The 115,343-nt window shown below is 58.0% G+C and carries 84 protein-coding genes and 1 tRNA gene (2 of these 85 cut by a window edge); 36 read left to right on the top strand and 49 right to left on the bottom strand.

Annotated elements, in window-relative coordinates:
- The 4 genes from CA85_RS09500 to CA85_RS09485 all read left to right on the top strand — a co-directional run.
- On the top strand, positions 1-171 hold the final stretch of the coding sequence (locus CA85_RS09500) for an NADP-dependent isocitrate dehydrogenase (protein ID WP_146391109.1). Its footprint begins 2,055 nt before the window's first position; the window shows 171 of its 2,226 coding nt (coding positions 2,056-2,226); its start codon lies beyond the left edge, outside the window; it ends in the stop codon at positions 169-171.
- A 124-nt stretch (positions 172-295) separates the two neighbouring features.
- Positions 296-1,909: an ABC transporter permease gene (locus tag CA85_RS09495; RefSeq protein WP_246112647.1), complete on the top strand. Its 1,614-nt coding sequence runs from the start codon at positions 296-298 to the stop codon at positions 1,907-1,909.
- Positions 1,910-2,148: 239 nt separating this feature from the next.
- Complete coding sequence (locus tag CA85_RS09490) at positions 2,149-2,997, top strand: hypothetical protein (protein ID WP_146391108.1); 849 nt, start codon at positions 2,149-2,151, stop codon at positions 2,995-2,997.
- A 45-nt stretch (positions 2,998-3,042) separates the two neighbouring features.
- Positions 3,043-3,885 carry an MBL fold metallo-hydrolase gene (locus tag CA85_RS09485; RefSeq protein ID WP_146391107.1) on the top strand — a complete coding sequence of 281 codons (843 nt, stop codon included), beginning with the start codon at positions 3,043-3,045 and terminating at the stop codon, positions 3,883-3,885.
- A 56-nt stretch (positions 3,886-3,941) separates the two neighbouring features.
- Here the strand turns inward: CA85_RS09485 and CA85_RS09480 are convergent, their stop codons facing one another.
- From CA85_RS09480 to CA85_RS09470, 3 genes are all read right to left on the bottom strand, one after another.
- Positions 3,942-5,564 (bottom strand): FAD-dependent oxidoreductase, encoded by a 1,623-nt coding sequence (locus CA85_RS09480; RefSeq protein WP_146391433.1) that lies wholly within the window; start codon positions 5,562-5,564, stop codon positions 3,942-3,944.
- A 167-nt stretch (positions 5,565-5,731) separates the two neighbouring features.
- Entirely contained in the window at positions 5,732-7,333 is a 1,602-nt protein-coding gene (locus CA85_RS09475; RefSeq protein WP_146391106.1) for an alkaline phosphatase D family protein, read from the bottom strand.
- A gap of 217 nt (positions 7,334-7,550) precedes the next feature.
- Positions 7,551-8,057 carry an FxsA family protein gene (locus CA85_RS09470; RefSeq protein WP_146391105.1) on the bottom strand — a complete coding sequence of 169 codons (507 nt, stop codon included), beginning with the start codon at positions 8,055-8,057 and terminating at the stop codon, positions 7,551-7,553.
- Positions 8,058-8,280: 223 nt separating this feature from the next.
- Here CA85_RS09470 and CA85_RS09465 point away from each other — a divergent pair, with 223 nt between their 5' ends.
- From CA85_RS09465 to CA85_RS09450, 4 genes are all read left to right on the top strand, one after another.
- Entirely contained in the window at positions 8,281-9,705 is a 1,425-nt protein-coding gene (locus CA85_RS09465; RefSeq protein WP_146391104.1) for a sulfatase family protein, read from the top strand.
- 274 nt (positions 9,706-9,979) lie between these two features.
- Entirely contained in the window at positions 9,980-11,020 is a 1,041-nt protein-coding gene (locus CA85_RS09460) for a glycosyltransferase family 9 protein (RefSeq protein WP_246112646.1), read from the top strand.
- A 114-nt stretch (positions 11,021-11,134) separates the two neighbouring features.
- A complete protein-coding gene (locus CA85_RS09455; RefSeq protein WP_246112645.1) occupies positions 11,135-11,548 on the top strand; it encodes a DUF4112 domain-containing protein in 414 nt (137 codons plus the stop codon).
- 190 nt (positions 11,549-11,738) lie between these two features.
- Positions 11,739-15,143, top strand: a complete 3,405-nt coding sequence (locus tag CA85_RS09450) for an FHA domain-containing protein (RefSeq protein ID WP_146391102.1) — start codon at positions 11,739-11,741, stop codon at positions 15,141-15,143.
- 210 nt (positions 15,144-15,353) lie between these two features.
- On the opposite strand, the gene CA85_RS09445 is transcribed toward CA85_RS09450, so the two are convergent.
- The gene (locus CA85_RS09445) at positions 15,354-16,097 is read right to left on the bottom strand and encodes a class I SAM-dependent methyltransferase (RefSeq protein WP_146391101.1); all 744 of its coding nucleotides are present in this window, start codon (positions 16,095-16,097) and stop codon (positions 15,354-15,356) included.
- Between the two features lie 305 nt (positions 16,098-16,402).
- Between CA85_RS09445 and CA85_RS09440 the strand changes: the two genes are divergently transcribed.
- On the top strand, positions 16,403-18,826 hold the full coding sequence (locus tag CA85_RS09440; protein WP_146391100.1) for a sulfatase-like hydrolase/transferase: 2,424 nt from the start codon (positions 16,403-16,405) through the stop codon (positions 18,824-18,826).
- A 262-nt stretch (positions 18,827-19,088) separates the two neighbouring features.
- Positions 19,089-20,486, top strand: coding sequence for an arylsulfatase (locus CA85_RS09435; RefSeq protein ID WP_146391099.1), 1,398 nt, complete (start codon positions 19,089-19,091; stop codon positions 20,484-20,486).
- A gap of 264 nt (positions 20,487-20,750) precedes the next feature.
- On the opposite strand, the gene CA85_RS09430 is transcribed toward CA85_RS09435, so the two are convergent.
- Entirely contained in the window at positions 20,751-20,912 is a 162-nt protein-coding gene (locus tag CA85_RS09430) for a transposase (protein ID WP_146391098.1), read from the bottom strand.
- A 68-nt stretch (positions 20,913-20,980) separates the two neighbouring features.
- Between CA85_RS09430 and glpT the strand changes: the two genes are divergently transcribed.
- Entirely contained in the window at positions 20,981-22,318 is a 1,338-nt protein-coding gene (gene glpT, locus CA85_RS09425; RefSeq protein ID WP_146391097.1) for a glycerol-3-phosphate transporter, read from the top strand.
- 738 nt (positions 22,319-23,056) lie between these two features.
- On the opposite strand, the gene CA85_RS09420 is transcribed toward glpT, so the two are convergent.
- A tRNA-Arg gene (locus tag CA85_RS09420) sits at positions 23,057-23,130 on the bottom strand.
- A 152-nt stretch (positions 23,131-23,282) separates the two neighbouring features.
- Here CA85_RS09420 and lysS point away from each other — a divergent pair.
- Positions 23,283-24,863, top strand: coding sequence for a lysine--tRNA ligase (gene lysS, locus CA85_RS09415; RefSeq protein WP_146391096.1), 1,581 nt, complete (start codon positions 23,283-23,285; stop codon positions 24,861-24,863).
- Between the two features lie 973 nt (positions 24,864-25,836).
- Here lysS and CA85_RS09410 read toward each other — a convergent pair.
- The 13 genes from CA85_RS09410 to CA85_RS25640 form a co-directional block, all read right to left on the bottom strand.
- The gene (locus CA85_RS09410) at positions 25,837-26,199 is read right to left on the bottom strand and encodes a cytochrome C oxidase subunit IV family protein (RefSeq protein WP_146391095.1); all 363 of its coding nucleotides are present in this window, start codon (positions 26,197-26,199) and stop codon (positions 25,837-25,839) included.
- Positions 26,200-26,297: 98 nt separating this feature from the next.
- Positions 26,298-27,539 carry a cytochrome c oxidase subunit 3 gene (locus CA85_RS09405; protein ID WP_146391094.1) on the bottom strand — a complete coding sequence of 414 codons (1,242 nt, stop codon included), beginning with the start codon at positions 27,537-27,539 and terminating at the stop codon, positions 26,298-26,300.
- 115 nt (positions 27,540-27,654) lie between these two features.
- A complete protein-coding gene (locus CA85_RS09400; RefSeq protein ID WP_146391093.1) occupies positions 27,655-29,376 on the bottom strand; it encodes a cytochrome c oxidase subunit I in 1,722 nt (573 codons plus the stop codon).
- 191 nt (positions 29,377-29,567) lie between these two features.
- Positions 29,568-30,734 (bottom strand): cytochrome c oxidase subunit II, encoded by a 1,167-nt coding sequence (locus CA85_RS09395; protein WP_146391092.1) that lies wholly within the window; start codon positions 30,732-30,734, stop codon positions 29,568-29,570.
- A gap of 84 nt (positions 30,735-30,818) precedes the next feature.
- On the bottom strand, positions 30,819-31,802 hold the full coding sequence (locus tag CA85_RS09390; protein ID WP_146391091.1) for an SCO family protein: 984 nt from the start codon (positions 31,800-31,802) through the stop codon (positions 30,819-30,821).
- Between the two features lie 98 nt (positions 31,803-31,900).
- Complete coding sequence (locus CA85_RS09385) at positions 31,901-32,203, bottom strand: hypothetical protein (RefSeq protein ID WP_146391090.1); 303 nt, start codon at positions 32,201-32,203, stop codon at positions 31,901-31,903.
- A 62-nt stretch (positions 32,204-32,265) separates the two neighbouring features.
- The gene (locus CA85_RS09380) at positions 32,266-33,522 is read right to left on the bottom strand and encodes a hypothetical protein (protein WP_146391089.1); all 1,257 of its coding nucleotides are present in this window, start codon (positions 33,520-33,522) and stop codon (positions 32,266-32,268) included.
- Between the two features lie 111 nt (positions 33,523-33,633).
- On the bottom strand, positions 33,634-35,163 hold the full coding sequence (locus CA85_RS09375; RefSeq protein ID WP_146391088.1) for a quinol:electron acceptor oxidoreductase subunit ActD: 1,530 nt from the start codon (positions 35,161-35,163) through the stop codon (positions 33,634-33,636).
- Between the two features lie 101 nt (positions 35,164-35,264).
- Positions 35,265-36,683: an NrfD/PsrC family molybdoenzyme membrane anchor subunit gene (nrfD, locus tag CA85_RS09370; RefSeq protein ID WP_146391087.1), complete on the bottom strand. Its 1,419-nt coding sequence runs from the start codon at positions 36,681-36,683 to the stop codon at positions 35,265-35,267.
- A 95-nt stretch (positions 36,684-36,778) separates the two neighbouring features.
- Complete coding sequence (locus tag CA85_RS09365; RefSeq protein WP_146391086.1) at positions 36,779-40,192, bottom strand: TAT-variant-translocated molybdopterin oxidoreductase; 3,414 nt, start codon at positions 40,190-40,192, stop codon at positions 36,779-36,781.
- 69 nt (positions 40,193-40,261) lie between these two features.
- On the bottom strand, positions 40,262-40,951 hold the full coding sequence (locus CA85_RS09360; protein ID WP_146391085.1) for a cytochrome c3 family protein: 690 nt from the start codon (positions 40,949-40,951) through the stop codon (positions 40,262-40,264).
- 450 nt (positions 40,952-41,401) lie between these two features.
- Positions 41,402-42,334, bottom strand: coding sequence for an orotidine-5'-phosphate decarboxylase (gene pyrF / locus CA85_RS09355; RefSeq protein WP_146391084.1), 933 nt, complete (start codon positions 42,332-42,334; stop codon positions 41,402-41,404).
- A gap of 75 nt (positions 42,335-42,409) precedes the next feature.
- A complete protein-coding gene (locus tag CA85_RS25640; RefSeq protein ID WP_246112644.1) occupies positions 42,410-42,571 on the bottom strand; it encodes a hypothetical protein in 162 nt (53 codons plus the stop codon).
- A 15-nt stretch (positions 42,572-42,586) separates the two neighbouring features.
- On the opposite strand from CA85_RS25640, the gene CA85_RS09350 reads away from it, so the two are divergent.
- Positions 42,587-42,823: a 2Fe-2S iron-sulfur cluster-binding protein gene (locus tag CA85_RS09350; RefSeq protein WP_246112643.1), complete on the top strand. Its 237-nt coding sequence runs from the start codon at positions 42,587-42,589 to the stop codon at positions 42,821-42,823.
- Here the strand turns inward: CA85_RS09350 and CA85_RS09345 are convergent.
- Both CA85_RS09345 and rlmN read right to left on the bottom strand, forming a co-directional pair.
- Positions 42,820-43,809: a PP2C family protein-serine/threonine phosphatase gene (locus tag CA85_RS09345; RefSeq protein ID WP_146391082.1), complete on the bottom strand. Its 990-nt coding sequence runs from the start codon at positions 43,807-43,809 to the stop codon at positions 42,820-42,822. The two genes, CA85_RS09350 and CA85_RS09345, sit on opposite strands and share 4 nt — an antisense overlap.
- A gap of 81 nt (positions 43,810-43,890) precedes the next feature.
- The gene (rlmN, locus tag CA85_RS09340; protein ID WP_391564855.1) at positions 43,891-44,943 is read right to left on the bottom strand and encodes a 23S rRNA (adenine(2503)-C(2))-methyltransferase RlmN; all 1,053 of its coding nucleotides are present in this window, start codon (positions 44,941-44,943) and stop codon (positions 43,891-43,893) included.
- Positions 44,944-45,079: 136 nt separating this feature from the next.
- Here rlmN and CA85_RS09335 point away from each other — a divergent pair, with 136 nt between their 5' ends.
- The 7 genes from CA85_RS09335 to CA85_RS09305 all read left to right on the top strand — a co-directional run bounded on the left by CA85_RS09335 (position 45,080) and on the right by CA85_RS09305 (position 53,630).
- Complete coding sequence (locus tag CA85_RS09335; RefSeq protein ID WP_146391080.1) at positions 45,080-45,748, top strand: ClpP family protease; 669 nt, start codon at positions 45,080-45,082, stop codon at positions 45,746-45,748.
- Between the two features lie 51 nt (positions 45,749-45,799).
- Positions 45,800-46,399 carry an ATP-dependent Clp endopeptidase proteolytic subunit ClpP gene (clpP, locus tag CA85_RS09330; protein ID WP_146391079.1) on the top strand — a complete coding sequence of 200 codons (600 nt, stop codon included), beginning with the start codon at positions 45,800-45,802 and terminating at the stop codon, positions 46,397-46,399.
- 307 nt (positions 46,400-46,706) lie between these two features.
- On the top strand, positions 46,707-48,329 hold the full coding sequence (locus tag CA85_RS09325) for a Ppx/GppA phosphatase family protein (RefSeq protein ID WP_146391078.1): 1,623 nt from the start codon (positions 46,707-46,709) through the stop codon (positions 48,327-48,329).
- Positions 48,330-48,331: 2 nt separating this feature from the next.
- Positions 48,332-49,726 carry a protein-L-isoaspartate(D-aspartate) O-methyltransferase gene (locus tag CA85_RS09320; protein WP_246112641.1) on the top strand — a complete coding sequence of 465 codons (1,395 nt, stop codon included), beginning with the start codon at positions 48,332-48,334 and terminating at the stop codon, positions 49,724-49,726.
- Between the two features lie 221 nt (positions 49,727-49,947).
- On the top strand, positions 49,948-51,396 hold the full coding sequence (locus tag CA85_RS09315) for a TIGR03000 domain-containing protein (protein ID WP_146391076.1): 1,449 nt from the start codon (positions 49,948-49,950) through the stop codon (positions 51,394-51,396).
- 169 nt (positions 51,397-51,565) lie between these two features.
- Positions 51,566-52,591 carry an FAD:protein FMN transferase gene (locus tag CA85_RS09310; protein ID WP_246112640.1) on the top strand — a complete coding sequence of 342 codons (1,026 nt, stop codon included), beginning with the start codon at positions 51,566-51,568 and terminating at the stop codon, positions 52,589-52,591.
- Positions 52,592-52,946: 355 nt separating this feature from the next.
- Complete coding sequence (locus tag CA85_RS09305) at positions 52,947-53,630, top strand: transposase (protein WP_146391075.1); 684 nt, start codon at positions 52,947-52,949, stop codon at positions 53,628-53,630.
- A 465-nt stretch (positions 53,631-54,095) separates the two neighbouring features.
- Here CA85_RS09305 and CA85_RS09300 read toward each other — a convergent pair whose 3' ends face one another.
- The 3 genes from CA85_RS09300 to CA85_RS09295 form a co-directional block, all read right to left on the bottom strand.
- Positions 54,096-55,052 (bottom strand): hypothetical protein, encoded by a 957-nt coding sequence (locus CA85_RS09300; protein WP_146391074.1) that lies wholly within the window; start codon positions 55,050-55,052, stop codon positions 54,096-54,098.
- Between the two features lie 15 nt (positions 55,053-55,067).
- Positions 55,068-55,214 carry a hypothetical protein gene (locus CA85_RS24815; protein ID WP_186774839.1) on the bottom strand — a complete coding sequence of 49 codons (147 nt, stop codon included), beginning with the start codon at positions 55,212-55,214 and terminating at the stop codon, positions 55,068-55,070.
- A gap of 495 nt (positions 55,215-55,709) precedes the next feature.
- Complete coding sequence (locus CA85_RS09295) at positions 55,710-56,912, bottom strand: hypothetical protein (RefSeq protein WP_186774838.1); 1,203 nt, start codon at positions 56,910-56,912, stop codon at positions 55,710-55,712.
- Between the two features lie 856 nt (positions 56,913-57,768).
- Between CA85_RS09295 and CA85_RS09290 the strand changes: the two genes are divergently transcribed.
- Entirely contained in the window at positions 57,769-58,311 is a 543-nt protein-coding gene (locus tag CA85_RS09290; RefSeq protein ID WP_146391072.1) for a hypothetical protein, read from the top strand.
- Positions 58,312-58,330: 19 nt separating this feature from the next.
- Here the strand turns inward: CA85_RS09290 and CA85_RS09285 are convergent, their stop codons facing one another.
- From CA85_RS09285 to CA85_RS09275, 3 genes are all read right to left on the bottom strand, one after another.
- Entirely contained in the window at positions 58,331-59,008 is a 678-nt protein-coding gene (locus tag CA85_RS09285) for a methionine-R-sulfoxide reductase (protein ID WP_146391071.1), read from the bottom strand.
- A gap of 79 nt (positions 59,009-59,087) precedes the next feature.
- On the bottom strand, positions 59,088-59,579 hold the full coding sequence (locus tag CA85_RS09280; protein WP_146391070.1) for a response regulator: 492 nt from the start codon (positions 59,577-59,579) through the stop codon (positions 59,088-59,090).
- A gap of 35 nt (positions 59,580-59,614) precedes the next feature.
- Entirely contained in the window at positions 59,615-60,166 is a 552-nt protein-coding gene (locus tag CA85_RS09275; protein ID WP_246112639.1) for a hypothetical protein, read from the bottom strand.
- A 367-nt stretch (positions 60,167-60,533) separates the two neighbouring features.
- Here CA85_RS09275 and CA85_RS09270 point away from each other — a divergent pair, with 367 nt between their 5' ends.
- Genes CA85_RS09270 through CA85_RS09260 form a run of 3 tightly spaced genes read left to right on the top strand, consistent with a single transcriptional unit; the run spans position 60,534 to position 64,252 of the window.
- Positions 60,534-62,339 (top strand): alkaline phosphatase, encoded by a 1,806-nt coding sequence (locus tag CA85_RS09270; protein WP_146391430.1) that lies wholly within the window; start codon positions 60,534-60,536, stop codon positions 62,337-62,339.
- An 18-nt stretch (positions 62,340-62,357) separates the two neighbouring features.
- On the top strand, positions 62,358-63,140 hold the full coding sequence (locus CA85_RS09265; protein WP_146391068.1) for an enoyl-CoA hydratase/isomerase family protein: 783 nt from the start codon (positions 62,358-62,360) through the stop codon (positions 63,138-63,140).
- A gap of 2 nt (positions 63,141-63,142) precedes the next feature.
- Complete coding sequence (locus CA85_RS09260) at positions 63,143-64,252, top strand: extracellular solute-binding protein (RefSeq protein ID WP_146391067.1); 1,110 nt, start codon at positions 63,143-63,145, stop codon at positions 64,250-64,252.
- A 177-nt stretch (positions 64,253-64,429) separates the two neighbouring features.
- Here CA85_RS09260 and fba read toward each other — a convergent pair whose 3' ends face one another.
- Positions 64,430-65,452, bottom strand: a complete 1,023-nt coding sequence (fba, locus tag CA85_RS09255; protein ID WP_146391066.1) for a class II fructose-bisphosphate aldolase — start codon at positions 65,450-65,452, stop codon at positions 64,430-64,432.
- A gap of 485 nt (positions 65,453-65,937) precedes the next feature.
- On the opposite strand from fba, the gene CA85_RS09250 reads away from it, so the two are divergent.
- The 6 genes from CA85_RS09250 to CA85_RS09225 all read left to right on the top strand — a co-directional run bounded on the left by CA85_RS09250 (position 65,938) and on the right by CA85_RS09225 (position 73,788).
- On the top strand, positions 65,938-67,014 hold the full coding sequence (locus CA85_RS09250; protein ID WP_391564854.1) for a polysaccharide biosynthesis/export family protein: 1,077 nt from the start codon (positions 65,938-65,940) through the stop codon (positions 67,012-67,014).
- An 873-nt stretch (positions 67,015-67,887) separates the two neighbouring features.
- A complete protein-coding gene (locus tag CA85_RS09245) occupies positions 67,888-68,877 on the top strand; it encodes a hypothetical protein (protein ID WP_246112637.1) in 990 nt (329 codons plus the stop codon).
- 854 nt (positions 68,878-69,731) lie between these two features.
- Positions 69,732-70,760, top strand: coding sequence for a hypothetical protein (locus CA85_RS09240; protein ID WP_146391065.1), 1,029 nt, complete (start codon positions 69,732-69,734; stop codon positions 70,758-70,760).
- Positions 70,760-71,059 carry a hypothetical protein gene (locus CA85_RS09235; protein WP_146391064.1) on the top strand — a complete coding sequence of 100 codons (300 nt, stop codon included), beginning with the start codon at positions 70,760-70,762 and terminating at the stop codon, positions 71,057-71,059. The genes CA85_RS09240 and CA85_RS09235 overlap by 1 nt, the downstream gene beginning before the upstream one ends.
- A gap of 76 nt (positions 71,060-71,135) precedes the next feature.
- Positions 71,136-72,872: a glycosyltransferase family 39 protein gene (locus tag CA85_RS09230; RefSeq protein WP_186774836.1), complete on the top strand. Its 1,737-nt coding sequence runs from the start codon at positions 71,136-71,138 to the stop codon at positions 72,870-72,872.
- 7 nt (positions 72,873-72,879) lie between these two features.
- On the top strand, positions 72,880-73,788 hold the full coding sequence (locus CA85_RS09225) for a DUF1559 domain-containing protein (protein ID WP_146391062.1): 909 nt from the start codon (positions 72,880-72,882) through the stop codon (positions 73,786-73,788).
- 29 nt (positions 73,789-73,817) lie between these two features.
- On the opposite strand, the gene CA85_RS09220 is transcribed toward CA85_RS09225, so the two are convergent.
- The 9 genes from CA85_RS09220 to guaB form a co-directional block, all read right to left on the bottom strand.
- Positions 73,818-75,086: a sensor histidine kinase gene (locus tag CA85_RS09220; protein WP_146391061.1), complete on the bottom strand. Its 1,269-nt coding sequence runs from the start codon at positions 75,084-75,086 to the stop codon at positions 73,818-73,820.
- Complete coding sequence (locus CA85_RS09215) at positions 75,086-75,673, bottom strand: response regulator (RefSeq protein WP_186774835.1); 588 nt, start codon at positions 75,671-75,673, stop codon at positions 75,086-75,088. The genes CA85_RS09220 and CA85_RS09215 overlap by 1 nt, the downstream gene beginning before the upstream one ends.
- 872 nt (positions 75,674-76,545) lie before the next feature.
- On the bottom strand, positions 76,546-77,628 hold the full coding sequence (locus tag CA85_RS09210) for a linear amide C-N hydrolase (protein WP_146391427.1): 1,083 nt from the start codon (positions 77,626-77,628) through the stop codon (positions 76,546-76,548).
- A gap of 487 nt (positions 77,629-78,115) precedes the next feature.
- On the bottom strand, positions 78,116-79,936 hold the full coding sequence (locus CA85_RS09205; RefSeq protein ID WP_146391059.1) for an Hsp70 family protein: 1,821 nt from the start codon (positions 79,934-79,936) through the stop codon (positions 78,116-78,118).
- Between the two features lie 54 nt (positions 79,937-79,990).
- Complete coding sequence (grpE, locus tag CA85_RS09200; protein ID WP_146391058.1) at positions 79,991-80,752, bottom strand: nucleotide exchange factor GrpE; 762 nt, start codon at positions 80,750-80,752, stop codon at positions 79,991-79,993.
- Positions 80,749-81,150 (bottom strand): J domain-containing protein, encoded by a 402-nt coding sequence (locus CA85_RS09195; protein WP_186774834.1) that lies wholly within the window; start codon positions 81,148-81,150, stop codon positions 80,749-80,751. Before CA85_RS09195 ends, grpE begins: the two co-directional genes overlap by 4 nt.
- Positions 81,151-81,240: 90 nt before the next feature.
- Positions 81,241-83,484, bottom strand: coding sequence for a hypothetical protein (locus CA85_RS09190; RefSeq protein WP_146391056.1), 2,244 nt, complete (start codon positions 83,482-83,484; stop codon positions 81,241-81,243).
- 235 nt (positions 83,485-83,719) lie between these two features.
- Positions 83,720-85,627 (bottom strand): hypothetical protein, encoded by a 1,908-nt coding sequence (locus CA85_RS09185; RefSeq protein ID WP_246112636.1) that lies wholly within the window; start codon positions 85,625-85,627, stop codon positions 83,720-83,722.
- Complete coding sequence (gene guaB, locus CA85_RS09180) at positions 85,560-87,044, bottom strand: IMP dehydrogenase (RefSeq protein ID WP_146391055.1); 1,485 nt, start codon at positions 87,042-87,044, stop codon at positions 85,560-85,562. The genes CA85_RS09185 and guaB overlap by 68 nt, the downstream gene beginning before the upstream one ends.
- 326 nt (positions 87,045-87,370) lie before the next feature.
- Here guaB and CA85_RS09175 point away from each other — a divergent pair, with 326 nt between their 5' ends.
- Complete coding sequence (locus CA85_RS09175) at positions 87,371-90,073, top strand: DNA translocase FtsK (protein ID WP_146391054.1); 2,703 nt, start codon at positions 87,371-87,373, stop codon at positions 90,071-90,073.
- Between the two features lie 11 nt (positions 90,074-90,084).
- On the opposite strand, the gene CA85_RS09170 is transcribed toward CA85_RS09175, so the two are convergent.
- From CA85_RS09170 to CA85_RS09145, 6 genes are all read right to left on the bottom strand, one after another.
- Positions 90,085-90,834 carry a platelet-activating factor acetylhydrolase IB subunit gene (locus CA85_RS09170; protein ID WP_146391053.1) on the bottom strand — a complete coding sequence of 250 codons (750 nt, stop codon included), beginning with the start codon at positions 90,832-90,834 and terminating at the stop codon, positions 90,085-90,087.
- A gap of 496 nt (positions 90,835-91,330) precedes the next feature.
- Positions 91,331-91,519 carry a hypothetical protein gene (locus CA85_RS25380; protein WP_146391052.1) on the bottom strand — a complete coding sequence of 63 codons (189 nt, stop codon included), beginning with the start codon at positions 91,517-91,519 and terminating at the stop codon, positions 91,331-91,333.
- An 800-nt stretch (positions 91,520-92,319) separates the two neighbouring features.
- Positions 92,320-94,641 (bottom strand): bifunctional 23S rRNA (guanine(2069)-N(7))-methyltransferase RlmK/23S rRNA (guanine(2445)-N(2))-methyltransferase RlmL, encoded by a 2,322-nt coding sequence (gene rlmKL, locus CA85_RS09160; RefSeq protein ID WP_146391051.1) that lies wholly within the window; start codon positions 94,639-94,641, stop codon positions 92,320-92,322.
- Positions 94,642-94,789: 148 nt separating this feature from the next.
- Positions 94,790-95,767: a translation elongation factor Ts gene (gene tsf / locus CA85_RS09155; RefSeq protein ID WP_146391050.1), complete on the bottom strand. Its 978-nt coding sequence runs from the start codon at positions 95,765-95,767 to the stop codon at positions 94,790-94,792.
- Between the two features lie 456 nt (positions 95,768-96,223).
- Positions 96,224-97,042, bottom strand: a complete 819-nt coding sequence (gene rpsB, locus CA85_RS09150) for a 30S ribosomal protein S2 (protein WP_146391049.1) — start codon at positions 97,040-97,042, stop codon at positions 96,224-96,226.
- Between the two features lie 238 nt (positions 97,043-97,280).
- On the bottom strand, positions 97,281-98,705 hold the full coding sequence (locus CA85_RS09145; protein WP_146391048.1) for a putative sugar nucleotidyl transferase: 1,425 nt from the start codon (positions 98,703-98,705) through the stop codon (positions 97,281-97,283).
- 658 nt (positions 98,706-99,363) lie between these two features.
- On the opposite strand from CA85_RS09145, the gene CA85_RS09140 reads away from it, so the two are divergent.
- The 3 genes from CA85_RS09140 (at position 99,364) to CA85_RS09130 (ending at position 102,058) form a co-directional block, all read left to right on the top strand.
- Complete coding sequence (locus CA85_RS09140) at positions 99,364-100,137, top strand: gamma-glutamyl-gamma-aminobutyrate hydrolase family protein (RefSeq protein ID WP_146391047.1); 774 nt, start codon at positions 99,364-99,366, stop codon at positions 100,135-100,137.
- 484 nt (positions 100,138-100,621) lie between these two features.
- Complete coding sequence (gene rplU / locus CA85_RS09135) at positions 100,622-100,936, top strand: 50S ribosomal protein L21 (RefSeq protein ID WP_146391425.1); 315 nt, start codon at positions 100,622-100,624, stop codon at positions 100,934-100,936.
- Between the two features lie 18 nt (positions 100,937-100,954).
- Positions 100,955-102,058 carry a serine/threonine protein kinase gene (locus CA85_RS09130; RefSeq protein WP_146391046.1) on the top strand — a complete coding sequence of 368 codons (1,104 nt, stop codon included), beginning with the start codon at positions 100,955-100,957 and terminating at the stop codon, positions 102,056-102,058.
- Here CA85_RS09130 and CA85_RS09125 read toward each other — a convergent pair.
- The 4 genes from CA85_RS09125 to CA85_RS09110 form a co-directional block, all read right to left on the bottom strand.
- Positions 102,055-103,455 (bottom strand): hypothetical protein, encoded by a 1,401-nt coding sequence (locus tag CA85_RS09125; protein ID WP_186774833.1) that lies wholly within the window; start codon positions 103,453-103,455, stop codon positions 102,055-102,057. The two genes, CA85_RS09130 and CA85_RS09125, sit on opposite strands and share 4 nt — an antisense overlap.
- Positions 103,456-103,512: 57 nt before the next feature.
- Entirely contained in the window at positions 103,513-105,438 is a 1,926-nt protein-coding gene (locus CA85_RS09120; RefSeq protein ID WP_186774832.1) for a glucosamine-6-phosphate deaminase, read from the bottom strand.
- A gap of 1 nt (position 105,439) precedes the next feature.
- Positions 105,440-106,483, bottom strand: a complete 1,044-nt coding sequence (locus tag CA85_RS09115; protein ID WP_246112635.1) for an ROK family protein — start codon at positions 106,481-106,483, stop codon at positions 105,440-105,442.
- A 188-nt stretch (positions 106,484-106,671) separates the two neighbouring features.
- Positions 106,672-107,700 (bottom strand): vWA domain-containing protein, encoded by a 1,029-nt coding sequence (locus CA85_RS09110; RefSeq protein WP_146391043.1) that lies wholly within the window; start codon positions 107,698-107,700, stop codon positions 106,672-106,674.
- A gap of 244 nt (positions 107,701-107,944) precedes the next feature.
- Between CA85_RS09110 and CA85_RS09105 the strand changes: the two genes are divergently transcribed.
- Complete coding sequence (locus CA85_RS09105; protein WP_146391042.1) at positions 107,945-109,402, top strand: DUF1501 domain-containing protein; 1,458 nt, start codon at positions 107,945-107,947, stop codon at positions 109,400-109,402.
- Between the two features lie 170 nt (positions 109,403-109,572).
- A complete protein-coding gene (locus CA85_RS09100; RefSeq protein ID WP_246112634.1) occupies positions 109,573-113,211 on the top strand; it encodes a DUF1553 domain-containing protein in 3,639 nt (1,212 codons plus the stop codon).
- 157 nt (positions 113,212-113,368) lie between these two features.
- Here CA85_RS09100 and CA85_RS09095 read toward each other — a convergent pair whose 3' ends face one another.
- Positions 113,369-114,766 (bottom strand): capsular polysaccharide export protein, LipB/KpsS family, encoded by a 1,398-nt coding sequence (locus CA85_RS09095; protein ID WP_186774831.1) that lies wholly within the window; start codon positions 114,764-114,766, stop codon positions 113,369-113,371.
- A gap of 187 nt (positions 114,767-114,953) precedes the next feature.
- Positions 114,954-115,343, bottom strand: the end of a protein-coding gene (locus CA85_RS09090) for a DNA adenine methylase (RefSeq protein WP_146391039.1). The gene runs 480 nt beyond the window's last position; the window shows 390 of its 870 coding nt (coding positions 481-870); its start codon lies off the right edge, out of view; its stop codon occupies positions 114,954-114,956.

Raw genomic sequence — 115,343 nt, 5'->3', positions numbered from 1 at the left:
GCGAAGCAGATGTCGGAGAATGAAGACAAAATCGTCGGTGAGCTCAACGACGCTCAAGGAGTCGCGATGAACGTGGGCGGATACTACTTCCCCGACCCGGCAGCAGCGACGCGGGCGATGCGACCGAGCGAAACGCTCAACGGTATCATCGATGGTGTCGCGGCAGGCTGATTTAGGGGCAACTGAGAAAGGTGTGCACCGCGATCGGCCGACGCGTCTTTTTTGCGTTGGCATGGATCGCACGGTATAACATCGATCTCTCTCGTCGTCACTTTTCTCCTTGCCAACGTCGCCCATGAGTACGGTCAACGCTGTTTCCGATGCGGTTTCATCGGGCGATTCACCCGATCGCCAGACGGCGATGACGCGTTGGATGGAGCGAATCGATGATTGGTCCGAACGGTTTGGCGACAAACTCAATCCGATCTTGGTCAAGGAGACCCGTCAAGCGCTCAAGAGCCGGCAGTTTGTGCTGACATTCTCAGTGCTGTTGGTCGCGGCGCTGGTCTGGACGATCGGCGGCAGTCTTTCATTGATGCCGCTGATCTACACGACGCCCTCGGCACCCCGGATGCTGATCGGGTACTACATTGTGCTCGCGATTCCCATGCTGTTGGTCGTGCCCTTGGCAGCCTACCGATCGCTCGAATCGGAGATCGATGATGGGACGCTGGAACTGCTCTCGATCACGGCGCTGAGTCCGTGGCAGATCGTCCTGGGGAAACTCGCTAGCGCATCGCTGCAGATGATGCTGTACCTCGTCGCCTTGTTTCCCTGTGTGGCATATGCCTACACCCTGCGGGGCGTCGATCTGCCAACGATCAGTCTGATGATGGCTGTCTTGATCACGGCAGGACTGGGGTTAACCGTTGTGGCGTTAGCGTTCGCTCCACTGGCGAGAGGGCGATCAGGCCGGATCACCACCTTGCTGGTTGTACTGATGGTCTTGATGATGGGCGAATATCTGATTGGCATCGGAGTAGTCTACACCATCGTCTACGGCAACCCGCTCACCGTGGGCTGGACCGTGTTCCTATTGGTCACGATGATCCTGTTGACGATCTCTCTTAGCCATTTGCTATTAACGGCAACGGCGGCGCAGTTAACACCCGAGAGCGAGAATCGCAGTAGCGGTGTTCGCTGGTCACTGCTCGCATTGACGATTTTGATTGTGGGGTGCAACGCCTTTGCGATCGAATGGATTCTGGAGGAGCGCGGACAAGTCTTGTACATTTTCTTTCCCTCGCTCGTTTTGCTCGCGAGCTTGTGGACGTTCGGCGGTGCCCTGATGGCGTCGGAATCGGCGAGCGTGACGCCGCGAATCCAGCGTGAATTGCCAGGCAATTTTCTCAGCCGAATGTTGCTGCTGTTCTTCACGCCGGGGCCCGCAACGGGTTTGGTGTTTGCCTGTTTGGGGATACTGCTCGTGATGACAGCTGCGCTGCTGGGGCTGGAGCGGATCCAGGATCTTGGCAGCCCATTGCGGCCACGTGAATTCAGAACGCTGCGATTATTGGCGCTGACCTATTCCGCCTATTTGATTGTATCGTTGCTGTTCGTTCGCGCGATTGTGGCGATTGTGCGTATTCGCAATCATCCCCGTGTGGAGATTGGCTTGGCGGCTTTGATCGCCGTCGCGGTGCTGGCCGCATTGGTCCCCTATTCGATTGCGCTACATGCCAATGATTATCGCCCCTTTTCGTACTCAGGTTGGCAGACGACGAATTGGGTTTGGACATTGAGTCAGATCGTCGACGGCCAGACGCCTGCCTTCACGCTCGAAGTATCGGTTTTGTTCATACTGATCAGCATTCTGATTGCGATTGCGACGGTGGGACGCCGGGCGCTGGCCATGCGCACGGCCACGCCCGAAGCGGTACTAGCGGAGCAGCAGAAAGAGAAGGTTTGACGGACATCCGCGTTGTTCGGCTGACATCGATCGCTCGTCTCGATCTACCTCTGTGGACGAAATCTATCGGGCTCGCGTCTGATAGCATTGGCAAACGATATGACAAGAGAATCCGATCTGGGCCATCGCCCGTTCGAGTCTACATGTGTTGCATCGTCTCGCCGGTTGCGAAAGAGGGCTGAACCCTTTTCCAGATGTCGTATGTGTGGGCACCGAAACTATCTGAGCGAGTTTGCCTCATGCGACATTCCCTACCACTCTTTCTCTGCCTCGCCGTGCTCCCCCTCCCCGCGGCGTTGGCAGAGACTCCATGCTCAGCAGTCGCCGGCGCACCGGGTTTGCTCTCTTCGGCGCTGACCTCGTTCGAGCAAGAATCGGATTTTCCCTTTCGGTTCGTGGCTTATCTTCAAGCGGCGGATTCGCCCATGTGGGACGAGCCGGATGATCGTAGCATCGACGTGGAAGAGAGTTGGAGTCTGCTGCCGATCCGGGTTCAAGATGCCACACTTCAGGCACCCATTCAGACAACTGTCGAAACCGTAGCCGAGGCAGGGGCTTCGGAGGCATCGGCGTCAGGGCAATTGGACGATACCGAGCGGTTAACGCAGCGTCTCGCTGAGCTGAACAAGCCTGCCCGCCTGCTGTCGATTGAGGTTCCTGCTGCCCAGCCCGGCGACGCTCCTGTCAATCAAGCCGCACAGGTTTTCAACCGACGGCCCTTTTGGGTTCATGGCGGTGTGAGCTCGCCACCGCCGCCGCAGCGCGTTCATATCACTTTCTATCATCAGCCCACCTACTATCAAGAACTCAATCTGGAACGCTGCGGGCGTCTGGATTGCGAGTGCTGTGGATGTCTACAAAACCTCTCGTCGAGCATTTGGTTTGTCGGCAATACCTTGATGCTGCCGTATCGGGCCGCGTCCCAACCGCACTGCCAATGTGTGCCGAGCTACGGTGATTGTCCGACCTGCCACCAATACGACTGCCCGGTGGAACCTCTGTGTGTGAAGGATGGATGCGCCAGCACGAGCCGTGGGTTGCTGAGTCAATCGGCGGCGCTGGCCGGGTTTGCGTTGCTGCTTTGGTAAACACTCTGGTTGCGATGTCGGGGCCGAGCGATACGATGGTGAACTATGAGTACCGACCCGCTCCTGAACGAACCCACCGGCGATAAGAACGCTGCTGCTTCGGCCGAAGTTGTCTTCTTGGGCACCGGGACGAGCGTGGGTGTTCCGGCGATCGGCTGCGAGTGCGACGTGTGCACGAGTTCGGATCCTCGCAACCAACGGACACGATGCGCGATCGTCGTCCGAATGCAGAATGGCAACTTGCTGGTCGACACCCCTCCGGATCTACGCACCCAGTTGCTGCGAGAAAAGATCCCATTGGTCCACGCGGTGTTGTTCACGCACGAACACGTCGATCATCTGTATGGATTGGATGACGTGCGGTTGTTTCCGTTTCGGCTTGGCCACCCCATGCCGCTGTATTGTGAGCGTCACATCGAAGAACGCATCCGACGTGTATATGACTACGCTTTCAGTGACCGTGAACCCACGCATCCCGGTTCCACCCCCCAGTTAGACTTTGTGCCGATTACTCACGACCGGTTCCAAGTATTGGGTGCCGATGTGCTGCCGATACCGATGCGGCATGGTCCTCATTTCAACGTCCTTGGCTTTCGCTTCGGGGACTTCGCCTATTGCACGGATACGAATGGGATTCCCTCCGAGTCAATGAAGCGGTTGCGAGGGGTGGACACGCTTGTTATCGACGCGCTTCGATTCCGGCCCCACCCCACACACTTCTGTGTGGAGGAAGCCATCGAGGTGATCGACGAGATCAGGCCGCGCCGAGCCTACCTGACTCACCTCTGTCATGAGATCGATCATGAGACGGTGGAGTCGAATCTACCCGAGGGCGTCCATTTGGCGTACGACGGCCTGCGATTGACGATCGATCTCTCGGCCGAGTGATTTCCGCTCGGCTCCACGACAGGCATTGACTCTTCCGTCGACTGGGAACGCGCCGGCTACGAACGTGGTGGGGTGTGTAGGATCTGCCCATCGTCGAGCAAGCGTTTCTTCAGTCGATCGTAGCGGATCTTTTGCACGTCGGTTTCGAGCTCATTCGCCATCGCTGAGAGCGTTGCGGCTGATTGCCCGAGGATCATGAACACAGGTTCCATCCGAATCGATCCGAACGCCATGTGGGTCGAAGAGACGCAAATGGGCACTGTTAAGTTGACACACTGTTCTGATCGAGGCAGTAGGCAGCCCATTGCGATTTCGTAGGGACCTCGAGTGCTGACTCCAATATCACCTTCGTTTTGGACGGTGCCCTCAGGCGAGATGTATCGTTGTGTGTTGTGTGAGTCGATGCTGTAGGATCCCATCCCAACGGACTCGGGAGTATCGATTTTTTTGCGTAGATGATTCTCAGTGATGATGAATTTTCCGACCATCCGCCGGGCTTCGCGGACGTAGATCTGGTGCGGCCAATTCCCATTGTCCGTGAATTCATCTTTCGCCAAACCCCACCGCTGCATCTCCTCCTGGATCGCCTGGGGAACACGCGGGTCATGGGCGATGAAATACAGAATCCCTTTTTGGTAGGTTTCGTGTTCTCGGATGATCTCGGCGCGTCGCTCGTAGCTGGCGTCGGGGTAGTCGTAGTTGTAGCCAATGTTGTCGAAGCTGACGGGGCCGTGGTTGTTGGTGTCGGTTTTGAAATTGGGCAGTGGGTCAAACTTTTTAAAGACGTCTTTCCAGCCCGCTTCAAAGCATCTTACGAGGACTTCGTATTGCGACGGGTCGTAACCTTCGGGCTTAGGGAACGGTACTCGGTTGGGCGCATGGTTAGTGAAGCAGGTACGAAAGCAGTAGGCTTGGATGCGATCATCGCCACTTCCGTCGGCTCCAGGCGGATCGCTGCTCACACGCGGGATCACGCCGCTCGAGGGGTCTCCTGGAACGACATAGGGATCGACGGGATGGTCGAGTACTCCAAAGTGGTGCTGGTGATGCCGAATACCTGTTTGCACCCCTGCATGGGGCTCGTCGAATGCGGCCACAGACTCACGTCCGGTCGTCGTTTCGACCCCGGCGGCGGCGACCAGGTCACCTTCGTAGGTAGCATCAATGAACTGCCGACCTGAGTAGGTTTCGCCATCGAGGGTTGTGATGGAAACGATCTTCTTGTCTTTCTTGACCACACCGTTTTCGCGGTCGAGCCAGGCATCGCGGATCACGGGGATCTGATGTTCGGCAATTAGGGCATTAAAAATATCCTCCGCGACGTGCGGCTCGAAAACCCACATCGTGGCATCGTCATCGTCGCTGGCGCGGTGCCCTTGGGCGCGATCGCCGTACTCAGCACGCTGCTGGAAATTCCAGGAGTCGGCGTTCTGATAGTGGCGGTATACGGCTTGGTAGAACTCTTTGGCCAAGCCACCGATGACGTACTTGTTTCCGGTATCGGTCCACCCCAATCCACCGCTGGTAAGACCACCCAAGTGCCGGTCAGGGGAGACCACGATGACCGATTGATTCATGCGTTTGGCTTGAACCGCTGCCGTTACTGCAGCGGAGGTTCCTCCGTAGATCACAACATCGTAGGTTTCGGCATCTGCCTGCATTGAAAACAGCGATGCCATGAACGTCAGGGCAGCAATCGTGGCGCGTAGGTAGACGGGACGTTGGGGGGAGGGACGCATTGGCTTTCCATGAGCAACGGCGGAACAACGATTGGAGACAGCCGCGCGAACGGGTTTCGCGGCGGCCTCACATTGTACGCCATGGAACTGGCCCCAAGGGGCGGTTACTAAGCCGAATGCACCGCAGGGTTGCCGCTCTCGACGACATAGGATGCGCCGGCAACCGTTTTCCCACCCGGTTTGAGCACTTCATCGGTGATCATGTAGTCCGCGTGCCAGGTCTCGGGGGTGACTCGGCAGCGGATATAGCCTCGCGCGGTATTGTGGTATTTCACACACTGATTGTTCGCGACGAGTCGATCGAGGTGCTTGGGGACCTCGTGCCCATTGCCGCCGCTGCTCAGTGAGGTGGCGACGAACTCCGTTGCTACGATCGGGTCGGAATCACGGCGGTCATCGACGCGCAGTTCATTCACCCAAGCTGAGTGGATGTCTCCGGTGAGAACCACGGGGTTGCTTATCTTGCGTTCAGCCAAGAAATGCATGAGTTGCATTCGCTCATAGCTGTACCCTGGCCATTGGTCCATGGAATAGTTCGGTGTGTCGGCGCCTGCTTTACTGCCCGAATTGCGATCGACCATTCCCATCATCACCTGTTGCGCCAGGACGTTCCATTTCGATTCTGAACGAATGAGTTGTTGGTACATCCAGTTGCGCTGAGTCTGCCCCAGCATGGATTGCGTATTGGCGAGTGCCTCCGCGTTGATCGCTGATTTGCGATCCCCATTGGGCTGATCGCTGCGATATTGCCGTGTATCGAGTACCAAGAAATCGGCGAGCTTACCAAACTTGGATTTGCGATAGAGTTGCATTTCGGGGCCACGCGGCAGACAACTGCTTCGCAGTGGCATCATCTCGTAGTAGGCCTGATAGGCGTTGGCGCGTCGCACCAAGAAATCGGCGGATTCAACGTATTCTTGCTCGCTAATATCGCTGGCATAGTTGTTGTCTGTTTCGTGGTCATCCCATGTGACAATCCACGGGCACTGCGCGTGCATTCCGTGCAACAATGGATCCGAGCGGTATTGCGCGTGGCGGATACGGTAGTCGGCGAGAGTTTGGATCTCTTTGCCATGGTGCGTCCGGACCTTCCCATTACGCCCGGCTTCATACTCGTAGATATAATCACCGAGGTGATAGACAACGTCGACCCCGTCACGTGCCATCTGCTCGTAGCCGGTATACAAGCCCTGTTCGTAGTTCTGGCAGGAAGTGACCGCAAAGTTGAGTTGATCAGGCAGGACGTGTGCGTCGGGGAAAGTGCGGGTGCGGCCGACCGGGCTCGTTGCCTCGCCGGCATGGAAGCGATACCAGTACCATCGATCCGGCAGCAGTCCTTCGACTTCCACATGCACAGAATGACCGAGCTGTGGTGTCGCCGAGGTGACTCCTGAGGCCACGATGGATTGGAAGGACTCGTCGGTTGCTAGCTCCCACGTAACTTGCACGGCTTGGTTGGGCATGCCACCGTCGGGGGTGAGCGGTTCGGGTGCCAGTCGCGTCCACAAAACGACGCTGCTCGAATCGGGATCTCCCGATGCCACGCCCAGCGTGAATGGGTCGTTCGAAAAGGTTGGCGAGGAGTCTGCCCAGGACGTGCGTCCGAGTAGCGGGATCGAGCTGAGAGAAGCCGCGTAGGCGAGGAGCCAACGCCGCGAACGTCCGCCTTCGTAGCGCAAGGAATTCTCGATTTCGTTGCGTGATACCATTTCGTTTTGCTCTTTTGATGGAAGTGCTGGAGACACGGTCAGCGTCAACAGACGACCCGGCGAGAGCTGCCGCTCACGCTGATCGCTCTGTTGAGCAGTGAACGCGTGAGTCTATCAATTCGCCCAGCAGGCGAGATTTCACTTCATCAAAGATTCATGGTGTCACGGGCAATCGCAAGTTCCTGGTCCGCCGCAGGGTGGCACTAGCTAACGATCCTTAGGAGGAGTGTTCTTTCGGGCCGAAGCTCGGCGAGTCGATCGTAAAACGGTCGCCGTTGGGCTGAGGCCGAGACGAAGTTGTCGTTCGCGGGTCCTGCTCGTCCGTCGGTTGCGGGTTTTGGGGAAAGCCCGATGTGTAGACTTGAAAGCTACCGGCAAGACGCTGGCGTAAGAATCCGCCTACCGTTTTTCGGCCAATTGGCGTCAGTAGAAAGAACCCCAGTCCATCGGTTAGCAGGCCAGGTGTCAGCAGGAGTGCCGCGGCGAAGGCGATCATCATCCCATCTTGGATTTCGCGTCCCGGCATCCGTCCCGAAGCAAGGGATTCGCGAAATCGGGACATCGCGGCCAGCCCTTCTCGACGGGCGAGTAGCGATCCGATCACACCGGTGACAACCACGATCAGCAGGGTGGTCATCCAGCTAGTCGCATCGGCTACCCGCAACAGCAAGACGAGTTCGATGAAAGGGATGCAGATGAAAAGGGCAAACAGGCGAATCAACATATGGAGAACCTTGCGAGAGGGATCGACATCGCTTGACGCACTGTTGCAGTTGCCGTCGCCAGACTGCCAGCTTGGCACCTTGATTCGTCAAAAACGAGTCGATAGGGGATAGAAAGCGAATGCCGTTCCAAAGCGAGATTGACGGTAGGGAAGGGGCCATACATCGGCTAGAATGGACGCCTGTCACACCTCCAGCTCCCTCTCCCCCCTAAGCGAATAGTTTATGCCCCGCCTGCTTACCGCCCTTTGCTGCTTGATACTGACCGCCGGGTCATTATCTGCGGACGAACCATCCAATATTTTGGTCATTCTTGCTGATGACTGCACCTACAATGATCTGCCGGTCTACGGTGGCAGCAACGCCCATACTCCCCATATCGATCAGCTTGCCAAAGAGAGCCTCGTCTTTGATCAGGCCTATCTCGCCGAGGCGATGTGTCAGCCCTGCCGGGCTGAACTCTATTCGGGTTTGTATCCAATGCGGAACGGTTGTGCCTGGAACCATTCAGCGAGTCTCAATGACATCCAGAGCATGCCAGACTATTTAGGAGAACTCGGCTATCGCGTCGGGATCGCTGGCAAGGTTCACGTTAAACCAGAATCAGCGTTCCCGTTTGAAACGGTGGGTGGTTACGACGGCAACTGTGTCCGCGACCCAACCCAGGCTCACGATATTTCGGAAGCCAAGGAGTTTGTTACCCGCAAGGACGACGAACCATTCTGTCTCGTCGTCGCGCTCGTTGAACCGCACGTGCCGTGGGTGATGGGCGATGCTTCAGCCTACCCACCGGCGGACATCAAATTGCCTCCGAACATTGCCAATACGAAACTGACCCGGGACGGGTTCTCGCGATACCTCGCTGAGATCACCTACATGGACGGCCAGGTGGGCGAGCTACTGGATCTTTTGAAGTCGACGGGCCACGACGAAGACACGTTGGTGATGTTTTCTTCCGAGCAAGGGTCGCAGTTCCCGGGCAACAAGTGGACGAACTGGAACACAGGGGTGCATACCGCCCTGATCGCACGCTGGCCCGGCGTGGTTGCCGCCGGCCAGCGAACCGACGCGTTGGTGCAATACGCCGACGTGCTCCCGACGCTGATCGACGCAGCGGGTGGTGAGGTCAACGACGCGAAATTCGATGGCAGCAGCTTCCTGTCTGTCCTGCGGGGCGAGACGGATCAGCACCGCGACTATGTGTATGGCGTTCACAACAACGTCCCTGAGGGGCCTCCCTATCCGATCCGCTCGATCAGCAACGGGGAGTATCGCTATATCCGCAATTTGAGCCCCGACAATCTGTATATTGAAAAACACGTGATGGGTTCGAAACCCAGTTCGCACGTCGCCCGCAACTACTGGCGCACCTGGGTCTGGGACTCCACGTCCAAACCGAAAGTCTACAACCTGGTCGAACGCTACCAGCGCCGCCCCGCCGAGGAGCTTTATCACACCGCCTCGGATCCTTTTGAGATGCAGAACCTGGCCGGTTCTGATTCCACTGCTGAGATTCAACAGGAACTCAGCGAGGAACTCGATCGTTGGCTCCAGTCGCAGGGCGACCCCGGTGTCGAGCAAGACACGTGGGCATCCCTGCGGGCCGCTCAGAAGGGCAATCATCGTTTCGGCGTCACTGCCCAGGATTGAACCGGGCTCTTTCTGCCAGCCCTGATGGTTCCAGCCGGATCGCTCGACGCTCGCCGGGGCGTCGAGGACGAGGCCGTGTTGATGGCAAATTGTCTGTGCTCTGGCAGGGGCGATCTGGGCAGTGCGGGTTGGTATCCCTTGGCGGAGATGGGCGTGAATTGATCTGGTGATCGATTTACGCCGGTTGCTAGGGTGAGTCGCAATCCCGTGCTCGCCCGGCAAGGTTCCCTGAGGCGGCACCTGACGCTACCCCCGCGACTGGAACGACGACGCCATGCCTCATCCGATTTCTGATTTGGTAGCCCCGCGAATTTTGATCTCTCGCATGAGCGCGATTGGCGATGCTATTTTGACATTGCCGGTCGCCTGCTGCTTGAGAGAACACTTCCCGGACGCATACATCGCGTGGGTGGTCGAGTCCAAAGCGGCGCCGATGGTTCGCGGCCACCAGGCCCTCGATGCTGTCATCGAGTTCCAACGAGGGTGGTTCACGTCACCGCGAGGTGTGAAGGAGGCTCGTGCGAAACTGCAGGAGCACCGATTCGAAATCGCGATCGATTGCCAAGGCAATACCAAGTCGGCGTTGGCGGGCAAGCTATCGGGGGCGAGTCGCCGGATCGGGTTCTCGGGAAAACACGGTGGCGAGCTCAGTCGCTTCTTCAATAACGAGCGAATCACACCGGTTTTTCATCACATTACTGACCGCTCTCTCGAGTTGCTGACGTCGTTTGGGATCCATCATCCTCGTGTCAGCTGGGATCTTCCTCTGGACGACGAGGACCGCGATTGGGCCAAAGGTTATCGCAATACCATCCGGACACCGAGTGTGGCGATTTTGAACCCGGGCGGGACGTGGCCATCGAAGCTATGGGAATCTGATCGATTTGCCTCCACAGCTCGCTACCTGGCCGATCGCTATGGCTATCACAGCCTCGTGGTCTGGGGATCCTTTGAAGAGCGGTTGATGGCCGAGGAGATCGTGGAGTTATCGCAAGGCACCGCAACGCTAGCTCCCAACACGACCCTGCAAACGCTCGCGGCCCTGATTGAGACCGCCGATCTGTTCGTCAGTGGCGATACCGGACCGCTGCACATGTCCGTCGCCGTCGGCACACCAACCATCGGGCTCTATGGAGCAACCCGGCCGGGCGATTCAGGCCCTTACGAGCAAGCGGCACTGCAGTTGCAGTACGAAGCGGGCAGCCGTCGACATCGCCGCCAAGCCAGCAACCGAGCGATGCGGGCGATTGGCGTCGAACACGTTTGCGCTGTGATTGATGACATGCACCATGTCCCGGTCGCCCGCGCGGCATAACTCCCGCATTTGCCTGCGACCCCATCCATGACCAAATCACCCGACGCCGATTCAAAATCTATCACGAGCGAGGTCAACCCGGACGCGATGCGTTGGGTCGATGGTGTGAGCAACATGCTCGACGCCAAATATCGAGTTCCCGGCACTCGTGTCCGCTTTGGACTTGATTTTCTACTCGGCCTGGTTCCAGGTGCGGGCGACGCGCTTAGCTTGGGATTCTCCGGCCTGCTCATCGCCACGATGGCCAGAAATGGCGCCAGCATACGGCTGGTCATGTTGATGCTTGGTAACGTGATTTTGGACGCGGTGGTTGGCGCCGTGCCGGTGGTGGGCAACCTTTTCGATCTCGTCTTCCGCGCCAATCTTCGCAACGCTCGCTTGATGCGCGAACACTATGAACAGGGCAAGCATCGGGCTCATGCATGGCCAATTCTACTCGCTATCGGCATCGTTGTGCTTGCCGTCCTCGCCGCCTTGTTCGTATTGATGGCGTTTGCTGTGAATGCGCTGCTGCGGTGGATCTTCTAAGACGCTCTGACGCGGCATGACGGATTACAATCGCCGCGAAGTTCGTAGTTTCACTCATGCGTGCGACCGGTATAACCGATTCATTGTGAAGTAAGCTGCCTCCATGAATGGCTCCTGCTGTTGGAGGCGGCGCCTCAAAGGACTCTCCCAGTCCCGATTGAACTGTACCCCCGTGAGAAGGACATCCGTGGTGGCTAACGACGACTCGCAAAACCGCTCACACGCATCGAACACCCTGGATGAAGCTGCGGTTCGTTTCGATGTCGCCTCGTGGCAGACGGCGCCACCTTCGCATACGGGGGGCGATCGAGGCGCCAACGATGTCGAAGCGATGAGACGGAGTGATCGGGATCACGATCTCGACGCCTGGGCAACGACACCTTCGGCGTGGCAGCAGAAGACGGCCATGGAGTTTCGTGTGAGATGCCAGGGACGGCCTACCCGGCGATTGCGTCTGCCGGGCGCCCGCTACACGCTCGGCAGCGGGGTGGGGTGTTCGATACCGCTGGACGATACATCCCTCCGACCGCTCCACGCCGTTCTGATTCGCGATGGCGACCGCATTCTAGTGCGCGCCTACTCCGCTCCCTTTCAAATCAACGACGGCCACGTGAACGAAGGCTTGCTGGCGATTGGAGATCGTCTGCGTTTGGGTGCCTATGAGTTTGAGCTGTTGGAATCTGTTCCCGATTCAGTTGACGCCATCGCCCGAGCGATATCGCACGGAGTGGTGGGGTGCGATGACCACGGCATGAGCCCCGCCGATAGCTGCGACGAACAGTGGTCCCGATCGTTGCACGAAGAAGCCAAGCAATGGCGCGCACTCAAACAGGACACGCAGCGGCGGGAGGCATGGTGCCAAAATCGCGAGCGCGAACTGCAAGAGCAACAAGACGCCCTCGCCCAACAACTCGAGATCATGCGAGAGCGGGAGGCCGATCTGCAAACACAAGAGTCTGCAGCCGCTGAGGTCCATGAAGAATTCCAACACCATTTCAATGAGCTATCGCAGCATCGCGAAGAACTCAAACTGCAGCAGGATGAACTCAACGCGGGACGAGAGCATCTGCGATTGCAGCAGGAGCGACTCGATGGTCGCGATCGGTTGCATCGCCAACAGATCGATAAATTGATCAGTGAGCAGGAGCAATTCAAACGCGTCGAAGCGGACTCGCAACAGAAACTCGCCGATAGCGAAGATCAACTTCAGGCTTCGCGTCGGCAGGCCGAGACAGCAACCTCAGCGGTTGCCCAAATGCGCGAGAAGTTCGTACTCCTGAGCGACCAACTCGAGCAGCTGACCCGACACCAGGAATCGCTCAAGCAGCTCGAAACGCAGCGGGAACACGAGTATCGGCAGCAATCCGAAGAACTCGAGCTCGCTCGCGATGAAGCGATCGCCGAGCGGGACTATGCGTCTGCGCAGCGCGATCACGCCACAACGCAGCGGGACGAGATGGCGCTTCAGCGGGGCCAGCTTGCCGCTCAGCGAGATGAGCTTGCCGCTGACCGGGATGCGATCGCGAATCAGCGAGACGAGATCGCGACTCAGCGGGATGAGCTGGCTGTTGAGCGGGATGAGCTGGCGACCGCTCGCGACGGCGTGCAGGCCGAGCGGGATGAGTTCGCCGCATGTTGCCAAGAGCTTGAGCTGATCGAGAAGCAGCTCCGCTCGGAAGTTGAGCTGCTGCAAGGCGAGATCGCCCGCACGAGAGAGGACGCGGAAACTCTCAACGAAAGTTGCCGCGTCGCTCGTCACCAGGTCTCCGAACTCGAGGAAACTGCTCGTGCTAGTGCAGACCAATTCGATGCCGAGCGTCAATCATGGACGGAGGTGGTCGACGCGTTGCGGCAGAACATTGACGAACTGTCTAGCGATCTCGCCAATGCGCAGGGCCAGCTCTCGAAACTGCGTGAGGACAACGCTCAATTGTCGGAGCAATTGACGGGGACAACCGCCGAGCGGGATGAGGCACGCGCTCAACGCGAGGTGGCAATCGAGCAATGCCAAGCCGCCCAGTTGGTGTGTGACACCGCGACCATGGATTGCGAATCGGCGCGACGCGATCTCGATGCCGCCCGACTCGATGTCGAACAGGCTCGTCAGGAACGCGACGAGGCCGTTGCTCATCGCGATGAGGTTCTCGCGCTGCAAGATGAGGTCTCAGCGGAACGATCAGTTTGGTCGGAGCAGAAATCGCAAGCCGAGCAGCGCTACCAAGAGGCGCGGTCTCACCTTGCCGATGCGCGAGAGAAATGCGAGCGGGCTGTGCGGGCACGCGATGAAGCGGAGGCTGCCCGGCTCAGCGCAGAAGAAGAGCTCGCCGTCACGCTGGCCGATCTCCAAAACATGCAAGCCGAACGAGACGATGCGATCGCCGACCAGGATGAACTGCGGCGACAACGTGATCTTGCCATCCAAGACGCCAAGGACACACGCGATCTGTTCGACCGCAGCAATCGCGATCATGACGATACTCTCGATCTGATCGAACGTCTCGAACAGAAAACACGCGAAGTGATGGATACGTTCGAGACCGAGCCGACGGGTTCCAAACCGCCTCGGCTCAGTCTGCTCGACCAAGAATACGACGCCGCAGTCGATCCCCAGCCGTCCACTGCAACCCTCTCCGATGACAGCGCTTCTATGGATGCGGTGGCCCAGACGGGAGCCGAGCTCGCCGAGTCATTCGATGCCGACGACGTGTGGCCCATGTATTCCAGCAAAGAACTCGAGGCAGAACCATCACCCAAGGTTCCACAGCCATCAGTTTCAGTCGCGGAGCCGTCGGTTGATGAATCCGCAGCCAACGACATCGCTCCAACCGACAGTGAGCAAGCCAGGCATTCGCTGCCAATCGTGTCGATCGTGATGCCGGATGAAGAAGAGAGCGTGAACGCCGAATGTCGCGATGAAATCGCGTCGCTCAAGATAAACGCAGATGCGGGTATCCCCGACTCGACCGAGGAAGAGCTTGCCATCGAATCGCCAGCGAGTGAGGAGCTTCCCCAAGCCGATGCTGCCACGGTAGAGACCGTCAAGAAAACAATCCTCCCAGAGGATGACTCTATTGAAGCGTACATGAACCGTCTACTGCTGCGTGTCCAGGGACGGATCACCGACGCTGCACCGGGGACCGCTGCAGAGGAAGAAACGGAGGAGAGCGAGGAGCAGCCGAGCATCGGTAGCACGCTCGATGCTGTCCCGGACGAAACGCAAGATGCCCACCACGAACCATCTCTCCCGCTGCCGCCCTCGGTCAAGTTGAGCGATGATCAGCGGACCAAGCTGACTGTCTCTTCGCCGCCCGTTCGAAACGCAGCGAGTCGTCGCGGCAAACCGAGTGGTTCGTCGAATCGAACGCAATCGATCATGAAGTTCACTCAAATGGGCGTTGCTCTGGTGTGTGGTATCGCTGCGGTAGTGCTTGTGAATCTCCCCATGCTCAAGCTCGTCGCGGCGGTCGCCGCAGTACTCGTTGCTGCGATTTGTGCCAAAGAAGCACTGGCACTGCGAGCGGAAGTCGCCAGCTTCGAAGCCAAACGACGGGAATCATCCTCCGGCGACGCGATGCCGTCGAAAGCTGCTGCGTGAGTTCGCCTGCGGAGCCAGCTCAGCTGTGCGCTCGCACGCTGGCCACAAGTTTGCTCCCCCGTGTCCTTGTCACACGCCGAAGCGACGATTTCAACTGAGAGAACCGCGGCATCGACACGCGTTCCCCTGTCAGCTTGTCTGACAGGAAACCAAGCTGACTGATGGACCGGGCGATGCTCGGCGGCTAATTCCAGCGGCACCGGGCGGGTATCAACGTGCCCGAGGCTTTCTATCTTCCGGTGATGGGCCAGCCGACAGCAGCCGCTCGATCGCTGCCAATCGCTGAGCACTTTCAGGGGTGAGCCGCACCAAGCCTCTGAAATAGGCTTGCTCCTCGTGCAATGACGCGACCAAGTCGGGCTGCCAAGCCCGGATCAATCGAGGACCAAAGAGCTCGGCTGCCACGCGATCGATTCCGGCGTAGGCTGTGTCGAGGTGGGTTGAGAGGCGTCCCGGCGGCGTTGTTGCACTTTCAAACTGCAGCACAATGAACCGTCGCCGCGAGCCTGGCTGAGTGCCCCCAGTTCGCACCGGTGTCCCTTGGACCAAGATCTCATCGATGAGGTCATAGCCCGCTTGCAGCGCCCAACGCCGCACCAGTTCGGACTTGCTATTGGGCTGCACGATCAACCGACTCGGGATACGATTGGGAAACGCCGATAGAATCCCAGCGATCGCGGCGCCGCCCATTCCGCAGACGCTCAAGCCGTCCGCTTCGCCCTCTTGGAGACCCGCAAGCCCATCGGCCAATCGGACTTCAGCGGATAAACCGGAAAGCGTTCGCGAGGAGTTCTCCCACGGGCTTGCTTTATTCTCGATGGCAATCCCGTGTCGAATCCGGCCCGTTTTTAGCAATGCTTTGAGCAGATGGCCGTGGTCCGAACCGATGTCCGCATGCGTGTGCCATTGGATCAGGCGAGCAACTGCTTGGAGTCGTTGGTCGAGATGGGGCACGTTGGTTCTCAACGAAGAGGGTTCGGGAAACTACTTTTTGTGGACCATACTGTCCCCGCGAGCGACCCAGCTAACTCGATCGGCTGCAACTTCGCCACCTGCCGGATACCCACAAGTATCCCGCCAGGGATGATAGAGAATAGCCGTAGCTCAGCGCAGCGCCACCTACGGTGTATCATCGAAGGTGGGCAGGAAGTCCGCCCCATCTGCGGCACGACGCCAACCTGGGTTGGTTCTTCCGGCGAGCGACGCGATTCGAGCGACACACACGAAGTGCGTCGCTGCTGTTTCGGCTGAGGAACAGAATGCGTTACCATGCTCCATACCACACCAGTGGGCTTGGGCACGTCTACCAGCAGCGGTACAAGAGCTTCCCGAACCAACGTAATGGCCATTTCTTCGGCTCATTCGACGGAAGAGCCAATGTTTCATCAACCAAGAGCCATAGTGAAGTGACCAATAACACCGTTTTCCTTCTGAGCTTTGCTTTCGGCATGCTCACCGCTTTGAGTCCGCTGAATGCTGATGATTCATTTTCCAATACAACGCAGCGGCCACCGAATATTCTGTACTTCTATGTCGACGACATGGGATGGGGTTCGATTGGCCCCAATGGCCAAGCTTCTCGGAAAGCCAAAGGCCTGCCTTACGTGCGTACGCCGAATCTTGATCGGCTTGCTGCCGAAGGGATCAATTTCACGCGTGGCTACGCCTGTCATGTGTGTTCCCCCTCTCGTTCGTCGCTGCAATCCGGTTTCCATCAGGGGCATACCTTTGCCGATCGAAACGACCCCAACAATGCCAGAAAAGCCATTCGGGCGGACGATGTATCGATAGGTGACGTGCTCTCTGACGCAGGTTACGTCACTGGGTATTGGGGCAAATGGGGGTATGGTGGATCGAAAGATAGAGCCAATCCTGTCATTGATAATGTGCAAACGCTTCCCACGTCTCACGGCTACCAATACGTGCTCGCAGAATTGCACCACATCCGCGCCCATACGTTCTTTCAGCCAACGCTTTGGAAGGCGCCGGCCGACTCGCAGTCGATCGGAGGTCTCGAGCTTGTTCCCAACTCGATCGCTGACTACCAAAACAAGAGCTACCCCCAGACCCCGGCACTGCAGAACAGCACCGATTACCCAACGACAGCCTATTGCGACGATGCATATGCGTTCGCCGCGCTCGACTTCGTCCGCGAACAAGGACAGAACTACAACGAGACGGGACAGCCATTTCACGGTCTTCTAGCCGTGCAGATCCCTCACGCACCTTTTGGCGAAATCGCGACTCTGCCGGATTGGGACAGAGCTTACGCGGATGACCCGAGTTACCGAACGCTCGCTGATCAATCGAGGCAATGGGCGGCGATGGTCACGCGCATCGACGCACACTTTGGCAATCTCCTGGCCGCTCTCGAAGACCCTAATAACGACGGCGATACATCTGACTCCGTTGCCGAGAATACGCTCGTCATCTTCCAGTCGGACAATGGCGGGCCAGGTGGGAGGAGCAATGTTGAGTTTGAGGCGAACGGCGGGCTCAGCGGAACGAAAGGGAAGATTCAAGAAGGTGGCATTCGAGTCCCACTGGTCATGCGCTGGCCCGGGAAAATCACCGAAGACACAGCACTCAAGGCAGGAAGTGATTGCGACATGGTTGTGGATATAACCGATATGCTGCCGACCTTCTGCGAACTGGCGGGCGTTCCTGCTCCATTGGGTATCGACGGCGTATCCATTGCTCCAACACTCCTGGGGAGGGGCCATCAACGTCGGCGTGACTTCATCATTCACGAAGCGGGCAACGGCCAGTCCATTATTCGCAACGACCTCAAGCTCGTGCGTTCAAAGAATTCACCGCTAGTGCTGCACGACCTCGAGGCGGACCGCGCCGAAGCACGTAATATCGCTGCCGAACATCCGCAGCTTGTGCAAGAACTTGAATCATTACTGCTTGGTGAACGCGTCACGGAACCCAAAGGCTTCGCGAACACTTACCATGACTGGACTGGTCGAGACGGCGCGAAAACCTCTGCTGCAGACAATTGGTCCGACTACGAATACGCCAACAACGGGATCAGTTACTTGACTGACAATGGTGCTCCCCAACTGTCGTGGATAGCACGAATTGCCAACTCCAGCGATCAGTCCCGGACCGCTCACGCCGACGCCGACCTCGAAGTTCTCGGTCTCCAAATCAGTGGCAACGCCGCAACCAACGCGAAACAGACTCTCGTTCTGGGGCCGGAGATCAACCTCACCGGACGAAACGTAATTCGCGTCGCGTCTCACGCGACACTGACCGTCGACGGGGGAGTCGTGTCGTCGCTGCGTTGGATCGACATTCACGAAGGTGCCACGCTTGACGGCCATGGATCGATTGATGCCACCATTTACAATAGTGGATCGATGATTGCGGTCGGACAAAAGGGGACTGTATTCAACATTCAAGGCGACTACCATCAATCTGCCGGGGCTGAGTTGAGCTTGTTGATCGCAGGCAAGAAGCCAGCGGCGCATGTCACGGGAACAGCAAGCCTCAACGGTAAACTCAGAATCGCGATCGCCCAGGATACTGAACTGACTCCTGGAACGTTCTGCACGGTCCTTACTGCCAACCATGTCAACGGTTGTTTCGCCAACCCAAATGACGAAGTCATCACCGACGACGGTTCTCGTTTCACTATCGGGTACTCCGAAACTGCCGTGACACTGACAGCGAAGTAGGGAATGGGAGCGAACTGCAGCGATGGACCGAAGAGAAGGGATGATAGAAAATAGCCGTAGGTCAGCGCAGCGCCACCTATGGTTTTTCAAACCGCTGCATTGGTCAACGTCTCGCGGTTGTCCATTTGGAGAGCAAAACTAGTTAGAATCCATCGCTCAAAGTTCTTTTCAAGAGATGACCACGCGTCCACGCGGTCGCCTGCAAAAGTTCCCCGATGGCCATGCCGTTTCCTAAACCTTCCATTCTGTACCTGGCATTCCCATGCTACACCCACGCTTTCGCTGCACCTTATTTGTCGCGTTCCTCGCTTTCACCGCTACCCTGGCCGCCACGACATCGATCGTTGCCGCCGAAGCGAAACCTCCCAATATCATCTTCATCATGGTCGATGACATGGGTTATCACGACCTGGGTTGTTACGGCAGCCAAACGATTCAAACTCCTAACATCGATCGTCTCGCGGCAGAAGGCATCCGCTTTACCGATTGCTATTCGGGCGACACCGTCTGTGCCTCGGCCCGTAGCACCTTGATGACGGGCACTCATAAGGGGCATACCCCCGTGCGCGGCAACAGTGGTGGCATTCCATTGTATCCAGCAGACGTGACGGTGGCCGAGGTCTTGAAGCAGGCCTCCTACAGAATAGGTGGATTTGGAAAATGGGGGCTGGGAAACCAGGGCCATGATGGCGCCGCCGAACGACAGGGATTCGATCAGTTCTTTGGCTACTACAACCAATGGCATGCCCACACGTATTACACGCATTTGTTCCGCAATAGCGAGAGAGTGGACCTGAACGGTCGTTACACCCACCACGCGATCTTCGACGAAACGATGCGGTTCCTAAAAGAATCGCATGACGAGCCGTTTTTCCTGTATTGCCCTTGGACCCCGCCACATGCGGCGTATGAAATTCCTGCAGACGAACCGGCGTGGGCGATGTACAAGGACAAACCATGGGATCACGCCGCCAAGGTCGTCGCTGCGATGGACTCGATGATGGACCGGCAAGTGGGAGAGATGATGGCCGTTCTCAAAGAGCAAAACATTGACGACGAGACGATCTTTTTTTTCACGTCGGACAACGGGGCCGCGAAACGTTTTGGCGGCATTCATAACTCATGTGGTGAGATGCAAGGACACAAACGCTCCTTGCACGAAGGCGGCATTCGCGTCCCCATGATCGCTCGTTGGCCAGGGAAAATCAGTGCCGGCACAGTGAGTGAGCAGCCCTGGTATTTCCCCGACGTGATGCCCACTCTCGCTGAACTGGCTGGCGTGGCGGATGAAGTGCCAGATCATGTCGACGGGATTTCCGTGGTCCCAACGCTGCTCGGCACAGGGAAACAGCAGCAGCATGAGTATATGTTTTGGCAATTTGGGAATGAACGCGCCGTGCGCAGCGGCAATTGGAAGGGGCTGACCCAAGGCGACTCGTTCACTCTCTATGATCTCAGTCAAGACATCGGAGAGCAAAAGGACTTGTCGCAACAACACCCTGAAATTTCCAAGCGTCTACAAGCCTATGGAGACGCGGCCTACATGGAGCCTCGTAGTCAGAAGGATGATGGCAAGTACACCGGGCAATCTGCCGACCACGAGGAAGCCCAGCAGAAAAAGAAGAAAGCCAAGAAGGCCGCGAAGAATAAGAAGAATTAGGCGAGCAGGATCGATGCCGTTCGTTGACGCAGTGCGGTTCGATTGCCTTGAGAAACGCATGATAGACCTCCGGGCCGAAATTCGCTTGCGTGGCAGTCAATGTCACTGCGACAAGATGACGGTTATCATGCTCTACTACGATTTGCAAATCGTATAGGCACTGCCGCAGTTGATTAGGCAGGTTCGCCTGTCACGAAGGCTCATGCGACGAATGCGTGCATTTTCTGCTGGAACGAATAGAGGAGTAGTTCGACATATGTGCGATCACGAATGTCGTTGGAGCATCTTGATTTTCTCGTTGGCGTCCTCCATCTCCTGGGAAGAAATCAGGTGATTGAAGTAGCTCAGGATTCCGTCCTTAGTTCGCGACAGGATTTTGGCCATCCTCGTCAGTGATGGCAGTTCCGTCGCGGTCGATCGATTCACGCTCCCTCCTCGGGTCGTATTCGTTTACGATGTGGCTTCCTCGTTCATTTGTTCTCTGAAGACCTTGCATGATCTCTCTCCTCCGACCACCATCGCATCGGCCTGAGTGTCCGGTCGACGCGGTGGATTCTGAATACCGTCGACTTCGCATTCAGGTCTTCGTTGGCATTTTTGTCGGTTACGCTGGCTACTACTTAGTTCGCAAGAACTTTGCTTTGGCGATGCCAGACTTGATTGATGCGGGGTTCTCCAAGACGCAATTGGGATTCGCTTTGTCCGGGGTATCGATCGCCTACGGGCTGTCGAAGTTTTTGATGGGAGCTGTCTCGGATCGCAGCAATGCCCGGGTTTTCATGTCCCTTGGTCTGGCTTGCAGCGCTATGACGATGATCGTGATGGGGCTCGTTCCAGCGGCCACGACGTCGGTCGCGGTGATGTTTCTGCTGCTGCTGCTCAACGGTTGGTTTCAAGGCATGGGATGGCCACCCTGCGGTCGCGTCATGGTGCATTGGTTCTCGCACCGCGAGCGTGGAATCTGGATGTCATTTTGGAATGTTGCGCACAACATTGGGGGCGGTCTCGTCGGTCCGATTGCGATTCTCGCAATGGCGATTTTTGGGGACTGGCATGCGAAACTTTATTTCCCCGGTTTCATTGCCCTGGCAATTGCTCTGTGGGTGATGTTGACGGTACGCGATACACCCCAGTCTCAAGGTCTGCCATCGATCGAGGCATACAAAGACGATTATCCGACCTCGTACCAGTACGATGAGAGCCACGAGCAGGAGTTCACGACACGCCAGATCTTTTTTGAACACGTTCTAAACAACCGCTTGCTGTGGGTGATCGCGGTGACCAATGCGTTTGTCTACTTGGTGCGATACGGAGTACTCGACTGGGCACCGACGTATCTGAGCGAAGAGAAGGGGTTTTCGTTCAGCGAGTCGGGCTGGGCATACGCCGCCTACGAATGGGCGGGCATTCCAGGAACGATCGCCTGCGGCTACCTGTCGGACAAGGTATTCAAGGGCCGCCGGGCTCCCGCAGTGATCATTTACATGGTGGCGACGACGGCCTGCGTGATTACCTATTGGTTGAATCCACCGGGCAATACTTGGCTCGATATTGCGATGCTGATCGCTATCGGCTTCTTGATTTATGGGCCGGTGATGTTGATCGGTGTCTTTGCCCTCGACCTGGTTCCGAAAAAAGCAGCGGGGACGGCCGCCGGATTCACTGGGTTGTTCGGCTACCTAGGTGGATCGCTTTCTGCCAATATCTTAATTGGATACGTGGTCGATCGTGGCGGCTGGGACGCCGGATTCATCTTGATCGTGGCGGCTTGCGTGCTGTCGATTGTGCTGACGGCCATGACGGTGAGGGTGGAGGCACGCCATGTGTCCTAACTGGAGACTCCGAAAGACCGAGAGCATCGCCTTTCGGATCATGGCCGAGACGGTGAATGGGGAACAAGGCATCTGAATTTTAGCTAGCGTCTGAGCGGAGACTGCGCGAAAAAGGATAGGCGACACGAGTTGTATTCGGTGTTGTCGACGGCGACGATGACCTGAACGGACAGGCCTCGTTGATCTGGCAATCGCGATCGGACGAGGGTGCGGCTGCAATGAACACGTAGGAACAGGCCATCCCCTTGGCTTGTCCGAAGAGGTCGGGTGCAGCCCCCGGCGCATTCGGCCGGCGGGAAACGGCCCTATCGTGCTGGCTGGTCTGGCGTATCAATCCGGATTCCCCGCGACCTAAACGCGTCTCACCCGCTGATTCGCCAGCGATCCGATAGGATGCTCGTTCAGGCACGTTGCGTCTTGGAAATGAGAAACGCGTCAAGCCTCTTTGCTGGCATCTGGTGGCTAGGCACGATCCTTTGGCCGCCTGCGCGGACGCATGGTTGATTTCAAGTTAAGTCTTCTGGGGATCGCTTCGACCCGTCAGGGGGCGCCGCCTGGTCGTCCTCGCTGAGCATCATCGAGTTCACGCCGGCTGAGAAGTTCGTTGACACTCTGGGCCCAGCCTGGCAATCTCAGCAGCCACTACCGGATTGATCGGGTTTGGGAAAACGCCGCACGAGCTCGATGCTGGGTATCAAATTGGGATCAACCCAGTGATTCAGCTAGAAATGAACTCAGTACGCCCGACAGGATTCGAACCTGTAACCTTCGGCTTCGGAGGCCGACGCGCTATCCAATTGTGCCACGGGCGCGGCTGGGGTGAGAGTGGCTAGTTTGACGCAAAGACGCCGGTTCCGCTAGGGCGCATTTTGCCTCGGCTTGCGTTGACCGGCGCCGAAATCCACAATCAGGGCCGATTGACTCGACTCGTTTCCGCTCCCTTTTCCGAACCATCCGATCCGCTGTGGCTAACTCACCCTCTCAGTCCTCTGGTAGCTCCCATCCCGATTTGACCGACCCGCATGCGGCGCGGCGACATAAACTCGAGGAGATTGTCAAACGGGGAATCGATCCTTACGGGCAGCGGTTTGATGATCGGCAACTCGTCAAGGAATGCCGCCAACGGGGCAGCGAGGTTCGCTTCGTCACGCAAGCGGGTGAGTCGCTCGAGTTGCCGGACATGGAGAGCCCTGAACTGGATTATCGCCAGTGGAAGACTGATCATGGCCCCGGCGAAGAAGTCGGTCCAACGGTGCGGGTAGCGGGGCGGATTATGCTGGCCCGACCCACGGGCAAGCTGATCTTCATGAATCTAAGAGACTGGACGGGCGACATTCAGATCTTTGTCGGCAAGAAACAAGTCGGCGAGGAAAGCTTTGAACTGGCGAAGCTATTCGATCTGGGAGATTTGATTGGTATCGAAGGCCGTTTGGGGCGGACCAATACCGGTGAATTGACCGTCTTCGCCGAGAAACTCTTTCTACTTTCCAAGATGCTCGAGGTGCCGCCCGAAAAGCACGCGGGCATGACCAATGCCGATCTGCGGCAGCGGATGCGGTATGCGGATCTCGCGTTCAACGATGGTGTGATGCAGACGTTCCTCGACCGCACCAAAATCGTCAAAAGTGTGCGATCGACACTCGATGAACGCGGTTTCTGCGAAGTCGAGGGGCCGACTCTGCATACGATCCCAGGTGGTGCTGCGGCGCGGCCTTTTGAAACGCATCACAATGCCCTCGACATGGGGCTGACGATGAGAATCGCACTTGAACTGCACCTCAAGCGATTGATGGTCGGCGGGATGGAGCGGGTCTATGAAATGGGACGCGTCTATCGCAACGAGGGTTTGTCGCCCCGGCACAACCCAGAATTCACGATGATCGAAATCTACCAGGCCTACGGTGACTACGAGTCGATGATGGAGTTGACCGAACGCCTGATCTGCGAGGCGATCGACAAGATCGGTGGCGGGTACAAACGCCAGTACAATGGGCAAGAGGTCGACTTCACCCCGCCGTTCAAACGAGCGACTTACGCGGAGTTGTTCGAGAAGGCCACCGGCATCGATCCAGCCGACCAGGACGCGGTGATGGAGCTCGCGGGACGTCTGAAGATCGAAACGACTGGCAAGCATCCCGATGTTGTGCGTAACGAGATCTTCGAGGAAAAGGTCGAGGACTCGCTCGATGGCCCCATCTTCGTCATCGACTATCCCGCGAGCATCTGCCCGCTGACGAAGCGAAAACGCGACAATCCTGAGATCGCTGAACGGTTCGAGCTGTTTATCTGCGGCATGGAACTCGCCAATGCCTACACGGAACTGAACGACCCCGATCTGCAGGAAGAGCTGTTTCAAACCCAGCTCGCGGGTTTGGATGACGAGGATTCGATGGCCAAGATGGACCACGACTTCGTCCGCGCTCTGCGTTATGCGATGCCGCCTGCAGGCGGTTTGGGGATCGGTATCGATCGCCTGGTGATGGTGTTGACCAACAGCAAGTCGATCCGGGACGTGATTCTGTTCCCAATCCTGCGTCCAGAGTGACACACCGTAGCTGACGCTACGCTGGGCTGTTCAAGCTGTCGGCTTGCGACCCATCTCGGTTGATTTTCATCGAGTTGATCTCTGACCTGTTTTCACCCTCGGCGAGCGAAAAGGCTGATTTCGGAGCTCAATAGCTTGCCTGCGATTTCCCTGGTACGGACGCTCAGCACAACATTGTTACCGCAGTCGCGCCTCCGCCAGAGGCCGAAGTCGGTGGCTAGTCGTTCTTCGTAAGAAACTCTCATTCTCTATCCAAAACCGGCTTTATCCCGGCACTCCCTGACACATTGAGCCGCTTCTGGCTGAGAGGTAGAGACTGCCCCGGCCAAAGCCGCTCCCGTTGGCCGCTACGCGAGCCAGCCCTCATTCTTCGGCATGTTCACCGCGAGCGTCTTCTGCGAAGCTGGGTGTAGACGCTCGACACGACGTAGGGCCGGTTCTACCGGCCATATGCGCCGGTTCGTCGACTCACTTGGCGGGGCCATTACCGACGAGCCGCAGGGTCGCTCTTCTGCCAATGAACGCCCAGCGGATGGCCGGTGGGAACCGGCCCTACTTACTGCCCAAAGCGGCCTTACGAGCGAGCGAGGCGATTGACCTGCGTGCTCTGCGCGTTTGTCATTCGCCGTTGGTTTCTGCAAAACGGCGAATGACAAACACTCCGAGCACGTCATCAGCCAAAAAACATGAAAGGAGGATGCAGACGCTCGACACGATGTAGGGCCGGTTCTACCGGCCATATGCGCCGGTTCGTCGACTCACTTGGCGGGGCCATTACCGACGAGCCGCCCGTTCGCTCTTCTGCCAATGAACGCCCAGGGGATGGCCGGTGGGAACCGGCCCTACTTACTTCAATCGGAGAGGGAGAAAGTCAAGAACTTGCCCAGGCCCAATCGAGCGTCAACCCCAATGATTGAACAGCCCAGGCTCGTGCCGTCGACTTATTGACCCGAAAAAATTTTGTCCGACGTCCCTAGCGTTCGAGTTCCCCAGTGGCCGGTTCGTCGAACTTGGGTTCAAACGAGGGTGACGTCAGCTTGCTATCGCTGAGCGTGATGATCACGAACAACGCCACGAAGACGAACGACGACAAGAATACGATCACGTTGAAGGGCTTGTCGTAGGCCAGGTGCATGAAGAACGCGCCTACCAAAGCGGCCTTCATCGTAGCGATCAACATCACGACAGCAATGTCGTAGCTACCAAGATTAAGGTTGGACTGGGCAACGGTAATGATGGTCAGGAATACCAACGCGAAAAACACCGTCAGCAGCAGCCAAACGGGCAGCGGGTGGGCGAAGTCGGTGCCGTCGTCGGAGTGTCCGTGAGTAGCCATGGGTTTGTTATCGAATCGGAAATAGGTGGATAGGGAGAGTAAGCTCAGGTGGCTCTCGCGGGCAGGCCAGTGCCAGCGAGACGTCGTCCACGTCTGGCTCAGCGAATCAGGTAGAGCAGTGGGAACAGGTAGATCCAGATCAAGTCGACCAAGTGCCAGTACAGGCCAACGTAATCCACGGGGCCAAAGTATTGCCGATTGAAATCGTGCCGGATCGCTCGCACCAATAGCCAGACCAGCACACCGATCCCGCCCAGGATGTGAATCGCGTGGACACCGGTCATGCAGTAGTAGATCCCGAAGAACACGCCGGCTTGGCGTTTCGTCTCGACCCCGCGCTCGATGCGCTCGATGCCCATGTCCACGTCTTCACCCGGAGCAACCACTCTGCCTGAAGCGAGCTCGGCTTGCTTCTCTTGTGCCAGCAGCATCGCCTTCGCACCGGTATTGAGGTCGCTCTCGGCGAGCAGTTCCACTGCGGCGTCATCGCTTGCGGGATTGAAAGTCGTTGGTTCGGTATAGGTCGCAGCGATACTCTCGGTCGCCTCTCCTGCGCCAGCATGGTCATGCTCGCCAGCGTCGTGGTGAGCGGCAGCGACGTGCGATCCTTCAGCGTGTTCCTCGCTACCGGTGAGGATCATGCCCAGCCCAACACCGCCGAAGAAACTCAAACAGACAACCACCAGGGGCTTGGCGACGGCAAATTGAAAGTCGTTCTTCTTGACCTTGGCAATGATCGCCCAGATGACGACACCAACCAAGAGTAGCAGGAAGGGTGCGCAGAGAAAGTAGATGCTGTGGGTGAGGAAGTACGCCGTATTCTCAGAGAACCCGTGCTGGGAAACGAGTTGCTCCGTGGTCGGGTGTGGGTTGTTCTCGTCGTAAAAATAGGCCCCGGGGAATAGCAGCCCCATGCCCCATTTGTGGGAGTACTCGATCGTTTTGACGCCGAGGAAAACCATCGCACAGGACAGCGTGCTGGCGATCATCACGACGAGCTTTTTGTGCTCTCCAGTCTGAGAACAGCGGACTGCCCACGCCATCGTCAACGAACTGAACAGCAGCACGCCCGTATTGATCGCGCCGAGTTTCGTATCGAGGAACTGGCTCGATCCTTCGAAAATTTCGGGGCGAAGCATGCGAAACATCGCGTAAGCGCAGAACATGCCACTGAAGAACAGGATTTCCGTCACCAGAAACAACCAAATCCCCAATTTCCCACTATCGAACTGCTGTTCGGGCGTGTCGAAGTGGTGGGCAAGCCATGGGGGATGATCATGGTCATGACCATGGTCGTCATGAGCTTCAGGTTCAGGAGAAAGTGTGTCGATGGTTGCCATGTGCCGAAACCGTTCGCGAGGTAACCGCCCAAATCATGGGCGAACGCAGTTGATATATCGAGGAAATGAGGAGGCGATGCCCAAGTGGATCGCCGCTGAGTAGGAAAGAATCGCTTTAGTGGTGAGCGGGTTGTTCGCTCGGCGTCTCTTCGGGAGCCAGCTTGCGCTCGGGTTCCGTCAGAACGTATCGCTCGCCTTCAGCGTCCCACTCAACGTTGTGGAAATCGTATGGATCTCCCACGATTGGCGGACGCTCAAAGTTGTAATACGGCGGTGGGCTGGTGCAGGTCCACTCGAGCGTGATACCGCCCCAAGGGTTCGCAGGAGCTCGTTTTCCCTTGGCCAATGAAATCATCAGCACGACCAAGGCGTAGAGCAGACCACATCCGAGCAACAAGGCACCATAGGTGCTCATTTGATGCAGGAACGCAAACTCCGGATCGTAGGTCGCATACCGGCGTGGCATGCCGCGGCTACCCAGTAAAAATTGAGGCAGGAAGGTAAGGTTGAAGCCCAGGAAGACCAAGAGTGCAGCGATGCGGCCATGCATGTCGTTGTACATTTTGCCGACCATCTTCGGCCACCAATGGAACACCCCGCCCAAGAATGCGATCAGCGTGCCCCCGACCATCACGTAGTGAAAGTGTGCGACGACGAAATAGGTGTCGTGAAGGTGCAGGTCCGTCGCCAACGTGCCCAGGAACAGACCGGTCAATCCACCGATCGTGAACAGGAACACAAACGAGATCGCATAACACATCGGCGTCGTCAGACTGATCGATCCCTTGTACATCGTTGCGATCCAGTTGAATACCTTGATCGCCGATGGGATGGAAACCGTGAAAGTCAACGCAGAAAAGACGATCGTGGTCAGTGAGCTCATCCCCGAGGTGAACAGGTGGTGTCCCCAGACAAGGAAGCCGAGCAGGGCAATCGCGATCGACGAATACGCGATGAAACGATAGCCGAAGATATGTTTGTGACTGTTGACACTGATCAATTCACTGATGACGCCGAATGCTGGCAAAATCATGATATAAACGGCCGGGTGGCTGTAGAACCAGAAGAAGTGTTGGTAGGTGACCGGGTCGCCGTTGTATTCCGGGTCAAAAATCCCCACGTGCATGGTTCGTTCAGCGATCAGCAACAACAGCGTGATGCCGAGCACGGGCGTCGCCAGGACTTGGATGATGCTCGTTGCATAGGTCGCCCACAGAAACAGTGGCATTTTGAACCAGGTCATGCCTGGTGGCCGCATTGTGTTGATCGTGACGATGAAGTTCAAACCGGTAAAGATCGAACTGAAGCCCAAGATAAAGGCTCCCAGGGTCGCGAGAATCACCGACGTATCGGTCGTCGTGCTGTAGGGCGTGTAGAAGGTCCAGCCAGTATCGAGTCCACTGCTCAGGAGGGCCGATACGAAGAATACCGCTCCGGCGCACCACAGATAGAAACTGCTCAAGTTCAGCCGGGGAAAGGCCACGTCCTTTGCCCCCAGCATGATCGGGACGAGGAAGTTCCCCAACGCCGCCGGGATGCTCGGGATGATGAACAGGAACACCATGATCGCACCGTGCAGGGTGAAGACCTGGTTGTAGATATTGTTGCCTTCCGGTCCGGTGAACAGCACGCCATCGGGGCGTAGCAGGTGCACGCGAATTCCCAACGCGAGCAAGCCACCGACGATGAACGAGGCCACCACACCGGCCAGGTACATCATCCCGATCCGTTTGTGATCGAGCGTGAAAATCCAGCTCAGGATTCCAGAGGAGTTCGTCAGATAGTTTTCGCGATCGGTTGGGTAACCAGGGTCACGGATGGTCACGGCGGTGGACATGGGAGGGGTGTCCTAAGTAAGGGCGATCGATTTGAATTGGTATCGGCTGACGTTCAAACTCGCTGGGCTTCACTCCGGTAAAGAAGAGTGCTCGCGGAATTGAAAGCGGCCGTGTGGTTAGTGTGTCTTTGAGCCTAGCCGGAGAGGGTTAGATCCGTTCTCGGTTAGGCTTGCTGGGTAGCTTCGCAAAATTACGAAGCGGGTGTCGTCTCGGTGCTACTGGTTTCGGCGTCTGCGGCCTCGGCATCATCGGCTGCCTCACCGTTGACACTGAGTGTCTTGAGGAACTCGATAATCGAGGCGATATCATCATCACTGAGTTGACCCTTGAACGTCGGCATCACGGGTGAGTAACCAGCAACGACCTGCGCCTTCGGGTCCAGGATCGATTCGCGAATGTAATTATCGTCGGCCAACAATTCTTCGCCAGACACCATCGCGTGGCTGGACCCGTATACGTCTTTGAACGAGGGGCCGGTGAATCCATCCTTGGTTCCGTCGATGGAGTGGCATCCGGCACATCCGCGACGGTTGAAGAGCGTCTCGCCCCACTGCACCATCGAGACGTCGCCGCGCGAGCTGTTCGCTTTGATCCACTCATCCAGTTCGGCTTGCGTTTCGTGCACGACAACAGCTGTCTGCATTTCAGAGTGGTCGGTGCCACAATATTCCGCGCAGTACAGGTCGTAGAAGCGATAGCCATCGGGAGTGAATTGGTATTTGTCGTAGTCCCAAGTTCCGCCGCCCTCGCTTTGCTTCTTCGCTTTAGCGAGTTCCTCGTCAGAGACCTTTTCGCTAGCGATGGTGGCTTGGAACCATAGATAGTTGTAGCGACCGGGGACGATGTCTTTCTTCACTCGAAAGGCTGGAATGAACAGCGCGTGAATCACGTCCGTGCTACGCATGGAAAGCTTTGTCGGCTCATCTTTGACGACATGCAATTCGTCATGGAAGGTGCCCCCACCGTAATCCATGATGAACTTCCATTTCTGGGACTGCACGCCGATGTCGTAAGAACCCTCCGGAGGTGTTCGCATGTCAAGGTAAGAAATGGAGCCCTGGATGAACATCCACACCAGTACGAACGAAGGGCCGATGGACCAAGCGAGTTCCAGTGGCGTGTTGTGAGTGACCTGGCTCTCGGCGCGTTCTCCCCGTTTCTTTTTGTATTTGACGATCGAGTACGCTGTGAACGCCATCATCGGAATGAAGAAAGCGAGCGAGATGTACAGGATCATGTCGTAGACCCAGTCAACTCCGGCCGCAAACGTAGAGGCTTGATCAGGAAACCAGAAGCTATCGTGGTGGTCCGCGAGCAACGGCAGGGCAAGCGTCATGGTGGTAAGTGCCGGGATCATAGTCATCCAACCAAAGTGGTTGTCAAAGGTATCAATGAAGGGAATGTCAGTGTGTCAGGCTATTTCACCTGGGTCGTCTCAGCGTCAGCCGCCAAACCATTGGGTCGGTTTGAGCGGCGTGGTGCCGTCGGCTGCCGGAGCCGGTTCGCCGGCATGTTCGTTGTTGAATTTTTTACGCGCCGCATTTCCTTTGCGGCCTAACCAATACGGCACCAGAGCAATTGCCAGCAGCAGCAAGGTCGCCGCACCGCCCAACCGCATAATCTTCCATGCCTGGGGCACGTAACTGTTCGCCTCGGGATCGTAGGAGTAGCACAGCAGCACGAATTGATCGATAAAACTACCGATCTTTCCTTGGCCAGCCTCGACGAGCGCCAACTCCATCTGGTCGGGAGGAAACGCGACCCCCAGCGAATACCGCGTGATGACACCCTCGGGCGTCAGGAATGCGAGAAAAGCGGGGTGAGCATACTCTTTGGTCGCTTCGTTGTAATTATACGAAAATCCAACTTCTGTGGCTAATTGATCGATCACTTTTTGGCTTGTGCGACAAAATGCCCAGCCCGCTTCGGCTGCCTCGTGCGAGGGGAGCTGTTCGACATAGCGAGCTTTGGTCTCTTGCAGCCGCTCCTCGGTTTCGCTCGGATCGATGCTGATGCTGATGCAGCGGAAATCTTCTCCAATCTTCAACCCACCCTTCTCGAGCGATTGAGCGAGCTGATTGAGCTGGACATTGCATAGCATTGGGCAATTGCTGTAATTCAGCGTCAGAATCAGCGGCAGTTCCCCATCGAGATAGTCGCCGAGCGTGACACGCTCACCTTGCGAGTCGATCAGAGGCAAGTCCTTGCTCACCGTGTCGCCCAAATTCTGCTTGACCGTCACATCGCGAGCATCGCGGGGCACCCGATCGTTGAGAACCACGTCTGCAGCGCCATCCTCCATGATTCCCGGAGCCGGTTGAGCCCACACTCGTGAGCCACCAGCCACCTGGGCAGCGAGCAGCGCCAACAACGCCAAGCCAAAGCCTGCGAGCAGCGGTAAACGAGAGGGATGGGATGTGGACATGGGTGCAGTGGGGGACGGTGTCTCAAATGGGCAGTGAGTTGGTCAGCCGAAGCGAGTGGCAAGCGGCAGTCGCCAGATCAATGGGTTCCTTCGATCAGCTAGGTAGATTCATTATGCGCGTTTTCGGATTCACGAACCAATTTTTTCATCGATTCGCTGATCGGCACCGTGATGTTGCCGTTCTCAGGATTGACTCCGTAACTGGTCAGTTGCTCAGATTGTGCTTCCAACACAAGGTTGGAGCGGGTGTAGGCAGAATTACGGATCTTTTCCGAATCGACCAAGTCAGCCATGGCGAAATAGATCACCTGTACCGCTAACACGGTAACCGCAGTCACCACGATCGAGATCACACTGACCAGTGCGAGACGTTTGCCATTGATATCGTCGTAGGCAGCCATAGGAAATTATGAGTCGAGAGGTGAAAAGTGAAAAGTGAAAGGTGAGGTTAAAACGAGGCGAATTAGATGTTTTCAAAAGCCAGCGACTCGGCCAAACGCGGGTCGCGGACGGGGATCAGGCGAGTGCGAGCACCCACTATGACGATCAGTCCCAGCATCAGACACACCATGCCAAGGACGGTCAACACGCTCGCCAGCACGCCCATTGCGCCACCCGATCCGACAGTTGCCTCGGGCATGATGGCCCAGTACAGATCGACAAAGTGCAGCACGAGGATGTAGGTTGCCCAAGCCGCAACGGCCCACGGCGTTCGCCGCACATGGCGGCTCATGATGCCGAGGAAGGGAACGCCGAAGTGCAGGACCATCAAGGCAATCGAGATCGGTCCAAAATCTTCTGAGAAGCCAGGATACCGTGTGAAGAACCAGACGGTTTCCTCTGGAATGTTCGCGTACCAGATCAGCATGTATTGGCTGAAGGCGATATAGGCCCAGAAGCAAACGAAGCCGTGGATGAGTTTCCCCAAATCGTGGTAGTGTTCGATTGTGACTTCATCCCGCATCGCACCTTGTTTCTGCAGGACGAAGCTGAGCAGGGCGATCGCACAGTGAGCCGACAAAATACTGCCAGCAAAAATATAGACACCGAACATGGTCGAGAACCACATCGGCGCCAGGCTCATCACCCAGTCCGCAGCGAGCAAGGACGTGCAGAGGGCGAACAGGATAATCGCCGGACCACCGCGAGCCTGCATTGATTCGGTCAAAGTGACTTCGCCGGTCTGATCCTGACGCTGGCTCTTGGAGTAATACCAACAACCAATCAGGCAGTAAACTCCGAGGTAAACGCAGGCGCGGAGCGTGAACCACTGCGGGTTGAGCCAGCGAATCTTCTCGGCCCACGCGTCAGCGGGGATGTGATGTTCGGCTTGGTATCCCGCAGCATCAGTCCAGACGTAGAGCGACCCAGTCCAAACGGCCCAGCCGATCGGAATGAAGAGCACCGCCAGTGGAACGACCATAATCATGATCAGTTCCGCAACACGGCGAACGACCACGCTCCAGCCCGCTCGAACGAGGTGCTGGATCAGCACGAAAAACATCGCACCGATCGCGATCGTCATCGCGTACATGTACGCCGTCAGGTAGGCGGACATGCCGAATCGGCCGCCGACTGCACTCGAGCCCAAAAACGTGCCACCGACCAGAGCGATCAAACCGACAACGCAAAGTGGAAGTGACAGCCCTGAAAGCATCGCCGGCATCGTGAATGCCGGGTCATCAGCGGGCTTGGGAGCGACTGCGTGGTGATGAGACATGGGAATCGAGTGAAGGTTGGGAATCGTTATCGAAAAACGGGGGTGGGCAGCCGGTGGCAACTACTTCAGCACTTTGCTGCGGCGTGGTCACCAGGCCGTATCGGTCGTCTTCTAGGTCGAAGACTCTTTGGCTTTGGCCTCAGCCTCAGCTGCCGCTTTCTCAAGGGCAGCTTTGACATCAGTTTGTTCCTTCTCAATGGTCGCTCGTTGGGCTTCGGGCACGTCCTCGAGAGTCGCGTCTTGGCTGGCCTGCAGGGCCCGCACGTAGGCGACGATCGCCCACCGATCCTCGGCACCAATTTGAGCCCGATAGCCTGGCATTTTGCGGATGCCGTTGCTGATCGTGCTGAACAGTTTCCCATCGGGATAGGCGTCTTCGAAAAGTGTCTCATCGTGCAGGTTCGATGGGGGTGTCCAGGTCGTTGCTAGAATCCGCTGAGCACGTCGATTGACCAGTCCGTCGCCATTGCCGTTCATCCCGTGGCAGGTCGAGCAGTAAACTCCAAACATCGTCTGGCCACGACGTAGGACCGCGTCGGTCAGTGGCAGCGGGTTCTCGCTGAGCCATGGCGTCGTATCGACCTCTGGACCTGCAGCAGGCGTTAGCGCAGTCGGGTTGGCGTCTTCGTCGGACTCACCGTCGCTGGATGCTTCCTCAGCCGGTTCGCTGCTCGTCTCCTCGCCGGCGTCCGCTGCGTCAGCGGCTTGCTCGTCTCCACCGACTTCCACATCCGACTGCACCATCGCGACGAGTCGGCGTACTCGCGGAGCATCGGTCTGGGCAAGTTTCTCCAGCTCGATGCCGGTTTGAAAATCCAAGTCCCAGATCATTTCGCCGCGGTGGACGGTCCCGGGGACGTCTGGACGCATCGCCCGTCCGTCCGCAAACAGAGTCGACGTTTGCTGCATATCCTTCGCAGGCGAGAAGTCCATATCGGGGAAGATATGGATTCGCGGCGACGTGCTCTTGGTCACTCGCATGCGGGCGACGAGCAAGGCGGGAATCAGTGAAAAGCTGATCAACAGGGCGAGCCCGATCAACAGGAACTTCGGAATCGATTTCGGTGAGTCGTCTTCTTTGACGACCTCAATGAAGTCGCCACCGAGGTCCGCCAAGAAGGACTTGGCACCGGCTTCGTCGAAGCGGTTGTCCTTGGCGTCCAAGAACAAGAAGAACGTGTCGTCGGTGGCCCGGTCAAAACGAGGGCTCGTGAATATCGGATTGCTGAATCGCGGCAAACCGTTGAGCGCCCACATGCCAAAAAACGTCGCAAAGGAAGCGAACAGAATCGTCAGCTCAAAGGCAACCGGAATGGACGCCGGAAGCGAAATGAAGGGCTTGCCCGAGATGATGTATTGATAGTCAATGCCGTTCATCCAGATCTGCATTGCTAGGGCCGTGCAGGTCCCGATACCGCCAGCGGCGAGAGCAATCCAAGGCAGCACCGTGGGTTTGATGCCCAACGCCTTGTCGATCCCGTGGACAGGGAAAGGTGCGAACGCATCGGCCTTGGTGTAGCCTGCGTCACGGACCCGCTCGCAGGCCGCCAACAGCGAACTGACGTCGGTGAACTCCGCAACCACGCCATGCACGACGTTATCGTCATCGACCGCTTTCGGTGGAGTTTTAGGTGTTGACATGGGATGAGCCGTCGGGAGCAAACTGGATAAAAGTGAATGGATGAAAAAGTGTTGCGAAAGTCAATTCAACCAAGGGGCGAACTCTCGCTATCGATGCGGTTCTAAATAGGCGTCGCTGTATCGTCTTGATGAGCCATGTGCATCTCCTTGGCCAGGGTCGCCTTGGTCTCAGCCATGTTGACGATCGGCATCAATCGGCAGAACAGTAGGAACAGCGTGAAAAACAGACCGAACGACCCGATCAGCATCGCCCAGTCCACCCAAGTCGGCGAGAAGTACGCCCAGGCACTCGGCAGATAGTCGCGTGACAAACTCGTGCAGGTAATCACAAACCGTTCGAACCACATCCCAATATTCACAAAGATGGAAACGACGAACATGATCCACGGGGTCGTGCGGGCCTTCTTAAACCAAAACACATTGGGTGAAATCACGTTGCAGGAAATCATGATCCAGTACGCCCACCAATACGGTCCCATCGCCCGGTTCACAAACGCGAATGCTTCTTCACCCACCTGGCTATACCAGGCCACGAAGAACTCAGTGCCGTAGGCGAGCCCCACCATCAATCCTGTCGTCAGGATGATCTTGCACATGTTCTCTAGGTGGCGAATCGTGATTAGCTTCTCAATCGAGAAGATCTTTCTCGCTGGCACCATCAGTGTGATCACCATGGCAAAACCGGAGAAAATAGCACCCGCTACGAAGTAGGGCGGGAAGATCGTTGTGTGCCAACCCGGGACCTGGGAAACCGCGAAGTCAAAGGACACGATCGTGTGCACCGAAAGGACGAGCGGCGCGGCGAATGCCGCCAGCAACGCGTAGGCCTTTTCGTATCGCATCCAGTGCCGCGACGAACCGCTCCAACCCAGCGCCAGGACGCCGTAGACGGCGCGGCGAAATGGATTCTTGGATCGATCGCGGAAAGTTGCCAAGTCGGGCACCATCCCCATGTACCAAAAGAGCAAGGACACCGTTGCATAGGTGCTGACCGCGAAAACGTCCCACAGCAGCGGGCTGCGGAATTGAGGCCACATCCACAAATTCAAGCTGGGGTAGGGAGCCAACCAAAATGCGAGCCAAGCACGTCCCACGTGAATACCAGGGAAGGTTCCCGCGCAAACGACAGCGAAGATCGTCATCGCCTCGGCGGTCCGGTTGATACTCGTTCGCCATTCCTGGCGGAATAGGTACAAAATCGCGCTAATCAGCGTCCCGGCGTGGCCGATACCGACCCAGAACACGAAGTTCACAATCGGCCAACCCCAGAACACGGGGCTGCGGTTTCCCCACACACCGACACCCGTATAAAACAGGTACAAGATGCAGAGACCCAACATCGTGGCCAGGTGAACCGACACGAGGAAGCTGAACACCCACAACTTCGATGGCGGGTTCTCGGAGATTCGGCAAACCGATTCGGTAATCGAATGGAACGTCGAATTACCCAGCACGAGCGGAGCACGCTGGCCGGGGCGTTCGACGGTATTGTCCAAACCGTTGGAGACTGCGAGCGACATGAGACGAAGTGGGAAGTTAAAAGTGCGAAGTATTAAAAATCAGTGCTGCGAAAGATCGTTGTCAGAGCGCGGCCTGGCCGCTTCTCCAAGAGCGACTAAACAATTGGCAACATGTACCGAACTTGCTTGCGGCGAGCTTGATGGCCAGCGTCATCGTGCTCCGAGTCGTGGTGATCGGAACCTTCCTGACCGTGGCCATCGGAGTGCCCGTCTTCGCCATGTTCATCGTGCCCATGGTGGGGGGCTTCGAGTTCGGCCAGATCATTGAGCTGAGCTCGCGTCATCAAAGCGGCCGGCGTGTTGCGGATCCGCGACAGGTAACTCGTCCGTGGCTTGATGTTGAGCTGGCCTAGCATCCCATAGCTACGAATGTCCGCCTTGGCCTTGGAAACACGCGATTCTGGATCGGCGATATTACCGAACTCGATCGCGCCGGTCGGGCAGGCAGCTTGGCAGGCAGTGACGATGGCACCATCGGCGACCGAGGTGCGACTCTCTTTGCGAGCATCGATCTTGGCCGCTTCGATGCGCTGGACACAGTAGGTGCACTTCTCCATCACGCCCCGGCCGCGGACAGTCACGTCCGGGTTGAGCACGAGTGCCTGCAACTTGCGGCTGGCGTCTTCGATGCTGCCGGGGTAGGCATCGATTCCATAGCCGACACCGACCTGTTCGTTGTAATTAAAGTAGTTAAACCGGCGGACCTTGAAGGGGCAGTTGTTGCCGCAGTACCGCGTTCCGATGCAGCGGTTGTAGGCCATCGCGTTGAGCCCTTCATCGGTGTGCACCGTGGCCGCGACGGGGCAAACCTGTTCACAGGGTGCCGTTTCGCAGTGCATGCAGGCCACTGGTTCTTGCACGATATCGGCGTTGTCCTCGTCGCCCTGGAAATAGCGATCGATTCGCAGCCAGTGCATCTCACGGCTATTGCCAACTTGCTCTTTGCCTACGATTGGCACGTTGTTTTCGCTTTGGCAAGCGATCACGCAGCCGTTGCAGCCAAGGCATTTGCTCAAATCGATCGACATGCCCCACTGCGGCACGTTTTTCTGGGTTGCCTCGATCTCATTGATCGGCTCCTTCCACAGCGATCCATCGTAGCCCACCTTCGGAACGTGAGGTCCCTTGGCCGATGTGAATTCCGGCAACTTGTCCAGCAGCGTTGTGGTGCCTTCGCGAATCAGCGTGAAGCTGCGTCGCTCGGTCTCGTCACGTCCGAGTTCATCGATCGCCCAGTGGTCTTGGGTAGCACAGAGTTCATACTCGTTGAGCCGGGGCCGTGCTTGGAGCGATTCTGCCAACATCATCGAGTCGCTCGTGCGGATCGGTGACACATCCACGCCAACCATTGGCACATCTTCGTCGGGCATTCCGCCGACCATACCGACGCGGGTACGGCCGTAGCCAATCGCGACTGAGACGACCCCCGGTGCACAGCCAGGAACTTCAAAGACAGGCAATTCCACCGTGTCTTCGCCGCGACGCAGCGCCACCATCAGCCCATGCTTGGTGCCGAGTGCTTGGGCTGAACGCGGACTCATGATCGCCGCGTTGTCCCAGGTCAGCTTCGAGATTGACTGGGGCATCTCTTGCAGCCAGCCATTGTTGGCAAAGCGGCCGTCATAGAGTCCTTCGGCGGGCGTGAAGATCACGTCGAATTGATTGTGGAACGACTCGTCGTCGTAGTCCCATTGGGCGACAGGCGGCTCGGCGGGCAGTTCTACAGCAGTCTCTTGAGGCTGCAGCGTTTCGGAATCCACCATTACGTCATCGGAGTAACCATCGTGCAGCAGTTTCCGCCACTGACGATCGCTGATCGCTGACCCCGTTATGCTGTCTGCGGTACGGCGAACGAGCTTTTCGATTTCGAACTCCTCTTCGTCCAGCATCACCGCCAGCACTTCGGCGGGTGTTTGGCCACCGAGCAAGGGCAGGATCTGGGGTTGGCTGACGCCGTAATGTCCTTGCGGCCCGACGCAATCGCCCCAGCTCTCGAAGGAATGCGCCATGGGCAACGACCAGGTACACTGCTCGCCCGTCTCGTCGTCATAGATGCCGAGATAGATCGAGTGGTCAACGTGTGTCAGGGCTTCGGTGAAATCGATGTCGCCGGGCGAGTTGTAGACCACGTTCGTGTCAAAAATCAGGACTTGATCGATGTCCCCGGAATGGATTTTGTCAACGAGGCCAGCCAGCGTGACTTGATTCTGCAGAGCTGCTGAGGCGACGGGAGTGAATTTCTGGATCGAGCCAAACGAGCCGAGTTGGGAATTGAGCTCGATGCCGGCGGCGATCAGGTCCGCCCCGAGCGTCTCGCCCACGACCACGACGCCGTTCTCACCTGCGGCGGCGAGGTCAGTGGCTGCGGAATCCAGGAATCGTTCGAGCCGTTCCTGGGGATCGATTTCGTTGTACGCTTGCTCTTGCTCGGAAACATTTTCCACTGCCAGGGCAGCCTTAGGCAATGTTCCTGATTTGGCCTTTTCGATTCGGCGGCCCAGTTCGGCGACGAGAGCCTTCATCTGGCTAGGGCGAATCGCGATCCGCGCGTCCGCTGCAGCGCCGGTCGTGCTGTAGCCGCCCTCGGCCACGTAGAGCCGGCTCATCTTACCAACGACGGGATCCGCTTCGCCGGTCATCGGATCGCGCGTCTTGGCAAACGTCTTCGCGTTATCGCCGGCGCCCGCGTCGCTGCCGAGCAGGTCAGACTGGATAGAGACAATCACCTTGGCATCACTGAAATCGAAGCTTTGACGAGCCTCGCTTCCAAACACCTCCTTGGTGGCTTGTCCCATCATGCCACCGCTGATGGAATCATGGATACAGACAGAGGCCTCGGGCAGCTTGGACTGCAGCTTTGCCACCATCCGCAGCGTGGTGGGCGATGTCGTAGGCGGCATCACGACGGCGAAGCGGCCACCTTGCTCGGCTGAGCGAACCAGGGCGGTTCCATAGTTAATGAACGACTTCCAGTCCGACGGGACTCGCTTCTTGCCCGTCCGCAGGATCGGGACACCGGTCTCGCCGCGAGCGCGGTCGGGATCATAGAGTTCAAGGATCGCGGCCTGAGCGTACGTTCCGGTCACACCGCCGGCGGGGTGCTCCGTGTTCGGCTCCACCTTGGTTGGCCGCCCGTCGACACAGCGGACCAACAGATGGCGAACTTCGCCAGCGATCTCCACATTCGTTGCCGAAAAATACGACTCTCCCGGAACCCGCCCCGCAGGCCGGACCACGAAAGGTGCAATCAGTTCTTCGGGATAGCGGCAGCCAGCCACGCCGGCCATCGCGAGTGAAGCGCTCATCAATTGCATCCATCGCCGCCGCGAGATTCCCTCAGGGAACTCCGAGGCAGCTACGGGGAACTCACGATGCAGAAATTCGTTCACGAACGATTCATCACCGTTGAGCTCAGACAGACTGCGCCAATAGCGAGGCGTTGTGGCCGCTGCAGTAGCGTCAGAAACGTCTTTGCCGGAGGAAGCATCGGAGTGCGAAGTGGTGGTCATATTCTACAGGATGGCTGGCGGGTAGCTAAAAACGATGTGCTGACGACGAATCTAAAACGGAACGCTTTCTCAGCGGTGACAGACCGCACAGTGGGTTTGAGGATTGATGTTGAGTTTCTCGCGGTGCGCCTTGGCGAATGCCGCTTGATCCCAATCCTCTGGCGGAACCCAGTCCAACTTGGTCACGAACTCGACTGGGCGAAGGTGTTCGTCCGGGTTGCGGTGACATTGAATACACCAGGCCATCGACAGTTCCTCCGCCTGGTAGACCGTTTCCATCTGGTCGATCCGGCCGTGGCACGATTTGCAACTGACGCCCGAATTGACGTGGGCGGCGTGGTTGAAATACACGAATTCAGGAAGGTTGTGAACGCGTTTCCAAGCCATCGATCGGCCCGATTTCCAGCTCTCATGAATTGGCTGCAATCGCTCACTTTCGGTGTGCACCGCAGCGGTCGCTGGTTGGCCATTGTCGCCGGCTGGGGCGTGGCAATTGACACAGGTCGCCGTCGGTGGAACGGCCGCGTGAGCAGCATCGAAGACGGTGTTGTGGCAGTAGCGACAATCCATCTTCAACTGGCCCGCGTGCAACGCGTGACTGAAGGGCACCGGTTGTGTGGGCATGTAGCCCACGTTGAGCGTTTGCGGGTCCGTAACTAAGCCGCCCATAGCGGTGGCGTACACGAGACCGCCCAGTACAGCTAAGCCGAGTACGCCCAGGAACGGATTGACCCATCGTGGGAACAGAAATCGCTTCATGATCGACCTAATGAACTCGGTGGCTAAACAGCGTCGCGTCGGGGGTTTTCAACCGCATACCAGGTCATCTCGACCGGTGGCGGGCGAGGATTATCGGTCGCAACAGGCCCCGGTGACAAGGCCAGCCCCGGGACCGCGACATTGTGTCGCATAGAAGATAGCACAATGCAGCGGTCGGATAGGCGGTGACGCAAGAAAAAGGTCGCCACACGGTAAGCACGAGGCCCCCGTAGCACAACCCAACGTGGGCGCGGTGCCGGCCGGCCAGCCCGCTCGGCGCCGGTGGGTTGGGAGGCCAGTGGTTGGGATCTCAATAGGCTGAGCTGCGGTAGGCGAACAAACCTCCGCGGCATCGCAGAGCGTTCCTGGGGCGTCAGGTCACCACTACTCAAGCGGCCACTGCTCAAGCGACCGCCACTCGAGAGATCGCTGCTCGCGGGACCGCTGCATTCATTTCTTCAGCTGAGCGTTCATCTCTTCGGTTGCCGCTCGGACAGCATCCTGCCACTTGGCGTCGCCGTATTGCTGGGAAAATTCGGCTCGCGCGTGAGCGAAAATAATCCCTCGCGAGCTATTGATGACGGCCCCGCGGCCGGACTCGTCGAGCGCCGCCCGCACGTCGTCAGCCGCACCTCCCTGCGCTCCGAAGCCGGGGACGAGCAAGATGCTGTGCGGCATCGCGGCCCGCAATTCGACGAGCTGCTCGGGATAGGTGGCCCCGACGACAGCCCCGATGGGGCCGTATCCGTCTGCATCGAGCCGCTCTTGATTGAGCGATGTGACCAAATCCGCGACCGTTTGGTAGACGGTTTGTTCACCGCAGCGTAGATCCTGCAAGAACCCGCCGCCGGGGTTGGATGTTTTGACCAAGACGAACACGCCCGCGGCGCGCCGATCGCAGACGTCGACGAATGGCTCGATGCTGTCGCGTCCCAAGTACGGACTGACCGTGAGGGCGTCGCCGCCCCAGGGGCTGGCCGTGGCGGGGTCGCCGCCGGCAGCAGCGATCCCGGCCGCACTGCCCAGGTAGGCGTCGGCATAGGCCGTCGCGGTGCTGCCGATGTCGTTGCGTTTGCCATCGGTAATCACGATCAATCCGGCGTTAGCGGCATGGGCGATTACGTCGCCGAGCGCTACCATTCCCGCCGGGCCGAGCTGTTCAAAAAACGCCGCTTGAGGCTTTACGCAGGGCACGATGTCCTGGACCACATCGATGATCTCACAGCAAAACTGGGCATACGCCTGGGCCCACGCCTGGGGTGACTGGTCGGCGAGGCTGTCCCGCAGCGGTGCAGGCAGCTGGGCTTTGCGAGGGTCCAACCCCACGCAGGTCACCGATCCCGTGCGGGCGATGGCTTTGTTGATCCGAGTCGAAAATGTCATGATGTGCGGGCGGGGGTCGAGAGTATAGAAAATGGACCTCTCGCTAAACTAACGGAGAATCGGCGATAACGGGAGCTACCCAGCGGCAGCGAGTGATTCGCGGCAGGCCGTCCAGCCGATCAACACCTCTTGCCCACCCCGCACCTCTTGCCCACCCCGCTGCTCGTGAACTCGTCCTACCGCGTCACTATCATCACGCTCGATGGCCAGTCGCACAGCATCGAGTTTCGGCGCCATGCGTACAACAACCTCATGGAATTGGCGGTCAATGAGTTGTACGAGGACATTGGCGACTGCAAGGGGCACGCGTGGTGCGGAACCTGTCATGTCGAGATCGTGTCGGGCAAGCTTATCGAATCGATGACCCGCGACGAGACGATGACACTGGAAAAACTCGAAAACACGGATCCTGCGAGCCGGTTGGCGTGCCAAATCATGCTCGATGAGTTAATCGACGGAATGGTTTTTCGAGTGCTCGGCGACGCCTAACCCGGCCGGGTGTCCTCGTCGGTGAACTCGCCGCCAGCGGCCCGCTTTCGCCCGCCCGTATGACTGGAAATATCCACATCGGTGAGAGCGTCGGCCTTCGTTTCGCCGGGTGGGGGGCGGTGGCCGCGCGCGGTCTGCTCGGGCTCACCGATGACAACGGTGATATTGTCTTCGCCACCGGCGGCGTTGGCCAGCCCCACGAGGCGATGGCAGACGCTCTGGATGTCCCTTGCACCCTCGGTGACGACTTCCGCGAGCGTTTCGGCAGACAGGTACCGACTCAGGCCATCGCTGCACAGTAGAACCTTGTCCCCCTCGACCAAGTCGACAAGGTGAACTTCCACGAACAGCTTGTGCGCCCCCGCACCACCGAGCACATTCCACAGCACGTTACTCCAGCGGCTCAGCGCCTCGTCCTCGGGCTTCATTCCCCCTGAATCGATGAGTTGGCGGGCCAGCGTATGGTCGGTGGTCAATTGTTCGCAGCGACCTTGGCGAATCAGATAGCACCGACTGTCGCCGACATGCACCACATACATTCGTGGCCACACGGTGTATGCCATGGTCAGGGTCGTGCCCATCCCGCGCTCAGCATCGTTGCCCGCAGATTCGGCGAGAATCTTTGCGTGGGTTTGCTGCATGAGATCCTTCAAAGCCTCCACAAACGCGTCATCGCCCCCGCCGCCCAGTTGGAAAAAACAGTGCATGCGATTGAGCAACTGCGCGATCAAATGATCCACCGCGACGCTGCTGGCACGTTGGCCGGCGTTCTGCCCGCCCATCCCATCGGCGACCATCAACAGTTGGCCGCTGATCCGCCCGAGCAGCGACGAGTTCTGCTCGATCGGCAGGCTCGTCGCTTTGACGATCATCGAATTTCGCAGCTCAGCGACCAGGAACTGATCTTGGTTCTCTTCGCGGTGACGCCCCACGTCGGTTAGGCCGCAGGCATGCTGGCGACTCGGCTCGGAAGAAGAAGGGCTCATTGACCGGACTTAGTACGGATAAGGGGTGCGAGGTTACTGCCTGGGAGGTGTTTGTCGTCGGGTGGCAGCAAGTGTACCAAATTACAGTCTATGGGAGGGTTCGCGGAGTCGATTCTCTTTCCGCACCAATTGCCCGCAGGCAGCGGCGATGTCTTGGCCGAGCGAATAGCGCACGGTCGTTTTAACGCCAGCGGCCTTGAGTCGGCCCGCAAATTCCGCGATTTTTTCCGGTGAGGAGGCCTGCAAGTGGGGAGCGTCCTCGATGGAGTTGTACGGGATCAGGTTAACGTGGGCGCGAAGATCTCCCAGCCAAGCGACTAAGTGATTGGCTTGTTCGCGAGCATCATTGAGTTTGTGCAGCATCAGGTATTCGATCATCACCTCGCGGCCCTGGGTCTGCTGGCACTGGCCGAGGACACGCCTCAATTCGGTGAGCGGATATCGTCGTGCCAACGGCATGATTTGTTCTCGTGTTTTCTGATCGACACTGTGAAGACTGAGGGCTAGATTGACTTTGGGGAATCGTTTGGCCAGTCGCAGCATCGCGTCGCTCACCCCGACCGTCGAGACGAGAATGTTGGCCGGAGAGCGGTGGAAGTGGTCCCCGGCGGTCAAAGCATCGAGCGTTTCCCAAAGGTTCGTCTCATTGTGAAACGGTTCACCCATGCCCATGAACACAATATTATCCAAACGACTTTGTTCGGCGGCGAGTAATTGTCCCGCCTGCAGCACCTGATCAAGGATCTCAGCGGGGAGAAGATTTCTCGCGATGCCCATCTTGCCGGTGGCGCAGAATTCACAGGCCGCCGCGCAGCCCACTTGGCTGGAGACGCACAGCGTCGTCCTCCCGCTCGCGATCCGCAGCACGACCGACTCGATCAGCAATCCCGCAGCGGTTCGAAAGAGCAATTTGGTGGCGCCGTCGACGGCGGAATCGACCCGCCGGTACAGTTCGAGCGTATGACAACGAACCTGTTCGCGAGCGGGAAAGCCTGCCAGTGATACCTCATCGGGCTGGAACTGTTTGAACAGCCGGTTGCGGAGCACGCGCACGTACTGGGGATCCAGGCGACGCTGGCGTCGCAGCTTTTCGAGCGCGGGAGCATCAAAAATAGAGATGGGTGCGGACACGATCGAGCAGTTCTGAGATGCCGTAGGGAAGAAATACCTATCCGAAAAGTTGACAATACCGGTCTTGTCACCTGAAAGCGAATCGCGAACACTGGCGACAGAGAAACTCACCATAAGTACCCCTGAAGGTAAATATCGAATGTCCGATCCGTTTGGTTCCTTATCACCACTGTTCGCCGGTGGTGCCGACTCGATCTCCGATCATCGCTTGGCGGGCAGCCATGCCAGTCAGGGCTACCAGCGTCAGCGTCAGATGACGCTCGGCGATTTGCTCTTGGAAAATCGCATCGTGTTCATGCAGGGCGAGATTCACTACGCCAACGCGAACGAAATTGTCATGAAACTGTTGTACTTGCAGAGCGAGAACCGCCGCAAGGACATCCATTTCTACATCAATTCCCCGGGCGGCAGTGTCACCGCGACGCTGGCGATCTATGACACGATGCAGATGGTCTCGTGCCCGGTGGCGACCTACTGCGTGGGCGAGGCCTGCAGCGGCGCAGCGGTTCTGCTGGTCGGCGGTGCCAAGGGGAAACGGTTCTGTCTACCCAACAGCCGCGTCATGATGCACCAGCCGATGGGCGGTGTCTCGGGCCAGGTCAGCGACATTGAAATCCAAGCTTCGGAGATGTTTCGCTACCGCGACAAGCTCAATCAAATCATCAGCGAACACAGTGGCAAGTCGATCGACCAGATCGCCAAAGACACCGACCGCGACTTCTTTCTCTCGGCCGAACAGGCCAAGGAATATGGATTGGTCGACGATTTACTCAAAAAAGAAGAGCTCCCGGCCGACGACGATGAGTGATCACTGAGGCTCTCTCCCACCATTCCACTTCCTAAGTCAAAGAACCCAGATATGCCAGTCATCCCTTACGTGGTCGAAAGCAACGGCCGCGAAGAACGCACCTACGACATTTATAGCCGGTTGCTCAAAGACCGGATCATTTTTTTAGGCCAACAGGTCGATGACCAAATCAGCAACGCGTTGGTCGCGCAGATGCTGTTTTTGCAATCGGACGATCCCAAGGCCGACATTCACATGTACATCAACTCGCCCGGCGGTAGCATCACGGCGGGGATGGCGATTTACGACACGATGCAGTTCGTCAGTTGCGACGTCGCGACTTACTGCATGGGGCAGGCCGCTTCGATGGGTGCGGTGCTGTTGACAGCCGGCGCCAAGGGCAAGCGATTCTCACTGCCCAACGCCCGGATCATGATCCACCAACCGCTCGCCGGCATGCAAGGCACTGCACGTGAAGTCGAGATCCACGTTGGGGAACTCCGCCGGATCAAGAAAAAAATGAATGAAATCATGATCGAGCACACCGGCCATTCGCTGGAGAAAATTGAGGAGGACACCGATCGTGACCGCTTCATGTCAGCCGAGGAAGCTCGCGAGTATGGGCTGATCGACCGAGTCGTCAGTCGAGTGGACGAAGCAGCCGCGGAGTAACGCCGCCCAAGTAAAGGCATTGTTTTGCGCTCGCCCCTGCTGGATTCCCTCCTTGGAGCAAGCATAATGAACTGCGAGGCTGCCTTTCGATTTGCCCCACGTCGGTTGGATTGCCCAACCGGCTGACGGGGCGTTTTCAGTCCCCCTTCGTCTAGTGGCTCAGGACGCCGGCTGATCCAGTCGGAAACGCTCGTTCGAATCGGGCAGGGGGTGTTGGCTAGAATGGGCTCTTCTTGCACGCGGTCTCGGCGAGGTGTCTATGATGGTAGTGCCTTTCCGTTTCTCACTGTCCTCACCCTCGTGACCCATGACGTCATCCACACCTCCACCGACTGGCTCGCATCCCGAAGCGACATCGGGGAGTCGGGTGTCAGCGGCGGCCACTTCGGCGCCGCCACCTCGAACCGTCGCGGTGATCGACATCGGGGCGATCAGCATCCGTATGGCGATCGCGGAAATTCACGCCGACGGTCAAGTGCGGACACTCGAATCGCTGTTGCAGCCCGTGGATCTGGGCCGGGAGGCCTTCGAGACCCGGCGGCTCAGTCGCCGGGGAATCGAGCGGGCCGCGACGGTGCTCCGCCGCTTTCGCCGCGTGCTCAGCGAATACGGGGTCACCGATACCAAGGATATTCGCGTCGTCGCCACCAGCGCGGTGCGAGAAGCGACCAACCGCATCGCGTTTGTCGACCGTGTCTACGTTGCCACCGGGCTCGATGTCGAGCCGATCGACGAGGCGGAGGTGAACCGGATCACTTACATGGGCATCACGCCGATGTTGATGGCTCGCAAGGAAACCGCTCGGACGAAGTCGGTCGTTGTTGAGATCGGCAGCGGCAGTACCGAGTTGCTGCTTATTCGCAGCGGCAATGTTTTGCATTCGGACTCGTTTCGTTTGGGGTCCCTGCGGCTCATCCAAGAACTCGACGCCTCGGGGCTGCGCGGCGGCAAGCTTCGGCACCTGCTCGAAACTCACGTTCGTCGGTTCGTGCACCGCATCGCCGATGAACTCAAGGCGGATTCGCCCTTGCAGCTCGTTGTCATGGGCGGCGACATTCGCTTTGCCGCTCACCGGTTGATCGAAGATTGGGATGAGGAGTCTTTAGCGAAACTCGCAACCGCGAAGTTAGAAAAACTCTCCGGCCAGATTCTGTCGATGAGTGAGGACACGATTGTCAAACGCTTTGGTGCGACCTTCGTCGAAGCTGAGACACTCAAGGTTTCGCTGCTCGCCTACACTTTGTTCGCCAAGCACTTTGGGTTGTCCCACCTCTTTGTCAGTGGCGTCAACCTGCGCGATGGGCTGCTCGCCGACATCGAGCAAGGCGGCAATTGGACGAGTGAATTTCGCCAGCAAATCATTCGCTCCGCCGTCTCCCTTGGCGGACGCTACGCTGTCGACGCGACACATGCACGTACCGTCGCTGAGCTTGCCCGCAGTCTCTTCGAGCAACTTTTCGGCGAGCACCGGCTCGATGCGAGACACGAAGTCCTGCTGTACGTCGCGGCGCTTTTGCATGAGATCGGACTGTACGTGAATCTGCATAGCAATCACAAACATGCATACTACTTGATCCGCAGCAGCGAACTGTTCGGGCTGAGTCAGCATGAACTGCATCTGGTCGCACTGGTGGCTCGCTATCACCGGCGGGCGTCACCGCAAGCGTCCCATGAAGGCTACGACGCGTTGGATCGCAAGGACCGCGTCGCCGTCACTAAAATGGCTGCCCTGCTGCGTTTGGCCATCGCCCTCAACGACACCCGCAGTGGACGAATTCACGAAATTCGCTGTCTTGTCGAGGACAAGCAATTGGTGATCGTAGCTCCCGAGGTCGATGACGTGTCACTCGAGCAGCTCGCCATGCGTAATAACAGTTCGCTCTTTCGCGATATTTTCGGCGTCCCCGTGCTGCTCCGAGCTGGAGAATGAAGATGATGATACGCCTTGGAATCAGTCTGATGGTTCTCGCTGCGATCCCGGCTGCAACCGCCGCGGCGCAGCACGTCCACCCTCGCCCTTCGTCCCACCCGTTGCCGACCATCGTGCCCGAACCTTCGCGAATTATTCTAGCTCAAACCACGCCCGCCCAGTCGCCGTTGAGCGATCCAAATGATCCCTACGCCGAGGCTCGTCGGCGGCTGGTGGAGTCGCGGATTCGCACCGCTGGTGTGTCCAATTCTCGCGTCCTCGATGCGATCCAACAGACGCCGCGGCACGAGTTTGTTCCCGCTGCGGTTCGCAACAAGGCCTATTTCGACATGGCGTTGCCGATCGGTTCGGCGCAGACGATTAGCAGCCCGTTCATCGTCGCGTCGATGACCGAAACGCTCGATCCGCAAGTCGACGATCGGGTGCTCGAGATCGGTACCGGCAGCGGTTATCAAGCCGCCGTGCTGAGCCCCTTGGTCGACGAGGTGTACTCCATCGAGATCGTCCAATCGCTTGGTGTCACCGCTCGCAAGGTGCTCGACCGGCTCGGCTATGACAATGTCTATACCCGGATCGGAGATGGTTTTTTAGGTTGGCCCGAGCAGGCGCCCTTCGACAAAATTATTGTCACCTGCAGCCCGGAATCGGTTCCTGTCCCGTTGGTTGAGCAGCTGCGAGAAGGTGGCTCGATGATCATCCCCGTTGGCGAGCGATACCAACAAACGCTCTACAAGATGATCAAGCAGGACGGGAAACTGGTCCGTCAACCGCTGCGCCCGACCCTCTTCGTGCCCATGACGGGCACGGCCGAAGACAACCGCAACGCGCTGCCCGACCCCCGCCAACCCACGCTGGTAAACGGCGATTTCGAATCTGCCCCGGTTTCTCCTGCTGTCCCCACAACCCCCGGTTCGGGCAACGAGGCGGACCCGCTCGACGACGACGCGGAAGGAGACGCCGAAGAAGACGACGCCGAATTCGTCACGGGATGGTATTACGGCCGCCAGGTCCAACGAGTTGTCGAGGATGGCAACGCCATGGCCAGGTTCGAAAACGAGACCCCCGGTCTCGGTTCGCACCTGCTGCAGGGAATCGCGATCGACGGCAGTCATGTGTCCACCATTCGGCTCTCCGCCCGAATTCGTACGCGAGATGTTGTCAAAGGTCCCGACTCGGACGCCTGGCCCATGCTCGCAATCAGCTTCTACGACAGTAGCCGCCGAGATCTCGGCATGATCACCATCGGCCCGTTCCGGGGCACGCGGGACTGGCGTGCCGAAAGTCGTATCTTGCGTGTTCCGCCCACTGCGAAGGAGGCGATCGTACGCATCGGACTCTTCGGAGCCACCGGTCGAGCGGACTTTGACGACGTTCGCGTCGAGAAAATCGGCCGTTAAAATTTACCCAGGCTGCTTGAATGCCCGCCTGTCCTAGCTATCCTATCTAATTGACACAGTCGTCATTATCGCCCTGCGCCGCCAAGGATGAATTTCGCGAATCATCGCGAGAGTCGCCATCAACGGAATAACGCTGATACTGGATCTCGAGTTCTTCTGAACGATGTTGGTCTGCGGCGAAATGATTTTCACAATCAATACATCGAGGATGGAGGAAGGACATGAGGTGTTTTCACCTATTGGTTTGTTTCGCCTTGGCACTGACCCTCAGTGCTACTGCGGAGGCGGGAGGTTCCTACGGGAGCTATGGCAGTTACGGCGGCAGCTCAGGTGGCGCCTCCTACGGTAGCGGCGGCGGCTACGGCAGCGGCGGCGGTTTGTTTTCTCGCATGCACGCTCGGTTTGCTGCGAAGCACAGCGGATCGACCGGTGGCAGCTACGGCGCTTCCTCGGGCGGCAGCAGTGGCGGCTCCTCCGGTGGCACGTATGCGGCAAGCTACGCGCCGACAGGGTCTTCAGGCGGCTACTACGGTGGCGGTCTATTCAGCCGTTTGCGTGCCCACATGCAAGCCAAGCGGGCGCGGCACGCTGCCCGACGCGATGCGCGAAGAGGATATTACGCTAGCGGTTATTCCAACGGTGGATATTCGACAGGCGGATACTCCAGCGGTGGTTACACCGCAGGCTACTCCCGTGTCGGAGCGAGCAGTGGCGGCAGCAGCGGTGGCTACTACTCCTCGGGAGTCTCGGTCTCGTCCTATGGCAGCAGCGGTGGCTATGCCTCACCGGCGACTTATCAATCGCCCATGATCCAGTCCAACTACCCCGTTGAGGGTTACTCGGTCGAGGGCTATCCCATCGAAAGTTACTCGGCGGAACCGTATCCCTCGGACAACTTCGTGCCGTCGGACAGCGAGGGACCTGCCGGTGGCTACCCAGCAGACGGTGGATCAAACTCCGGTCGCAGCACGGGAGAAGGATCCGGTTCGGAATCCGAAGGCGATGCGGATGCACTCGGTGACTCCGTCATCGATAGCACCACAAGCTATGAAGCTCGCAAGCCCACCCTCGACGACGACACCGCGTTGTTAACCGTTTCGGTTCCCGTCAGCAGCGCTCGCGTCACCGTCAATGGCCGCGAGACGACCAGCGACGGATCGGTTCGCCAGTTCATGTCGCGGGGTCTCAAGGCCGGATACGTCTACGGTTACGAAGTCGTTGTGACCTACGATGTCAACGGCCAAGAGCAAAGCGAAACGAAGTCGATCAAGTTGCGTCCTGGCGATGCCGAACGATTGGTATTCAAGCAAGACGCCGCTGCTGGCGCCGAAGAAGTCGCACCGGCGTCCGAAACGATCGATCCGGAAGCGGCCGATATCGACCTCAATGCGAGCGAGAACGCTGGCGCCACCGAAACGGTCGTGCAGTTGCACGTTCCTGCCGATGCCGTCGTGACCCTCGCTGGTAATGAAACCAAGGGCTCCGGCCGCGTGCGGACTTTCCGTACCACCCAGCTCGCCCAGGGCGAAAGCTGGACCGACTACACCGTTTCGGTCAGTGCGATCGTCAACGGACACAGCATTCGCCAAGAGCGAACGATCAATGTCGCCGCAGGCAGCACCGTCGAACTCGAGTTCGACGTCGCCGCTGGCACACTCGCGATGCGTTAGGATCTTTTTCCAAAACGCGACAGTGACCCAGGCCGTGCTCGAGTCTTTCTCGAGCACGGTTTTTTTGTGCCATGGGCCTCCGAGATGGTCTCCCTCGTTTTCTACTTCGATGCTGATTGTTCCTATCCGGCGGAGCGTCTAGTCTGGCGGGCCAGCGGAGGATTTTGAATTGCTTGAATTTTCACACCGGGCGATGGCGTGTGACTTTGTCGTCCTCGTCCGCGATGCCCACCAAAAGATCGGACATCGCAGCGTTGCCGATGTGGTTCTCGATGCGCTGGAGTCGGTCGATGCGATCGAGCAGCGGCTGACGGTTTACGATGCTACCAGTGAAGTGTCGGCGATCAATCAAGCCGCGGGCGACGGTCCCGTCCGCGTTTCAGCCGAGACCTTTGCGGTCCTGCAGCATGCCGCTCGATTGAGTGAGGCGACCGGCGGGGCCTTTGATATCACAGCCGGTCCCTTGATCGATGCCTGGGGATTCACAACCCGGCAGGGTCGCAAGCCGACTGCCGAAGAGATCACCAACGCCCGATCCTTGGTCGGCATGGATCAAATAGGACTCGACGCCGACGAGCGGACGGTGGAACTGCGGCAACCTGGCATGCGGATCAATCTCGGTGCGATCGGCAAAGGGGACGCGATCGATCACGTGGCCAGCCGGTTGAAGTCCGCTGGTATCAACGACTTCCTCATTCATGCCGGGCAGAGCAGCGTTCTGGCCTGCGGTGATCAGTTCGAGACCGTGGAGGCAAAGGAGTCCGAACCGGACCAATCGCCGCGGGGTTGGAAGGTTGGCATCGCTCACCCCACCAAACCGAACCGCCGGATCGCCGGATTCTGGCTTTGCGATGCCGCGTTGGCGACGAGCGGCAGTGGCAAGCAATTCTTTCATCATCGCGGCAAACGCTATGGGCATGTGATCGATCCTCGCAGCGGCGAGCCCGCCGGTGATATGCTCTCGCTCAGTGTGATCACCCCCCGTGCGATCGACGCCGACGCGCTCGCGACGGGGCTGTTCGTTAACGGACGCGAACAGGCCACCGCCTATGCCGAAGCCAACGGTTCGATGCCGGTGCTGCTGGTCGTACCGGGCGAGCGGCAAGACGCGGTGGATGTGGAGACGGTCGGCCATTGGGATTGGGTCGACCCGCCCTTGGGAGCCAGCGGAGGCTCAACGCGAGAGATGACATAGTCGCCAAGCGTCTCTGAGTTTCGCGTTATCTCGGGGAACCGATATCCTGGATGACCGCCACTCAACTCCGAGCAAGTAGGGCCGGTTCCTACCGGCCACGGGCGCTGGTTACTCGGTTCGGTCGGTCGCGCGGGCGGGGAAACTGGATTGCGTAATGACGGTTTCTCAGAGCGGCGGAGCCACGGCAGGAAGAAGCCCCGGAAGCGAGTCCGGGAAGCGAGAGTTTTAAGGTGTCCGGTACCGTTTCAATTGGGAGAGTTTTAAGGTGTCCGGTACCGTTTCAATTGACTCGCCCTTCGGTTCCCCTTAATCTTGAGTTGATGAACCAAATCCGTTTCCCGCCAGGGTGCTTTCCATGGGTCGTCCCAAACGAGCTGACGCCTCCGGGCATTGTTATCACATGCTTAACCGAGCGAACCTTCGGGCAACCATCTTTGAGAAGGAGGCTGACTACGAAGCATTTGAAAAGATTATCGACGAAGGCATCGAACGATTTGAGATTGACCTCTTCGCGTACTGCGTGATGCCAAACCACTATCACTTGCTGGTTCGCCCTGGAAAGGATGGAGAGATGGGTCGGTTTGGTCATTACATCGGGTTGACGCACACCCAGCGATATCACGCGCACTACAAGACGACCGGACTGGGGCACCTGTATCAAGGCAGGTTTAAATCATTCCCCGTTCAAACAGACGAGCACTTCCTAACCGTGGCGCGTTATGTGGAACGAAACGCTTTCGCTGCCAAGCTGTGCAAACGACCCGAAGACTGGAGATTTGGAAGTTTGCACCACTGGCAGACGAAGAGCAAGTCTTGTTCGAAACGGATATCGGGTTGGCCGATCCGTCGAACAGCGAACTGGGTTCAGCATGTCGCAACGGAGTTCAGTACAATGGAGCGAGAACAGCTGGACTGGAGCGTCAAGCGAGGAGTTCCCTTTGGAAACGAGACATGGGTGGAGCACATTGCCAGAACCTTCGACCTGGAGTCAACGATGCGACCCCGTGGACGACCAAAGAAGATATCGGTCGCAAAATAGCTCGGGATGACCCCAAAAAGGTACCGGACACCTTTTCTTTGTCCAAAAAGGTACCGGACACCTTTTCTTTGTCCACCTTTTCTTTGTCCCGAGAGATGACATAGTCGCCAAGCGTCTCTGAGTTTCGCGTTATCTCGGGGAACCGATATCCTGGATGACCGCCACTCAACTCCGAGCAAGTAGGGCCGGTTCCTACCGGCCACGGGCGCTGGCTACTCGGTTCGGTCGGTCGCGCGGGCGGGGAAACTGGATTGCGCAATGACGGTTTCTCAGAGCGGCGGAGCCACGGCAGGAAAAAGCCCCGGAAGCGAGTCCGGGGAGCGACTGAGTTTTAAGGTGTGAACCCCAGAAAAGGTACCGGACACCTTTTCTTCCCCCTGCCGGTGGTGCCGCTGCCGATCTGCGCGCACCGCCAATTTCTAGTTTGACCATGACAGTGCTTTTCTTCCACTGTCTAAAATCGAGCTACGGACGCATTAACATCGACAAAAGACGATCCATGTCCAGAAGTACGCTCGGATTCAATGAACCATCGATGGCAGAGCGTTTATTGACCGACCGCCAATCAAACTGGACGTCATAATGGACAGGAATCACCTCCTGGTGGCTACCTTCACCCACGCTTTGCGAGCTTTGCCCAAGGAGACTAACGGGCAGAAAAACCCCGTCGATTTGTTTCCACTCGATGTCCTCGACTACGTGAATTTTGTATTCTCCGTTGATCACTACTCCTGTGGTAATTCGCAGTGGCACAAAATCCTGTGTGTCAAAGCGATAGACGCGGCGGGTGATCCTTTCGACATGCGGGAAAGGTAACTCGACGTCAATGACAATGTCTGTTTGCCTACTCTGGCGGTTCTGCTCGTAGATCTTTTTATGGGGACCAAAATTTCGCTTCAGTGTATGCGCCACTTCGTTTTTTTGAAAGGAATACAAATTAGATAGCGAGCCCACTAACTGGACATCGGGCAAACGCACTTTCGCAAGTGATTCGCGAAAGCCCTCGGTCGTGTACTTTTGCGGTCGATCGGGAAATTGCCAAAGCCAAGTTTCTTTGGTCAGTGGGTCTCGGGCATAGGCCTCGAAGACCCGCGACTCAGATGGCGGATCATCCAACGAGATACTTTCGGATCGAGTCCCTTGATGGACCATGAAAAATTTTTCAGCGACCGCATCCAAGATCAAGCGATAAGAATGTGTTGCTTCAGATGACCGTCCTCGCCCAATACTCAACGATTCCTTGGTCACCAAAACATCATAAGACTGCACGGACTCCCAATTAGCCACAAACGCCTCAGGAATTGACCTGACATCGGCTGAAGCATCACGTACGTCGTCGGCGCGCGCCGGGAAAGAAAACCAAGCAAGGGCGAAAGCAGCCACAACCTGCGAGCTCGTTAGAGCGATTTTGATGCAATTCATGTGTAGATCCCTATTCTATTCTTGAGAATCATTGCCGACGTAGGCACAAGTGGTTCCGAGCACGCCGGTGTACAACAAGTCGTTACTGCCCACCCAGGTCGCAGAACTGTCCGGGCTGCACACGTAGATGCCGTCTGCGTCCATTCCACAGTCAGCACCCATTAAGCATTCTCTGGTTCGATAACAATCAATGGAGCCATTTGCCCAGTCCATAAATCCCGGTTTGCCGGCGTCCCAAATAACCAAGGGTTCTTCAGGGATTTTAGTGGCTAGGAATGAATGGATTGAGTCCAAGCTTGCCGCAAAAGAAGGCTCATCCGACGGAAGCGAGCGCCCGAGGTTTTCAAGGCATGGCTCCAGTATCCAAGGGTTTATTTGTGGGATGTGATTATCAATGTTCGGCTGGCAGTGCCGGGAGAAACGGAGCCGTGCTCTGCAGAGGTGCTGGCTTGGCAAGGGATATCTCGGTCGACGGTATGCCAATGGTGTTGTCGGTCCCTGGCGAGCGTTTGTTCGTCAGGGACGCATTTTTGAACGATCATTGGATGCTAGAGCCATGCCTCAAAAAACCTTCCGCTGTGCTCTGCGCACGCTTCCGTCGGATGAACCCTTTCAAACGACATGGTGCATGCCTTTTCTCTTAGAAATCAAAAACAGTTAATTAGTGGTGACGAAATCGCATTTACTAAACACCTGCCGATCGGCATACATGATTCTCCATGCGACCTGACTATCATCGGGCAAATCCTGAAACATCGCCCCATTGCCGGAGACGTGGAACCGGTAGATATTACCTCCCATCCGCTTCAGGTTTACCTGGAGCGGACGATCATTTAACGTGGCCTCCGCCCGTATCGAATCGGGTGCGACTTCTTTCTCTACGTTTAAGCGGAGAATTCCACCAGCGGTGAGTGAGTCTTCGTCCGTCTCGGCTGTAATGAAGCGAAGCGTGCGGGGACTCAGTTTGACAGCCGTCTTGCTGTATAGCACTAAATCAACGGAACTTGTTCTTCCGGATTCAGGCTCCGTGAGTGTCAACCGCCCAACTTCACCCTGGGCGCTCGCGAATGTGGAATCGATACTGAGCTTGACCCGATGTGGCAAGTTTTGTGTTCGATCACCGGGTAGAATTGACCCCTTGACTCCAGCTAAAACCCCATCGGCTTGTATTTTTAACTCTTTTGCTGGAGTAGCGAATGTGTAGATAAAGGGGACTTCGATGTCTGTGAAGGGCTGCGCACCGACATCCACAGGAATCATCAAATCACGAAAATTGAGTAGACCTCCGATCTCATAGCGGATCGAGACCTGAACTCGTTGCAATCCTGGAAAGTCTGTTTTCTCGGCGTCAATGTTGAGTGACAGGCCACCGACAAATTCGCTTTGACGACTGTTGGGCGGCGTGGTGATATCCACGACCAGGTCGGTTTCTTTAGCTGAAACCAGAGTGTCGCCTTGAAGCTTTGCTTTGGTGCATCCGCAAGTGGCGGTAATTTCTCTGATAGGCAAGTCAAACGATTCTGGATTTTCGATTCGGATAATTGCCTTGACATTTGATGCAGATGGCAGCTTTCCCAAATGAGCAACCACCGGATAAGCCCCGACCGGTTCTAGAAATTGCTCTTTGGATGGAAGTTTGACCCGCAGAATGACCGGCTTGTCTATTCCCTGAGGAGATGCCCCGGGTAGGGGTGTCAACGAGAGGACAATGCTCGTCAAAACGAGCAAAATAGCATTGCAGCAACCGGATCTGGCCATTTTTCCCACCTGAATGTGCCTAGAGCGAAAGCTAATTGAAAAGAAGAGACCTTTAACGGCTCGCAACGAGCATAGGAGCACCGTTTTGCTTGTCAGGATCATAAGCGTAAAATATCGAAACATTTTTGGGGCGGGCCAGTGGCCTCAACCTCTCTGTTGCCTCACTATTGCACTCACCCGATGTCCCTCCCTCGACTTCTCTTCTTTCGGTTCTCACAGCGTCCGCCGACGCTCTCGACTTGCTTTCTAGTCTGGACGAAGAAAAGGTGTCCGGTACCAATAGACGAAGAAAAGGTGTCCGGTACCAATAAACCAGCCGATGCACCTAACAACCTAAATGACGGACAGGAAGTCCGTCACACCTGCGGCACGAAGCCGCCCAGGCGTTGGACGCTTCCGGTAGCGAAGCGGACGGGCGACGCACACGAAGTGCGTCGCGGCTGTTTCGGCGGGAGGCCGCCGGGCGCTGGTTACGAGCATGAACCCAATGCAGCCGCACGGATGCGGCTGCTTGATTGAAGACCGGCGACACGATGTCGCCCGGTGGGTGCGAACGACGTTCGCACACGCCGGGGCCAGGGCAGGCGATCGAAAGCGACTGGGCGTCGTGACGAGCGCAGCGGGGGCGGCACGAAACTACCGAGAGCGAGTGGGCCGCCCTCGCGGGAGCGAGGAACCGAGGCAAAGCGATAGGCGGGGGAGCGAAGGGAAAACTGGGAGCGGGAATCGCCTAACCGCTTGCAAGTCGGTGGCGGAAGCGGAGGCGTGGAGGGTTGCGAGCGAGCCGGCCGCTCGTCGCGAAGTCTGTCCGACATGGGCCCGCTTGCATCGGTGGCAGCCTGTCTTGCGCCCAATCAGCAAGGACGCTTGCGAAGCGGTTACCGGTGCAGCGAGTCGGTGAGTCAGCGGGCAGCACCCTGGGTACTCAAGGACGATGGCGTGGGAGTATCATGCGGGCATGAGTGAAACCTCCCCCTCCCCTTCCGAGAACGCTGTCGCGGCTGACGTCTCTGACGAGGATGCCTTTGATCCGCCGCGATCGATTGCACCGGGCCCGCGACTATCGTCGCGCGGTTTCTTCATCGCTTTGGCGCTGGTGTGTTTGATTCCGCTGACGATTCTCAGCACTTACGCTGTACTCTTTGGCCGAGCGATCGAAAAGGAACTACCGGTCAGTGTGAGCATCGATCACCGCCCGTGGCAGGCCCAGCAGCGTGCCTTGCAGACGCGGGATCCACAGCAGCCCGAGCTCGAAGACGTGATCGTGATCACGAACGAAGCCGATTTTGCGATCTCAAAGCTCTATGCCGATCTCAATGGGCGGTACTTCATGTATGTCAATCAGCCGTTGGCCGCTGGTGAGAAGCTCGTGCTTCCCCAGGCTGACTTCGTCAACCGGACGGGCCAGCGTTGGGTGCCGGGCAACTACACGATCGACGAGATCACCGTGATGGGGAAACTTCCTTCCGGAGCCCGCGGCGTGACGGAGTTTCAGTACTGAGGACCGCGTGGTGGGGCTATTATTTTTCCTTGCCGCGAAGAGCAGCCGGTTTGATCTTGGGCGGGATTTTCTTGCCCTTGGGAATCAGCTTCATCGAGACCGAGTTGACGCAGTGACGCGTGTTTTTATCGGTCAACTGTTCGCCCAGGAACACATGGCCGAGATGACCGCCGCAGTTCTTGCAGAGAATTTCGATCCGCACGCCATCGGCATCACGTTGTCGCACAACCGCCCCTTCGATCTCATCGTCGAAGCTGGGCCAGCCACAATGGCTCTCGAACTTGTCATCGCTATTGTAGAGCTTGGCGTTACAGCGTCGGCAGATGTAGGTGCCTTCTTTCTTGGTGTGGGTGTAGCCACCTGGGCCAGCCGGTTGGGTGCCTTTATTGAGGAGCACCCAGCTCTCGAATTGGTTCAGAGAGTTGTATCGCCCGTAACGAACAGCTTGCTCGGACTCGGCAGAATCGACCGTTTTCGCCCCTTCCGCAGTCTCTGGGACAGCAGCATCGCTATCGGCGGTGCTCTTTTCGGCGCTGCTCTGGTCGGCGGCCGTGTCGCTCGTTGCCGCTGTCTCGCGGTCGTCAGCGGTCAGGGGGCGGATGGTGGCGGTGGTCAGCAGCGTGGCGGCAATCAAGCCGAGGCTGCCCGCTGCGGTCCACCGAAGTGAGTTCGAACGGGTCAGGGAGCGCGGGCGCATGGAAAAATCTCCGGAAAGGGGCAAGCTTTTCGAGTACTACATCCCGAGTGTGGGTTTCGTTCGCCTGATTCTACCCGCCCTAGGACGTGGAGACATTCGGCGACGGGGTTTCCTGGCCCGCTGCGGCTACGGCGACCTGTTGGAGATGGATCATTAATTTCTTGTGATCGCGGACAACTCGTAGAAATTCATCTTCGCTAACCGGTTTTTGGATGTAGCCGCAGACGCCGAGATCGTCGCAGCGTTGGCGATAGGTATCGTCTTCCAAGGCCGTCAGCACCACGGTTGCGATCCGCGCCGAATCAGGGTGGATTTCCAGCATCTCCTCGAGCACATCGATGCCCGAGCCATCGGGAAGGATCATGTCGAGCAGGAGTAAATCCAATCGCGGAGCGCGGGCGAAGATTCCTGTGCGTTTCATGAACAGAATCGCTTCATGGACCGTTCGCACCAAAGTCACACGGTGATGCACGCCGCTGCGTCGCAGCGCATGAATGGTGATGCGAGCGTCAACGAGCCCATCTTCGACCAATAGGATTTCCATTGGTTTGGTGCGTGAGTCACCCAACATGTTAAAACCTTTTTCTGGTTTGCGCGATTGTTCAATCAGTCGTGTGTGCAGCCCGTGCGGGCATGGGAATCATGCAGCCGGATCAACTCCGCTTCCAAGCGTTCATGAGCCGTCAGGTCGCCTGAGAACCGCTCTATCGATTCGACGAGCGACCGCAATCCATCGGCATCGCACCCACGATATTGTAGCTCTTCGGCAAGTTCGACCAAGTCGACCAGTTCCAAATAGAGGCAGCGGTGTTGGCCGGTGACGCTCCGGACCATCTCCTGCCGTTCCTGTTCGGCCTCGTTCTGCTCGGCAATCGACTGCAGGGCCGCTGCGCGGTGGGCGGTTGCGGTGTCCGCAGAGATCAAGCCATAGGTTTCTTCTAACGCAAACTGCAACGCGAGCAAGTCGCGTAGTCCGTCCAGGCACCCGATGAACTCACGAAGCGACATCTGAGGCTTGTCAAAGTCAATCGACTCAGGGTCGCAAAGCGTGCGAAGCCGATGGACTTCATGCCACAAGTGCGGATTGCTGTCTTTGATTTCTTGCAAAAACGCCGCGTTGACGAACCAGTGAATGGTTGGGTCGCCAGTGGAGTTCATTTGCGGAGCGTGGCCCGTCGCCGATCGAGACGGCGAGGAACCAGTGAAGACGGTAGCCATAGCGACAGACCTCCTTTGCCATGAATCCGTGAATGAGAAGAGTCCTTGAAACTAAAGCGGGGCGTGACGCCCGTCAAGCAAAATTCGTGAGTGGCTATTGAAAACACCGCGGAAACGGCTAATTCGGGGGGTGGGTGGCTAGGGTGATGAATCCAGCTCACGCAGGCGTTAGACTCACTGTTTTCGACCCACTTTGCTCATTAGATTTTAACCAATTTCTCACTTGCTCGCCCTTCCATGCCCACGTGCAGGCGAAGACAATGGCGATTGCTGGATCCCGCCCCACTCCCCCCCTGCTCCGATGTTTATGCTCTCCCACCTCACATCCCGCCTTCGTTTCGACATTTCGTCCCCTCTTCCGGCCGCTCTCGTGCTGGTCGCATTGTGCGTCGCACCGCTGCGACTGCCGCCGGCGGCAGCGGATCAACCCAGTACTGCGGACCGCGTCCTCGACGTGATCCAAAGCGCGATCGAGCCCGCTGCCACCGAGTCGTCGCCGCCCCATCACGATCCAATGCAGTTGCTGCAGTCCAATGCGATCAAAGAGCAGCAGGCCACCTGGGGGCACTGGGGAAATCAACCGAAGAAGTTCAGCACGTGGACCAACCATAGCAATCGCCTGGTACCGCTCTACACGTTCGGGATGACGTTGTCGCCGCTGCGCCAGCGAGGCAGTTTTTATTCAGATCCGGCGAGAATGGAACAGGCCTTCGGCGCTATCCCGGCGGGGACACTCAATCCGAACGCAACCTATCATGACCAGATCGACGTTTATGAGATGCAGCGAATTGCTGCTGATCAGGGCAAGCGTCACATCATTTTGATGGTCTTTGACGGCACGGACTGGCAAACCACCCGGGCGGCGGCGACATACCACAATCGAGCCGACCGCTACGACAGTGGTCGGGGACGCGGTTTGTCCTTTCAGGATTATCGCGGTATCGAGACGGACTTTGCGCTCATCGGCACCACCCCACGGCTCACGGGGGGCAAGGTCGACGTGAATGCCCAAACGATCCGCGGTGGCGAGAACCCGGTCGCTGGTGGTTTCGATCCGATCTTCGCCGGCCCGATGCCCTGGCAGGAACGCCCGCGGAGCGGCTATCTGATGGGCCGGGATCGCAGGCAGCCCCACGGTGTCACCGATTCGGCGTCGTCGGCAACCAGTCTGATGTCGGGGATCAAAACCTACAACGCGTCGGTGAACGTACGTGTCGATGGGTCGCAGAGCGTTCCGATCGGGAGGCAATTGCAAAGCGAAGGCTACCGGGTTGGCGTCGTGACGAACGTTCCTGTCAGCCATGCCACGCCAGCGGCGGCTTACGCGAACAATGTTCATCGCGGCGACTACCAGGACATTTCGCGGGATCTCGTCGGCCGGCCCTCGATCGCCCACCGCCGTGAACCCTTGCCGGGTGTCGACGTGTTGATGGGTGGCGGCTGGGGCGAGGGCGTTGGCAAAGATGGCAATCAAGGCGAGGACTTCTTGGAGGGCAACAAATACCTGCACGAATCGGATCTCCGCGCCGTCGAACTCCAGCCTGGCGAGACGGACCCGAATCGACGCAAATACGTGGTGGCTCAGCGAACAGCCGGGAAAGACGGCAGTCGCGTGCTCACCGAGGCCGCCGAGCGAGCCAAGGCGAGTGGCGACCGACTGTTGGGGTTTTTTGGCACCCGGGGGGGACACCTGCCCTTTCAAACCGCCGATGGCAAGTTCAATCCTACCTTTGACGTCAAGGGTACCGAGCGTTACACCGACGAAGACATTTCGGAGAACCCCACGCTCGCTGAGATGACCGCGACCGCACTCGATGTTCTCTCGACACCGGTGCCGCAACCGGAAGGAGACGAAAATCAGGCCGGTCAGGAAATCCCACCGTTCTGGCTACTCGTCGAGGCTGGGGACGTGGATTGGGCAAACCATGCCAATAATCTCGACAACAGTATCGGCGCCGTGCTCAGCGGCGCAGACGCTTTCAGCCAAATCACGCAGTGGGCCGAAGAGCATGATGCCTGGGATGACACAGTCGTCTTTGTCACGAGCGATCACGGCCATTATCTCGTTCTCGAGGATTTGCAGGCGATTGCCGATGCCAATCAAGGCGAGTGATCGGTTCTAATAGAGCTCATGCAACATCTCGAACTCAAAACGGACGGAACGGTCGCGTGGCTGGTCCTTGGCCGACCGGACAAACACGCGGCGTTGAATCCACGGTTACTGCAGGACATCCGCGAAGGCCTTAGCGAAGTCCACCAGGACACGCAGCTGCGCGCCGTCGTGCTCTGTTCTGAGGGGGCTAGTTTTTGCAGCGGCGTCGATCTATCTGTCTTGCAGCAGATTCGCTCTCTGGACGAGCAAGAACAGTTGCAGCAGTGGTTTGAGTACTGGCGACAACTCGCAGAGGTCTACGAGGCGCTACTGCGGTTCCCCAAGCCGATTATCGCTGCGGTCGATGGATCCGCCATCGGCGCCGGGTTCGCGTTGACGCTCGCCTGTGACCTGATCGTGGCATCGGAGCACGCTAGTTTTTCTGCTGGTGCGGTGCGGCGTGGGCTCGTCGGTGGGATGACCGCGGCGCTGCTTTCGTTTCGTGTCGGCACATCGCTCGCCGCCCGGATGAGCTTGACCGGCAGCCCGCTTTCAGCGCCCGAGGCAGATCGGGCGGGACTGTTGTGCCAGCCGCCTGTCCGCCCGGGCCAGATCAATGAAGTCGCTGCTTTTTGGGCCAACGAGGCAGCCAATGGATACCCGCAAGCAACTCAGGCGACCAAGCGTTTGATCAATGAGAGTATCGGTGAAACGATGCTCACCCAGCTCGCTGCGGCGGCTGCGGATTGCGCCACAGCCTGCACGACTGAATCGGCGGGTGAAGGTATCGAGACCTTTCTCACGAAGAACCCGAAGAACTGAACATGCATCGCCACCGGATCTGCCGCCCATTGCTATCCATCGCTGGTCTGCTCGGTGCGTGTTTGCTTGGCCTCGGTATGATCAGTGGCTGTACACCGACTAGCGAGGGCGAAGTCGCGGTCTATTGCCGGCTCGACGAAGAGTACGCCTATCCGATCGTGGACGCCTTTGAACGCTCGGTGGACTACGAAACCAGCGTCGTTGCTGATTTTGACTACGCTTCCGAATCGAGTGCATCGGGTGGCGCTGTTGGTAGCTCCGATGTCGACAGTCCCAGCGTGGGTGTACCCACGGACGGTTTGTTTCAGCTGATTCGGGCCGAGCAAGCCGCACCCCAGTGCGATGTGTTCTGGGACAATGGGATCTTGCAGACTGTGCGGTTGCAGAAGCTTGGCTTGCTGCAGCCCCATGATTGGCAGGTTCCCGCGGACTGGCCCGCCGATCTGGTCGCCTCCGATGGGACGTGGTGCGGTTTTGCTGCCACCGCACGCGTGCTGATCGTCAACACGGATCTGATTCCCGATTCGGTCCAGTACCCCAGTAGCGTTCAAGATCTCGCGGATCCGACGTGGAAAGATCGATGTGCGATGTCGCAGCCTCAGTACGGATCGACGGCAACGCATTGGGCGGTGCTGCGTGAACAGCTCGGCCGCGAAGCCACCCTCGACCAGCTCAGTGCGATCGCCGGCAATGCATTGATTTTACCCAGCAACAAGGATGTCGCCCGGGCTGTTTCGGTGGGCCGTGTGGCTTGGGGGCTGACCGATTCGAGCGACGCGTTGATCGAGCAGGAGCTGGACTATCCGATCGCCGTCGTGTTCCCCGACCAGAAGTCCAGTCAACCGGGGACGCTTCGCATTCCCAACACGCTTGCGATTGTGAAGAACGCGCCCGACCCGGTCGCCGCGAGCCAATTCGTCGATTTTCTACTGACTCCAACGATGGAGGATCGATTGGCGATGGGGCCGACCAGTCAAATTCCGATCAGCAAAGAAAGCAAGTTTCCATCTGCGGTTTTGCCTGATCGAGCGGTGCGCTGGATGCGCGTTGACTTTGAGAAAGTCGCTGACTCGTGGGATGAGTGGTCGGCTGCGGTGGTTATATCCCGCTGACAGGCAGATAAGCAGGCAAGCTCTGTGCGTAGAAAGCGCGTGGTGTTGGCTTTCAGGCTGTGGTGAATTCTGAACACAGGCTAGAAGCCTATGCTACGTCATGTTCACTTACCCCGCCCGGTGGACGGGCGGGGTATGCGGATGGGGAATCGCCCCTCGCTCAGGCGACGCGATCGATCAGGCGGTGGCGCCGAGGGACTTGCGGAGCTTCTCAGCGTTGCCGGCTTGGCCGAAGGCGGTCATGCGAGCGACGCAGACGTCCTTCATCGCGGCGCGGGCGGGTTTGAGATAGGCGCGTGGGTCGAATGCACCTGGCTCTTCGGAGAGAACCTTGCGGATGGCACCGGTGATCGCCATGCGGCAATCGGTGTCGACGTTGATCTTACGCACACCGCTCTTGATACCGCGTTGAATCTCTTCGACAGGCACGCCGTAGGTTTGCTTCATTTTGCCACCATACTGATTGATGATGTCCTGCAACTCTTGCGGCACGCTGCTGCTGCCGTGCATGACGAGGTGCGTGTTGGGCAGTTTGGCGTGGATCTCTTCGATCCGGCTCATGGCGAGCACTTCACCGGTGGGTTTCTTGGTGAATTTGTACGCACCGTGGCTGGTGCCGATGGCAACGGCGAGAGCGTCAACGCCGGTTTCTTCGACGAACTGTTTGGCTTCCTCGGGATCGGTCAGCAATTGATCGTGGGTCAATTCACCGACCGCACCGTGGCCGTCTTCTTGTTCGCCTTCGCCGCTTTCGAGCGATCCCAGGCAACCGAGTTCACCTTCGACGCTGACGCCGCGAGCGTGGGCAGCGCGGACGACTTCTGCGGTGACGCTGACGTTGTAGTCGTAATCGGCAGGTGTCTTACCATCGGCTTCGAGTGAGCCGTCCATCATCACGCTGGTGAAGCCGTTGTCGATCGCCGAGAGGCAGGTCTCTGGGCTGTTGCCGTGATCCTGGTGCATGACGATTGGAATGTGTGGATACAGTTCCGTGGCGGCGACCATCAGGTGACGCAGATAGTTGTCCTGAGTGTACGCGCGGGCGCCACGGGAAGCTTGGATGATGACCGGGGAATCGGTCTCTTCAGCAGCTTCCATGATCGACTGGATCTGCTCCATGTTGTTGACGTTGAATGCGGCGACGCCGTAGTTGTTTTCTGCGGCATGGTCGAGCACGACGCGAAGGGGGACGAGTGCCATGGTGGAAAGTTCCTCTAGCAAGTGGGGGAGACGGTGGGTTGAAACGATCCGCCGCGCGAGTGCCCCGATGGAACAAATAGCCGCGAATTCTCTGCGCAATTATCGCGTTCGTCACCAGATTCGCAAGGGGCGCGGGGCGGGGGGCGGGTGGCACCGCAATCACCACCCCAGCGGCGGTTTGCGGGGCCAATTGCTCCCCTGCCTCGCCAACGCCCTTGGCGACACTGGTCAGCAGCCAGGTGGATTGCTGTGAGCGGGTTCAGCCCCCTGTTTCCTGTGGCCAAGGACTCGCTGCCGTTTGCAGGGTGGGGTCCGGCCGATATTACCGGTTGCGATGGCGTGCCAGCGTTCTCAGGGCAGCTGCCCCGGATCGATCCGATGATGATTGTGGAATGGATTCCACCGACAAGGATGATTTGATGGCGAAAAATGAAATATGGTCGACGACCGGGTGGCTCGGACTCTGTTTGGTCCTGACGACTTGTATGGGCGGATGCAGTGCCCTGGGGCTCTCCTGTACAACCGGCAACCCTCTGACCAAGGAGGCCCAAGCGGTTCTCGAGCAATCACGGATTCCTAACGGCATCGCCCGTGAGAACGCCAAAACCGTGTTGCCGCCACACCGTCTGCAACCGGGCGATGCCGTGTTGATTGAACCGGTCAGCCTGGATCGGGACCTGCGATTGCCCGCCGATCAAACCGTGCTGGCCGACGGCACGATCGACCTGGGGCCTTACGGCCGCGTCGTCGTCGCCGGGCATCAGCTCGAGCAAGCCGAGGCGCTGATCGAAAACCAGATTGACTTTCAGGCCCAATCGCAAGCGGAGAGTTGCCGACGCGCCGGTCGCGATCCTGAGCAGATCTCCGGTCGAAGCGATCCCCATCAGTCCGACGCCTGCGACTCGATCGCGATCAACGTGCGTTTGCTCGAACCGGTTCATCGCTTTTACGTGCTCGGCGAGGTCAACGCGCCTGGGGCGTACCCTCTGTCGGGCTACGAAACCGTTCTCGACGCGATTGTCGCCTCCGGCGGCCTGACGAGCAGTGCCAACCCTTGCCAGATCTTGTTGTCGCGGCCCTCCGAACCGTGTGACTGCCGCGTGACACTGCCGGTTTGCTATCGAGAGATCGTGCAGATGGGCAACACGGCATCGAACTATCAGTTGCGTCCCGGTGACCGCATCTTCGTCGCCTCACGTTCCTGCGTCGACGAGCTGATGTTTTGGCGCGCCCGGCAGGGCTGCTCGCGTTGCCAAGCTTGCAACCGGGCCTGCCCGCATCCGGAGATGATGCCAGCGATCGGCATGGCACCGGTCGCCGACACAATGATCTCGCCGGGCAGTACCGGATGGTTGAAGCTCTCTGACTCGCCGGCAAGTCCTGACGCGATGCTAGAAAGAGACTCGCCGGAGACGCCGTCGAATTCTGATTCACTTGCGCCGTCCTCACAGGACCAAGGGACCCTGGGCGACTTTCTCAGTCCGACGGAGGCGTTGCCAGCAAGCGGAGCGGCGAGCGATGTCGATGGCGAGCTCGAGTTCGAACCGCTGGGAACCCCCTGACGAATCGGAGGTCGGGCGAAGTCGCGATGGAATGCGAGAATAATAAATGTCGAATTTCGCGAAAGCCGTTCGGTAGTGGACGAGGCGACGAGTCCTTGATTACCCAAAAGTTTGCTCCCCCGTGTGCTTGTCACACGGGAAGCGACGTTTTGAAATTAGAAAACCTCGCCATCGACACGCGTTCACCTGTCAGCTTGTCTGACAGGAAACCAAGCCTTGCCCTACGCCGAAGGCGTTGTAGAAAATAGGCTCATCCGACGGAAGCGTGCGCCCGAGGTTTTCAAGGCATGGCTCCAGTATCGAAGGATTTATTTGTGGGATGTGATTATCAATGTTAGACTGGCACTGCCGGGAGAAACGGAGCCGAGCTCTGTAGAGGTGCTGGCTTGGCAAGGGATATCTCGGTCGCCAGCGTTTCCCTGCAAAAGCGGTACGCCAATGGTGTTGCCGGTCCCTGGCGAGCGTTTGTTCGTCAGGGATGCATTTTTGTAAGATTATTGGATACGAGAGCCATGCCTAGAAAAACCTTCCCCCTGTGCTCCACGCACGCTTCCGTCGGATGAGCTGGAATTTACTAGCAGGCATCCAGATATTTGCGTCGTGCTGAGTGAGCCGTTACTCTGACGATGCCGGGAGAGGCTCACGACCGCTCTTACGCCTAGTGTGCTTCTCGTCTGACCTGTATTGAATCAAAGCGAGTAAACTGGGATGCCACCGTCGTTCCTGAGCAGATCCACGATGCGCGTTGTGCGATCCAGCATCAGCCTCATGCTGCTCGTGTCGTGGTGCCTCCACCCCACCGGCTCGCTGGCTCAGTCGCACAGTAACGCCGAAAACGAGTTGTTGAGTGCAGACGATCTTCGTCGAACCCAGATGGTGCCGCGCACATACTTTTACGGCAAAGAGTTTCGATACAAGATCGAAACCGAAAGCCGTACTGGAGACGGTGGCGCAACCTTTTACTCGGGGCACTTGGATACGGGTGCCAACGGTGTGCGCACGCTCGCCATTGGTAAACCGAGTCCGCATCGCTCTTACATTCCCGTTCGGCTGATGCATTACCAGGAAAATCCAGGGGAACCTCACATTGATGATGATCCGTTGCTCACCTATTTCGAGGGAACCAATGGACGTATCAGTCATAGTTTCGACCGCAAACTACTCTACAACTTCGAAGGCAGGAAGAGAGTGACTTCATTTGGCAATGAGTCGGTTGGCTATGGCTTGTCTGCTTTTCCACTCGACCCACTTGTCTTCCTACTTGTTGACGATCTCTGCGCAATCATTGGCTGCGAACCACCTGATGACATCGAATTTGTCGCAATGGGCGACAAGCTTCAAACCGAATGGTTCGAACACGAAGCAGATCCTAAGGCGATTCGCATGTCGACAACCGACCCCGATGATCCATTCTATGCGGTATACACCTCAGGACCTGAATACCTGCTCCTTGAGCAACCACGGCCACCCGATGGTCCGTTGCAAATTGATATCTCAGAACTGATGATCTTCGACGGCCTTCGGTACCCCAAGAAGGCAACCTATCAAGCCCTCACACCGGATGGAACATTCGGATACATCTGCTCGATCGAAATGCTCGACATTCGCGAGATCGACGTCCACAATTTTGAATGGATCCCACCCTGGCCTGCTGGCACGGAGTGGATGCGAGAGAGAGACAGGAAACGAACTCATGTTCCTTACTCCGATGCGCAACTGGCATCGATTCAGCAACACGCATTGGCCAATGCTCGCGCGGATGCACCGCAGCCGAAGCCGTCTTGGTTCTTCTATCTCAACCTTGGCTTGATAAGTCTCATTATTGCAATGGCGGTGTACCGCTTTTGGCCACGATCCAATTAGGCGGTTGATTTCAACAATTGCCCCGCCACCTTTGAATTCTCACGACAGCCCCATCGCCCGGGAGCGAGTCAAATGCAACATCGATTGAATGACAATGAGAATTTTTCGCACAAAATTTGCAAAAAAGACTTGCCCCCCCTCGCCCTCGCCCTGTTAGGATTGCAACAAGCAGACGTTTTCCCTAAGCACCACTGTAAAGGAAAGCAAGATGCCGAAAGTACGTTTTTTGTTCACGGCCATCGTGACGGCAGCACTCTTCACCCCTTCTCTGTTGGAGAGTGCCGTTTCCACCTCCAGGAATTCAGGCATCCAACTCGAGTTTTTAGAAAAGATCGGAGGGTGGAACGATAAAAGGTGTTTCAACGACACCGAGGACGCATGTCCAGTCCAAAACCAAGCCCTAGCACAAGGGGACCCTTGCACCAAAGTTGGCAATGTAAAGGCGAAGTGTATTCTCAACACACTATGGAATGAGAACTGCTACCCGGCTGTCGAGCAACACTGTCAGTGGCACATGCCTGACATCTGCCCGGGAAGCGTTTATGAATGCAAGGGCGATTTGGCTAGTCCAACAGGGGCAAGCTGGCAACTCGATCATGCAGGTGGGTGCGGAGCTCGCTCTGATTGCAGCTAAAAACTCGGTGGATTGATTCTACCCCAGAAAGCGAGTCTCACCACAACGACTCTATCACGTTAATTATATGATGGTCTTTAGCGCAGTTTTCAGAGCGGATCGCCCAGTGATCGACTTGGGCGATATGCGATTCAGTATCACCCTGATGCTGCTCGGGTTGTGGTGCCTCCACCCCACCGGCTTGCTGGCTCAGTCACCCAGCAGCGGCGAAAACCAGTTGTTGAGCGCCGACGAGCTTCGGCGCGCCCAGATGGTGCCACGCACTTATTTTTACGGCAAAGAGTTTCGGTACAAGATCGAAACCGAAAGCCGTACTGGAGTCGATGGCGCAACCTTTTTCTCAGGACACTTGGACATCGCCGCCAATGGAGTGCGCACACTCGCCATTGGTAAACCGAGTCCGCATCGCTCTTACATTCCAGCTCGGTTGATGCACTACCAGGAGAACCCGGGAGAACCTCACATTGATGACGATCTGTTACTGACCTATTTCGAGGGAACCGACGGACGTGTTAGTCATGATTTTCTGCGCAAGCTGCTATATGACTTCGAAGGCAGAAGGACCGTGAATTCATCTGGCACCGTCTCAGTAGGGCACGTCCTGCCGGCTTTTCATCAAGACCCACTGGTCAGTCTGCTTGTTGACGATGTTTCCATAATTAATGGGGTCAATCAAATGGATGGCATTGAGTTTGTCGCAATGGGCGACAAGCTTCAAACCGAATGGATCGCACACAAAGCGGATCCGAATGCGATCCGCATGTCGACAACCGACCCCGATGATCCGTTCTACGCCGTTTATACCTCACAACCGGAATGCATGCTTCTGGAGCGGCGTTTACGTTATCCCGATGGTCCATTGCAAATTGATATCTCAGAACTGATGATCTTCGACGGCTTTCGATACCCCAAGAAGGCAACGTATCGAGCCGTCACACCGGATGGAACATTCGGATACATCTGCTCAATCGAACTGCTCGACATCCGCGAGATCGACGTCCACGATTTTGAATGGATCCCACCCTGGCCTGCTGGCACGGAGTGGATGCGTGAAAAGGACAGGAAACGATTTCATGTTCCTTACTCGGATGCGCAACTGGCATCGATTCAGCAACGCGCTTTGGCCAATGCTCGTGCCGATGCGCCGCAGCCGAAGTCGTCTTGGTTCTTCTATCTCAACCTTGGCTTGATAGGTCTCATTATTGCAATGGTGGTGTACCGCTTTTGGCCACGATCGGAGCCAGTCTAATGACCGTTTTCGGAAAAGCCGTCTTCACCTTGCTTCTCGGACTGTGGCTGGCCTGCACGACGGCGTGGGCCTCGAACGACAACGCACAGAACGATAACCGGCAACGCGAGCGAGATCAAAACCACAACTCAAGTGTGAACGAAGAGCCATCCCGCAACAACGCGTCTGAGGAGGACGGCTTCTGCGGCTTGGAAACTGCCCAGCGATGTGCGGAGAAATTGCAGGCAGCGTGGCGTATTGCGTTGGGAGCAGAAACGGTTACCGCATCCTTGAAGGTAGGGGCGGATTTTGTGGAATAGGGCTCTGCTCGGGAGGACGTCTTGGTTCACCACGATCGAGTTCGCCAACCGTAACCACTTGGTCATCTTGATGATCATGATAGCGATCCAGTTTGCCTTGCTGGGATGGCATGCCTATCGGTCTTCGCCCGTCAGTGACGAATACGGACATTTTTACGCGGGAGTCCAATACTGGCATCACGGAGACTTGCACTCGTTCAACGTCAACCCTCCCCTGGTTCGTGCTCTTGGAACTCTCCCTGCCTATTTGAACTGGGACGAACTGACACACTTCTCGCCCTCTTTTGACATCACCGACACCCTGAGGTCGGGCGCTTTGAGCCGGGTTTCAGTGCGGAGTGAGTTTCCGTATGGCCGTGAGCTCTATGCCAGTTCTCCCAAGCAGTTTCAACAGCAGCTATTTTGGGGACGACTGCTTGTCAGCCTGTTCGCCGTCGCCGCAACGGTGGCGATTTTTCGTTGGAGCCAAACGTTGTACGGGGTAACACCGCACAATCCGAGTGCGCGCAAGCTGAGTTCGTACGGGTCGGCGATCGGACTGGTTGCGGCCGGCTTCTGGGCATTCCAGCCACAAGTCTTGGCGCATGGATCGCTGATCACCAATGACATTGCGGTGACGGCAGCGATACTGGTTAGCAGCCTCTGCTTTTGCCGTTGGATCCGATCGCTCCACTGGCAAGATGCAGCTTTGGGCGGTGCAACACTTGGGCTGGCACTGTCTTGTAAATTCACAGCGCTGCTATTGTGTCCGATCTATCTCGCGTTCGTGATTTGGAAATATTGCAGCACCAGGCAGCCTCGCATCGTCGGCCAAGCGTCACTGGCGTTGGCGATCACCTTGCTGACGATCGCATTGCCCTATGGCTTCGATGGTGTGGGAAAGCCGCTTGGAGAATTGAAATTCTCCGAAGATGCCCTGTTTGGCCAAACGAATGATGAAATCGCGTCCCGATTCGAGAACGCTTGGTTCGGGGGGATCCCCTGCCCGGTTCCCGAACAGTATCTCAACGGCATGGACCGTCAACAGAGTGACTTTCGTGAAGGGATCATCAGCTACGCCGCAGGGATGAACACGACACACGGATGGTGGTGGTTCTATCTGTATTCCATGTTAGTAAAATTGCCAACGGGAACGCTCTTTGCGATAGCCGCCAGCCTGCTCTACCTGATCGGTCGCATCTTCGATCGTGACCATCGTTGGTCCATTTCCTTGGATCAAGTACTTATCGGCTGTATCGCCGCCGCGATGATTGAGATCACCGCCTACAAGAGTGGATTTGCACAGCAACACCGATACATTTTTCCATTGTATCCTTTCCTCTTCCTGTTGATCGTCGCGCCGCTGGCACGTCATCACGAGTCAAAGCCAGGCCAGATCGTCAACGCTGGCATCCTCGTGGGACTCCTGGCCACGTTGATCGCATCCATTGGCATCGCACCCCATTGGCTAGGCGCTTTCAATACCGTTTCAGGTGGTACTGAAAATGGCCATTTTCATCTTTTCAACGATGCCACCGACTGGGGCCAAGACAATGATTTGGTCGCGCATTGGATCGCGACCCATCCGCAACATCGTCCACTCAAATTGATCTCCAGTACAGGGCTCGGCATGGGGATCCGAGAGGCCTATCCAGAATTTGCAACGCTGGGCCGGTACAATGATCCCAACCAAAAGTGGTTGATCGTCAGCAAGTCAGACCTCTCGCGCAATCCCAGCCTTCTGCACTCACTTCCAACCGAGCCCACCGAACCGATCGGCGCAAGCCACCTTCTTTTCCGAGTCGACAACGCAGCAGTGCCACCCATCCGATAGGACTCCCATGAACCAATCTCATTCGAAATCGGGAAGTATCAGGCCGCTTCGCTGCGGCATGACCTTGATTGAACTGCTGATCGTATTTGCCATCATGGCGCTGCTGGCGTCGTTGCTCACCGGTGCCGTCCAGAATGCACGTGAGTCAGCTCGACGCACCCAATGCATGAATCAACAACGACAATTGGCGTTGGGCATTCAAATGCACGCTGGCAAGCATAACTACCTACCCAGCAATGGCGGCAACGATGGCACGTCCACGGTGAGGTCGGCGTCTGGCGATCAAGTCCGAATCGGAACTTATACGTTGGCGGCTGATCGACAATTTTGGTGGGGAGTCGGCCTACCCGGAGCCGCGCCGCCGCAACAAACGGGCAGTTGGGCTTACGCAATTTTGCCATCGCTGGAACAAACCGAAGCGTATCAGTCCATCCAGGTCGAATCCGCCGGGCCGCTCTTTCGTTGCCCCAGCCGTACGCGAGCAAATCCGATGGTTCCACGGGATGATTCCTACGGCAAGTACTCTGCGGGCGATCGAGCATGGGCCAAGACGGACTACGCGGGCAACCGCCGAGTCATGCTGAACCTCCCAGACGCTCAACGTCTCAGCGCGATCGCAGACGGACTCAGCAATACCTTGGGGACAGGCGAGAAGGCGTTTGACCCGATCATTCAAACAGAAACAAGTTGGTACTACGACGAACCGATCTTCAGTGGCGGCAGCAACGGGACCGTTCGCAGCGGTTTGTTGATCGAACGCGATGGCCCCGGGGCACGCTATCAAAACAACTGGGGATCGGCCCATCCGGGTGGCGCCCTGTTTTCTCGACTGGACGGGTCGACGGAGTTCCTCACGTCGAGCGTGGATGGCGAGCTGTTTCGTAGCCTGATCGATCCCAACGACGGGGCACACTGAATCAGGACAGGGCGACGGAACAGGGACACTCAGACGCACGCGATCGGGAGTTCGATCGTGGCGACGCAGCCTGCCAGGGCAGGTGCTAGTTTTAGCGAGCCACCATGCAGTGCCGCGATCCGGTCGACCCGGCACAATCCAAGCCCAAGGCCACGCCCCGCTTCACGGCCGGAGTAGTAGGGCGACGCAGCCATTTTCGCAGCCTCGGCAGAAATGCCGGGGCCACTGTCGGCGATCGAAATCAGCACAGTAGACTGCTCTGTCGTGACGTCGATTCGAATGTGCCCGTCCGTTCCGATCGCTTCGATCGAATTGCGAATCAATGCGGCGACCGCTTCGCCCACCATTTCCGCATCCGCGCTCACCTTCAAGGGCTGCTCGAGGAAAGCGTCGCTCATGCCGATCTCAATCCCCAACCGCTCGGCTGTTTCGGTAAGCGAATCGACGGCCAATTGAATCCTCGCCTGCAGATCGAACTCGCTCGGTACGATTCCAGGAGGGTTGGCGTAGAACATGAGGTCAGCGATCATCGCATGAGCGCGCGAGGTTTGGTCAACAATCCGCTGCACCGAGCCGGTGAGCTCTGTCGGCACGCGTGACTGCAGAGCTTGGGCCCGAGTCGAGATATTCGCCAATGGGTTGTTGATCTCATGGCTCAGCCCATAGGCCAAGGTGTGTGCCAGTTCGCGTTTGCTCGCTTGGACCGCTTCATCAAAAGCTTCGCTCGTGAGATCGCGATCGCCCTGATCTCGTAGCGACGCGGCGATCGTCAGGTGAGCGTCCGCGAACGGTTCGGTTGCCGACAACGCCGCATCCTGTTCCGGCCAATCCAGTTCCCATGATTGGCCAATCGGATTGCCGATCCCGGCGGCGGAAAACCAAACGTCGGCCTCCTCTAGCCATCTGCGTCGAGGTAGCAGGTGAAAATAATCATCGAGTTTCGTGTATCTCGCCAACAGTGCCGCCGCGTCCGATCCTGACGGTGCCGCCAACCAATCGGTTTCACGCCATGCCGACCGACCATACTGGCACCACCAATCGATCAAACAGCTCAGTGGAGTGTACTCATCCAAGGTGGATTTCGATGAGCTCATCACGGCAATGCTGTGCAACAGCAGCGCAGGATCGCCCAGCAGCGCACGGCGGAGCGAGTCGCGGATTCGCGTCGAGGACGATCGCTCCCTCGCCAGCACGCCACTGATTGCGGCCACCGAGGTCGATTGAAAGGGCAGCCAACCGGCGCGGCCGCGATCAACAATCGGCGGCAACCAACCAGCGTATCGCGTCGCGGCAGGCATTAGCCGACCACGCCACGATCCATGTCAAGCAATTCGCACGACCGGGCAACGAGATCATCGATCGAAAACGGCTTCTGCATAAAATCGTTGGCACCGGCGGCTTTCAAGCCGTCGACTTTGCTGTGCTCAACCATCCCCGAGATACACAGAATCTTCACTGTATCCATCGATGGATCGCTGCGCACCCGCTGACAGACCTCTTTGCCGTTAATGTCTGGCAGCATCACATCGAGCACGACGAGATCGGGGCGAAACTCCTTCACGCCCATCCCGGCGTCAAAGCCGTTGTTTGCTGTACGGATTTCAAAGCGTCCATCGCGTTGGAAACCGTCCTGCATCAAATCAACCAAGTCTTGGTCGTCGTCGACGATCAAGAGCTTCTTTTTACCGCTCTCGAGTGCATCGGTAGGGATCCCGTTATCCTTCATGAACATATACAGTTGTTCACGAGGGATGCGGCGAAACTTGCTACCGGGGACTCGAAAGCCCTTGAGCGAACCGTTGTCGAAGCAGCGGATAATCGTTTGCTGGCTTACTTTGCAAATTTTTGCAGCTTCGCCAGTCGTAAATACGGTTTTCTTGGTCATGGCCGGAACCATCCTCCCTGGGGTAGTACCATTACCTAATGTATAGCGAAGGCTTTAGGTCTCCCACCTTCGCTGAGTCACTTCATTTAGCAAAACCTCGGGAACGATGCACTAGCACTTATGCCATGCAGTCGAGCAAATGCCCCCATTTTCTTGTCATGGGCACAAAACGCGACAACGGGCGCATCCCCCGTCCAGCGTGCAGAGGCCGCAAGCGGCCCGAGCTAGCTGGATTGCCAAAGTCGCCTCATTCTATCGCTTTGGCAAACTGGGTCAAGATTGATCGCTCGACCGATTGAAAGCGTCTGCGCGGCAAACCGCCTATCTTCGCCCCATCGTTGACGTCCTTCGCCACGGATCTCACGAATCGACACGGATCAGGAAGTGGATTTCATTCGCGTCGATCCGTGTTAGGAACGTGGGAGTCATCAATGTCGTATTGGACGAGGCGACGAGCTCTTTCGCTTTGCGTGATCGATTGGACTCGTCGCCTCCTGTCCTTTACCCACAAGTTTGCTTCCCCGTGTGCTTGTCACACGCCGAAGCGACGTTTTGAAATTAGAAAACCGCGGTATCGACACGCGTTCCCCTGTCAGCTTGTCTGACAGGAAACCAAGTCGATCAACTTTGCTGTCATGCGGGGCAAGCCCGCATGGGAGCGGGGTGAATGCTCCATCTTGATCTAATCACAAAACGGAGATTCCTGACAGACAAGCTGACAGGGGATCCGGTTTTGTGGGTAACCGACAGCTCGTCGCATCGTTCACTACAGGTCGGTGGCGGTTGGCAACTTCGTTTGGTCAGGGCTCGCCGCCGCAGGGTCATTCGACCGGCTTGCTTCGATCGCCAGTTGCGAGGCCAATGATTGGGCGTCAGTCCGTCGGCCCTGTTGCTTCTGCGGGCAGAAACTCGAAGGCGGGGGTCGCTACGAAATTCTTTGCGGCGTTGCCGGAGTAGATCGTGCCATCGCTAACAGTGAGCTTCTTGACGGTCGCCTCGGAATCAAAATCCAGTTCGCCCACGTTGATCCAAAACACGCTGGGACTGAGTGTGGATTCGAAGAAGTAGCGCAGGTTTTTATGGTCCGAGACCGTTCGCCAACGCGTTGACGAGATATTGGGCTGACCCGGAGTCGTGATACCGAGCGGCACGGAGGCGTTTCGGATCACACCGAAACAGCTGGCGATCGCTTTTTCCATGTTCGCGGTCTGCGGAATCGCTTTGATGTAAAAGGACGCCCGTGCGAAACGATCGGCAGCCCGATTGGTGCCTGGCAGCATGACGGTTCCGCCGATCTGTTCCCAGTACGCGTTCAAAGCGAGCTGCTGGTCGTAGACCGGCGAATTCGTCATCACCTGAAATTCGCGTCCGTGATGAATCACTAACTTTCCGTCGACGTATTCAAAGATAGCTGAATCACCAGTTGGATCCGAAATGGCCAGATGGACTGTTCCCGCGTGACCATCGGGCGACATCACAGGCACGACGTAGAAGGGCTCTTTGCGTATCGCCTCGACGGCTTCGGCAACGGTCGCATATTGGTCAAGAACATATTGTGCCCAGACTGAAATACATATTGGCTTTCGCGTCTCGTTCTCTGAAGGTTGCGGGTACTGCGATTCGGCGAGGTAGAGCAGGCTGGTCACGAGCCCTTTTTCATTCATGCCGTCAGCCGTGGCGGCGTCAAAAGCAGTCGAAACGACGCTGCCATACTTTGACGTCCACTTTATCGAATCAGGACCACAGGCCCCGTCACGCTGCATGTCTCGTGGAAAGAACCACAGATTTGATCCGATATCCGACGCCCAGTCCATGCTCCGCACCGTGATGACGGTTTGCTCGGGGCCGAGATACACGGCCCGCGTGCATGCCATGACGGATTGAGAGAGGACTGCCAAGACGAAAACCAAACCACAGCAGACTGTGCTCAGGTGAAATGGCGATGTCGAATTCATTTCCATCACGAGGTCTCAAGATAGGGTGCGCGGACTCATTTCATCGTGGAGCCAGAAACAGACTTCCACGGTTGTCATGGCAATGAGTGTACACCAATGTCAGCCATCCGTATTGACTGCGAAGGCGACAGATTCTCAGTGGAACGCCTGGGATGGGCTACGGATGGGGGCATGGATACCGAGTGCGATCGGTCTCAGGATTCTCGAGCAATTTCACCGTGCCGCTGGCGGCAATCGACCTCAGCCTCCGCTCTCTTGATGGGACGCAAGGAGCATGGCTAACTCGGATCGGCCAGCAGGGCTGGGGTTGCGCATTAGATAGTCAATGCGGTGGTGGATTTTAGCTAGCAGCGCAAGGTCGGCTCGGCAGCGACGGCAGGTATCCTGCACCGGCTGCCGTGCCCGACAGGCTGGACAGCGGAAGCTATCGCCTGCGGTAGCGGCACGAGCGAGCGATGACGATTTGAATTCGGCGCCCGGCATACTCTTACTGCCCAACGTAGAACAGCACGTCATCGAGTTCATTACTGGTCTCACTAGCGGTGTCAGCATCCTGGGCATCGATAGCGGCTTCGAGTCGCTCGGCGAGCTCAGCAATCTCGCTTGCGTCTTCGCCTTGGACTTTGCCTAGCGCAGCTTGTGCGCGGCGGAGCGTTGCCCGGTGCGAGGCGAGTCCATCATCCTCTGGCACCTCTGCCTCAGCGGCCGGTGCCGCAGTCCCGACGGCATCAATGACGGTGGAACCCGAGGGATCGTGAAGATGCCCCTCTGGACTCGATTGAATCTCATCGCTCTGCAGGAACATCTCAGCGAGGCGATCGGATGCCTTTCCACGTTCTTCTTCTTGGAACTGCGCGAGGGCGTTGTTGATGACCAACTCGCTGGGTTGGTCATTGCCAAACTGACGGGCGGTCACTTTGAGAGTACCGTCGAGGGAGAGTTGAAAGCGGACGAGCACCTTGGCACGGTCGCCGCTGGGATCGACAAGGGGCAAGTCGAACTCGCCGATGGAGGTGTTGCTGTCGATCTCACTGTGCTCTCCCTGGAGCACATGAATGCGGGCCGATTCCTGGGATTCATGGATGGCGGAGTAGGCCTCCTCGTAGCTGGCTGGGAGCGGCGACCCACGGTGGATAATGGGTGAGAAGCTGGTGCGAGTCTGGAACAAGCCATCACCATCGAGTGCTTCGACGCCGAGGGTATGGGAGGTGACGTCGACCAGAATCGGACCGACCGTTTCCCCTGCAATCATCGCTGCCTGGGTGGCCGCACCGAGGGCGACGGCGAGGTCCGGATCGACCGCGCGGCTGGGTTCGAGGTTGAACTCGGAGCGAAGACGCTGCTCGATCAGAGGCGTCCGCGTCGTCCCTCCGACGAGCACCAGTTCGTCGATCTGCTTGACGGTCAATCCCGCGTCAACGATCGCTTCGTCGACACATTGGATGGTGCGATCGACAAAGTCGTGAATCCATTGCTCGTAGTCGGAACGAGTGATCGTGAACTCCAGGTTGAGTGGCTGTCCGTCCTTCTCAGCAATAAACTCCTCGGCAATCGTGGCGTGTTCTTCCACCGAGAGCTGACATTTGGCAGCTTCGCAGGCCTGCAGCAACCGCCAGCGTGCCGAGGCGATTGATCGCAGGTCGATCTCGTGTTCATCGTAGAAGGAATCGGCGACGCGCCGCATGATGACGGAATCCAGGTCGTCGCCGCCGAGCTTCGTATCGCCCTTGCTACTGAGAACCTCGATAATCCCGGATTCCATCCTCACGACGGAGACGTCGAAGGTACCGCCGCCAAAGTCGTAGACGACCAGGTGCATTCGGTCGTCGCTGCCGGCGTGATAAACGAGCGTGGCGGCGGTGGGTTCATTAATGATTCGTTCCACAGTCCACCCCGCGAGCTGGCCCGCTTCCCGCGTCGCCTGGCGTTGGTTTTCGTCAAAAAACGCAGGCACGGTGATGACCGCTCGCGTGACTTCGTGACCGAGGGCTGCCGAGGCCCGCGACTGCAATCGACGGAGAATCATCGCACTGATCTCAGGTGGCGTGTAATTCTGCTCGCCCATTTCGAGCGACTTCATCGAGCCCATGTGACGCTTGACTGACGCCACCGTCCGCTCGGGAAACGCTACCTGCTGGTTCCGCGCAACCACGCCCGTGATCAGCTTGCCCGTCGGATCCACACCGACCACCGACGGAAGAACAGATTCGCCACTTTCGGTCAAAACGGTGGCGTGTCCGTCGACAACGGCAGCCACGACACTATTGGTCGTGCCAAGATCAATGCCAACGATGGTGGATGAAGTCATAAACTGAGTGTGGTTTGAGTTGATGGAAAAAAGCTAGTGGCTCGTAGCTACGAACTACCCCCGAGCGATCCGCACGTCGGCGTACCGAATGATTCGCTCTCCGAAGCGGTACGCGGGGGAGAGCTGTTCGGCAACGTGGCCCGGCGGAATGGCATCGGAGTCGACGACTTCGACGGCGTGCATGGCCTCGCCATCGAAGGGCTGGCCCAACACATCGATTCGTTCGACACCGTGTTTCTTGAGTTCCCGTCGCACGTGGTCGGTCGTCATCGCGAGCCCCGCAACAACGTTCTCGATCGTCGCTTGTTCTGTTCCGAGCTTGGGCTGGGCTTCGTGTTGCCGCTGCTGGTCGAGTTGGTGTGCAAATCGGCGGCAAAAGAATCGCGTGATGGGGCCGAGTGACCCGAGATAGTCCGTGGCCGATACCGGGGCACGGGCCGGAGCGGTATCCGGATTGGTGCAGAGCGAACGCCGCGCCGCGTCGATCGAGCGGCTGACGGCGTGGTCGATCTCGGCCAAGCGGAGGGCGAATACCGAGCCGAGGTTTTCATCGGTCGTGGATGGATCGTCGCCCGATCGACTGGTGGAAGCCTTGTTTTGGGTGGCAGCGACGACGGCCTCGATCCGTTCGCCCACCGCGTCCAGCTTCTCTGAGGTGCTACCGAGTCGCTCGGCAACGGCCCGGGTTTCCTTGGTTTGATTGCGATACTCGTGCCGCATCGCTGTGAACGCTTCGACGACATCGAGCAAGCCGAAGGTCGGTGGGATGTCCTCGGTCGTGGAATCGCCGGACGCGTTGCCTGGGGGAGCATTCATGAATCGGATGTCATGTTGGCGGATGAGTCGGAGGCTGATTCATCAGTGGGTTTTGGCTTGTCCGGTTGGGATCGATTCCCTAGGCTCAAGAGCAACTCATGGGGCAGCCTCGGTGGTCGCTGGGATTGCTCGTCGAGCAACTCAGCCCATGGTCTGGGGCCGGCTTGCACGACCTCGAGGATCCGGCGAGCCATGATGATGGGATTCGTGGCAGCCTCGTAGGCAGCTCGGATTTTAGAAAACATGTCTGGATCTCGATCCGGCGGATACTGGCGGACGAGTTCGAGGTAACGAGCACGAACGGTTGCCTCGTCGGCATCGGTACCTACACCGAGTATCTCAAAGGGGTGGGTCAAGGCGTTGCCAGCGGCTTCGCTGGAGGTGGGCTCAGCAGTCATGATTTGAGTTGGTGGGGTTTCGTGTTCGTGTCCGTTGTCGCCCGCCCGAGCTGTTGCGGGCAGCACTCTCATCTTTCAATGCAGCGACGGTTAATAGTCTTCGTCTTCGTCTTCGTTGTCCAATTCATGATCAGACATCATGGCGGCTATTCGATCCAAAATACCGCCGCCGAACAGAGACGACTCAGAGGCCGCTTGTTTCTCTTTGGCTTTGGTCAGCACCTGTTTGTACCAGTACTTGAGGTAGGTATCGGTCTCTTCGGGGATGGCAGCCTCGAGTTCGTCGAGAAGTTCGCCACTGGCGTCACTCAGCCAACGCGAAGACCGCTCAACATCCGTGTGCACGATGATGGCGGCGATTTTCTCCGGTGCATCAAGCTGCATGAGAACTTGGGGCAACCGAACCTTAGAATTCTCGTAAAATACCCGTGACTGGGCGAGCCAGAAGATCGCGGGCCAGAAATCAGGGCCCTCTGTGTCCGCTCCTTTGCGCAATTGGCCGCCCCTCAATCTTGCTACCAACTCGTCCGCAAACTTGCTGCCGTGCATGCGGTAGGCGGGATAAACCAGCCCTGCGCGAAAAAGCTCGACGAAGAAGTGACCGGCGCGCAGTAACGCGGTATTGGACAGGTTTTCGCGACCTTTCAAGGCCTCTTCGACAGGTTGCCGCAGCGGTTTCAATTCAGCGGCGGGAACCCGCATTCGCTGAGCCGCACCGAGCATCATGACGGCATCGGCCAAACGATAGTCGTCGACGCAGTCGGTCTTCCATGAGTCCCGGATCTGTTGACGCAGCGTTTCGTAACGATCGGTGTCGCCGCGACGGATCGCCAGAGCGGCATGGAGGTAGGGCAGCCAGTCTCGGGAGAGCCAAAGCGGCCAGATCTTCTCCGCCGCATCGAGTTGCTCTTCCGCCCCATGCATCCAAGCCTTGCGGCGGCACAATCGCATCGCTTCGAGAAGATGCCATTTCCACTGCGTCGCCTGGACACGCAGGTCCACGTTGCGTGAGTCGGCGAGAAAACGAACGTGCGGTTCGGCTCGTTCGAGCTCCTCGTTTTCGAGAAAGTAATCGACCAGCCACAAGCGGGGTTCGATCGCATCCGGGCAACCGGCAGCCCAGTGCTGCATGGCAACGGCCAGATCAGTCGCGATTGCTTTTTGTTTTGCTTTGGTCTGATTGCGAACGTCGGCTTGCGACCGCAGCCAGCCAACATACTCGGAGTGGGCCTCGGCGTGAGCGGGGTAGGCTTTCGTGGCGGCTGTGAAATACTGATTGATCAGTTGACCGTCCGCTGCCTCTTGCATCCCAAATGGGAACATCTGCATCGGGCTGTCGAATTCCTGCTCGTCGCGTGCGGCCATTAGAAACAGCTCAGCTTCGAGCGCCCGGGCAACCGGTGGTGGCACGCTACGGTTGTTCTTCAGGGAAGCAATGTACTTTTTACGAAACGACTCAATCTCAGCTTCAGCATCCTCGAACTTGCGATAATAGAGGGATCGCAGCAAGTCGTGCGACGGATCGTAGGACGGGCCATTGACTCGCTCTGTGACCGAATCGAGCAGCGATGCCAGGGGGGTGCTGGCAACGAACCGGACCAGGTTGTTAAAGAGCGTGAAAACCAACTCGGGCTCATGCCGTAGGCTGGATTGGCTAAACTCCAACAGCCACTGCAGTTGCCGCGGTCCCGGGAAGCCCTCGGGGATATCGATGTCCTCCGCATCAGGCAATTGTTCAGGTCTTGTCAATTCCTTTTTCGCAGCCTCGAGATCAGCGCGCTCGCAGCGGATGCGATGGACAAGCTTGGCTCCTGACACAAGGACGGGATCGCATTCCGATTCCGCGGTCGGTGGAGCCTCCGAGGGTGGCGAATCCGCTGGCAGGGTATCGGCGTGGCGTAGCGTTTCAGCGATCCGTCCAGGACGTCGATCGGGATCGAGTCGTGCAAAGGTCGCTGCGGCCGCGTCGGTTTCACCGCGATACCACTGCGTCAGGCCTCGAACAAAGAGCCGCCAATCGCTCAGCGGACTGCGTCGAGGAATTCCGGAGAGTTTTTGCTCCGCATCAACGTCCTGCCCCATCGCGACCAATTCCAACGCCTCGCGGACGAGTTTTACCTGATCGGCAGTCTCCGGCGGCAGCTTGGCCAGTGCGTGAGCGTCGAAGACCGCTCGATCCTCGGCTGTCTCATCGGGATAGGCATTGGGACGCACACGCGACAGCTTCTGGTCCACCGTGACCGCAGCTGCCCGGGTCGGGCGCTTCCGCCGCGGCTTTGGCGTCTTGCTTTGCTTTTTTTTCTTTTGCTTGTTCTGCGATTTATTCCTGGCCATGCTGGACATCATAACGGATGTCCCACCGGGACTGCGAGGGCCGGACCGAGCAAGCAAACTGGCCGTGCAATGGCAAGCGCTGTCGAGGCAACGCCCCTGTCAGCTTGGCAGTTACCCACAAGACGTATCCGGCGGTGGTCGCTACGCTCGACCGCCGGCTATTGCCTAAAACGCCTTCGGCGTGTGACAACTTGTGGGTAATCAACAGTTCGTCGCCTCGTCCCCTACGATAGCCTCAAGGAACGAGCAGTGCGGTACCGGTGACTGCAGCGGCTTGGTACCAGGCACCTTTGACGCTCAACGGGACGGGTGGGATGATCCATGGAGCACAGTTGCCGGGGCGGTAATAGCCCAGAGCGTATTGGCATTCATGGGGCGAGTGAACACCCATCTTGTAAGGCAGGACGGCGATGTTCAAGAAGAAGTGTGCCGACGAGATGACGGGTTGAGCCAGCGGACCGGCGGTGTGCCCGTATCGTTCGAGGTTGACCTCTTCGAAGTACAGTGGTTTGTGACATAGATTCGATGCCGTGTACGTCATCGTGGTCGGTGTCCATTGTCGCGGTGTGTAGGCGACTTGTTCGATCAAGCATTCTGTTGGCAGTCCCCAGTTCTGGGAGATGTAAGCCAGATCCGCTTCGCTGAGTTGATTCAAAGGCAGATCTTCCTTCGTGCCAAACTCGGTTTCGATGACTGCTTTTTCATAGGCGAGGTCATTGAGACGGCCCGAGCCCAGCGGTCGGCCGTCGATGCTTCGCCACGTCCGAACCTGCTGGTTGGAATTGAATTTGTCTTTGAGCTTGTCAAATTCCTGCATGTTGATCACGTCGGGACGAAACGGTGGGCTCGGATCCAACGAGACTTGGTCGATCGTGGCGGCGCGAATTCGTTCTCGGAAATCGTCGCACGATAAGCCGGTGCCGCTATTGGTCGGCCCTTCATCCTCGGCCCCAAAGATCTCTGGCGTGCCGCCTTCCAAACGCTCACGGTCACGGCTGTCTCGAGCGGAATCGCTAGCGTTACCCGCCTCGCGATTGTCGAAGGGGTTGGGCGCGAACGTCTCCAAATCCGACGGGGAGTCCTCGAGCTCTTCGCTCGGAATTCCCGGTGGCAGCTCCTGCAGGTTCCGCGGTTGCCCAGAGGCGGGACCGAGGGTGGATGGTTCGGCCGCGTCGCCCTGCAGCATATCGCGGATCGACGAGCCGTCTGCACTGGGTTGCGGTGGATTGGAGTTCGGACCTGCCGAGCGCGGATTCGTTGCGGGGTCAAACCCGAAGAGTTCTTCCAAGTTGTCATTAGGAACGCTGCCGGGAGCCGCGTTCGGCGGAGCCTGTGAGGGCGACTGGGCGGGCCCCGGCGCCGACTTGGGGGCCGACTCGGGGACCGGGAGTTCCTCTGCGATTGCTCGATTAGGAGCCTGCAGCGCGGGCCCGGTAGGTTGAGGCGGGGCAGCACTCAGCGGGGCAGCATTGGTTGGATCGGCGTTGGAAGGGGCAGCGGATTGACCGCGGTAGAGATTCTCGGGCAAGGCCATGCCGCCATTGGACTGACCGGACTGCGGCGTCGCCCACGCGACCTGCTGTACGTTGGAAGACGCTTCCTGGCGCAGCTGATTGGGCTGCGCGGTTGCTGCTGTGGCGCGATGAGGCAACGTGGTCGCGGTCGCAACGATTGCCGGCGTGCCCCGGTTCGCTGTGTCCCGGTTCGCTGGCGTATCCCGGTGCGGCGTCACCGCATGGGCGACGGGTTGCTGCGCCGGTTCCTGTGCGAAGGCGGCGTCGCTGATTTGGCGGGCTTTCTCCGCTGCCATCTGAGGGCTGGTCCGCCACCGCAGATTCCATCCGGGGCGCTGAGTGGGCGTGTTGCCTTGTGCCGCCTGGTGGTTGCCCGAGGCCAGCGACGAGGAGCGGACCTTGGGAACGGGCCGGAGCTCGGGGTTGCCGTGCCAGCCGGTGGATTGGGCGGCCAGCGGAGAGAAGGTGGCACCACCGATGAGCAGGCCTGCTGCGGCCGCGGCGAGCGGCCACGGACCTCGCTGGGGCGCGGGATCGACGGTTTGGTCCGTCGCGTGCGATTTACATCGAATCGCCCGAAGCAACGTCCGGGCTATAGTTCGGTGCTTCTTGGGTGATCGCAATGTCATGTGGGTGGTTCTCCCTCACCGTGGCTGCTGAAACGCGAAGGAATTTCGCGTTCTGGCGTAGTTCGTCGATCGTCCGTGTACCAATGTATCCCATTCCGGCGCGGAGTCCGCCGACCAATTGGTAAGCGTAATCCGACAACGGCCCTTTGAACGGCACGCGTCCTTCGACACCTTCGGGGACGAGTTTGCCCGCTTCGGTGCCTTTTTGGCGATACCGGTCACTGCTGCCTTTGACCATCGCACCCATCGATCCCATGCCGCGGTACGCCTTGAAGGTACGACCTTGGTAGAGAATCATTTTGCCAGGGCTTTCGGCGAGACCGGCAAATAGGCTGCCGATCATGACCGTGCTCGCCCCGGCGGCGAGTGCTTTGGTAACGTCGCCGCTGAAGCGAATGCCGCCGTCAGCGATGACAGGAATGTTCTTTTCGTGTGCGACTTGCACCGCGCTCAAAATCGCAGTCACCTGCGGCACTCCGATGCCGCTGATCACCCGCGTGGTGCAAATCGATCCGGGCCCGATGCCCACCTTGACGGCGTCGGCTCCCGCTGCGATCAAATCCGCCGCACCTTGAGCCGTCGCGACGTTTCCGGCCACGACATCGATGTCCCATGCTCTGTTCGTTTTAATTTCTCGGACGGTGTCCATCACGTTCTTGCTGTGCCCGTGAGCCGAGTCGACCACGAGCAGGTCCACGCCTTGATTGATCAGCTTTTCAGCTCGATCGTAATCTCCGACGCCGATCGCGGCCCCCACACGCAGGCGGCCCTGCGAGTCCTTACAGGCCCGCGGGAACCGCTTCATCATGTCGATGTCGCGAATCGTAATTAACCCCGTCAGTTTCCTTTCTTCGTCAATCAGGAGAAGCTTCTCCACCCTTTTTTCCGTTAAAATCTTCTCAGCTTGCGCAAGACTCACATTCCCTACAGCCGTTACCAAGTTATTTTTGGTCATGACCTCCGAAACAGGCAGATTGGGGTCCTCGAGGAAGCGTAGATCCCGCCGGGTCAGGATTCCAGCGAGGGTGCGGTCGCCAGTCACAATGGGGATCCCCGAAACATTGGCCCGATCCATCATCTCCGCAGCTTTACCGACCTGCTCATCGGGGCCGAGCGTGACGGGGTCGACGATGATCCCGTTAGCCGACCGCTTCACTTTGAGCACCTCCTCGGTCTGCTGACGCACCGAGAGGTTCTTGTGGACGATTCCGAGCCCCCCCTCTTTGGCGAGGGCAATGGCCATCTCCGCTTCGGTAACGGTGTCCATCGGGGATGAGATCAGCGGAATTTGCAGACGGATCCGCTGTGTCAATTGGCTGCTGACGTCCACTTCGCTGGGCACCACCTCGCTGTAGGCGGGCAATAGGAGAACGTCATCGAAGGTAATGCCGAGATCGCCAATTTTATCGTGAAACATCGCTGGGGGGTGCCATTGCCGAGGAATGGGTCGGGAAGGCGAGCGATTATGACGCGAAATCGAAGTCTGTTGTAGGGCGGGGGCCGAAGATGACGATAAGGAGGCTACTAGCTACCAGCGATTAGCTGCTAGCGAAGAGCCAATGGATCAATCGATGCCCCAAGCGGGGAGCTAGCTAGCCGGCTACTAGCTACTAGCGTTTTGAGCCATTGACGCCTCCAGAGTAAACGCTGTCGTGCCTCCGGCACTTACCTTACCCGTGCCTCGAGCAACCCCATCCCCTAAAAGCTAGCAGCTAATCGCTAGTAGCTAGCAGCTCCATCCCCATGTCCCAAGCCAACGCCACTACCGCTGAGCCGACCCGGAGTGTTTCACTGCGGCGGGATATCCCTGCGCTGGCGATTGTGGCGGGGACGCTGTTGACGTTCGTATCCGTGTTGACCCATGATCCCGCCGATCCGGTCAACAATTCGATTTGGCCGATCTCGGCAGTCTATTCGCCTGACATTTCGGTCTATCCTGTCAACGAGGGCATTCACAATGCCTGCGGCTCGCTCGGGGCATTGATCTCCTCGTTTCTGCTCGACATCGTCGGCATCGGCGTCGCTCTGTTGATCGGAGCGGGCGGCGGGATCGCGACGGCGCTACTGATCCGCGGCCAAATGAACGCGCCCGTACTGCGATCGCTCGGCGGATGCATCACGCTGTTGGCGGTCTGCACGGGGGCTGCGATGACGACCGTCGAGCTTTCTGGAATGCCGGTTGTCGGCAACGGGGGCTACCTCGGCGCAATGGGGGCGGCTTTCCTATTGCAGCATTTCCATCCCGTCGGTTCGTGGATCTTGACGCTGACGGCTTTGGCGATCGGATTGTTGTTGACGACCGATTATATGCTGATCTACGCCGGCCGCCGCGTTGTGCTCGGAGGGGCAACGGTTTCACGCCGCGGTATCTCACGGGCTGCCGGCGCGATGCCCGTGACGCTGAAACGTCGGCGCCAGCCCTTCACGGACATCGACTCACCGATCTTGCTCGATGGCGAACAGTCCGAAACGGCAGCAGCAGTCGACGACGGATCTGAATCGGAACCCAAAATCCAGATCCGCCAACCGCGGCGTCCCAGTGAGGATGCGGTGGAGCCGGAGGTGGCGGCGAAGCCCAAACGCGGCGCAAAAGCCAGCCCCGTCGCTGCCGCGAAACCGCCCGAACCGGACGAGGAGGAGTACGAATACGAGGACGAGGAGGGGAGCGAAACCCGAGAGGTCCAATACGACGACGAGGTCCACGCGCTCCGTAACGATGAGGCTCACGATCCACCGCCGGAGCCCAATATCCAAGTTCCGCGCAAGAAGAACATGCGGGAGCAGCTCGACGACGCGGTGCAGGACACCAGCGATGATCTGTCGGATTACTACCTGCCCAGCCTGGAGTTGCTCGAAAGCAGTGACGGGTTCGACTACGACGAGCAGGAAGCCGAAGCCCGTCGCAAAGCGATCCTGCTCCAGGAAACGATCTGCAACTTTGGCTGCAAGGTGCGCGTTACCGACATCCAGCTCGGCCCGGTCATCGCCCAATACGAGATCGAGCTCGAAGCCGGCTTGCGGCTCAATAAAATCAGTGCCCTCGCGGACGATCTCGCTATTGCTTTGCGGGTGCCGAGCGTGCGTGTGGTCGCACCCATCCCGGGCAAGAACACGGTGGGCATCGAAGTCCCCAACGAGATTCGGCAAGTCGTGCGGCTCCGCGACGTGATCGAACAGTCGGACTCTCGCGTCCACAAAATGAACATCCCCGTGTTCCTCGGCCAAGACGTTTCCGGGTCGCCGATGCCGGTCGACCTAGCCAAGATGCCCCACCTGTTGATTGCAGGGCGAACGGGGACCGGGAAATCGGTCTGTCTCAATGCGATCATCGTCAGCATTCTGATGTGCTGCAAACCCGACGAGGTGCGGATGTTGATGATCGACCCTAAAATGGTCGAACTGAGCGGATACGGTCGCCTGCCGCACTTGATGCACCCCGTGATCACAGACATGAAGAAGGCCGAAGCGATCCTCGGGTGGGCAGTTGATAAGATGGAAGAGCGGTACTCCTTGCTCGCCAAAGCTGGGGTGCGGCACATCAATAGTTACAATGATCTCGGCCGAGAAGAGGTCTTGCGGCGACTCGAGGTCGACGAGGAAGACGGCGGCACGGACGTCCCCGACAAACTGCCTTTCATCGTCATCATCGCTGACGAGATGGCGGACCTGATGATGACGGCGGGCAAGGATGTCGAACAGCACATCATTCGCCTAGCCCAAAAGAGCCGTGCGGTGGGGATCCACTTGATCCTCGCCACGCAGAAACCAACCGTCGACGTGATCACCGGGTTGATCAAGAGCAACCTGCCCGCCCGACTGAGTTTTCAAGTCGCTAGCAAGACCGATAGCCGCGTCGTTCTCGATGAAAACGGTGCCGACAAGCTGCTCGGCAACGGAGACATGCTGTTCCTCTGGCCGGGAACGAGCACGTTGATTCGTGGCCAGGGCACGTACCTCTCCGACGCTGAAATCGACCGGGTCTGCGATCACTGCAGCAGCGGCGGCGAGCAACGGTTCATCGGTGAATTGATGAACCTCAAAGTCGATGCCGATGGTGAAGGGGATGCAGGCGATTTGAACGTCGAAAACCTCCGCAAGAAAGACGAACTCTATGAGAGCGCCATCGAGGTCGTAGTCCGTGAAGGACGCGGTTCGCTATCCTTGATCCAACGCTGCCTCGGGATTGGCTATGGCCGCGCCGCTCGGTTGGTCGATTACATGGCCGAAGACGGTATCGTCGGCCAGTACAACGGGGCGAAGTCTCGTGAGGTGTTGCTGACGATGGCGCAGTGGCAACAGATGCAAGGGCTCCCAATCGATGAGGACGAGCCCGATGCAGCCGTCGACGCGATGTCCAAACGTGTGTCCGCCGTCGTGCCAGAAGAGTCGCCGCAGGAGTATGAAACCTACGACGACGACGAGGATTACGAAGACGTCGACGAGTGAGATCCGTCAGTTCAGGATTCGTCCATCAGTTTCGCAATCGTGGGCTCCATCGCCTCGGCCCAGATCGCGTAGCCTTTCTGCTTAGGGTGCAACAGATCGGGCATGACTTCGCGTGAGAGAACGCGGTCATCGGTCAGAAACGCTGAGTTAATATCGAGAAAGGAAACCATTTCCTCGCCCTCGATTTCTTGTTCAATCAACTCGTTCGCCTTCATGTTCACCTGCCGCCCAGCATGGCTGTCGTCTTCACCACGTGGGAAGATGGCCAGCACGAGCACCTTCATTTCGGGCAGTTCGGTTCGCAGCTTTTGAACGATCGCATCGACGCCCTCGGCAATCTCCTCCGATGTGTTGCTGCGGCAATTATTTGTGCCGATCATGAGCACTGCCAACTTGGGCGAGATGTCCTCGATGTTGCCGTTCTCCAGACGCCAGAGAACGTGTTGCGTTCGATCGCCACCGATTCCCAAATTCACCGCGTTGCGATCGCCGTAGTACTTCTGCCACACCTCGCGGCCAGCACCTTCCCAGCCATGCGTGATCGAATCACCGATCATCAGTAGGTCCACATCCCCCTTGGCAACACGCTCGTTGAAGCTCTCATGCCGCTTCATCCAATTCCCATCGCGGGGAACGGGATCGATCGCGGTATTGGTTTTGGCCGTAGCCGGTTTTTCGAGGACAGCCTCTTGAGCGATGCAGAGCGACGACATGAGCAGCATGGCGACGAGCGAGAATGGGCTGAAAAAATAACGCAACATGATAGGAGGCTCATCAAGGGTGGGCTGGAAAGAGGACGACGAATGCGTCGCAAGCCTACAAAATAATCCCCTGCGGGTAAGTGAACAACCATCGTCGCGATGTTAATGTCATCGAAGGCGACGTTGCTCAGCGTATTTACTGTTTCACAAACTGATCTATCTAAACCGGAACACATTCGGCAGCCTCCCGGAGCACCGACCAAAGTGCTCCAAGAAAGAAGCCAAATGCTGTACGCTGAATCTAAGAGCCTATCCGAAAAGGGGGCTGACCCTCTCCGTCGAGACCGTTCCAAGCCAATTCAAATGATTCGCCTCCAAAGGATCAGCCCCCTTTTCGGATAGCCACTAGATCTCTTGCTGGGAGACGCAGGTGGTCGCGGCGGTGCGTGCGGTGACTTCGCATCGCGTCGACACAATCGGGGCTTCCCCCAACCGCACAAAACAGCTTGCCAAAATCGCGGACCAGTTCACACCACGTCCCGACGCGATCGAAGGATTAAATGGAAGCGATTTTGGCTGCAAATGGTTGCCAATACTCTTCAATCCAACGCTTGCGATGGGCGAAGCTCTTGCCAGAGATTAGATCGTCTTCCATCAGAAAACAGCGTCGGACCGTCCGGCTGAAGACATGTGCCACAGCAACGTCGTTCGGATCAAAGACTTCCGCTCGACACATCCGGGCCATCACTAAGTTCACTTGGCTTCACGCACGGAAAACTCAATCAGATCATCACTTCCCTAAAGTGCGGCAAGTCAACACCTGAAAAAGAGCTGAGTCCCCAGGATCACTCCCAGGATCACCCAGGATCAGTGTCCCAAGATCACCTCCGTGTCTCCAAAATCACCTCCTTTCCATCGGAATGCTCCGGTGAGAAAGGTTTTCAATCGCAGAGGCGCCGAGAACGCAGAGTCCAGTGCTGGCACGTTCTTGTCTTCACCTCAGCGTGCTCTGCGCCTCTGCGTTGAGAACCGAATCTGAAAGAGTTCAACGCAGAGTGAAGCAGCCAAAATTTTGCTGCGATTCCTTCTGTTCTCGTTTCGGCTTCGTCGAGCTTGACGAATTTTCTCAGGCCGTGGGTTCCTGGGTTCTTGCGGCACCGATGATTGACTGGGTGAGTGGATTCTTTTTCATCTCAATTCTGGGGTGAGGAAGGTTTTCAACGCAGAGGCGCCGAGAACGCAGAGTCCAGTGCTGTCGCGTTCTTGCCTTCACCTCTGCGTGCTCTGCGTCTCTGCGTTAAGAAACGAATCTGAAAGAATTCAACACAGAGTGAAGCAGCCAAAATTTTGCTGCGATTCCTTCTGTCCTCGTTTCGGCTTCGTGGAGCTTGACGAATTTTCTCAGGCCGTGGGTTCCTGGGTTCTTGCGGCACCGATGATTGACTGGGTGAGTGGACTCTTTTTCATCTCAATTCTGGGGTGAGGAAGGTTTTCAATCGCAGAGGCGCCGAGAACGCAGAGTCCAGTGCTGGCACGTTCTTGTTTTCACCTCTGCGTGCTCTGCGCCTCTGCGTTGAGAACGCCCTTTTCAATCCGCCAGCATCGATGGATTCGGCGGTTGCGGAATTCGTCGGGGACGGTTTGTTTCGAGATCTCGTGAACCTGAGATGCGCCTAGCGATTCGGTGTCGAATTTGAACCGCCGGAAGTTGGTTGAGAAGAAGATCACGCCTCCCGGGCGAACGAGTTTCAGGATGTCGTTGAGCAGCGGGACTGCGTCGGTCTGCACGTTCCAATCTTCGTCGGTGCGTTTGCTATTGGAGAACGTGGGTGGATCACAGACGACCAGATCGTAGACCTCGCCGGGCCGATGGCGTCGAACAAACTCGCCGATATCCATGGCGGCATACTGGTGTTGGGGGCCGCTCAGGCCATTGGCTTCCAAGTTCTCTTGGGCCCAGTCAAGATAGGTTTGCGAGAGATCGACGCTCGTCGTCGATGCCGCGCCACCTGCGGCGGCGTAGGTGGTAAAGGATCCGGTATAAGCGAACAGATTCAGGAAATGCTTCCCGGCCGCCTGCTCGCGCACCATCTGCCGGGTGATGCGGTGGTCCAAGAACAATCCGGTGTCGATGTAGTCGGCGAGGTTGACGAGAAACGTCAATCCACCTTCTTGAACCGGGATTTTTTGATCGGTTTGCGAAACCTTTTCATGCTGCGTCTTTCCCCGTTGGCGGGAGCGTCGTTTGAGAAACACGTTCTCTTTGGGAACGTCGAGTGCTTCGCCGGCCGTGGCGGCCATCAGGTCCAACCACGCGGCGTGTTGGGCGACGTCGCGATCATGCGGACGCTCAAACTCGCTCAGGTGCAGATAGTTTTCATAGCGATCGACGACGAGCGGGATCTCCGGGACGTCACGCTCGTAGAGTCGAAAGCAGGTGATCTTTCGCTTCGCCATCATCTTGCGAAAGTGCTTGGCGCGTTTGCGCAGCCGGGTCGCAAACAGTTCCGCTTGGTGTTCCGCTTTCTCTGGCAAGGCACCGAAGGCTGCCTCTCCGACAGCATGGACGTAAGGGCGATTGGTTGCTGGTGGGGCGGGGGCTGGACGCGGCGTGTCAGCCACCTCCGGCATCGCAGTAGCTTCCGGCGTCGCAGTGGCGTCGGTCGTCGCAGTGGCGTCGGTCGTCTTGTCGCCTGCCGTTTTCGGGGCAACCTCAGCCGGCGCATCGGCGACGGGCTTGGGGCCTTGGAATTGGTAGTAGGTGCACTCGATCCGGGCGTTGTAAAGTTTGCGCCGCCGATCGGCACGGCGACCGAGGATCTTTTCAAAGCCCGAATACGCGGTGAGGAAATAGAAGGACCAGGTCGGTAGATGACGCAGCACGTTGGGCAGCGATGCGTAGAGTTCCTCGATCTCCCAGTCGCGGCCCAGACGCATGCCGTAGGGCGGGTTGGTGATCAGGCAACCGAACCGACGGCTGTTTCGCAGTTCCCGAACATCACCGGTTTCAAAATGCACATCGGCCGTCACGCCAGCCGCTTCGGCGTTCTCTCGCGCAAAGCGTAACACGCGGAAGTCCGTGTCACTGCCGAGTAGTCGCTGCGGTAGCGGATCGAGGACTCCCTGCAAGGCTTCGCTGCGAAGCTGCAGCAGGGAGTCACGCGGTGCCCCCTGCCATTGTTGAAAGCGAAACTCACGAGATTGCCCGGGAGCCATGTTGCGGCCGATCATGGCGGCCTCGATCAGAATCGTGCCGCTGCCGCAGAACGGGTCGATCAGCGGGCGGTCACGCTTCCAATAGCTCAGCAGCACCATGGCGGCGGCGAGCGTTTCTTTCAGGGGCGCCGCCGTGACGGCCGAGCGGTAGCCGCGGCGATGTAGGCTGCGGCCGGTCGTGTCGAGCGTGATTGTTGCAGTGTCCTTGAGCAGCGCCACATCGACCGGGTAGGACGCCCCTGTTTCGGGCAGCGTCTGCGTTTGATGATCGCGTTGCAAGGCGTCAACGATCGCGCGTTTAACGGCCCGTTGGCACGCGGGCACGCTTGTCAAAGTGGACTTCACACTCCGGCCGGTCACGGCGAACTCCCCGTCGGCGGGAATCCATTGCCCCCAGTCGATCGCTTTGGTGGTTTCGAAGAGGGCGTCGAAGTCCGCGGCGGGGAACTCAGCAACGCGGATCAGCACACGGTCGGCGCAGCGCAACCACAGGTTGGTCTTGGCAACGGTTTCCAGACTGCCGCGAAAGTGGACTCGCCCCGACTCCCCGATCGTCGCGTCGATACCGAGAGCGGAAAGTTCACGGCGGACGATCGCCTCGAGCCCAAAGGCGCAGGCGGCGATCAGATCAAATTCTTGTTCAGAGTGCATGAGGATCCATCTGTCCAAAGCAGGAGGTTCAGTAAGATCGCATGGGGTGAGTGCCGTGCGACCATAAAAAAACGGCTCCAGCGGAGACTGGAGCCGTTGCATGATATTCACAATCTCGAGTAGCTGCGCCGCTCGAACGTGAGAGTAATCAGTTCACTGCGACGCGTTTGAACTCGACGATCTCAGCCTCGGGGCTGAGCGTCTTGACGGCCGCTTCGACGGTTTTGGAATCATCGAGAGCGTAGAACTGGCTGAGCAGGCAGCGTTCTTGATCGAGGGCGGTGTTGTCGGCAATGAATCGCTCGATCTTCCCGGGGACGATCTTGTCCCAAATTTTTTCGGGCTTGCCTTCGGCTTTCAGTTCCGCCTTGATCGCGTCCTCGGTCGCTGCGAGAACCTCGGGTGTCAACTGCCGGCGGCTGGCGTACTGAGGCACGTTCTTAACCGGCTTGCCGAGATTTTCCTTTTCGTTGAGTTCGTTCTCAGCGATGATCTGTGCCCGCAGGGATTCGGTTTCCTTCTCCACGAATTCCGGGTCGAATTCATCGGGGTGCAGGATCGACGGTTTCATCGCCGCGATGTGCATGGCGACGCCGCGGAAGAACTGAGTCGCTTCGTCCTTGCCACCGTCTTTGTACAGTACCAAGACGCCGATCTTGCTGCCGGCGTGGATGTACGAAGCGATGTTATCGCCTTCGACGACTTGGACGTCGGAGACTTCGATCTTCTCACCGGTGCGGCCGGTTTCGGTGACGAGATGTTCCTTGACGGTCGTGCCTTCGATTTCCAAAGCGTTGACTTCATCGACGCTCTTGGCACCTTGGTCCATCGCCAGGCGGGCGATGCGTTCGGTCAGGGCGATGAAGTTTTCGTTCTTGGCGACGAAGTCGGTTTCGCAGCTCAGGGCGAGCAGCAAGCCTTTTTTGCCTTCAGTGATCGCGACGACAACGCCTTCGTTGGCGTCACGGTCGGCTCGTTTTTCAGCGACCTTTTGGCCCTTCTTGCGAAGGTAGTCGAGGGCACCTTCCATGTCGCCACCGGATTCCTCCAGTGCCTTTTTGCAATCCATCATGCCAGCGCCTGTTGATTTTCTCAACTCGCTAACGTCTTTGGCAGAAATGCTCATTTTTGCTTCCTAAATAACAAGAGTCAGATGTTTTGATGGTGGGGTGGTCGGGGATTTGACTCAGCGAAAACGGTTCGGCGACCCGGGTCAGTCCAGTTGGCTGGGGCGACGCGGTTCGCGAAATCGCCACGATTTGTGACGATACGCCGCTGAACGGGGAAGAGTTGCCTGTACCGCATTGCATCTCGGCCAGTTCGTGATCTGCTGGATTTGGTTGCTCGGCCACGCCCCGCTGAGCGCGGGGCAGTAGTCAGTGGGCCGAGTCGCAACAGTCGCGATGGCAGCTGGGGGCGCGATGCGATCGGGTGCCCGAGGACATCCGGCCCAGCACTGCGGCTGCTAAGTCAGTTCGATCGCGGGGCTGCGAAAGCCAAACCTGACGTGGTCAGTGGCTTCCGGGCCGCGCCACCAGTCACTGGGGCGCGGTCGGCGAGCGATGGAACCGTTAGGACAGGCTCACTCGCCAGCAGGTTCGCTTGCAGCAGCTTCGGCAGCGGGCTCAGGCGTTCCGGTGGCAGCAGGAGCTTGGCTTGGTGCCGCGGGAGCTTCGCTCGGCGTGGCGGGGGCTCCGGCGTCGGATGCTTGCGTTTGCACAGTTCCCTTGCCAGCGATCACCGCATCAGCGAGCTCTCGCATGATCATTTCGACGCTGCGGATACCATCGTCGTTGCCCGGAATCGGCAGATCGATCTTGCTCGGATCGCTGTCGGTGTCGATCAGGGCGACCGTCGTGATACCGAGTCGTTTGGCTTCGCGAACGGCGTTACGCTCTTTCCCGGGGTCGACGATGAACATGACTTCGGGCAACCGGTTCATCGTCCGCAGACCATTGAGGTTGCGGTACATTTTGCGGTATTCCCGGTTGAGCGACGATTGCATCTTCTTGCTGTAGTCGTTGATCTTGTCGCTGGTACGCAGTTCTTCGAGTTCCTCGAGACGTCCCAGGCGGCTGCGAATGGTACGGAAGTTCGTGAGTGTTCCACCGAGCCAGCGTTCGCTGACGAACGGCATCCCACATCGCAGTGCCTGTTCTTCGACGGCTTCGCCAGCTTGTCGTTTCGTGCCGACAAACAGGATCAAGCTACCGCCAGCGGCGACCTGCGAAAGGTACTTCTTGGCCCGCAGAAGTCCGCGAAGCGTTTCGCGGATATCAAGAATGTGAATTTGGTTTTTTTTGCCGAAGATGTACGGTGCCATCTTCGGATTCCAGAGACTGGTGCGGTGCCCGAAGTGGACGCCCGATTCGATCATCTCTTTTACAATTTCGTTTGCCATCAGCTTTTCATTTGCCCGCGTTGACGCGGAGCACTCTCTAGGTTGGTTCTTTCACATCGGGTTCGAGAATGGACGCGGGCGGAGTCAACCGCACACGAGATTCCAGGGCCGCTTTGGCCCTTCGCCCCATCAAAGTGGATACGAAAGAAAAAGGGGATTTGGCGGGGACGCACGGGGTCCCGGCTCAGACGAACGCGAAATGCTATGAAACCGATCGATGTTCCACAACCCCAAGGCCTTAGAAACCCAGCTGATCGGAGATCTGCCGCTCGATCTCGGTGCGGTGGTACATGGCGTGGATCAAATCGATGTCAGCATCCCGCTGCTTTACCTTTCGGCGGGCGAACATGCGTCCTTGAGTGTTCACCATGACTTCGGGAGGAAGCAGTGAGGTTTGGCCAAAGAGGCGGGCGTAATTGACATAACTCGGCACATTTCCGGTAACAAATCCGTACATCATGCTGCACACTCCGATGACTTTGCCGGTGAAGATGCCGGTATTGATGGCACTTTTGGAATAGTCGCCCATGATGCACCCCAGGAACTGCATCCCGCTGGCGATTTTCGTCTCCCCGTACTGAATATTGATTTTCCCGTAGGTGTTTTTCAGGTCGCTATTGCAGGTGCCCGCCCCGAGATTGATCCAGCTGCCGAGATAACTATGCCCCAGAAATCCGTGGTGCTGTTTGTTGGTATAAGGTTCGATCACCGACGCTTCGACCTCGCCACCGATCTTGGTCGTGTGGCCTAGCGAGACACCGTCCTTGATCGAGGAGTGCTCGATCACCCGCGTGTGTTTGCCGGCATAGAGCGGTCCTTCTAGAAAGCAAAACGGGCCGACCTGGACATTGTCGTCGAGCACGATCGCACCGCCGCCGGTATGAATCGACTCGTATTCCCCAATGGAGACACCCGCGCCGACGAAGACTCCGTCTTGCAGTTGGGTGTAGTTACCGGCGGCAATGCGATGTTCGATCGATCCATTGATGCATTTCATGTGCGCCGAGACGACGTCATGGGGCCAGCGAAACTCGTGCAGCGTCAGCGGCGAACGCGTTGCCGTGGTGGCTGCATGACGACACAGCAGCGGGAATACGGCAAGGGGCTCTTCGAACGCGTCCGCTGATGCGTTCGTTCGGGAGGCCGAGCCTTTCGTCGGTTTCGCCGCAGCCTCCGCACGGGCGGCCGCGCCCCGGTCGAGGGCTTGAGCCACCTCCGCCGCGGGCAGCCACGCGGCCAACACCGCTCCGGTGGCTCCCGCCTCGGTGTCGCCGTCGGGTTCCATCTCCGATTCGCCATTGCCGCCACCCGACATCACTACCGAAAACCGCTCGCTCTGCATGAGCTTGCGGAGGTTTTGCAGGTTGTCCACTGACGGCACCAAACGCGCATTGACCAGCAGGATGTCGCAGAGATCGGCGGCCGAGCCATCGAGCGCCGCCAGAGATGCCGGCACGGGCTCTAAATCAAAATCAGCGTCCTGAATCGCATTCAAGTAGCTACGGACCTCTCCCACGCCTTTGGCATCACGGTGTTCACGCTGCAGTTCGCCGAGCCAATCCACCAATCGGTAGCCGGCACAAGTGATCGCGTAGGCAGGTCGCGCGTGGACGATAGGAGCGAGTTTCTCGACGCGTTCGTCTTCAAAACAATAGATCAGCATAGGGCCATTTCGGACAAGATAGACGAGAGGAATCAAACGGGGTGGCTGGCCAGTTTAACGCCCGGAGTTGAATTCGTCTTGGCCGAACGGCCGGGGGGTAAAAACACCTCCTCGCCCCTCATTTCAAGCCAGATCAGGTTGCTTTGCTAGCAAAAAATGCATTTGCTAGCACTACCTGTAGCGTTTTTTCGATCTATTTTCGCAAGATATCGAATTCGCTGGCATCGGGATGCCGGGGTTCCTAATTTCCCTGCACGTCGGACGCGACACACCGCCGCGCCACCCTATTCCCGTATGCGAAAGGATGATTCGACTCGAACCACCGTGGCTCACGACGAGCTACGTCAACGTTCGACGATTTAGCACCGCTCGCTCCCCATGGATGCATATCGGGGGAGAGAGGTTCGCGAAAATCGCTGACGTAACTCTGTGGTTAGATTCAGGTGGCAGATTCAGCACCGGGACGCTGTGGCCAAGACGGCCGTTCCCAGAGCGAAATCAAACTTGACTCACGAATCGGCTCATCTCACTCCGATCAGGTCTCTCTTCCAGTAAACGCCGTGCTGCGGCGCAGACACGGGGTGAGAGAGCACGCTCGATCGGAGTTGTTTCGCTAAGGGCTTTTCCCAAAATTTGCCGAATCGAAGAGGACCTTCAGATGCCACGCAAACCCCTGATCGGGATCAATGCTGACTTCCGTGCCGCTGCTCGGACGACCCCTGCGTTCGCCTATATCGGCGAAGGCTACTATCAGAACATCATCAAGGCAGGTGGAGTTCCGGTAATCGTCCCACCGCAGGTTGACGAGGAGTCCGCTCACCGCGTGCTCGATGCGGTGGACGGGTTCATGTTCATCGGTGGTGCCGATTTGGACCCCCGCAACGACGGCTTCATGCTGCACCCGAGCGTCCGCCCGCTCAATCCCGGTCGGGAAGCGAGTGACCGCATGTTGATGGCAGAGATTGCTGAACGTCGGATGCCGGTTTTCGGGATCGGCGTGGGCCATCAATTGCTTAACGTACAACAGGGCGGCAATCTGTTCTTGCATCTCAAGGAAGACCTACCCTCGGCAGTGCCGCACCTTGACTTGCAAGACACGAACCATCGCCACACGCTCGATGTCGTCGGCGATTCGCTGATCGGCCGCGTTTATGGTGACGGCGAGATCCGCGTGACCAGTCGCCATCACATGGCAATCGATGAAGTCGCCCCGGGCTTCCGCGTGACTGCCCGCTGCCCCGATGGCGTGATCGAAGCCATCGAGAGCGAGATGATCGACTGGTTCGCGATCGGCACCCAGTTCCACCCGGAATCCGACGCCGCTTCGGCTCTCGACATCCGCATTTTCGAAGAATTCGTTGACGCCGTGCGTGACTCCAGCGAGCGGTCCAGCGAGACGGCCGATACGGACAATTTTCACCTCGTCGCTTAAGACCAAACCGGGGCTCCTGCAAAGCCCCCCGACAGATGCTAGGGAGAGAACGTTCGCGATCAAAAAATAACAATCCACTCATCGGATCGGCGGTGTTGAAATCCAGTCGCAAGCTGGAATTTTGACGAGCTGAATACCCGGGCCGCGTCGACGGATCGACGCACGGGCCAGGCGCACGGAAGCTAGCTGCCGGACACGTTCGGCGGTGGTACTTCAGCAACCACAGATCGAGGCGGCCCAGGGAGGGGGCGTCCGAGTAGGCGTCGGGATCGACGTCGAGAATTTTGTTTTTTATCGCAAACGCATTAAGTCATGGTCGACAGCGAAACCGGGGCGTCTTCCCGTCAAGACGCCCCGGTTTTTTATGCGCTGATTCATGCCGGACAGGTCTAGTCTTCAGACCACGATCTCGGTATGATCTCCCCTCCGCTTGTGCGAGCATCTCATGCTCCATCACTCACCCCAGAAACCCTGTTTTTTCAATATGTATGCCATCTTTGTTGACGGTGGACGCCAATACCGCGTTGAGCCTGGAATGGAAATCGATGTCGATTTCCGCGAAACGCCCGAAGGCGAAAACCTGCAATTCGGCACTGTTTTGGCCGTCGGCGGCGACGAAGGCCTGAAGCTAGGCACGCCCACTCTTGAAGGCGTCAGCGTCACCGCTTCGGTCCTCGGCAAGTCCATGGACAAGAAAATCTACGTGCAAAAATTCCGTCGTCGGAAGCACAGCAAAAGACGAACCGGGCACCGCCAGCCGAATACCCGAGTGCGTATCGAAGAGATCGCAGGCGTCTAGCCATGCGTGGGCTTCGCGATGCCACGCCTCTATCTTGCCGATTTTAAGCTAGGCTCCGTGCTCGGGGTCGGTACGGTCGGCACCATCTTTGACGGTCATGTGCGAACGGACACCGAGGTGTCCCCGTCCGCCACGGGACTCGCAGGCCAAGATCTCGCGATCAAAATCCTGCACCCGAACGTCAGTAGCGACGAGCTGATTCAGGCTCGCTTCCGCCGGGAAATGCTGATTCTCGAACGGCTCGAACATCCCAATATCATTGGGTACTTCGGAGGCGGCAGCGAGGACAATCAGCTTTTCTACGTGATGCAGCGAGTCGATGGCGGGACGATTAAAGATCTTATCGTCCAGTCCGGCAGTTTGTCCTGGCCAGCAGTCGTCGATGTCGCCCGCCAGGTTTGCTCTGCTCTGCAGTGCGCCCACAATCACGGGGTCATTCACCGTGACCTCAAACCGGGCAACCTGTTCCTGACACGCGATGCCGAGGTCAAACTCGGAGACTTTGGCATCGCACGTGACCAGCACTCAGCAGACCTGACGCACCAGGGACTCACCGTCGGCACCCACGCCTACATGGCGCCGGAACAAATCACCGGCGATGAAGTGATCTCGGGGAAGATCGATCTGTATGCGCTCGGTTGCTGCATGTTTGAGATGCTCAGCGGCCAAAAGGTTTTTCTCGGAGAGAACTTCGCGCAGTTGTTCGAGCAGCACCTGCGGACACCGCCGCGACGGATCTCCTCGCTCGTTCCTGATGTGCCCCGGGAACTGGACGAGATCATCAACCGATGCCTGGAGAAACGGCCGGAGGATCGTCCCTTCAACGCCCGTGCGATCCAAGGTGTGATGCTGACGATCGGTGAGAAATACGGACTGAGCCAGCCCCCTGTGGCGAGCTCCCCCCATGCAGTCGCCGCAAAAGATCGCGAGGAACTGGCCCCCGAACCCCACGATGTCGCAGCTGAGAGCGTCACGGGTATCGGCAGAGAGCAGCTCGCCGAACAAATTCGCATTCGTCAGCAGGGAGACATCAACCCCACAGTCCCAGCTTGGAAACTCGCGCTGGTCGCTGGGCTGCTCATCCTCGTGCTCGGTATCGCCGCCTTGCTAGCCCAACGCTAGGGAAGCGGAATGGCGTGGATCGTAAAGGGGACTTCATCCCTGCGAACGGACGTGGGCGATTCGTAGATCAACTTGGCGGCTGCCGGCGGAGGCCCTGCGCCGAGGTCGAAGAGATAGCCGATCCCGACTCCGGACTCGGTTTGCCGATAGACTTCGTATCCGAGGTGCTCCTTTCGACTGCCGTCGGGCATGCGCACGAAGACTTCATTCTCAAAGATCCATTGCCGATGACTCTCGAGCGCCCGGCCGGCGCCGAAGAGCTCCACGCCGACCCGGACTTCACGCAGCGGCGAGGAATCACGCGTCTCTTCGATCGAGACCGTCATTGCATCGTGAGTCTGTGACGCGGCGACTTCATTAAGTGCTAGCTCAAAGGTCTTTCGCTGGCCCGGTATCAGAGCCGTGATCTGACCAGAGATCTGAGTGATTTCTTGGGCGTCGACTCCTGGGGCTACCCCAGCGCCTGGTCGCGGGCCGAAATGGCGTGACGGCAGTTGCATCGGCAGATAGAACTGGCTCTCGGCGATCTCACCCGATGTGGAGATATCAATGCTTTCTCCCGTGGTCTGAGGCCGCAATGTGTCGCCGTTGTCGAGCTTACCGGTCAGTTCGGATACCGGCACGCTCAATCCGATCGGTGTGCGATTGGGCTGCCACGAGATCGACATCGTCAGGTTGAGTCCACTCTGGGCGGGATTCCCCAAAACCCGCCGCGCCGTGACGATCGTCGGCTCGAGACGATAGATGCCCGCGTATGCGGCCGAATCGACGCGAGAAACCCGTTCGGGTTGGCGCCGCACGAGAGCCAACTGCCCACGGTCACCCGCATAAAAGTTGATGTCCAGCTCCGATTGATCGAGCACGAGATCGAGTGCTTGCCAGAACCCCTGAGGGGCCGCAGGCGGACGGATGACTCGGCTGCGATCGATCTCAGGGCCCGCTGATTCGAGATCAAACTCCACACCACTGGCGATCTCGATGGCATCGAGGGCGTCTCCGAGCGTCCGGGCGTCTTGCAGTGCCACGCTCGTGGTGTCTGCTTCAACGTGAATCTTGGCCTGCTGCCACTGCTGTTCGATTCGCTCCAACCGCTCGCGGGCGTCGAGCGAGAGATAATCTCGACTGACAGGGACGTACTCCCCCGCTTCCGGACCGGCGGCGATCAGCCGCTGTTCTGCCTCACGGCGTACCTGCGCCGTCGACGCGTCCAGCTCAGCTACCCAGATCGGAACCTCCTGCGCGAGATTCACGTCGGGAGCTGTCAGGGGACTGTCACTGGCAGACGATTGCGTGCTCTCATCGGCGTGGATGGGATGGACCAACAACGGTGCCCAAACCGCCGCAACGAGACAACAGAATAAGCGGGCGCGAACGGGAAGGGGGAGAGAGTTCGTCATATCGGTAGCTAACACTCTTTTAACGGCACCAATGGGCTGGCGGGCAATCCCGGCACTCTAGAGTTCGATCCCTGATTCACCGTCCCATCGCACAAAGCCTTCGATCGCGGCATATTCCGCGAGGCCGAGGGTATCATAGCGTCGGGCGGTTTCAGCGTTGCGGGCTTCGGCGCGTTGCCAAAACTCGCGGGCGTCGCTGCCGGGGAACAGCGCCCGATCTTTTTGGGATTGATGCTTGAAAATAGCCATGCGTTTTCGTTGCACTTCCTCAGGACTGAGCGGGACGGCCATCTCGATCTGATGAGGTGCCCATTCCTGCCACGCACCGCGGTAAAACCAAACCGCTGTCGACTCGTACCAAGGATCGTCTTGGCAACGAAGGCAGGACTGCAGGATGACCGACAGGCACGTGCGGTGAGTACCGTGCGGGTCCGATAGATCTCCGGCGGCGTAGATCTGATGCGGTTGAATCTTTCGCAATAGGTCGATCGTGATGTCGAGGTCAGCCTCGGTGATCGGTGATTTCTTGACCCGTCCGGTCTGATAAAACGGCAGATCGAGGAAATGCAGATGGTCGTCGGCGACACCGCAGCACCGAGCACCTTCGCGAGCTTCGCTCCGCCGGATCAGGCCCTTGATATCCTGGACCTGTTCACTGTCGATTTGGCCCGCCTTCTTATTTCGCAAAAACGCATCGACATGCTCGGCGAGTTCGTCGAGCCCGTTCGCCGACAAACCGAACTGCCGACAGAAATCCTCCACAAATTCGGCGTACCGCAACGCGTCTTCATCAAAGACCGCGATGTTGCCCGACGTTTGGTAGGCCACGTGCACCTCATGTCCTTGATCGACCAAGCGGATCAATGTGCCGCCCATCGAAATCACATCGTCGTCGGGGTGGGGTGAGAACAGGACGATCCGTTTGGGGAAAATGTCGTCTCGATTGCCGGGACGGTCGCCCACCTGTTTCGCGTGAGCCGGTTTGCCGCCGGGCCATCCCGAAATGGTGGAATGCAGGTGCCGGAAAACTCGCAAGTTGATGTCGTAGGCGCTCCCGTGAGCGGCGAGCAGGTCTTGCAGTCCTTGTTCATTGTAGTCCGCATCGGTCAGCTTCAGGATGGCTTTACCCGTCGCTTCGGAGAGATCGATCACCGCTCGGTGGATGGTTTTATCGTCCCACGTGACCTCGCCGAGCAACCACGGGCTTTGCACCCGCGTCAGGTTAGAGGCTGCCGCAGCGTCGAGAATCAACAACGCCGCCGGGTGATTCTGCAGGAAGGTGGACGGAACGCTCGCTCCGGCGAACCCTTCAACGGTCCGTTTGACAATGCCAGCTTTGCCTTCGCCGTAGGCGAGCAGAAGGATGCGTTTGGCTTCAAGAATGGTGCCGACGCCCATCGTCAGAGCGTGCCGAGGCACATTCTCGGAACCAAAAAAATCACTCGCGGCATCGGTGCGGGTGATCTGGTCGAGTGTGATCATCCGGGTCCGGCAGCCACGATCCGAGCCCGGCTCGTTCAAACCAATGTGCCCGGCACGGTTGATCCCGAGCAGCTGTAGATCGATGCCGCCGAGATTCTGGATTGCCCGTTCGATCTCGTGGCAATGAGCCGCAACCTCATCACGAGGCAGCGAACCGTCGAGCAAGTGGATCTGGGATGAGGGAATATCGACATGGTCGAGCAAGTGCTCGTGCATGAACCTGGCGATACTCTGCAGCTCCATCGGCTGCATAGGATAATATTCATCGAGATTGAAGGCGAACACATTGGCAAAGGACAGGGATTCCTCCCGGTGCATGCGCACGAGTTCTTGATAAACACTGACCGGTGAGGAGCCCGCGACGAGCCCGAGGACACAGGGGCGGCTCTGCTCGCGGCAGTGACGAATCAGCGTCGCAATTTCCTTCGCAGCCGCGATGCTGGCGTCCGACGCGCGGTCATAAATTCGGCACGAGATTCGTTCGTTCGGGTTGGAAATCATGTCAGTCTGAATGAGTCGCGATATGGATGGAGGCATCGGCAGCGGCCTGTCGAGCAACGAGCGCCGCACCAAGGATTCCGGCATCGTTGCCCAGAGACGCGAAATCCACAATGAGGTTCTGGCCGACCTGTTCCAATGTTGTATCGCGCACGGTCTTGCGGATGTGTTCGATAAACCGGATTCCCGTCACACTGTCCGGGCCGCCAAAGGTCATCGCCCCGCCGAGCAAAACGACTGCTGGGTCGACGACCTGCGCCAACATACCGATCGCCGCGCCCACGAAGTGAGCCGTTTCGTCAATCACTCCCAGGCAAATCGCGTCGCCATCGGCGGCGTGCGCAGCGATCTCACGCGGCGTTACGCTGTCCGCTGCCAGTCCCTGAGGTATTTCAGCGTCCGCTGTGGACTCGAAAGCTGAACGCAGTCTCGCAACCACACCTCCCGAACCCGCATACGCTTCCAGATGACCGCGACTGCCACAGGTGCATGGCAAGGCCTGATCGTCAAAGCGAACGGCGATATGTCCCAGCTCGCCTGCGCAGCCATGGTCACCGCCGTGCGGGTACCCCCCCACAACGAGGCCACAACCAATCCCCGTACCGAGAGTCACCAACGCTAACGAATGGGGGCCTAAACCTCGCCGAGCATGCTCGGCCAGCGCAGCCGCATTGGCATCGTTGACCACCATTGCTGGCACGCCCGCTGCCTCAGAGAGCAGCTCTAACAACGGCTGATCCAACCATCCAGGTAGGTTCACGACTTCCCGCAACGCCATTGCTGTGGTGTCGAGCACGCCCGGGACCGCCAAGCCGACGCCGGCCAGTTCGTCGCTGCCTCCCCGCAACCGCAATTGCTCGCCGGCAAACTGCATCGCACATGCGAATACCGCCTCGGGAGTACCCAGTGGCCGGGTGGGCGTGGAGGTTTGAGCGAGGATCTGCCCCGCATCGTCGACCAATCCCAACTTGACATTCGTGCCACCCACATCGATACCGAGATGCAATCGCGCTGTAGCGTTGGACGTGGGGGGGTGACGGTGTGTCACGGAATGTTGGATCATCGAACAAAAAGCACGCTGTGGGGAGGAAATCAGAACGCACCTACTGTAACTAAAACCTCCCGTCTTGGACATGTTTTCAATTCCTCCTTGGAAAATGCCGCCCGCACGCCAATCCATTGGCATCCCCCCCGGGGAAAAGTCCCAGCTCGATCCAAACTGTTCGCGCCGGCGACCTATTTCAGATCAGTCACGTCCACGTACCGGTAGCCTCCGCCACCACGGCGAATGAGTTTTTTGAGAAACGTGTCCGGTGGAGCTGCGCCGGTACCGAACTGTATCGCGTGGATGGTCGTGCCCGCGTTCTGAGCTTTGCGGGCAATGTCATCCAACTGGGTTGGTGACATGGTTTGGATCTTGGCATCGGTCAGAAAGAAAATGACATCGGGGGCGAGACGCAGAGCCATCCGCAATGCAGGTTCATGTTCGGTACCGCCCACGGCAACCGTGCGGCGCACGTAGTCGCACGCCCGTTCAATCGTCGCCGGTTCGCCTGTGACCAACCCCGCGGCGTCCCCGTCGCTTCCGAACGAGTCGGGTGCGTCGTTATAAAAAATGATCTGAAACTGTTGACGCTCGGTGAGCGATTCGAGGCTGCGAATCAGCTCGGTCTTCGCCGCCCGCAGAGGTGCCGAACCGGCCGCACGCATGCTTTCACTGCGGTCAAACACATACACGAACGTGCTGCCACTGCCGGAGACCCCGAATACCTGAGTGGTCGTCTGCCCAGCCCCTTGCCCGGTGCGTGCCATACCGGGGACCAACTCGTTCTGGCCCAGCTGATTAGGGGAGCGTCCATCTGACAATTGAATACGGCCCTGAACGAGCGAATCGGAACTGACGGCCCCTGTCCCCGCCTCCGATTCGCCTTGCCGACCACGTGAATTTCCTGCACCACTTATCTCGGCCAAAACTGCCGATAGATCAATCGGCGGTTCAACCCCGATCGTCTGGTCCGAGGCGCTGCTATCAGATTCTCGCTGCGATGCCGATGCGGCCTCGCTGGTGGAAACTGTGGCTGCCGCAGGCGAGCTTTGCGGGGCAGGCTCGGTGACATAACGAGTGTGATCGGGCATCCGGTGGGCAATCGCCATACCCACACTTCGCACCGTGGGCGATGCCGGCGTCCCCTTGTTGAGCTGTGTGCTAGCCAGCCACAGTAGACCGATGATCACACCTGTATGGATCACCAGCGATGCGGTCATCGCCGGCCAGCGCGATCGCGGGGGCGATTCATAAACCAACGCTGAACGCCGGAGACGTTGCGATCGCTGCGAGGATGGGGGCATTCGACGAAACGTCACACGGGGCAATGGATTGACAATGAAAGCGATCGAGAAAGATCACTCATGCCGCGATTATACCCGTTACAATGAGATGGCATCCTACTTTTCCTTACTGCAAAACTGAAATACGACCACGCGCACTTCAACGCTGGACAACTCTCACATGGACAATGCTCAGATAGACCGGGCCCGGACGGATTGGGCCCGCCGCACCTTCCTCTCCAATTCCTTCGCTGGCATTGGTACATTTGCACTGGCGTCGTTACTCGGAAGGTCGTCCCAGGCCATGCCGGCCCCCTCGGCGAGCGAATCCACCGGCGAGCACCCGTGGCCGTCGCTGCCGGGCTTGCCTCACTTCGCCCCCAAAGCAAAGCGGATTGTCCACCTCTGCATGGCCGGTGGCCCCTCGCATGTAGAATCGCTCGATCCCAAGCCTGAACTCGATCGACTCGATGGCAAGGCCTTCCCTGAATCGTTCACTGCCGGGCAGCAACTCGCGCAGTTGCAGGGGGCGAAGCTGATCGCGCGGAAGTCGTTTACGAAGTTTCGTCGGTGGGGAGAATCGGGCCTCGAGATGTCCGAACTGTTCCCACACACCGGAGCCCATGCCGATGACCTGTGTCTGATCCGCAGCATGACGACAGAGCAGATCAATCACGACACGGCCCATGCCTTCATGAATACGGGCTCCATCATTAAAGGCAGACCCTGCATGGGATCCTGGTGGCTCTACGGCCTCGGGGCTGAAACGGAGAACCTGCCCGGTTACGTTGTCATGACTTCGTCGGGCCCCGGAGCACAGCCCGTCTCGGCGAGGCAGTGGAGTGCGGGTGTTTTGCCGAGCAAGTATCAAGGCGTCGCCTTTCAATCCTCAGGAGCCCCGGTGCACTACATTGGTAATCCAAGTGGTGTCTGTCAATCAACACAACGCCAGGTGATCGACGAAGTCCAGCGACTCAATGGGATGCTCGCTCGAGACGTCATCGATCCAGAGATCGACACGCGCATCGCTCAATATGAAATGGCGTTCAAGATGCAAGCAGCTGTCCCGGAGTTGGCCGATATGGGCACGGAGTCGAAAGAGACTCTGGAAAACTACGGGGTGAAGCGTCCGGGCGATGGCACCTATGCGTCGAACTGCTTGCTGGCTCGGCGCCTTCTCGAGCGCGGCGTTCGCTTCGTCCAACTCTACCATCGGGGCTGGGACCATCACAGCAATCTCGTGTCGGGGTTCACGCAATCAGCCAACGACACCGACCGGCCAACGGCAGCGCTGCTGCAAGATCTTAAAGAGCGAGGATTGCTCGAAGACACGCTCGTTCTTTGGGGCGGCGAGTTCGGACGCACGCCGATGGCGCAAGGCTCGGGTCGTGACCACCACATCAATGCGTTCAGCGTTTGGATGGCAGGTGGCGGAGTCCAAGGCGGCATGACTTATGGATCGAGCGATGAACTCGGCTACGGCGTGGCCGAAAATGAAGTTCCCGTACGCGATCTGCACGCCACGATGCTGCATCTATTTGGCGTCGACCACGAGCGACTGACAGCACGCTTTCAGGGGCTCGATCTCAAACTCACTGGCGTCGAACCCTCACGAGTCGTCAAAGAAATTATCGCGTAACGCACACCGCATGACGGCACGTCCAGCAAGACGTTGCTGTGACGGCCTGTTGATGTGGCAGGGTTCTCGGCTGATCTCGCCAACTACTCTCGCCTGCCCACCACTCCCGCCTCCATCCCTCTCTTTCTATTCCCATGCAACGTCTTCACTGCTTGTCCATGCTGATCTGGATGCTCTCCGGCTCATACCTTCTGATGGCCGATGAACCGGCCCCGCAACCGAGTTCCGAGCAACCCACCTCGGACGCCCAGTCAGCAGAGCTTCCTGAGCAGGTCACATTCAACGCTCACATTCGACCGATCATGTCGAATACATGCTTTGTCTGTCACGGTCCCGATGTCGAGAATAACCCGAGCGAATTTCGGATCGATTCTTTTGCGTCGGCGACCGCTCCGTTGCCATCGGACGACGAAATGCATGGAATCGTGCCCGGAGACCTCGAGAATTCAGAGGTCTATCAACGGATCATGGGAACCGGTTACGGCGAGCAGATGCCTCCACACGAGTTTCGCCACCAGCTTAGCGAATACGAAACATCCCTGATTGGAAAATGGATCGAGCAAGGCGCCGAGTACGAACGACACTGGGCCTACGCGGCCGTTTCGGCACCCCCAGTCCCCTCCACGACAACACACGCAGGCCAGGCCTTCAACGAAATCGATGCGTTCATCCAATCTCGCTTAGAACGCCAGGGAATCGAGCCTTCAGCGACCGCAGACAAAGCCACTTTGCTACGTCGACTCAGTCTCGATTTGACCGGACTGCCTCCCACGCCAACGGAAGTCGAGGCTTTTCGAGCCGACACCTCGGAAGATGCTTACGAAACTCAAGTCGAACGGTTGCTGGCGTCGCCGCACTTTGGTGAAAGGATGGCATCCTCGTGGCTCGACATCGTTCGCTTTGCCGATACAGTCGGCTTCCATGGCGATCAGAACATGCGAGACTTTGCCTACCGCGACTACGTCATCAAGGCCTTCAACGAGAACAAGCCTTTTGATGAATTCACGCGTCAACAAATCGCTGGCGATTTGAAACCCAACCCCACGACCGAAGACCTCGTCGCAACGGGGTTGCTCCGCCTAAACATGGTGACGCGCGAGGGCGGTGCCCAGCCCGGCGAGTACCTCGCCAAATACAAGGCCGACCGGGTGCGAATGATCGGAACGGCTTGGCTCGGGTCCACGATGGCCTGCTGCGAATGTCATGACCACAAGTTTGATCCATTCTCAGCCAAAGACTTCTATTCCATGGGGGCATTCTTTGATGACATCCGCCAATGGGGCGTCTACACGAGCTATGCCTACACGCCCAACGAGGATCTCAAGGGATTCAACAACAACTACCCCTTCCCGCCCGAGATGCGGATCTCGTCACCCTCGCTGCGCGATGAGATCAATGCTCTGAGCCGGGAACGTGACGCCGAAATTTTGAAACAACTTGGCGCCGAAGCGATTGATTTAAACGAAATGGTTGCTTGGAAAACCGCTACCTCCGAAGTGCTGGACAATTACAGCGACGGCTGGGTCCCGCTGTCGGTAAAGCATGTCGAGACCTCAGCGGGAACTCAACACCGCAACCTCGACGACGGTAGTGTGCTGTTGACAGGAAAACCGACTCGAGGAGAAACCGTCGAGATCTCGGGCAAGCCGGAGCACCCCACCGTGATCAACTCCATTCGTTTGCAGGTCTTGCCCGACGAGCGGAACGGCGGCAACGTCGGCCGCAATGATGATGGCCGGTTCGAACTCGAATTCTCCGCCAGCGTGATTCGATCGGAATCCGACGAACCGAAGATGCGGCCCAACCGACCTCGCTATGTGCGGATCGAACTGCCAGGCAAACAGATTCTGTCGCTCGCTGAGGTTGAAATTTTCTCGTCCGCTGACAGCGATGATGGGAATCCAATCAACATCGCGCCCCGCGGCAAGGCGACTCAGTCGTCCCGCTACAAAACTGCTGATGCGAACCTCGCGATTGATGGAAATACGGAGGGCAACTATTACAAAGCCAATTCCGTGACGCACACGGCGCTCGATGAGTCCAACCCCTGGTGGGAGATTGACTTGGGCAGTGAACAGTCTGTCGACTCTATCGTCGTATGGAACCGCACCGATCAAAGCTACGCGAGCCGCCTGAAGGGTTTTCGCCTGATCCTTCTCGACAAAGACCGTCATGTGCTGCAGCGAGAAACCCCTGGGCTGCCGAAGCCATCGACCGAGGTTGCTATTGCAGACGAGGTGCTCGAAGAACCCGAGATTTCGCTGCCGATCGCTTGGGGCGAAGCGGATCGGCGGGATCCGCTGCGGTACAGCGGCGGGGCGCCACCGCGAACACTCGGCGAGGTCTGGCGGAGCGGTCCCACTCGCTGGCAACTGCCGGCAAATGAGCAGCAACTCGTCCATACCGCCGTCTACCACCTCGACCAACCGTTGCAATTGGACTCCGACCAACAGCTCGTCGTGCGACTCAAAAGTGGCAGCGTCGGACGGGTGCGTTTATCCGTCACGCCACTGGGCAGCGCCATTGCGGGCTGGCCCGCTGCATCGCCCTCGCTGACCACGGCGTGGAATAAACCGGCGGCCAAACGCGACCAACGGGATCACGCCGCACACGCCGGTGCCTTCTATCTTTCCACGACCCCCGCGGCCAAGCAGAGCAACCGTGTCACGCATTTCCGTAACGCGATCCTGGACCGGCACTCCGGAATGGCAATCACGCTGGTGACTCAGCCCGTGCCCGCCGACCAGATTCCGATTAGCCGTGTTCGACCTCGCGGAGATTGGCAGGATGACTCCGGTGCATTGGCTCCGCCAGCGGTCCCCCATTTCTTGCCTCCGCCCGATGTCGACAGCGACCGTCGATTGAACCGCACAGACCTGGCCAACTGGCTCACGTCGGACGACAATCCGCTCGTACCACGACATCTCGCCAACCGAACCTGGAAACATTTTTTGGGGACCGGCCTCTCGGCGAAACTCGACGACCTCGGTAACCAGGGCGAATGGCCGAGTCATCCGCTCCTGCTCGACTGGCTGGCCAGCGAACTGGTGCGCAGCGGTTGGGACGTAAAACATCTCATCCGGCTGATCGTGTTGAGCCACACCTACCAACAAGCTGTCACTGATCGAACAGAACTTGCCGAAGTGGACCCGTACAATCGCTTGTTGGCCCAAGCCTCACCGCGTCGCTTGGAAGCCGAAACGATCCGCGACAATGCGTTGGCGATCGCGGGACTGCTCAACACGGACTACATCGGCGGCCCGAGTATCTACCCCTATCAGCCCGCGGGACACTACAGCAACCTGCAGTTCCCTAATCGGCGGTACACAGCCTCCGACGATTCCCGCCAGTACCGTCGGGGCGTCTACATGCACTGGCAGAGAACGTTCTTGCACCCCATGTTGGTCAATTTTGACGCTCCCTCACGGGACGAATGCACGGCCGACCGCTCGCTATCGAATAGCCCGCAGCAAGCGCTCACGTTGCTCAACGATCCCACCTTTGTCGAAGCCTCTCATGCCATGGCAACGTCGTTGTTGACCGAGCACGGCGAAGAGTCCTTCTCAGAGATACTCGGTGCCGCCTTCACGCGAGCCTTGGCCCGCGACGCCCGAAGCGAGGAACTGCAGGCGTTGCAGGCACTCTACCAACGCCAATTGCAGTACTTTGCTGACCACCCCGATGACACCACCGAATTCCTGGCGGTGGGCAACACAGAGAGCAGCTATACCGCTCCCGCTAAACTGGCCGCCTGGTCGCAGGTCTGCCGAGTGATTTTGAACCTGCATGAAACCATCACGCGGTACTGAGTCGTCACGGTTGCTTAGCAACACACGATGAATAAGTGTCGGTTTCATCGACTTTGGACTCGTCGCCTCGTCCACTACGACAGAAATTGATCGTGCGTTGCTTCGTCATCACAGTTGCTTAGTCATCACGCTACGGGGGCGTCACGCGGCCCGGGCGTCACGCGGCGCGGACAAACTTCTTCAAGACTTCCTTGCAGACAGTGTCGATATTGCGAGCCGTGACGGCTTTCCAGAGATGCCGGCGAGTGATCCCACGCGGGGTCAGTTTGCCCGCTTCGATGTGAATGTACTTCATTTCGTCGCCGTCTCGCAAAACGTAATAGGCGAGCTGGGCAGCCCCGGAACGATCTTTGGGTTCGAGTTGATCTTGCTCGAGCAGACGCCAAAACTCGTCGACGTTAGGCGGCGTGTAGGCGACGCCGAGGGCATCGTAGAACGACGGCCCCAACATAATCGAAGGCTTGCCGGCCCAGCATGCTTCGACACCGACCGTCGAGTTGAACGCGACGATGACGTCGGACTGATCGATCATCTCATAGGTATTCGCGACGTCCGTGGGCCCGAAAACCCGCACGTTGGGCAGTTGCTCGACGGGATCAAACCCGCTGCGGATGTCACTCTTGATACCGGCCTGATTGGGGTGGAAGCGAATCAGGAATAAGGTTTCGGGAAATCGCTCGCACGTTTCTCGCATCACCTGGTAGTCGGGTGGGAAGGGCGACTTCCAACTCTTCCCGAGCGATTCGAACTCGTCCTGGCTACTCAAGAAGACGCTGACCAATCGGGTATAGCCCTCTCGAGAGGGCATTTCAAATGAATCGCTCTGCGAACTCGCGAATCGATTCAACCGCGGCCGTCGCCGACCGTCGTAAAACTGGGTCGCCAGGTCGAGATCGACGGGCAGGGTGCGGATTCGGGCCTGCACCCCGTGTCGGTCGTGCGGTGTGTGCCCGGGAAAAACGAGCGGGCGTTTGTTGGCGTTCACCTCGAGCGTCGTGAACGGAATCCCCAGACGCTTGGCGACCAATAGCCCGGATTTGCTGCACGCATGCCGGCCGTTGAACACTTCAAAACGGTCCGGTGAAATCGACGACATGAGCCGAAACATGTCTGCATGCAGCCGCAGCGCGGTGCCGTAGATTTGGCGTTTGATGCGTTGCAAGGATGCGATTTTCTTAATGTCTCGCGGCAGGATGCGAAATGTCGAAATCAGACCACTGAGCACACCTTCCACGAGTTCCTTGCGCTGCGACAACGGCACGTCAGCTGTCGAGAGCGGAGCGTCGGCGGACGGGTTTTTGCTAGCTGCACCGGCCAATCCGATCGTATGCAACTGCATGCCCGAGGCAGTCTCCTCGACCCAAGAACGACACAGGCGACAGACAATGGAGCTGCCGGACTGATTGCAAACACAGGAACCACCCTCGGCTGCGCAGTAGGTCACCGTGACCTCATTTCCCTCATCCTGCAGTTCTTTGGCGCGTGCCAGGGCCACCAACATATTCTTCCGCCACAACGGATAACCGACGTGAACGACTACTTTTTCCATCTTCATGCGTCCCATTCATCGGAGCGATGTCATGGTGGATGCCATGACCGCGCAAGCAACCATGAGCCTATCCGACCGCGCGACTTCATCCGCTGAGCAGCGCGTCCAATCTTTCGTTAAGTAGCCTGTTGATACAGAATTGGGCTTGCCATGGAAAGACAGTTTTCCAGCCAAAACGGGCTGGCGGCCGCGATTAGAAGTTACACCACAGGCACTCTGTTTTCTTTTCTTTGGCCGCACCGGCTGCCGCTTTGTTGTCGATCATCATCTCGTGCCGGGTCCAGTTGTGTTTCTGCTCCCACTTGGTATAGAGATCGCTCGGGTAGCCGCTCAGCATGAACTTGCCCTGGACTGCAGCGAGCGTCTCGAGCAACTGCTCGTGCTCGACTTCGCTCATCTCAAAAGCGTATTCGCCGGTGGTCGCCCGCGATTCGTGTACGTAGGGAGGGTCGCAATAGAAGAGAGTGTTGGCGCCATCTTGTTTGCGAATCACGTCGGTGGCTTTCTGATTCAGGATGACGACGCCTTGCAATCGATCATGCACGTCGGCCAATCCGCTGACGACATTGAGCCACGCGGAGGC

Origin of the sequence: Allorhodopirellula solitaria, from assembly GCF_007859855.1 — a bacterium.
GTDB classification, from domain to species: domain Bacteria; phylum Planctomycetota; class Planctomycetia; order Pirellulales; family Pirellulaceae; genus Rhodopirellula; species Rhodopirellula solitaria.
This window is presented reverse-complemented; position numbering and strand designations above follow the sequence as displayed.

Coding starts and splice junctions, on each gene's coding strand:
- CA85_RS09235 (WP_146391064.1), top strand. CDS start 70,760: ATGACCGTTTTCGGAAAAGCCGTCTTCACCTTGCTTCTCGGACTGTGG.
- CA85_RS09125 (WP_186774833.1), bottom strand. CDS start 103,455: ATGACGAACTCTCTCCCCCTTCCCGTTCGCGCCCGCTTATTCTGTTGT.
- CA85_RS09250 (WP_391564854.1), top strand. CDS start 65,938: ATGGGCGGATGCAGTGCCCTGGGGCTCTCCTGTACAACCGGCAACCCT.
- CA85_RS09325 (WP_146391078.1), top strand. CDS start 46,707: ATGACGTCATCCACACCTCCACCGACTGGCTCGCATCCCGAAGCGACA.
- grpE (WP_146391058.1), bottom strand. CDS start 80,752: ATGAATGCTCCCCCAGGCAACGCGTCCGGCGATTCCACGACCGAGGAC.
- CA85_RS09095 (WP_186774831.1), bottom strand. CDS start 114,766: ATGAAGATGGAAAAAGTAGTCGTTCACGTCGGTTATCCGTTGTGGCGG.
- CA85_RS09210 (WP_146391427.1), bottom strand. CDS start 77,628: ATGAATTCGACATCGCCATTTCACCTGAGCACAGTCTGCTGTGGTTTG.
- CA85_RS09460 (WP_246112646.1), top strand. CDS start 9,980: ATGCCTCATCCGATTTCTGATTTGGTAGCCCCGCGAATTTTGATCTCT.
- CA85_RS09380 (WP_146391089.1), bottom strand. CDS start 33,522: ATGTCTCATCACCACGCAGTCGCTCCCAAGCCCGCTGATGACCCGGCA.
- CA85_RS09385 (WP_146391090.1), bottom strand. CDS start 32,203: ATGGCTGCCTACGACGATATCAATGGCAAACGTCTCGCACTGGTCAGT.
- glpT (WP_146391097.1), top strand. CDS start 20,981: ATGATCTCTCTCCTCCGACCACCATCGCATCGGCCTGAGTGTCCGGTC.
- CA85_RS09465 (WP_146391104.1), top strand. CDS start 8,281: ATGCCCCGCCTGCTTACCGCCCTTTGCTGCTTGATACTGACCGCCGGG.
- CA85_RS09100 (WP_246112634.1), top strand. CDS start 109,573: ATGCTCTCCGGCTCATACCTTCTGATGGCCGATGAACCGGCCCCGCAA.
- CA85_RS09395 (WP_146391092.1), bottom strand. CDS start 30,734: ATGATCCCGGCACTTACCACCATGACGCTTGCCCTGCCGTTGCTCGCG.
- CA85_RS09285 (WP_146391071.1), bottom strand. CDS start 59,008: ATGCGCCCGCGCTCCCTGACCCGTTCGAACTCACTTCGGTGGACCGCA.
- CA85_RS09495 (WP_246112647.1), top strand. CDS start 296: ATGAGTACGGTCAACGCTGTTTCCGATGCGGTTTCATCGGGCGATTCA.
- CA85_RS09300 (WP_146391074.1), bottom strand. CDS start 55,052: ATGAATTGCATCAAAATCGCTCTAACGAGCTCGCAGGTTGTGGCTGCT.
- CA85_RS09170 (WP_146391053.1), bottom strand. CDS start 90,834: ATGTTGCGTTATTTTTTCAGCCCATTCTCGCTCGTCGCCATGCTGCTC.
- CA85_RS09205 (WP_146391059.1), bottom strand. CDS start 79,936: ATGACTTCATCCACCATCGTTGGCATTGATCTTGGCACGACCAATAGT.
- rplU (WP_146391425.1), top strand. CDS start 100,622: ATGTATGCCATCTTTGTTGACGGTGGACGCCAATACCGCGTTGAGCCT.
- CA85_RS24815 (WP_186774839.1), bottom strand. CDS start 55,214: ATGGGTGCTGACTGTGGAATGGACGCAGACGGCATCTACGTGTGCAGC.
- CA85_RS09110 (WP_146391043.1), bottom strand. CDS start 107,700: ATGACCGCATCGCTGGTGATCCATACAGGTGTGATCATCGGTCTACTG.
- CA85_RS09215 (WP_186774835.1), bottom strand. CDS start 75,673: ATGACCAAGAAAACCGTATTTACGACTGGCGAAGCTGCAAAAATTTGC.
- CA85_RS09360 (WP_146391085.1), bottom strand. CDS start 40,951: ATGAAGCGATTTCTGTTCCCACGATGGGTCAATCCGTTCCTGGGCGTA.
- CA85_RS09145 (WP_146391048.1), bottom strand. CDS start 98,705: ATGCTGATCTATTGTTTTGAAGACGAACGCGTCGAGAAACTCGCTCCT.
- rpsB (WP_146391049.1), bottom strand. CDS start 97,042: ATGGCAAACGAAATTGTAAAAGAGATGATCGAATCGGGCGTCCACTTC.
- CA85_RS09400 (WP_146391093.1), bottom strand. CDS start 29,376: ATGTCCACCGCCGTGACCATCCGTGACCCTGGTTACCCAACCGATCGC.
- CA85_RS09270 (WP_146391430.1), top strand. CDS start 60,534: ATGCTCTCCCACCTCACATCCCGCCTTCGTTTCGACATTTCGTCCCCT.
- CA85_RS09455 (WP_246112645.1), top strand. CDS start 11,135: ATGCTCGACGCCAAATATCGAGTTCCCGGCACTCGTGTCCGCTTTGGA.
- CA85_RS09105 (WP_146391042.1), top strand. CDS start 107,945: ATGGACAATGCTCAGATAGACCGGGCCCGGACGGATTGGGCCCGCCGC.
- CA85_RS09435 (WP_146391099.1), top strand. CDS start 19,089: ATGCTACACCCACGCTTTCGCTGCACCTTATTTGTCGCGTTCCTCGCT.
- CA85_RS09190 (WP_146391056.1), bottom strand. CDS start 83,484: ATGGCCAGGAATAAATCGCAGAACAAGCAAAAGAAAAAAAAGCAAAGC.
- CA85_RS25380 (WP_146391052.1), bottom strand. CDS start 91,519: ATGGCCCGGATGTGTCGAGCGGAAGTCTTTGATCCGAACGACGTTGCT.
- CA85_RS09305 (WP_146391075.1), top strand. CDS start 52,947: ATGGGTCGTCCCAAACGAGCTGACGCCTCCGGGCATTGTTATCACATG.
- CA85_RS09175 (WP_146391054.1), top strand. CDS start 87,371: ATGTCCCAAGCCAACGCCACTACCGCTGAGCCGACCCGGAGTGTTTCA.
- CA85_RS09260 (WP_146391067.1), top strand. CDS start 63,143: ATGCATCGCCACCGGATCTGCCGCCCATTGCTATCCATCGCTGGTCTG.
- CA85_RS09230 (WP_186774836.1), top strand. CDS start 71,136: ATGATAGCGATCCAGTTTGCCTTGCTGGGATGGCATGCCTATCGGTCT.
- CA85_RS09440 (WP_146391100.1), top strand. CDS start 16,403: ATGCGTTACCATGCTCCATACCACACCAGTGGGCTTGGGCACGTCTAC.
- CA85_RS09320 (WP_246112641.1), top strand. CDS start 48,332: ATGATGATACGCCTTGGAATCAGTCTGATGGTTCTCGCTGCGATCCCG.
- CA85_RS09225 (WP_146391062.1), top strand. CDS start 72,880: ATGAACCAATCTCATTCGAAATCGGGAAGTATCAGGCCGCTTCGCTGC.
- CA85_RS09350 (WP_246112643.1), top strand. CDS start 42,587: ATGGAATTGGCGGTCAATGAGTTGTACGAGGACATTGGCGACTGCAAG.
- clpP (WP_146391079.1), top strand. CDS start 45,800: ATGCCAGTCATCCCTTACGTGGTCGAAAGCAACGGCCGCGAAGAACGC.
- CA85_RS09130 (WP_146391046.1), top strand. CDS start 100,955: ATGCCACGCCTCTATCTTGCCGATTTTAAGCTAGGCTCCGTGCTCGGG.
- CA85_RS09485 (WP_146391107.1), top strand. CDS start 3,043: ATGAGTACCGACCCGCTCCTGAACGAACCCACCGGCGATAAGAACGCT.
- fba (WP_146391066.1), bottom strand. CDS start 65,452: ATGGCACTCGTCCCCCTTCGCGTCGTGCTCGACCATGCCGCAGAAAAC.
- CA85_RS09245 (WP_246112637.1), top strand. CDS start 67,888: ATGGTGCCGCGCACATACTTTTACGGCAAAGAGTTTCGATACAAGATC.
- CA85_RS09365 (WP_146391086.1), bottom strand. CDS start 40,192: ATGACCACCACTTCGCACTCCGATGCTTCCTCCGGCAAAGACGTTTCT.
- CA85_RS09295 (WP_186774838.1), bottom strand. CDS start 56,912: ATGATCCTGACAAGCAAAACGGTGCTCCTATGCTCGTTGCGAGCCGTT.
- CA85_RS09480 (WP_146391433.1), bottom strand. CDS start 5,564: ATGGCATCGCTGTTTTCAATGCAGGCAGATGCCGAAACCTACGATGTT.
- CA85_RS09290 (WP_146391072.1), top strand. CDS start 57,769: ATGAGTGAAACCTCCCCCTCCCCTTCCGAGAACGCTGTCGCGGCTGAC.
- CA85_RS09470 (WP_146391105.1), bottom strand. CDS start 8,057: ATGTTGATTCGCCTGTTTGCCCTTTTCATCTGCATCCCTTTCATCGAA.
- CA85_RS09195 (WP_186774834.1), bottom strand. CDS start 81,150: ATGACTGCTGAGCCCACCTCCAGCGAAGCCGCTGGCAACGCCTTGACC.
- CA85_RS09315 (WP_146391076.1), top strand. CDS start 49,948: ATGAGGTGTTTTCACCTATTGGTTTGTTTCGCCTTGGCACTGACCCTC.
- CA85_RS09345 (WP_146391082.1), bottom strand. CDS start 43,809: ATGAGCCCTTCTTCTTCCGAGCCGAGTCGCCAGCATGCCTGCGGCCTA.
- CA85_RS09335 (WP_146391080.1), top strand. CDS start 45,080: ATGTCCGATCCGTTTGGTTCCTTATCACCACTGTTCGCCGGTGGTGCC.
- guaB (WP_146391055.1), bottom strand. CDS start 87,044: ATGTTTCACGATAAAATTGGCGATCTCGGCATTACCTTCGATGACGTT.
- nrfD (WP_146391087.1), bottom strand. CDS start 36,683: ATGTCGCTCGCAGTCTCCAACGGTTTGGACAATACCGTCGAACGCCCC.
- CA85_RS09140 (WP_146391047.1), top strand. CDS start 99,364: ATGCCACGCAAACCCCTGATCGGGATCAATGCTGACTTCCGTGCCGCT.
- CA85_RS25640 (WP_246112644.1), bottom strand. CDS start 42,571: ATGGCGCCGAAACTCGATGCTGTGCGACTGGCCATCGAGCGTGATGAT.
- CA85_RS09275 (WP_246112639.1), bottom strand. CDS start 60,166: ATGAACTCCACTGGCGACCCAACCATTCACTGGTTCGTCAACGCGGCG.
- tsf (WP_146391050.1), bottom strand. CDS start 95,767: ATGAGCATTTCTGCCAAAGACGTTAGCGAGTTGAGAAAATCAACAGGC.
- CA85_RS09220 (WP_146391061.1), bottom strand. CDS start 75,086: ATGCCTGCCGCGACGCGATACGCTGGTTGGTTGCCGCCGATTGTTGAT.
- CA85_RS09410 (WP_146391095.1), bottom strand. CDS start 26,199: ATGGCTACTCACGGACACTCCGACGACGGCACCGACTTCGCCCACCCG.
- CA85_RS09490 (WP_146391108.1), top strand. CDS start 2,149: ATGCGACATTCCCTACCACTCTTTCTCTGCCTCGCCGTGCTCCCCCTC.
- rlmKL (WP_146391051.1), bottom strand. CDS start 94,641: ATGCACTCTGAACAAGAATTTGATCTGATCGCCGCCTGCGCCTTTGGG.
- CA85_RS09120 (WP_186774832.1), bottom strand. CDS start 105,438: ATGATTTCCAACCCGAACGAACGAATCTCGTGCCGAATTTATGACCGC.
- CA85_RS09405 (WP_146391094.1), bottom strand. CDS start 27,539: ATGGCAACCATCGACACACTTTCTCCTGAACCTGAAGCTCATGACGAC.
- CA85_RS09475 (WP_146391106.1), bottom strand. CDS start 7,333: ATGGTATCACGCAACGAAATCGAGAATTCCTTGCGCTACGAAGGCGGA.
- pyrF (WP_146391084.1), bottom strand. CDS start 42,334: ATGACATTTTCGACTCGGATCAACAAAGCCATCGCCCGCACGGGATCG.
- CA85_RS09375 (WP_146391088.1), bottom strand. CDS start 35,163: ATGTCAACACCTAAAACTCCACCGAAAGCGGTCGATGACGATAACGTC.
- CA85_RS09280 (WP_146391070.1), bottom strand. CDS start 59,579: ATGTTGGGTGACTCACGCACCAAACCAATGGAAATCCTATTGGTCGAA.
- CA85_RS09390 (WP_146391091.1), bottom strand. CDS start 31,802: ATGTCCACATCCCATCCCTCTCGTTTACCGCTGCTCGCAGGCTTTGGC.
- CA85_RS09265 (WP_146391068.1), top strand. CDS start 62,358: ATGCAACATCTCGAACTCAAAACGGACGGAACGGTCGCGTGGCTGGTC.
- CA85_RS09185 (WP_246112636.1), bottom strand. CDS start 85,627: ATGACATTGCGATCACCCAAGAAGCACCGAACTATAGCCCGGACGTTG.